This window comes from Massilia aquatica, assembly GCF_011682045.1.
Classification (GTDB): domain Bacteria; phylum Pseudomonadota; class Gammaproteobacteria; order Burkholderiales; family Burkholderiaceae_D; genus Telluria_A; species Telluria_A aquatica.
On record NZ_VVIW01000021.1, the window covers coordinates 1 to 111,728 of the forward strand.

Genomic DNA, 111,728 nt, shown 5'->3' on the forward strand with positions numbered 1-111,728 from the left:
CGCGGCGGCTGCGGCGGCGGCCAGTTGGTCCAGCAGGCTGGACTTGGTAGCGCCGGCCGTCTGCGGCGCGCCCGGATCGACCTGGTTGCGCAGCGCCAGCGACAGCGAGCCGACCCCGCGCGCCAGGTCGAGCGCTTCGGCCTGTTCCGGCGTGACTTCGAGCGTGACGGCGTTGACCACTTTCGGCTTGGTTTCGTCGCGCCCCACTTCCTGCGCCACCGCCAGCACCAGGATGCGTTCGAGAACGATCTTGGAAATGTGCAGCCCGTTGCGCCCCTGTTTGGCATGCTCGTCCGGATCGCGCTCGGTGTGCACGATAACGTCGACGTAATTGCCCGGCAGCGCAAAGCCGGCCACGCCGATCACATCGTTGACGCGCACCGTGATGGCGCGCTTGCCTTCGCTGATCAGGGCCGACAAGCCGCCCAGGGTGCCGGGCGGGGCCAGCTTGGCTTCGGTCAGCGGCTCGCCCTTGAGTACGTTGGCCTTGAGCACCCGCTCGCTCAGCTTGAGGCTGTCCTTGAAACTATCCGCGGGCGTGGTGGCGCCCGGCCAGTCGGCCATGCGCAGCATGTCGGGCGAGAGGCGCTGGCCGCGGCTGATGTCGGCGCTGGCGACGGCGATGCGGTTGGAGGCATTGCCCGGCTGGCGCAGCAGCCATAGCGACGCCAAGACGACCGCGCCGATCCCCAGCAGGACCGCCACGCCCATGGTCAGCAATGCGCGTTTGTTTTTCATATGATCCTCTCGTACAGGGTGGTGCCGCTATCGGCGGAAAAAGTGACCGGTGCGGCAGCGGCCGCCGCCGTGCCCTGGCCCAGCGCCATGCTGTGCCAGGCTTGTTCGATGGCAGCCGCGGAGAGGCGCGCCGTGGTGCCGGCGAAGGCGGCAAAATCGTGCAGGCGCCCGAGCAGCTCGGCCGGGTAGCTGGCCAGCAGCGGGCGCCCGCTGCCGTAATGCAGGCGCGTGATCAGGTAGTACAGCACGTCTTCGTCGCAGGCCAGCGCATGCTGGTGGCACTGGCGCCGGAACAAGGCCGCATACGCCGCTTCCGACAGCGGCCCGACCAGGATGTTGTAGCCGATGCGGCGCAGGAACGATTCATCGAGCAAGGCCTGCGGCGCCAGATTGGTGGCCAGCACCACGGTGACATCGAACGGCACCGCGATCTTGTAGCCGCCCTCGATGGTGAGCTGGTCGCAGCCGCTGTCGAGCGGGGCGCTGAAACGGTTGAGCAATTCTTCGGCGGGCAGGCGCTGGCGTCCCAGGTCGTCGATCAGCAGGATGCCGTTGTTGGCCATGAAGTGCGGCGGCGCGCGGTACACGCCGCTGGCATGGTCGAGGCGCAGGTCGAGCATTTCGTAGCCCAGCTCGGCGCCGACCTGGACCAGCGGGCGCCGGCACAGCGTCCAGCGCGCGTCCGGGTTGCGCCGCTCCTCGTTCTGGCGGGCGTGCTGGGGCGGGGCCGGCAGGTGCACGGCGGGATCGTGGAACTGCACGATATGGCCCTCGACCAGGATCGCATGCGGAATGGCCACCAGCCCGGTTTGCAGCTGGCCCAGCTTGCGCGCCAGGGTGGTCTTGCCGCTGCCGGACGGGCCGTGCAGCAACAGCGGGCGGCGCGACTGCAGGGCCGCGCCGAGCAAGTCGCGCACGCCAGGCTCGAGCACGTCGTCGGCAAAGGCGGCGGCCATCTCGGCCATGCCGATGTGCCCGGCCTCGGCCTGCCGGCCCGACTGGCGCTGCGCCAGGTCGCGGTAGGCTTGCAGGGTGACCGGCGCCGGTCCCACGTAGCGGCAGCGCGCCAGGAACTCGGCCGCGCGCTGGCGCCCGCCCTCGGTCAGCTGGTAGTGGACGTCGAGATCGGAGTCGCCGCGCCCCGCCACTTCGGCCAGGTGGTCGGCCTGCATGGCGTCGAGCGCTTCGCGCAGGACCGAGATCGACAGCTTGAGCTTGCCGGTCAGGACGGGCAGGTGGATCTTGCCGATCGAATACATCGCCTTGGCGACCAGTTCGACGATCAGGCTCAGTTCGAGGCCGGTGTCGCGCACGCAGCGCGGCTGCGGCGGCGGGCTGCCGCTGGCGTAGTCGGGAGCGGCGGCGCGCATCCGCAAGCTGCTGTGCGGCAGCGCTCCGGTGGGGGCGGTATAACTCATCTTGGGTTCCTCGCATAAACAGGTGGCGTTTCCTGAAGCCACAATTTATTTTAGTCACCAGCCCCCGCGCCGGTTTGATGCGGCACAAGCTATGGCCGTACGGAAACTAGAGCCAGGGCCGCGCCAGAGTGAAAAACGTGCCGCCGGCAATCGCGACCGCGTATGGCATATTTCCCACACTCGGGGTCGGGAGCGGCTCGGCCACCACCGGCATGCCGCACAGGCGCAGGAACAGGGGACGCAGCAGCGCCATGAGGTTGGCGCCGGTGTCGCGCAGACGCCCGCTGGCGAGGATCATGACCAGCGCCATCAGGCCGCCGGCGCAGAACGCGGCCAGGGCGACCTGCAGGGCCATGGCCGGGCCGGTAAAGGCGCCCACGGTGGCCATCAGCTTGACGTCGCCGGCGGCCATGCCGCGAAGGCAGTACAGGGGCAGGAACAGCAGCAGGCCGCTGGCGAAGCCGGCCAGGCCGGTGTCGAGCAGGGCCAGCGGCCGGCCCGAACACAGGTGCAGGATGGCGGCGCAGGCCAGGCCGGCCGCCAGCAGGCGGTTGGGGATGCGGCGCGACTTCAGGTCGGTGGCGGCGGCGGCCAGCAGCAGGGCGATCAGGAGGCATTCGAGAAAGGTCAGGGCGGGCATGGGCGGCTCACGTAAAAATGCCCCGGGAACAGGGCCCTGTTCCGGGGGCGGGTACGGCGATGAAGGCTGGGGGCGGCAGGTGAAAGAATGATCAGCCTTTCAAATCCGTGACCACGGTGGCGAACAAGGCTTCCAGTTCTGTTCGTACCTCCCTCAGCGACCCGACAATCGCCACAGCGATCAGCGCGGCAATCAGGCCGTACTCGATGGCGGTGGCGCCGGCTTCGTCGTTGATAAAGGCTTGCACTGCGGTGGTGATGGTGCTCATGGTGACCTCCGGTGGGTTAAAGATTGCTAATTTCTGGCGTCTGGTTCGGTGCGCTTGCTGTCTTACCGGGGAAGTACGGGGGTTTTACTCCAAATCTTTCCGCCATTGAGTTCACTATAAAGACCTCACAGATCAGCAAATTGACCGGGAGCAACTTTTTACAAGGAATTATTTTTGATGCGTAAGCGCTTGACGCCGCCCCAACGCAGTCCTGCACGAATACGACCCGGAGTACCTTCTCTGCGCGCCTACCGAGGGGAAATGGCAAGAGGGCCACGAGAATGTAAAAAAGCTCCCGGAACAAGAACTTGTCCCGGGAAGCCTGGGCGTGACGAACGAGGATGGCGGCAAGCGTGCGCGGATTAAGTTTTCAGACCCGCAACAACTGTGGCAAACATCGCTTTCAGTTCAGTCTGAACGTTAGTCAGCGATCCGACAATCGCGACAGCGATCAGCGCGGCGATCAGGCCGTACTCGATGGCGGTGGCGCCGTCTTCGTCGTTGATGAAGGCTTGCACTGCGGTGGTGATGGTGCTCATGGTGATCTCCGGTTAGTTAAAACTGCCAACTTCTGGCACAGGGTGCGGCTGCGCTACTGCCTTACCTTGAGGTACCTTGCTGCTGTACTTCAATTTTTCCGCCATTGAGTTCACTATAAAGATCCAGGGAAACAGCGACTTGACCCAACGCAACTTTCCCAAAGGTACTATTTTTGTTATTATGGAAACGGTCGATATACGACAGGATGGCGAAAAAGTTGCTGTGCGGTGAGCCGCAAGGCGTCACACAACGGTAGAATCGGGTGAACGCGAGCGTTTATGCATGACAATTGCCTAAAAAGCAAAATGGGGTTATCGTGCACGACGTATCCAGGCGCGGCGCCAGCCGAGGGGGTCCGGCGCTCAGGCAGACCAGCTCGCCGTGTCGATGGACATGCCCGCACTACGTGGTAGTTGTTTGATTCACATTTCCGAGAACGACATGGATTCCCTTCTTAAACACATGGTGGACATGACTGGCCACCGCGACCACACGATGCTCGACATCTCGGTGATCTCGGCGGTGCAGGAACTGGCGCGGGCGTCGCAGACGCGCGTGCTGACCATCATGCATGTGCGCGGCCAGCAATACGTGCGCGCGCGCGCCAGCATCTGCGCCGGCGGCGTGGCGCGCATGGAAGAACCTGCCGATGTGAATTCGCCGGGTGAGCCGATCGCCAGCTTTCCGGAACTGGCCGCCTGCATCGCCAACAACGACACCAGCGCCGAGAGCCTGTCGGCCGATGGCAAGCGCACCCTGTGGCTGCCGATCTGGATCGGCGAGAAGGCCGACACCTGCCTCGAAATCATGCACCCGACCCCGTACACGAGCGACACCATCCACGTCATCGGCGGGATTGTCAGCGTGTACCGCAATTTCCAGAACCTGCTCGACTACAGCGAGCGCGACTCGCTCACCGGGCTGCTCAACCGCAAGACCTTCGACGACCAGCTGGCCAAGATGCTGCACGTTACCGCCGAGCAGGAATCGCTGGAACCGGGCCAGGAAGAGCGGCGCCAGCATTCCGATGCCGAAAAGCAGTGGCTGGCGGTGGTCGACGTCGACCATTTCAAGCTGGTCAACGACAAGTTCGGCCACCTGTACGGCGACGAAGTGCTGATCCTGATCGCCAACCTGCTGCAATCGTCATTCCGCTCGCAGGACCGGGTGTTCCGTTTCGGCGGCGAGGAATTCGTGGTGCTGCTGCGCTCGACCACGCTCGACAATGCGGAAAAGATCATCAACCGTTTCCGCACCAATGTCGAATCGCACGACTTCCCGCAGGTGGGACAGGTGACGGTGAGCGTGGGTTTTGTCAGCATCAGCCCGTACGAGTCGCCGGTGATCATTCTCGGGCATGCCGACCAGGCGCTGTATTACGCCAAGAGCCACGGGCGCAACCAGGCCTGCCACTACGACCAGCTGGTCTCGGGCGGCCTGCTGCACGCGGTGGCGTCGAACGATACGGCCGAATTCTTTTAAGCGCGGCGCAGGCTCCTAGCCAACGCTGATGAACTGCATCGGATCCACATTCCACTTCTGCGGCGACTCGGGGCGCACGATCTTGTCGCCGCCGCCAAAACCCACTGGACGCGACAGATCGACGGTTTCCGGCCTGATGTAGACATTGCGCCTGGTATTGAAGAACACATTCACCTTGGGCGCCAGCAAGTTGGTCTCGTGCGGCTCGATCACCACCCCCAGCCGGCCCGATTCGAGCATCACCATGGTGCCGACCGGATAAATCCCGACGCAGCGCATGAATTCCTGCGCATACGTGGGATGAAAATGAAACTTGCTCCACTCGTAGATCTTGCGCAGCGCTTCGGCCGCCGACATGCCCTTGTGATAGCAGCGGTCGGCCGTGATGGCATCGTACACATCGACAATCGCCGCCATCTGCGCCAGCTCGCTGATCGCGCCCTCGCCCTGCTTCTCGGGATAGCCGCTGCCGTCGCGCCGCTCGTGGTGGTGCAGGGTGATGTCGAGCGGAATCGGGCCGATCTCGGGGGACTTGAGCAGGATATCGTAGCCGTCGCGCGGGTGCTTCTTGATGATCGCGAATTCCTCGTCCGTCAGCGGCCCCGGCTTGTTGAGGACATGGTCCGGCACCAGCGCCTTGCCGGTATCGTGCAGCAGGCCGCCCAGGCCGGCCTGGTAAGTGGTCTCGGCATCCATACCGCGCGAGCGGCAAAACGCCACCAGCAAGGTGCACACGCTGACCGAGTGCAAAAAGGTGTAGTCATCCTTGTTCTTGATGCGCAGCATGCCCATCAGCGCGCCAGGGTTGCGCAGGATCGATTCGGTGATGTTTTCCACCATCGGCGACACGCTGTCGAGTTCGATGGCCTTGCCGAGCCGCGCATCCTGCATCACGGTGCGCACCAGGCCGGTGGCCTGCTGGCGGATCACGGCCGCGCGCTTGAGCTCTTCGGCCAGGGTGGTGCGGGTGACGATCACCGGCCGCGCGGCGATTTCCACCAGCGCTTCCTCGGTGTGCTGGCGGGTTTCTTCCAGGGTCGGCGCATGGTCGACATCGAGCCCCTTGCTGCAATCGATGACCACGTCATGGATGCCGGCGTTGACGATCTTGCGGATTTCCTCCTCGCTGGTGAGCAGGAAGCGATTACGCACGAACGGATGCGTCATCCAGTCGCAACTGAGGTCATGAATATACATGCCAGTCTTGAGTTGCGAGGCGTCAATTTTCTTGAGCATGATTCGGTCCGTCTGTGGTGTAATCTCGCGCAATTGCGGCAACCAGTATAACGCCAATATTTCCCTATTGCATCACTGCTTTCCAAAAACAACTCACCGGCCGGGACCATCATGGAATTACGCCAGCTGCGCTATTACGTCGCCATTGTCGACCACGGCTCGCTGTCGCGCGCGGCGCTGGTGCTGCACGTGGCCCAGCCGGCGCTGACCCAGCAGCTGCGCCGGCTCGAAGACGAGCTGGGCGCGCAACTGCTGCACCGCTCGGCCCAGGGCGTGCTGACCACCGACGCCGGCAAGGTGTTTTACGAGCATGCGCAAGCGATTTTGAAGCAGGTCGGCGACGCCCGGTCGGCCGTGATCCAGTCTACCACCAGGCCCTCGGGAAGTGTCACCCTGGGGCTGCCGCACAGCATTTCCGGCGCCCTCGCCCTGCCCTTGTTGATGGCGGCGCGCAACACTTATCCCGAGATCACCCTGCAGCTAACCGAAGAGTTATCCGGCAATTTGAACGAACAGTTAAAGTCGGGCCGGATTAACCTGGCGGTGCTGTTCGACGACGGCCAGCTGGGCGCCTTTGCCAGCAGCGCGCTGGTGGAAGAGGAACTGAGTTTCATCTGCCGCACCGGTTCCGCCTTCAGCCCGCCGGGCGAGACGGTGGCGCTGGCCGACGCGCTGGCCACCACCCTGATTTTGCCGGCCCGGCAGCAAGGCGTGCGACCGCGCATCGACAACGTGGCGCGCGAAGCCGGCCTGCGCCTCTCGAGCGTGATTGAAATTAACTCGATCGCCATTCTCAAGTCGGCGATTCTGGCCGACATGGGCGCCACCATCCTGCCGGTCGCGCCCTTGCTGGCCGACATCGAACGCGGCGCCATGCTGGCGCGCCCGATCCACAGCCCGGCGCTGGCGCGCAAGGTCACCCTGTGCGCCTCGCGCAATATTCCGCTGACCAACGCGGCGGCCGCGGTCAAACGCCTGGTGCATCAGGTGACCGAAGAACTGTGCGCCGGCGGCGCCTGGCCGGGCGCGCAGCTGCCCAAATAACTTGCAGCGGCCGCGAGCCATCACTTTTTCTTATACCCCCATCCGAAAACCGTATTTCCCCTATGGCCGGGAAGCTCATACACTCCACGCCAACGGCGCTCCATACCGGAGAGTCTTGTAGAATCAAGCTGCCTGAATCACGCTGCCTATAAACAGCACCCTACCCCGTCATCTACGCGCCTACCCGGCGCCGTCCTGGCGGGGCAACACCCCGAATACCCTTTTGGAGACACACCATGCCAGATACCACGGCAACGACGCCTGCCAAGCAGGACGTCGCTTCACGCCTGACCACGGTCACCCTCGACGACAAATACACGGCGACCACGGGCAATATTTTCCTGTCCGGTATCCAGGCGCTGGTGCGCCTCCCGATGATGCAGCGCGAACGCGACCAGGCCGCCGGCCTGAACACGGCCGGCTTCATTTCCGGCTACCGCGGCTCGCCCCTGGGCGGCCTCGATGAAAACCTGTGGAAGGCCAAGGCCCACCTCGAAGCCCACCACGTCAAGTTCGTGCCGGGCGTAAACGAAGACCTGGCGGCGACCGCCGTCTGGGGCTCGCAGACGGTCGACCTGATCGGCCCGGCCAAGTACGATGGCGTGTTCGCCATGTGGTACGGCAAAGGCCCGGGCGTGGACCGCTGCGGCGACGTCTTCAAGCACATGAACCACGCCGGCACGTCCAAGCATGGCGGCGTGCTGCTGGTGGCCGGCGACGACCATGGGGCGTACTCCTCGACCCTGCCGCACCAGTCCGACCACATCTTCTCGGCCTGCATGGTGCCGGTGCTGTACCCGTGCAATGTGCAGGAATACCTGGACCTGGGCGTGCACGGCTGGGCCATGTCGCGCTTTTCGGGCTGCACGGTGGCCTTCAAGGCGCTGGCTGATACGGTCGAATCGAGCGCTTCGGTCGACGCCAATCCGTTCCGCGTGCAAGTGAAAATTCCGCAGGATTTCGTGATGCCCGAAGGCGGCCTCAATACGCGCCTGTCGTCCGACCCGCTCGGCCTGCAGGCGCGCAAGCAGGAAGCGCTGATGCAGGACTATAAGATCTACGCGGCGCTGGCGTATGCGCGCGAGAACAAGCTCAATCACACCACCATCGACAGCGCCAACGCCAAACTCGGCATCATCGCCTCCGGCAAGTCCTACCTGGACGTGCTGGAAGCCCTGGAAGAACTGGGCATCGACGAGAAAATGGCGGCCGACGTCGGCCTGCGCCTGTTCAAGGTCGCCATGCCCTGGCCGCTGGAGCCGGACAGCGTGCGCGAATTCGCGCAGGGCCTCGACGAAATCCTGGTGGTCGAAGAAAAGCGCCAGATCGTCGAATACCAGCTCAAGGAGCAGTTGTACAACTGGCGCGACGACGTGCGCCCGAAGGTGATCGGCAAGTTCGACGAAAAAGGCGAATGGGTGGCGCCGCGCGGCGAGTGGCTGCTCACCTCCAAGGCCGACTTCTCGGTCTCGCAAGTGGCGCGTGTGATCGCCTCGCGCATCTCGCGCCTGATTACGGACGCGCGCACCTGCGACTTGATCAAGGCGCGCCTGACCTTCCTGGACGCCAAGGATGCGGTGCTGCGCAAGGCCATCAACACCCCGTTCCGCCCCGCCTTCTACTGCTCCGGATGCCCGCACAACACCTCGACCAAGGTCCCCGACGGCAGCTTCGCGCTGGCCGGCATCGGCTGCCACGTGATGGCCACCGCGATCTATCCGGGCATGAACAAGCTGACCACCCACATGGGCGGCGAAGGCGCGCCGTGGATCGGCCAGCAGGCGTTTTCGGAAGTGCCGCACGTGTTCCAGAACCTGGGCGACGGCACCTATTTCCACTCCGGTTACCTGGCGATCCGCGCGGCGGTGGCGGCCAAGGTCAACATCACCTACAAGATTCTATATAACGACGCGGTGGCGATGACGGGCGGCCAGCCGGTCGACGGCCAGACCTCGGTGCCGATGATCGCCCAGCAGATGGCGGCCGAAGGCATCAAGCGCATCGCGCTGGTGACCGAAGACCTGTCGCGCTACAGCGACCGCTCCTCGCTGCCGGATATCGTGACCCTGCACGACCGCAAGGAGATGGATGCGGTCCAGCGCGAGCTGCGCGACGTCGAAGGCGCGTCGGTGCTGATCTACGACCAGACCTGCGCGGCCGAAAAACGCCGCCGCCGCAAAAAAGGCGAGTTCCCCGACCCGAACAAGCGCATGGTCATCAACGACGCCGTGTGCGAAGGCTGCGGCGACTGCGGCGTGCAGTCGAACTGCGTCTCGATCCTGCCGAAGGAAACCGAATTCGGGCGCAAGCGCACCATCGACCAGTCGTCCTGCAACAAGGACTACTCGTGCGTGAAGGGCTTCTGCCCGAGTTTCGTCACCGTCGAAGGCGGCACGCTGAAAAAAACCAAGACCGGCGTCACCAAAGGCAATGTGGACGATGGTTTCGGACCGCTGCCGGAACCGGTGCTGCCGAATATCGACCAGCCGTACAACATCCTGATCAACGGCATCGGCGGCACCGGCGTGATTACCGTCGGCGCGCTGATGGGCATGGCCGCCCACCTCGAAGGCAAGGGCGCGTCGGTACTGGACATGACCGGCATGTCGCAGAAAAACGGCTCGGTCACCTCGCACGTGAAGGTGGCGCGCTCGCCGGAACACCTGCGCGCGCAGCGCATCGCCACCGGCGAAGCGGACCTGATCCTCGGCTGCGACATGCTCACCGCCGGCGCGCAGGACGCGATTTCGAAGATGCGTCCGGGCCGCACCATGGCCGTGATCAACCTGCACGAGCAGCCGCCAGGCACGTTCGCGCAGCAGGCCGACTGGGAGTATCCGGCCGCAGAAGTGCGCGCGCTGATCATGGAATCGGTGGGTGCGCCTGCCAATGACGCCGCCGACTTCATCGACGCGACCAAGCTGGCGACGGCACTGATGGGCGACTCGATCGCCGCCAACCTGTTCATGATGGGTTACGCATGGCAGAAGGGCCGCATTCCCTTGACCGAAGCGTCGCTGCTGCGCGCCATTGAATTGAACGGCGTGGGCGTGGAACCGAACAAGAAGAGCTTCCTGTGGGGCCGCCGCGCCGCCGTGGATCTGAAGCGCGTGGAAAAGGTGGCAACGCCGACCCAGGCCATCGTGGTGCAGATGCCGCAAAGCCTGGAGAACGTGATCAAGAAGCGGGTCGAGTTCCTGACCGCATACCAGGATGGCGCGTATGCGGCCATCTACGAGCAGCTGGTGGCCACGGTGCGCGCGGCGGAAACGGCGCAGGGACTGGGCAACCGCTTGTCGACGGCCGTGGCCAAGTACTACTTCAAGCTGATGGCGTACAAGGACGAATACGAAGTGGCGCGCCTGTACACCGACGGGCGCTTCGTGGAGCAGCTCAAGTCGCAGTTCGAGGGCGATTTTTCGGTCAAGTTCAACCTGGCGCCGCCGATGTTCGCCAAGAAGGACGCCAAGGGACACCTGGTGAAAGCCGAATTCGGGTCGTGGATGTGGAAGGCGTTTGCGCTGCTGGCCAAGTTCAAGGGCCTGCGCGGCGGGGCGTTCGATGTGTTCGGCCGCACCGAAGAACGCAAGATGGAGCGCGCGCTGATTGTGGAGTATCGCCAGATGATCGAGGGGCTGATCGCTGGCCTCAATGCCGACAATCACGCGACCGCGGTGGAACTGGCCAACCTGCCGGAACAGATTCGCGGGTATGGACATGTGAAGGAAAAGGCCGTGGCGCAGTTCCGCGTGGAGAAGGCGCGGCTGCTGGGGGATGGGGCGCGCCAGCACGCGGCCTGACGTCTTCCCCGCGCAGGCGGGGATCCATAGCACGGCAGCGTAAAGGCGCCGGTGGCAATAAGCGGAAATGTCGCTTCTCACGCTTGCTATGGATCCCCGCCTTCGCGGGGAAGACGGCTCACATGTCGTGGTCTCACTCGTGCTGACGCACGACTGACTGCGCCGACACGTCGCTTGACGTTTACGTAAACGTCATATACCTTACAAGAACGCTATCGCAAGGATCATCATGAACGACCTGACTCCCGCCGCCAAACTGAATCTCCCCGAACAGCCGAAACTGGCCAACAAAGTCCGCTTCGTCACCGCCGCCTCGCTGTTCGACGGCCACGACGCATCGATCAACATCATGCGCCGCATTTTGCAATCGAACGGCGTCGAAGTGGTCCACCTCGGCCACAACCGCTCGGTCGACGAAGTCGTCACCGCGGCCCTGGCCGAAGACGTGCAGGGCATCGCCATCTCCAGCTACCAGGGTGGCCACGTCGAATACTTCAAGTACATGATCGACCTGCTGCGCGAACGCGGCGGCGCCCACATCAAGGTGTTCGGCGGCGGCGGCGGCGTGATCGTCCCCGACGAAATCGCGGACCTGCATGCCTATGGCGTCACCCGCATTTTCAGCCCCGAAGATGGCCAGCGCATGGGCTTGGTGGGCATGATCCAGTCGATGATCCAGACCTGCGACATCGACCTGTCCACCTATTCCCCGACCACCCTGGAACCGCTGCGGCAGGGCGACGTGGCCTCGCGCCACCGCCCGCTGGCGCAGCTGATCACCGCACTCGAAAACGAGAAGGCCACGCCCGAACTGCGCCGTGCCATCGTCGACGCGGCCGAAGGCCTGCACGTGCCGACCCTGGGCATTACCGGCACCGGCGGCGCCGGCAAGTCGTCGCTGACCGATGAACTGATCCGCCGCATCCGCCTCGACCAGAACGACGCCCTGAACATCGCGATCATCTCGATGGACCCGTCGCGCCGCAAGTCCGGCGGTGCGCTGCTGGGCGACCGGATTCGCATGAACGCGATCAATCCATGGAACGGCCAGGCGCGGGTATTCATGCGTTCGCTGGCCACGCGCGAAGCCGGCTCCGAAATCTCGCAGGCGCTGCCCGACGTGATCGCCGCCTGCAAAGTCGCCGGTTTCGACCTGGTGATCGTCGAAACCTCCGGCATCGGCCAGGGCGACGCCGCCATCGTGCCGCACGTGGATGTGTCGATGTACGTGATGACGCCCGAATTCGGCGCCGCCTCGCAGCTCGAAAAAATCGACATGCTGGACTTCGCCGACTTCATCGCGATTAACAAATTCGACCGCAAAGGCTCGCTCGACGCCCTGCGCGACGTCGCCAAGCAGTACCAGCGCAACCGCGAAATGTGGAGCAAGCGCCCGGAAGAAATGCCGGTGTACGGCACCCAGGCATCGCGCTTCAACGACGATGGCGTGACCGCCCTGTACCACGGCCTGCTGCCGAAACTCGGCGAATTCGGCCTGCATATCGCGCCGGGCAAGCTGCCGCAGGCGGACATCCGCCACTCCAGCGGCAAGCACGTGATCGTGCCGCCGGCACGGGCGCGCTACCTGGCCGAAATCGCCGATACGGTGCGCGGCTACCACAAGAATGCGTCGAAACAGGTCAAGCTGGCACGCGAACGCCAGCAACTGACGGAAGCGAAACGCATGCTGGCGCTGGCGTCCAAGACTGCGGACTTCGACGAGCTGATTACCGAGCGCGATAACGCGCTCGACGCCACCGCCAAGAAGCTCCTGGCCATGTGGCCCGAAATGCAGGCCGCGTACGCGGGTGACGATTACGTGGTCAAGATCCGCGACAAGGAAATCCGCACGCGCTTGATTGCCCATACCCTGTCGGGCACCAAGATCCGCAAGGTGGCGCTGCCGCGCTATGAAGACCACGGCGAAGTGCTGCGCTTCCTGATGCTGGAAAACGTGCCGGGTTCATTCCCGTTCACGGCCGGCGTGTTCGCCTTCAAGCGCGAAGGCGAAGACCCGACCCGCATGTTTGCCGGCGAAGGCGACTCGTTCCGCACCAACCGCCGCTTCAAGCTGGTATCGGAAGGCATGGACGCCAAGCGCCTGTCGACCGCGTTCGATTCGGTGACCCTGTACGGCGCCGACCCGGCGCTGCGCCCGGACATTTACGGCAAGGTCGGCAACTCGGGCGTCTCGATCGCCACCCTGGACGACATGAAGGTGCTGTACGACGGCTTTAACCTGTGCAGCCCGAGCACCTCGGTGTCGATGACAATCAACGGCCCGGCGCCGACGATCCTGGCGATGTTCATGAACACCGCCATCGACCAGCAGATCGACAAGTTCGTGGTCGAAAACAAGCGCCAGCCGACCGATGATGAAGCCGCGAAAATCCGCGCCTGGGTGCTGCAGAACGTGCGCGGCACGGTGCAGGCCGACATTTTGAAGGAAGACCAGGGCCAGAATACCTGCATCTTCTCGACCGAGTTTTCGCTGAAGGTCATGGGCGACATCCAGGAGTATTTCGTGCATCACCAGGTGCGCAATTTCTACTCGGTGTCGATCTCGGGCTACCACATCGCCGAAGCGGGCGCGAACCCGATTTCGCAGCTGGCGTTCACGCTCTCGAACGGCTTCACGTTCGTGGAAGCATACCTTGCGCGCGGCATGCACATCGACGATTTTGCGCCGAACCTGTCGTTCTTCTTCAGTAACGGCATGGACCCGGAATACACGGTGCTGGGCCGCGTGGCGCGCCGCCTGTGGGCGGTGGCCATGCGCGACAAGTACGGCGCCAACGACCGCAGCCAGAAGCTCAAGTACCACATCCAGACTTCGGGCCGTTCGCTGCATGCGCAGGAGATCGACTTCAACGATATCCGCACCACCTTGCAGGCACTCATTGCGATCTACGACAACTGCAACTCGCTGCACACGAATGCGTACGACGAGGCGATCACCACGCCGACCGACGAATCGGTGCGGCGCGCGCTGGCGATCCAGTTGATCATCAACCGCGAATGGGGCCTGGCCAAGAACGAGAACCCGAACCAGGGTTCGTTCATCATCGAGGAACTGACCGACCTGGTGGAAGAAGCGGTGCTGCAGGAATTCGAACGCATCGCCGAACGTGGCGGCGTGCTCGGGGCCATGGAAACCGGCTACCAGCGCGGCAAGATCCAGGAAGAGTCGATGCTGTACGAGCACCAGAAGCACGACGGCACCTTGCCGATCATCGGCGTGAACACCTTCCGCAATCCGAAGGCGAACGACACGCCGCAGAAGATCGAACTGGCGCGCTCCACCGACGACGAGAAGCAGTCGCAGTTGACGCGCCTGGACGACTTCCATCGCCGTAACGCCGAGCAGGCGCCGCAGGTGCTAGCGGCATTGCAGCAGGCCGCGATCGACAATGCGAATGTGTTCGAGAAGCTGATGGAAGCGGTGCGGGTTTGCTCGCTGGGGCAGATCACGACGGCGCTGTTCGAGGTCGGTGGGCAGTACCGCCGCAATATGTAAGGCGGACAGGCAGTTAGCGGCGCGGCAGCGAATCGAGGAAAGCGCTGCCGCCTCCTTTCAATCGTGCTTCCGCCTTGCTGACATAGGCCGCTGTCAGCGTATGCCCGGCGGCGGTGCCGATGATGGCGGCGACCAGCCAGATGGCGAAAGCCAGCGATCCTATCAGCAGGCTTTCCTCTACAAAGAACGCGGCGGCCAGCGTTGCGCAACCGAGCGCGATCAAGACATACGAGAGATAGTTAAACCAGCGGGGCCAGCGCCGATGTCGTTCGCACAGGCCAACGGCCAACCTGACCGATTCCTGTAACGCAGCCGCCCCGACGACATGCAACAGGAAGTGGATCGATATCAATGGGTTCCATTTAGGATCGTGCCAGGAAAACTTTTGTGGCTTGCCCATCTGCGCTGGCGCGTTGCATTTGACGCAGCGCGCAGGCAACGATGCCCCGGCGGGAATGACGATCAGTTTGCCATCGCGCCAGCAAGCGCTGGACGGACTGCTGCCGGCACGACCTTGCAGCGGTACAGCGGGGTTGGTCGGCGTCTTTTGCATAGCGGCTTTCAGCGAATGGCTCAAGTCGCAATATTACTGCGGTCATACGACATACGGGCAAAGCAGTAGCGAGTGACCAGAAACCATGTCAACCGGGACGTTGCTTTCGTGTCGATACTGGCAGCGTGACGCACGTGCAGGCCACGAACTCATGCCGGCAGCATGGCGCGCACAAAGTCGGCGTAGGCCTCGCCGGTCGGCAAATCGACGTCGGTCTTGATCGCGCGCTTGCTTGAGACCACTTCCACCTGTTCTTTCGGGTTGTAGCCGCGCTTTTCCTCGTCCACCCAGTACAACCCGGTGCCGCGCAACTGCCACGCCGGCAGCGCGTGGAAATCGATGCCTCGGCTGGCCAGCAGCGCCACCTTGTCCTCGATGCTGCGCCCTTCGATCTGCGCCGCCGCAGCGCCCCCCGCCACGCCCTCTTTGCGCAACATCCAGTAGCAGTGGGCGTTGAGGCCATTGCGGTGCGCGTCCTCGTTACGCCAGCGGAAATAATCGACCACGGTTTTAGGGTCCGGCAGCTCGCAAATGCGGCAATCGAAGGCCGCCAGCTCGCCCAGCATCAGGCTGAATTTGGCCGATGCCTCGCCCGCCAGGATCGACGTGTACTTGCGCAGCTTGCGCCCATACAGATCGATATCCGGATCGAACAGCAGCGAGATTTCGTCGCTTTCGGTGTAGGCGTAGACAACCTTGAAGCCGCAGTTCATCAGGTGGCGCGTGGTGTCTGCCATCAGGTCGCGAAAACGCACGTCGAAGGGCGCCTCGAAACTGACCTTTTCCTTGGTCAGTCTGGTAAAACTGCGGCCGTCGATGCGCGCCACCATGTACACGCCCGGTTCGATGCAGCGGTCGGTCGCGGTTTCGTGGGCGCGCATGATGGCGTCGAGTTCATCAAATTTCATTCCATGCCTTTACGATAAATTGGTTGTCGATGATATCGACATACTGCATCTGGTCGAAGCCTTCCGCCATGGTGGGCAGTTCGATGCGCTTGTGGGTGTCGAAAATGCCCACGTCCGGAATCAGCGCGGCGCCGCTGCGGCTGCGGTTCCAGGCCAGCGAGCGCTCCAGGTCGATGCGGAAATAGACGCACTGAATCCTGAATTTACTGCCCTTGAGGGCATCGATATATTTCGCCCGTACCTCGCGTGTGGGATTGGTGTTGTCGACCACGAAGGGCATGTCAGTGTCGAGGCAGATCTCCAGCAGCTTTTTCTCGCGGTATTTGGTTTTCAGCAGGTCGTTGCTGATGCGCAGGTGCGAATTGAAATAGTGATTTTTGTAAAAAGTCGACTTGCCGCTCGCTTGCAGGCCGACGAAGATAATGGCTTCCACTTATGTCCTTTGTTGTTTCAGTGCGGGGAGCGAATCGAGAAACTCGGGGCCACAGCCTTTCAGGCGGATTTCGTGCTGGTCGATGAACACCGGCCGCAGAATGCGCACGGCGGCGATGCGCAGCAGCAGGCTGACCAGGATCATCACGGTAGATGGCAGCAGCAAGGAGTTACGCGACTCGGCGGTCAGATACAGTCCGGCTAGGCCAAGGAAAAACACGCCGAGCGATGCCAGCGACAGATAAAGGCGATGGCGGCGGTGCTGGTCGCACAGGCCCAGTACCAGGGTCGCCTGCTTGCGCACGAAGAGGCCCACGATCAGATACACCACCATGGGAACCAGCACATACCAGCCGGGATGGTGCCACGTAAAGGTGCGCGGCTTGTCCATCATGGCGGGCGCGTTGCATTTCACGCAGCGCGGCGGCAGGTGTTCTTCGGTGGAGGCGACCAGGATGTCCCCCTCGCGCCGGCAGCGGCCAGTTTCCACGCCGTCGAAGGAGGCAGTGGGTGCGGAATAGGGATTGGGGGAAGTCGGTGTCACTGCGCACTCCGGGGAAAGGATCTCTATTTTTTACTGAAAAATGTCAACCAAACTGCACTAGCGACCAATAGTGCAGACCCAATAGATTGGGCTATGCCGATCCAGAATGAGCGCGGCCCGGGCATGGATTGCGGCTTTCGGATGTACTTGATCCAGAGTTCACAAATAATGTACCAGATCACGGCCAATGCAATAAGTTAGAGCATTCTATTTTCTTTTGCGTCGTGTTGTCGAATGTCGGTAGCGATACGTACAACCGCCTGCGAGTTATTCGTCTTGTACAGCAATCCGGTCAGCGAATGCTTGAAATGAGGCGGCAACTTTGCGCACGCTTGTTTTTCCGCCGTAGTAATTAATATAGTGCACGGCATTTTCTCGATCCAGCACGTACAGGTTACCCAATTCACAGTCGGCAATTGGCAGTACACCTTCGGCTCGAAGATCCGGATACGCGTGCAGCTTCGAGAGGATTCCCTTGTCCTTGTCTGCGCCAAAAAAGGCGAGGATGGGAAGATCGTCGGCGCCGTCAATGCAACCGCCAACGAACGCGCCGCCAAACTGTTTGATGAATTCGGAATAGTCCTTTGGCAGCTTCCAGCCAATGCTCGATTCGAGCGCATTGATTTCCGCCTCAGAGAACGGCGCCGCTGGTTCAAATCGGGCATCTGGGATGCCATTGGTGTCCAGGCAGCCTCCGGGCTGTGAAATACTCATCGGTGCGGCTCGCTTCCATTACACAGCGGCCCGGCGGGCCAGACGATAGCGTCCAACAGCCGCTGCAAGCGCCCACCGCGCTGGGGATTGACCATGGTGACATACGCCACCTTCCCTGCCAGCCAGGCGCGAAAATCCGGCCGCTTCTCGCGATCCTGCCCGTGCGGACCGTGGCGCACGCAGTTGGTCAGGGTGGCCTTGAGCACATCGAACTCCTCGCGCGCGATGTTGGGATGGTGGTTGACCACAATGCCGGTGACCTGCTGGCGCACGCCGGCGCGCATCATGCGCGTTTTGCGCGTGTTGATGGCAAAACCTTCTTCGAGGGCGATGGCGCCGACCTGTGCGTGGAAACGGTCGAGCGAGCGTTCCAGTTCGCGCCCGCCCGAGAACACCAGGTCGTCCGCATAACGGCTGTAGCGCGCGCCGAGCGATTGCGCCAGCGTCTCGAGGCGAACGTCAAGCCGCCACGCGCAGGCGTTGGCCAGCGCCGGCGAACAGGGCGAGCCTTGCGGCAGGTGCGGCGCGCGCAGTGCCTGGCGCTGGGTCCACGTGAGCGCATTGCCGCCAGCCGGTTCGCGCAGCACGCCGGCCGGCACGCGGTTCACGCACAGGCGCGCCAGCACGCCGGCCACGGTCTGCGAGTACCCGAGTTTGACAAACAGCGCGTGAATGCGCGAAGCCGGAATGCTGGGGAAGAAATCCTTGAGGTCCATGCGGATCACCACCCGCTGGCCGGTATGCAGGGCCGCATGGGTGACGCAGGAATGGCCGCGGCGGAAGCCATGCGCGGCCGGATGCGCGGGTACGCGGTCGAGCAGTTCGCGCAGAATGGTCGCCTGCATGCCGGGCAGGCGCTGCTTGGGAATTTCGATCAGGCGCACGCCGCCGCTGCGCTTGGGCACCCAGCGATAGTGGTAGTGCTCCAGTTGCGCGGCCGGCATCGGTTCCTTGCGCCACTGGCCGGCGAACCAGTCAAGTTCACCCGGGCGCACTTGCAGCCACTGCGCAAGGTCGCCCACGGACGGCAGTGCGGGCAGCGCGAGCGCGGCCAGCCAGTCGGGCGCTGGCGGCGCCACGGGCAGGTCGAGGCAGTAGTGTGTGAGCTGCGGTGCGGCTCCCTCGCCTTCCCAGGCGTCGTGAAACAGGTCCAGGTCGAAAATGATCTGCGCCAGTTCATGGCGGCTGAAATAGTAAAAGTGTTCGGCGGTGCGCGCGTGGATTTGCTCGCATAGCTCAGGTATCCACGGCCACGGATGGCCGAACGCCCAGGTCGCGCTGGCGATCAGGCCGGCGAGCGTTGCGTCGCGCGCCAGCATGGTGTCGGCGAGCGCCAGGGCGATGGCGTCTTTGGGAATCATGCTTGATGAATTTTGAGGGGGCGGAGAGCCTTCAACCAGTCTCGTGAAGCATGAGTCCAGGTGCGCGGCAGCGCACGGCCGCTCATGCGGTGAATTGCACAGCAATAAATATCCCACGGGGTAGCCCCGCAGAGGCTCGTCCCTGCACGAGGCAAGAACAGGCCGGCTTGAAGGATCCGCCCGTGTAGAGAGTAAGGCAATTTTGCATGAACGTCAATGCGAGTGCCGCCCTGCAAGTCAGGCGATGCAGCGCCCCACAGTGGCGCCGGGCAGCAGTACCGGCTGCCACAGGACCTGCAACTGCGCCGGCGGCGTGCCCGCCACCAGCGCGGCGAGCATCTCGGTCATCTTCGCGCCCGCTTCGTTGGGGTCCGGCTGGTCGATGGTGGTGACGTTCGACCCCACCAGGCTGTCTTCGATGCTGCCCCAGACGATGACCGACATGTCCTTGCCGATCTCGATGCCGGCGTCCAGCAGCGCGCGCACCGCGCCCACGCCGGAGAGGTGATTGTCGACGATGACGGCGGTCGGCCGGGGCGAACAGGCCAGCAGCTCCTGCATGGCCTGGTAGCCGGTGCGGCGGTCGAGCGTGTTGTCGACCAGGTGGCGCGGATCGATGGGCAGGCCGGCTTGCGCCATGCAGGCGATGAAGCTGTTCTTGCGCTGGCACGCAAAATTGAGCTCGAGCGGTGCGCTCACCAGCGCGATGCGGCGGTGGCCATGCTCGAACAGGTGCGCGCACGCGAGCCCGATGCCGGCTTCGTTGTCGTAATCGAACCAGGCGTAAGGCTGCTTGAGTTCCGTGCGGCCGTGCGCGACAAATGGAAAGCCCTTCTTCACCAGGTAGGCAATGCGCTCGTCGTGCACCAGGGTGCGGCTGACCACCAGCCCATCGACGCGGCGTCCGCGCACCATCTGCTCGTACGACGGCAGCTCGTTTTGCGGCGAGACCGGCGCGATGATCAGGTTCATCTTGCTCTTTTCGAGCGCGGCCGACATGCCGCCCACCACGCCCAAAAACATCGGGTCGCCCAGGTCGCTCGGCAGCAGCGGATAGATGATGCCGAAGACGTTGGTGCGCCCCACCGCGAGGCTGCGCGCCATCGGATTGGCTTCGTAGCCGGCTTCCTTGGCGGCGGCCAGCACGCGTTCGCGGGTGTGGGCATTGACTTCGGGGTAGCCGTTCAGGGCACGGCTGACGGTGGTCTTTGAAATCCCGAGCGTACGGGCCAGGCTCTTGAGATTCATGGTCGAACTTCGTTGGTCGATGGTGTAAAGACTGCAATTATAGCAACAGGGTCAGGCAGCATGATCGACCTGCCGTTTAAAGAAGTACAGGGTGACCAGCACCAGCGTGATTGGCACCAGTGTGAGGTAGAACGCGAAGTGGCCGCTGAAATTGCCGAACACATAACCGGTGATGAACGAGCCGGTGGTGCCGCCCAGCGCCGAAAAAATCACCAGCAGCCCGGTCATCGACGAGTGCTGGTGCGGCGGCAGGGAACTGAGCATGACCGAATTGATGCCCGGGTAGATCGGCGCCATGAACAGGCCAATCAGCGGGAACAAAAAGGTCGCCAGCGGCGCGCTGGACCAGGTGATGCCGGGGTCGGCCACCACGTCATGCGTAAGCGGAAGCGCCAGCAGCACCGTGGCGGCCATGCCGATCACGCAGATGTTCATGACCGGGTACCAGTTCATCCGGCGCATCACAAAACCGGCAGACAGGCGGCCGATCGCCAGGCAGGCGGCGAAGATGCTGGTCACCTGCACGCTCATGGCCGCCGGCAGCTTGAGGATTTCGTTGTTAAAGGTCGGCAGCCAGGTACCGACGCTTTGCTCGATCAGCACATACAGGAACGCCGTCATGACGAACACGCACACCAGCGGCTTGAAGAACAGCTTGAGCATGGCGCTGAAGTCGTCCCAGCGGCTGCGCCCTTGCGGCAGCTGCGCCGTGCCTTCGTCGAAGGTGGTCGACAGCACCAGCGCGAAGGTGACGGCGCACAGCGCGGCCAGCAACCAGTACACCTGCAGCCAGCTGCGCGAGGCGGGGTCGGACGAATCAATAAAGTAACCGAAGATCCAGTAGGCGCTCAACACGCCGACCATGAACACGCCTTCCAGGGTATTCATGATGCCGGCATGGTGGCGGCGGTCGCGCGCGATCAGGCCCAGGGTCGAATACACCGACACCTTGACCAGCGCGAACGCCACGCCAACGCACAGGAACAGCAGTTTGGCGGTCCAGAAGGCGGGCAGCAGCGGCATGGCGACGCAGGCGGCGGTGACCAGCGCCAGCGCGGCGAGCATGGCGTTCTTGTAGCCGATGCGCGGCAAAAAGGAGGCCACCAGGAAGGACACGACCGCGATCGGCAAGTCCTTGAATGCTTCCAGGTTGCTGGCGCTCGATTTGCTCACGCCGTAGTTGCCGATGATCTGGAGGATGACCGTGCCGACGCTGTTAAGCAGGATCGCAAAGACGAAGTAAATCAAAAAAAGGGCTAACATAATGCGTTGGTTTTTCACACGGTCTCCAATATTTTTTATTTTGGTGTGCTACTTCCTGCTGCTGTCCTACTCGCGCCTACTGGTAATCCTCCAGCTTGAAGCCGTCCAGCGCCGGGATCACCCGGTCGGCCCGCGTGAGCACATCCGGGTTGCCGATGCCAAGCGCCCACATGCCGGCGCTCTTGATCGACGCCACGCCGGCCACCGCGTCCTCCACGCCCAGGCAGTGCACCGGGTCCACGCCCAGCTCGCGCGCGGCGGTTAAAAAAATCTCCGGATGCGGCTTGCTGTGGGCGATCAGCGCGGCGTCGACCACGTAGTCGAAGCGATCGCGGATGCCCAGGCGTTCGAGTACCGTGAACGCATTCTTACTGACCGAGGCGAGGCCGATGCGCAGGCCGGCCGCGCGCACCGCCGCCAGCGCATCGACCGCGCCGGGCAGCAGGTCGGCCGCCGACATGGTGGCGATCAGCTCCTGATAATGCCGGTTCTTGGCGTCGGCCAGCGCCAGCTTCTGTTCATCGCTGTACGTGCGCTTCGCGCCGGCCAGGATCAGGTCCAGGGACCCCATGCGGTCGATGCCCTTCAATTGTTCGTTGAAGGCTTCGTCGAAATGCACGCCTTCCGCTTCGGCCAGCCGCTTCCACGCCAGGTAATGATAGTGCGCGGTGTCGGTGATGACGCCATCGAGATCGAAAATGACTGCCTTGAACCTGCTCATGCTGTTTTCTCCTGACGTGGACGGGCGACCGAAACCGATGGCGCGGCGCCGGTGAGCGAGACGCGCTCGCCGCAGTGGCCAAGGGTCAGCGACTCGCCGTGAACCAGCGTGTAGCGTGCTTCGGCGGCATCGATGCGCACCTGCAGCAAGGCGCCGTGGATGTGAATCTGGAACTGGTAGTGCTGCCAGCGCGCCGGCAGGGTGGGCGCAAAGCGCAGCGCGCCGTCGGCCACGCGCATGCCGGCAAAGCCGTAAGCGACGCCCATCCAGGTGCCGGCCATGGCTGCGGTGTGCACGCCGTAGTGGGTGTTGCCGTGCGTGTCGTCCAGGTCCAGGCGCGCGGTCTCGAGAAAATAGTCGTAGGCCTTGTCGTGGTAGCCCACTTCCGAGGCGATGATGCTGAAGATGCAGGACGAGAGCGACGAGTCGTGCGTGGTCACCGCTTCGTAGTAGTCGAAGTCGCGCTTTTTGTCGTCCTGGGTGAACTGGTCGGACAAGAGCAGCAGCGCCAGCACCACGTCGGCCTGCTTGCAGACCTGGTGGCGGTAGATCACCAGCGGGTGGTAGTTCAGCAGTAGGGGATAGTTTTCTTTCGGCGTGGCGGCGAAGTCCCAGGGCTTTTTGCCGAGGAAGCTGTCGTCCTGCTCGTGGATGCCGAGGGCGGCATCGTAGGGCAGCGCCATGCGGCCGGCGGCGCGGCGCCACGCTGCCGGCTCGGTATCGTCAAGGCCGATGGCCTGCGCGATGCGCGCAAAATCTTGCGGGCGCGCGCCGCGCAGCTTGTCGACAATCTCCGCCGCAAAGCGCAAATGCATCTGCGCCATGGCGTTGGTGTAGTAGTTGTTGTTGACCAGGGCCGTGTATTCGTCCGGGCCCGTCACTTCGTTGATGCAGAAGCGCCCGGCGCGGTCGTAGTTGCCGATGCCGATCCAGATGCGCGCGGTCTCCAGCACGATTTCGGCGCCCTGCTTTGCCATGTAATCGAGGTCGCCCGTGGCGTCCAGATACAGCTTGATGGAGTACGCGATGTCGGCGTTGATGTGGTACTGCGCGGTACCGGCCGGGAAGTAGGCGGAGCATTCTTCGCCGGCGATGGTGCGCCACGGGTACAGGGCGCCTTTGGCGTGCGACATCTGGCGCGCGCGCGCGCGGGCCTGTTCAAGTCCGGCGTAGCGGTAGGCCAGCAGCTGGCGGGCGACTTCGGGTTTGCTGTACAAGAAAAACGGGAAGATGTAGATCTCGGTATCCCAGAAGTAGTGGCCTTCGTAGCCTTCGCCGGTGACGCCCTTGGCGGCGATGTTGGTCTTGCCGTCGCGCCCGGCCGATTGCAGCAGGTGGAACTGGTTGAAGCGGATGCCTTGCTGGAGCGCGTCGTCGCCGGCGATTTCCACGTCGGCGCGCTCCCAGAAGTCGGCCAGATAAGCTGCCTGGCGCGCGCACAGGGCCTCGAAGCCATCAAGCCTGGCCTTGGCCAGCGCGCCTTTTGCCAGGCCCGCCAGTTCGGCCTCGGGGTAATCGCGCGACGAGAAATAGACGCCGTATTTGGTCAGGCTTTGCGGCAGCATCACGTCGAGGTCCAACGTAAAACTGTGGCTGGCCGCCAGCTCGTGGTGACTGGCGCTGCCCGCGACCGCCGCCACGGTGTCGATGGCGCTCACCAGGGTAAAGCCGCTGTTGTGGGTGCGCTGGGTGAGGCTGGACATGCTGGCGCCCTGCTCCACCGCCAGCAGGTGCAGCGCGGGGCCGGAGACGGCCGAGCCGATGCGCGGATCGTCCCCGGCTTCCTGGTTGCGCACGGCGCCGTCGATGGTCGAGACCACCCGCACGGCCCCGGAGAAATTAAGGGCGGTCAGCTCGACATCGAGCGCGAACAGGTGCTTGTCGGCCAGCGAGACCACGCGCCGCGTAATCAGCCCCAGACGCTTGCCGCTGGCCGAGGTCCATTCCAGGCTGCGGCGCAGCACGCCGGTGCGAAAATCGAGCACCCTTTCGTAGCGGTCGAGCGTGCCCTGCAAGGGGTCGAAGCGTTCGTCGCCGAGCCAGACTTCGATGCCTTTGGCGTTCGGTACGTTGAGCATGAACTGGTTGGTCTTGGCCAGGCCAAAGGCCGCTTCCGGATAGACGATCGGTTCGGACTCGTAGAAGCCGTTGAGGTAAGTGCCGTCGAGCGAGGTGCCGGCCGGGCCGCTGTAGCCTTCTTCGGGCGTGGCGCGCAGGCCGATGTAGCCGTTACCGAGCGCGAACAGGGTCTCGTTCAAAAAGTGCGCGGCGGGGTCGAAAGCGGTCTCGCGAAGGCACCAGGGTTCGAGCGGGAGAGCATGTCGGGAAGGGGCGTGGGGCACGGTTTTGTCCTTTGTCTGTCTTTTGAAATTTGCACTTCAAACCGGTTTGGATTGCGGCCGAGTCTATTTCAAATCGGTTTGGGATGTCAATTTATTTAGATTTTGCCGCGCAAATCAGGTCTGGCGGGCGATCAGGGTGGTCGGCAGCATTTCGGACTCGACCTGCTCGCCATTGATCAGCGCCAGCATTTTTTTGGCGAGCAGCACGCCGCCATCGCGCAGGTACTGATGCACGCTGGTCAGCGGCGGCACGAAACTGGCCGCGCCGGGCGTGTCGTCGTAGCCGATGACCGAGACATCGTCGGGCACGCGCAGTTGGTGCTCGGTGAGCGCGCGGATCGCGCCCATGGCCAGCAGGTCGCTTGCGGCAAACACGCCGTCAACAGCGTGCCCCTTTTTCTTGAGCAGCGCGCTCATGCTGTCGAAGCCCGATTCGAACGTGAAGGCCTTGGGACGGATGATGTGCACCGTACCCTGCCCGCCCAGCGCGTCGATGAAGCCGGCGCAGCGTTCCTGGACTTCGGCGTGGTCGACATCGCCCAAAAACACCAGCTTGCGCCGGCCCTGCGCCAGAAAGCGTTCGGCCACACTGGCGCCGCCGCGGCGGTTGTCGCTGCCGACCACGATGGTGGTGGCGCCGGCGTCAAGCGCGCCCCACACCACCAGCGGCAGGTTGGCCTTTTGCAAGAAGCGCACCGCTTCGCCGTGCGAGCCCTGGCCGAGCAGAATCAGGCCGTCGGCGCCCTGCACCGGGGCGGTGTCCATCAACTGCTTGGAGGTGAGCACCACGCTGTAGCCGGCCGTGGTCAGTTCCTGGGTGATGCCGCCCAATAGTTCAAGCGGATACGGGTCGGACATGGGGCGCCCCTTCACAGGCGTCATTTCGACCACCACCGCGACCGAGTAGCTGCGCCGCATGCGCAGGTTGCGCGCGCTGATGTTAAGGCGGTAGCCCTGCTCGTCGGCGAGGCGGCGGATTTTTTCGCGCGTCTTTTCCGTGACCAGCGGGCTGTCGCGCAAGGCGCGCGAGACGGTGATCGTGGAGACGCCCGCCAGGCTGGCGAGGTCTTCCATCGTCAGGGAGGCGTCGTTCTTGCGCGGCGCGATCGTGCTCGCCGGCGCGGCAGTCTTTTTTGCAGCCTTGTTTGCGGCCATGGAAACGCTCAATTTTGGTAGGAAAACAACGACACCGCCGCATTATGACAGGTTTACGCCTCTCTAAAGGCCAAATGACATCGATAACATTTCGATTGACATCGATAACATTTCTTGTTTCAATGATTCGTCTTTTCTTGCCATCATAATAAATTGCAGACCGGCCCGCTGCGCGGCGCGGCAGGATCAGACAGGGGACACGCATGCGGTGAGCGCCGTTCGAGCACGGCGACGCCAGTCCAGGAGACGGATTTCAACAAGACACATAAAAGCGAGCATAACAATGAACAGTCACAAGCACTTCCTGCTTTCCTCAGTCACGCTGGCCGTACTGACCCTGATGAACCAAGCCCAGGCGTCGGGCCAGGCCGCCGCCCCGGCGACGGCGGACGCGGCGGCCGCCCAAGCGGTGGCGTCCGAAATCCAGCAGGTGGTGGTGACCGGCACCGCCTCGGCACGCGGCACGCGCAAGATCGACACCAGTTTTTCGATCACCACGGCAACCGAGGAGCAGCTCAAATCGGCCTCGCCCAGCAGCACCGCCGACGTGCTGAAACTGGTCCCGGGCGTGTATGCGGAGTCGACCGGCGGCCAGTCGGGCGCGAACATCGAGGTGCGCGGATTTCCGTCGGGTAGCGATTCGCCCTTCGTGTCGGTGCAGATGAACGGCAATCCACTCTATCCGGTGCCGGTGCTGTCGTTCTTCGAGGGTTCGTCGGCCTTCCGCCTGGACGATACGGTGGCGCGGGTGGAAGTGCTGCGCGGCGGGCCGAGCACGATTTACTCGGTCGGCCAGCCGGGCGCGACCATGAACTTCATCCTGAAAAAGGGCGAAGACACGCCGGAAGCGACCCTGCGCTTTACCACCGGCACCGGCAAGCTGCGCCGGCTCGATGCTTTTGTGGGCGGCAAGATTGCCGACGGCTGGTACGGGACCATCGGCGGCTTCGCGCGCCAGACCCAGGGCGTGCGCGATCCGCAATTCAAGGCCGATGACGGCAAGCAGCTGACCGCGTCCGTCACGCGCAAGCTGAACGAGGGCGAAGTGACCGCCTACGTGCGCACCACCAAGGATAAAAACGCGTTTTACACCGGCGTGCCGCTCATTTCCAGCGACAACGGGCGCACCATCACGGAGTTTCCCGGCTTCGATCCGCTCACCGGCACCCTGATGAGCAATGAGATGCGCCACTTCACCATCGACGCGGCGCCCGGCAAGACCCTCACGCGCGACCTGGCCGACGGGCGCGGCATGGATGCGACCGTGTTCGGCGCCGAGTACGAGCAAAAGCTGGGCGGCTGGGATGTGTCGAACAAGGCGAATTACTTCAGTGGCGACCTGAACACCATCTCGATGTTCACCGGGAACAACCCGCTGACGGCGGCAGCCTACCTGGCCAATGCCAACGCGACCCATAATCCGCTGGCGGCAAGCGGTTCGGGCAGCATCAGTTATGTGAAGGGCGGCGTGGTCGATCCCAACGACCAAGTGGTGCAGGCCGGATTATGGTCGGTCGAAAAGAAACTGAGCTCGTTTACGAACGAATTCCGGATCAGCCGCGAGCTACTCAAGAACAACACGACGACCGCCGGTGTGTATCTGGCGCGCTACAAGTCGAATGACGAATGGTACCTGGGCAACAGCCACCTGATGACGGCCACCCCGAACGCCAGCCTGATCAATGTGCAACTGACGAATGGCACGATCGTCTCGCGCAACGGGGTGGACGGGAATGTGTTCTATGCGCCGGTGGCATCGTACAAGGGCAACAATACCGCCCTGTTCGTGGCCAATGAATGGAAGGTGAACGAGCAGATCAAGGTGGATGTGGGTGCGCGCCGCGAAAAGCAGAGCTTGAAAGCGACGATCTCGAACCTGACCACGATGGATACGGACGCCAATCCGCTGACCGTCTACAACAACGGCACCTCGGTTCCGACCGGCACCAACACCCAGCTCAGCCGCGACGACAGCGTCAATTCGTTCACGGTGGGCGGGATTGTCAAGTTGTCTAAGGATATGAGCGTGTTTGCGCGCGCCAACACCGGCCACACCTTTATCTACTTCGACGACATGCGCAACGCCGGCACCCAGGCGGCCGTCAACGACCGCAAGGGCGTGCCGACGCCGAAAGTGACGCAGTACGAAATCGGCTTCAAGACTGTGGGCACCATGTACAGCGCCTACATCAACGGGTTTTACACCGACTTTACCGGTATTTCGTTCCAGCAGATCACGACCGATGCGGTGCTCAATTCGGTCAGCGGTTCGCGCGGGCATGGCGTGGAGTTCGAACTGGCCGTGCGGCCGGTGAAAAACCTGCAGGTAAGCTTGATGGGCAATTATCAGGAATCGAAATACCGCGACAATCCGGCGATTACCGGCAAGCTGGTGCAGCGCCAGCCGAAGATGCAGTTCCGCCTGTCGCCTAGCTACCGGATTCCGCTGGGCGAGAATTCACTGAAACTGTATGGCACCTACGCGCACGTGGGCAGCCGCTGTGCCGACCAGGCCAATCTGTCGTACCTGCCGTCGTATAAAACGGTGGACGCGGGCATCCTGGCATCGGTGGGCACGCATTGGGAATTGAGGCTCGCGGGTACGAACCTGGGCAATGAACTGGGGCTGACGGAAGGCAATTCCCGCCTGACCGGGGCGCAGGGCAGCGGTCCGATCAATGCACGGCCGATCTTCGGGCGCGCGGTGGAAGCGTCGGTGCTGTACCGCTTCTAAAGCTGATAAAACAGACGGCAGGCGTGGACATCGTGCATGTCCACGCCGGGGCCATGATTCATTTACTCAACGACCCACGAATACTTGACCTTGGCCCACGCCAGCGCAGCCTGGCCGTCTTTCGCACCTGGTTCAAACTTGCAGCGGGCGCCGGCGCGCACCGAAGCACGATCGACGCGCACCGCGCCGCTCGACTCCACCACTTTCGACTGCACGACTTTGCCATCGGTATCGATCAGATAGGCGACGGTCACGGTGCCGCTTTCGCCATCATCCTGCCACCGCACTGGAAATTCCGGTTTTTCGCAGCCGGCTGCATCGAGACGGGCCGGACGGTCTGCTGCCATGGCCTGGGTTGCGCTCAGGCACAGCAAGGTTGCGGACAGGACGGTAGCGAAACGGGACGTGGCAAACATAAAACCTCCAGAGGGGATGATGGATAAATCCGGCGCTTCTGGCGCTCGAATCGTCTGCTGCGTAGCCAGCTGACAGTTCAAAATATACTGCGCCGCAGCATATTCTCTTAATTTATTATCCCAATGGCGCTTATGTCAGTTTCGCATAACTTATTGCTCCGCACCAACATATTGCATTCATAAAACGCATAACAGTTATGCAAGATCCATGTTGGTGCATATCGTCATGAAAACGCTTTCACACGACCCGATTTATAGCAAAAACCTCTTTTAGTGCGTGCTATTGGCTTGTGGAAATTATGAGACGTGGTTTGTAAATAATTTTAGCCCGGGGTCGGATCGACCCGTTTCCACCACGCCTGGCCGGGTGCCGGGTTGCTCAGGTCTAGCGCCTGCCCCATTTCGGGCGTGGCCAGAGGCACCCCGCGCGCGCTGGCGAGCGCGGCGATGCGGTCGAACGGTTCGTGCCAGGGGTGCAGGCTGAGGTCGAAGGTGCCGTTATGCACCGGCATCAGCCATTTTCCCTTGAGGTCGAGGAAAGCTTGCAGGGTCTGTTCCGGCTCCATATGAACGTCGGGCCATTGCTTGTCGTAGGCGCCGGTTTCGAGCATGGCCACGTCGAAGGGGCCGAATTTGTCGCCGATGGCCTTGAAGCCGGCGAAGTAACCGGTGTCGCCGCTGAAAAACACGCGCACGTCTTTATGCACGAACACCCAGGACGCCCATAGGGTCGAGTTGCCGTCGCTCAGGCTGCGTCCGGAGAAATGCTGGGCCGGGGTGGCGATCAGGCGCACGTTGCCGACCTTGCGCTCTTGCCACCAGTCGAGCTGGGTCACCTTGGCGGCGTCGATGCCCCAGGCAACGAGGCGATCGCCAACGCCGAGCGGGGCAAGAAAGTGCTCGGTCTTGGCGGCCAGCGCCAGCACCGCTGCGTGGTCGAGATGGTCGTAATGGTCGTGCGAGAGGATCACGGCCTTGAGCGGGGGCAGCTCCTCGATGCTGATCGGGGGCTGGTGAAAGCGCGCGGGACCGGCCCACTGCACTGGCGAGGCGCGCTTGGAAAACACCGGATCGGTCAGGTAAAAGGCATTATCGAGCTTGAGCAGCAGGGTCGAATGGCCGAGGCGGAACAGGGTGTTGTCGGGCGCCGCCAGCAATTGGGCGCGGGTGAGCGCTTGCACCGGAATCGCGCCGCTTGGCACCGTATCCTTGTTCTTGCCCATCATAAAAGTCCACGCCAGCCGGGCCAGTTGCGCAGGGCTCTGCTTGAACATGGGAACCGGGTTGCGGAATTTGCCGTCGCTGAACTGGGGCGAAGGATGCTGCGGCGCGGGGCTGCCGGCGAAGGTGCAAGAGGCCATGAGGAATGTCCCTATTAACAGGAGGCTGAGAAAAAGTCGGTGCACAGGTGATCCAATCAGAAATGTACACTACACAGTGTAGTTTCAATTTTTGGAAAAGTAAACTGGCGGGTGTAAAATATTGAAATGAACGCACCGCAAACACCCGCAGCGCAGGCGAACGCGCCCCGGCGCCTGACCGACCGCAAACGCCTGGCCATCCTGGCCGCCGCCGCCGAGCAATTCCGCAGCCTCGGCTTCGACGCGAGCAGCATGGACAAGATCGCCGCCAACGCCGGCGTGTCGAAACGCACGGTCTACAACCACTTCCCCAGCAAGGATGAGTTATTCGCCGAGACCCTGGTGCAGTTGTTCGAGCGCAGCGCCGCCGCCCTGGATCTGGCTTACCGCAGCGACGCCAGCCTGCGCGTGCAGTTGACGGAGTTGATGACCATTAAGGTCCGGGCGATGGCCGACCAGGATTTTCTCGACCTGGCGCGGGTGGCTATTGCCGAAGGCATGCACGCACCCGAGCGGGCGCGGGCAATCGTGGCGCGCCTGGGCGAGCGCGAGGAAGGCGTGACGCGCTGGATCCGCGCCGCCCTGGCCGACGGCAAACTGAAAGAATGCGATCCGGTCTTCGCCGCTACCCTGCTACAGGGCCAGGTGAAAGCGATGGCCTTCTGGCCGCAGGTGACCATGGGCATGCCGCCGCTGGCGCCGGAAGGACAGGCGGCCGTGGTCGATGCCGCCGTCAGCATGTTCCTCAGCTACTTCGCTCAGGCAAAACACGCCGCGTAGACCGGCGGCATGGTGGTCGAGAGCGTGTGCCAGCTGTCGCCCGCATTGTCCGACATCCACACCCCGCCGCTGGTGGACGCCATCAGCAAGGTGGCGCCATCGTCGGCCACCGCCAGCCCGTGGCGGTACACCAGGTCGTAGCAATGCTGCTGCGGCAAGCCCGCATTACCCACCTTGAAACTGTTGCCGCCATCATCGGTGCGGGTCACCGCCATGGCGGCGCCGACCGGAATGCGGCGCTGATCGGCCTCGGCTGGGGCGAACCAGGCGCGGCCGCCATTGGCCGGATGCGCGGCCACGGCAAAGCCGAAGTTCGACAGCGGCGCTTGCGTGATTTCTTTCCAGTGGTGGCCGTTGTCGCTTGAGCGCCAGATACCGTTATGGTGCTGGCACCACAGTACGTCGGGATCGCCGGCGCAGCGCACGATGCGGTGCGGATCTTGTACGGCTTCATTTTCGTTGAGTTCGGGCGGCATGTAGTCGGCGCGCATGCCGGTGGCGCTGATGGTCCAGCTGGCCCCGCCATCTTCGGTGCGCCAGACGCCGCCGCAGGAGACCCCGACCAGCACATGGTCGCTGTTGCGCGGGTCGACGCAAATGCTGTGAATGCCCGGCACGTCGTAGCCGCCGCCGAACCATTCGGCGCGCTGGGGCACGTCCCACAGCGAACGCAGCAGTTCCCACGAAGCGCCGCGGTCGCCTGAGCGGAACAAGCCGCCCGGCAGGGTGCCGGCCCACAGCACGCCTGGCTGGTCGGCGCCGCCCGCTTCCAGTGACCAGATCAGCTTGTTCTTCCACTCGACTTTGTCGGTGCTGTTGTCGGGCTTGAGCGGATAGGCGGGCGCGGCGATTTCAGTCCAGGCCTCGCTGCCGGCTTCCTTGCGGTGCAGCTTGACGCCGAAGTGGCCCAGGTTCAGCGCCGCGTAAAGGGCGCCGTCGCGCGGATCGGCCAGGGTGATCGAGACCGGCTCGCCCAGGAAATGGCTGGGGCCGATGTCCCAGCCGCTGCTGCCGCGCTGCAATTCGAACAGGCCCTTGCGGGTGGAAAGATAGGCGCGCGCTTGCATGTTCAGCCTCCGGAAAGTGCTTGAAGAATGTACACAGTACTGTGGGGTGCGAGAGGGTCGTCGAGCAAGATGCGTTCGTCGCTGCGGCGGCCGTCGATGAAGACGCCGACGTTTTCGCGCAGGTGGTCTTGATCGTCGAGAACGTAGCCGCGCAGCAGGGGATTGACGGCGAAGGCGGAGTCCAGCCCGGCGCGCAGGTTGGCGGCGCTGGTGTCGACCTGCGGCACGGCGGTAAACCGGGCAAGCTGCTGGGTGAAAATGAGACGCGCCATGGCATCCAATCACGTGGCTGACGACGATGGGGAATCAAAGCTGCTCAATTTTATCGCGGATCGGCGTGCTTGTCGCGTGCCGGCCTAGAATGGAAGCGAGTCAACTTTCTGGAGATGGACATGCCGATCAAACCTCACGAACTTGCCGCGCTGATGCAAGAAGTCGAGCAGGAAGACCCCATCGATTTCGCCGACCTGCCCTTCGGCGAGGCCGAGCTGCGCGAGCTGGTGGCGGCGCACCTGTGCGAGATGGCCGCCGCGATGGACAACTTCAGCACCGAAGACCGGCTGATGACCTTGCTGGCGGTGTCGGCCAAGCTGGTGCTGGAAAACCTGGTGCTGCATCTGCAATTGCTGCGCCAGCATGGCTTGCCGGTGAGCGACAGTGTCGAGGAATTGCTGAGCCGGCTGCGCAAGCAGGATGGAACATGACGCGCCTTGGTATTCTGCACAGCGCTGTGTTGTCCTTTGCCTCGTTGCGTATGCCTGTCGCCCCCGCGAAGGCGCTGAGTTCAGCGCCATTCGGGCCATGTCGCCGATGTTAAAATCGACCGTTTCCCTTCATGCCGTCGATCGAAGCACTGGCGTTTTTTGCCGCCATGTGCGATGCAGCGCATCAGCCAGGAAGCGGGATATAACATTGCCGACGATAACAAAGGGCTGCTGAACCAATGACCGACATCCACCCTGCCCCATCGTTGCAGCTGCTGTTTCCCTGCGACCCTTTCAACAAGCGCCTTGCCGACCAAGCCTATGGCGAAGAATATGACGCCGCGCGCGCAGCCGGATTCGCCTGTTCGCTGTTCTCCTTCGAAGATTTTGAAGCGGGGCAATTCAAGGCGCAACCGGCCCTGTCCGCCGGGGTCACCGTGCTGTATCGCGGCTGGATGCTGGCGCCGGATGGCTACGCGCGCTTGCATCAAGCCATCGCCGGGCGTGACTGCGCAATGCTGACCAGTCCGGCCCAGTACCGCCATTGCCACTACCTGCCCGAGTGGTACGCGCTGTGCGAAGAATTCACGCCGGAAACGGTGATCGTCGCGCGCGACGCCGACTTCGCCGCCGCGGTGGAAGGCCGCAACTGGCCCGCCTATTTCGTGAAAGACTACGTCAAATCACTGACCACCCAGCGTGGCTCGGTGGCGGCCACGCCGCAAGAGATTGCGGAGGTGGTCGGCTTGATCGAACGCTACCGGGGTGCGGTCGAGGGCGGCGTATGCATCCGCAAATTTGAACAGTTGCAAGCCGACAGCGAAGAACGCTATTTCGTGCTGCGCGGACAGGCGTTCGGCCGCGACGGCATGGTGCCTGCGCTGGTGCATGCCCTTGCGCACCGCATCGACAGCCCGTTTTTCTCGGTTGACGTGGTCGCTTCCAGCGAGGGGATACTGCGGCTGATCGAGCTGGGCGATGGACAGGTATCGGACCGCAAGCAGTGGCCGGTCGGGCGCTTCATGGCGATGCTGGACAGCAAGCCAGCCTGAACGGCGGTGGCGTCAAGCGCTGGCGTCAACGCCGATGATGGGCGCCGCGCGGTACAGCTTGAGGAACTTGAACATCTTCGGCCATTCTTCGCGCGGACGGAAAACCATGGCCACTTCGCGGTTCTCGAGCGCGGACTCGGTCAGCACGACATGGTCGGCCACCTGTTTGGCGTTCTCGAATTCCTTGGCGTTGACGATGCAGACGGCCTTGAAGAACGGCCCGGCCAGCCACGCCTCGACTTCGGGCGTGTCCTTGAACTTCAGATAGCCGGCCAGCGACGCGTGAGCCACGGCCACCATCGCAAAACCGAGCGGCACGTCGTCGCGCACCAGGATATACATCTTCATCGTTACGTCTACTCACAAAGCGGATTGGAAAGATACTGCCCGCGTCCAGTGTAATCCACAACACCGTGCGTGTTCAGTATCCGCCCCGCTGCGCTGCTGCTTACTGCGTGATGTGCATGTCGAAACGCGCACCGCTGGAAAAGACGCAAGTGCCGGAACCCATTTCGGCGCGCGTCATCGTGTAGTCGCAGCGCACATAGCCGCCCCGGTTGCCGGACGCGTTGGCCACGCCCTTGGCTGCGCCCGGATCGCGCGTCGCTTCGCCGGAAAACGCTTCGCCGCCGGCCGCGAACGAGAATTCGCCATGACCGCGTTCAGGATTGCTGATCGTGCCCGAAATGCGGCCCATGCGCGATGCCTCGTCGTTGGACGGATACAGGCGCGCCGTGTAAATCGGGCGAATGGCCGGCGCCGGCACGATGGCGACACCGCCGCCGTTGTTGTTGTAGTTGCCGTTGCCGCGCGGCGGATATTGATCGATCGGAACGACGTAGCATGCCGACAGCAGGCTCGATACAGCTACCAATGCCAGAATATGTTTTGCCTTGACCATGTTACCAATCTCCTGAGTAGAAACGCACTGCAACCCGCCTTTGCAGCGTCATCCATTTTGGCTAACGCACTGCAAGTTCGAATGAGTCGCAGTATAGGTACTCAAGTTTCAAAAAAGTAAACGCTGCCTCCAGTAGCGTTATCTAATACCAACCGTCAAGAAACATGCTACCGCCGTCCAGGCCGAGGTGATGGGTGATGCTGCAGGCCGGGTCGTTGTCGCCGTCAATGATGGCGGGGTCGGGCAACCTGTTCGACGCGCACATCGCGCTCCGTGCCGCAGGTCGCTTTCATTGGCCGGCTCCTTTGCGAAACACGGTCGACAGCAGGCTGCAGGCGCCGCATGTTCCCGGATTCCTTTCATGTTCACACGGGTGGCGACGCACTTTGCGCACGCACAAACTTTCGCGTCGATACCCTGCTCACATAGCGGAAAAACCGGTCAGGGCGAAAACGCAACAGTTACTAATAATACTTATTTGGCCCGCTTGCACGTCATTACAATAAGGATTCAGGCCCGTCTTATGCGGCCTTTTCCGGAACGCGGCATGGCTTGCGCCCTCGCATCCGGACGCATCCGGGTGCGCCGCCCCCGCGAACTGCCAGCCCTGTCATGGACAGCTAAAAATAACAACACGAATTTCTCTAATAGTTAGTTAAGTTGTAACGAACTTTGCTATTTCGCAAGGAAAGAGTGTATATTCCTAAGAATATAGTTCCGATCATTATTTATTGCTCGGCGACAGCTGTCGCGTGTCGTCCAGAAACGCCGTTGCGGCGTTAATGGGATGGCCGATATGGCCGCTGCAAGAGTGAAGCGCGCACGCGGGGCTTGACGTCGGCGCCCGCAAGCGCAGGGACACTGCAACCGCAGGGCGCACGTTTGTTTTCAAGTTGTAAATTATGCAGGCGTAATTCTGTTGTTATAATAACAAAATACGTTTTAAACAGGGAATCCGAGATGGAAGCAGCAGCAAAAGTAGTGGCCGTCGTTGGCCTCGGTTACGTCGGCCTGCCATTGGCTGTCGAATTCGGCAAGAAACGCACGACCATTGGTTTCGACCTGTCGACCAGCAAGATCGACAGCTATCAGCGCTTCATCGACCCAACGGGCGAACTGAGCAGTGAAGAGTTGCGCGCCGCGCAGCACCTGAGCGTCAGCGCCGACCCGGCCGCCATTGCCGGGGCCGACTACATCGTGGTGGCCGTGCCGACTCCGGTCGACAGCGCCCACAATCCCGACTTCACCCCGCTCGCGGGCGCCAGCAAGACCGTCGGCCTGCATATGAAGAAGGGCGCGATCGTCATTTTCGAGTCGACCGTGTACCCGGGCGCGACCGAGGAAGTCTGCATTCCGATCCTGGAACAGCATTCGGGTCTGAAGTGGATGCAAGATTTCCACGTCGGCTTCTCGCCGGAGCGCATCAATCCGGGCGACAAGGAGCACACGCTCACCACCATCCTCAAAGTGGTTTCGGGCGACGACGCCGCCACGCTCGACGACGTGGCCAAGCTGTACGAATCGATCATCACGGCCGGCGTGTACCGCGCCTCGTCGGTCAAGGTGGCGGAAGCGGCCAAGGTCATCGAGAACACCCAGCGCGACTTGAATATCGCGCTGATGAACGAACTTGCCATCATTTTCGACAAAATCGGCATCGATACGCTGGAAGTGCTGAAAGCGGCCGGTACCAAGTGGAACTTCCTGCCGTTCCGCCCGGGCCTGGTGGGCGGGCATTGCATCGGCGTCGATCCGTATTACCTGACGCACAAGGCGGAAATGATCGGCTACCACCCGCAGGTGATCCTGGCCGGGCGCCGCATCAACGATGGCATGGCCAAGTTCGTGGCCGAAAAAACCGTCAAGTCGATGATCGCCGCCGGTTTCAACGTCAAGGGCGCGAAAGTCAACGTGATCGGCCTGACCTTCAAGGAAAACTGCCCGGACCTGCGTAATTCGAAAGTGGCCGACATCATCACCGAACTGGCCACCTACGGCGTGCAGGTGCACGTGCACGATCCGGTGGCCGACGCCGCCGAAGCCATGCACGAGTACGGCGTCAAGCTCGACAGCTGGGAAGACTTGCCGCAGGCCGACGCCATCATCGCGGCCGTGTCGCACAAAGAATTGCTGGCGCGCCCGCTGTCCGACCTCCAGGCCAAGCTGAACAAGGGCGGCTGCTTCATGGATGTCAAATCGCTGTTCGACCAGGACGCCTTGCGCGCCGCCGGTTTTTCCGTCTGGCGCCTGTAGGGGCCGTTGGGAAGCGCCCGCTGGCGCTTCCTTGTATGCAGCATGAATAAGAAACTGGAGTCTGCCGTGGGTAAATTTATCGAGGTTCAACAGCACTTGCGCGCGCATCGCAGCCACTGGCTGGTGACGGGCGCGGCCGGTTTCATCGGGTCGAACCTGGTCGAAGCATTGCTGCGGCTCGGCCAGAAGGTCACCGGCCTCGACAACTTCGCCACCGGCCACCAGCACAACCTGGACCAGGTGCGCGAGCTGGTCGGCAGCGCGGCATGGGACAACTTCACCTTTATCCGCGGCGACATCCGTACCCCAGGCGACTGCGCCAGGGCCGTGGCCGGCGCCGACTATGTGCTGCACGAAGCGGCGCTCGGCTCGGTCTCGCGCTCGATGGAAGACCCGATCACCACCAACGACACCAACGTCACCGGTTTCCTGAACATGCTGGTGGCCGCGCGCGACGCCAAGGTGAAACGCTTCGTCTACGCGGCGTCGAGCTCGACCTACGGCGACCATCCGGCCCTGCCCAAGGTCGAAGACGAGATCGGCAGCCCGCTGTCGCCCTACGCCATCACCAAGTATGTCAACGAACTGTATGCCGAAGTGTTCGGGCGCTGCTACGGCACCCAGACCATCGGCCTGCGCTACTTTAATGTGTTCGGCCCGCGCCAGGATCCGGATGGCGCCTACGCCGCCGTGATCCCGCAATGGATTGCCGCGCTGATCAAGAACAAGCCGCTGTTCATCAATGGCGACGGCGAAACCAGCCGCGATTTCTGCTACATCGACAATGTGGTGCAGGCCAACTTGCTGGCCGCCCTGGCCGACGACCCGGAAGCGAGCAACCAGGTCTACAACGTCGCGCTCAACGAGCGCACCAGCCTGAACCAGCTGCACGCGATGATGTGCGAATTGCTGGCAGAACAGTTTCCGCACGTGCGCGACCATCAGCCGCAGTACGCGCCCTTCCGCGCCGGCGATGTGCGTCACTCGCAGGCCGATATTTCCAAAGCGATCAAGTTGCTCGGCTTTGCCCCCACCCACCGGATCGGCGAGGGCATGCAGCAAGCCATGGCGTGGTACATCCGGAATTTGACTTATAACAATTAAAAGCGCTGCGGCGGATGCACAACGGTGCCTGCCACGCAACGCCACTTATCCTGTCCAGGGGTGGAAAAATGCTTCGGATTTCTAATCACTATGTCTCACGGGTTGTGTTCGTGCTGCTGTTTGTCGAGGTGCTGATCCTGATCGGTTCGGCATACGCGGGCGCGGCGCTGCGCGTTTATGAAGACGGCAAGACCTCGCTGCCGCCGCACCTGGATAATTTCCTGATTTCGGCGATCGCCTACGCCATCGCCATCGTGTTCAGCATGAGCGCGCTCGGCATGTACCAGTTGAACCTGACCGAAGGCTTGCGCAATCCCTTCTTCCAGAAGCTGCTGCCCTCGTTCGCGATGGGCTTTTGCATCCTGACACTGCTGTTCTACGTGGTGCCGAACCTGTATTTCGGGCGCGGCATCATGCTGCTGGTATTCATGATCGGGGCCGCAGGCATCTTTGTGGCGCGCACGATTTTCCTCAAGACATCGGAAGCGCGCAAGTTCGAATCGCGCATCCTGTTCGTCGGCGGCGGCGCCCTGGCCAATGAATGCCGCGAACTGGCCAACCGCGACCAGGTCTACCACCGCTACGAAATCGCCGGCTTCATCGCCATGCAGTCCGAAGATTCGCGCGTGCCGGCCTCGGCCCTGCTGGAAGTGCGCGGCGGCGAATCGCTGCTGACCCTGGCGCGCCGCCATGATGTGGAAGAAATCGTGGTGTCGGTGGAAAACCGCCGCGGCGGCGCTTTCCCGATCAAGGATTTGCTCGAGTGCAAACTGCACGGCGTGAAAGTGATCGACGCCGCCACCTTTTTCGAGCGCGAAACCAGCCAGATCCGGGTCGATTCGCTGCAGCCGAGCTGGCTGGTGTTCGGCGGCGGCTTCGACCAGAGCTTCATCCGCATTTTCGTCAAGCGCACCTTCGACCTGGTGGTCAGCGGTACCTTGCTGCTGGTCTCGCTGCCGGTGATGTTCCTGACCGCGCTGGCGATCTACATCGAAGACCGCGCCCCGATTTTTTACCAGCAGGAACGGGTCGGCACGCATGGCCAGACCTTCAAGGTGCTCAAGTTCCGCAGCATGTTCAACGACGCCGAAAAGGGCGGCAAGCCGCAATGGGCGGCCCAGAACGATCCGCGCGTCACGCGCGTGGGCAACTTTATCCGCAAATGCCGCATCGACGAGTTGCCGCAGATCCTCAACGTGTTCAAGGGCGAGATGAGTTTCGTCGGTCCGCGCCCTGAGCGGCCGTACTTTGTGGAACAGTTGAACGAGCAGGTTCCCTACTACAACGTACGCCACAGCATCAAGCCCGGCATCACCGGCTGGGCCCAGGTACGCTACGGTTACGGCGCCTCGGTCGATGACGCGGTGCAAAAGCTCCAGTATGATCTGTATTATGTGAAAAACAACAGCCTGTTCCTCGACCTGCTGATCCTGATCGACACCCTCAAGGTGGTCATGGGCAGTCACGGACGTTGACCGCTGCCTGCACCCTGGGCCCCCCTTGGGGCGGGCGCCGGCCTCGCCCGGCGTTTTGCTCCACACCGTGATCCACACCGGAAAGACAAGCGCATAGGAATGCTGAGCAATATCGCCACCCTGAGCTATTCAATCGCCGCGCTCGCGTTTGCGCTGCTCGGCGTCGTCCTGCTGACGCGCTGGCGCAGCCGCCAGCATGCGACCGTGCTGGCCTGCGCCTGCGCGCTGACCATGCTGTGGGGGGGCGCACTGGCGGCCCAGGCCTGGGGCGTGCTGGCCCACATCTGGATCGGCGAACTGCTGGAAGTGGCGCGCAATGGCGCCTGGACCGTGGTGCTGCTGTCGCTGCTGGGCCACTTCGAAGGCACCAGCTGGCGCCAGCTGCGCCGCACCCCGGCCCTGCCCGCCATCGCCCTGCTCTACCTGCTGGTGCTGGGCGACAAGATCTTAAGCGAATTCATGCCGGCCGTGCTGGGCCAGCAAAGCGGCATCGTGGGCGTGATGGCGCGCATTGGCATGGCCGTGCTCGGCATGCTGCTGGTCGAACAGTTGTACCGCAACAAGCCGGTGCAGGAACGCTGGGCCATCAAGTTCGCCTGCCTCGGCATCGGCGGCATCTTCGTCTTCGATTTCTATTTGTACAGCAACGCCCTGCTGATGCGCCAGATCAATCCCGAAATCTGGTCCGCGCGCGGCGTGGTCAACGCCCTCACCGCGCCCCTGATCGCGGTGTCGGTGGCGCGCAGCGCATCGTGGTCCTCGCACATCGCGGTGTCGCGCCGCCTGCTGTTCCATTCGGCCGCCCTGTTCGGCTCGGCCGCCTACCTGCTGGCCATGGGCGCGGCCGGCTATTATCTGCGCTATTTCGGCGGCCAGTGGGGCTCGCTGATGCAGATGGCCTTCCTGTTCGGGGCCCTGGTGCTGCTCGCCGGCATTTTGTTCTCGGGCACCTTCCGTTCCTGGCTGAAGGTGTTCATCAGCAAGCATTTCTACAGCTACAACTACGACTACCGCGAAGAATGGCTGCGCTTTACCCGCACCCTGTCGGAAGCCGGCCCCAACCTGGGCGAGCGTACCCTGCAAGCGGTGGGGGAACTGGTCGAAAGTTCCGGCGGCATGCTGTGGATCCGGCGCGAAGCGGGCCTGTGCGAACCGGTGGCCAACTGGCACATGCCGGAACTGGCCCCGTCCGAGCCGGACGAGTCGGCCTTCTGCCGCTTTCTGGAATCGCGCCAGTGGGTGGTCGACCTGCAGGAATTCACCAAGGACCCGGACAAGTACGAAGGCCTGGTGCTGCCCGACTGGCTGGGTAAATTTCCGCGCGGGCGCCTGGTAGTGCCGCTGATGCTGCAGGGCCGTCTGTTCGGCTTCATGCTGCTGTTGCAGCCGCGCAGCGCCATTACCCTGAACTGGGAAGTAATCGACCTGCTCAAGATTGCCGGCAGCCAGGCAGCCAGCTACCTGGCCCAGCACGAAGCGGCCAGCGCCCTGATGCTGGCGCGCCAGTTCGAATCGTTCAACCGCATGTCCACCTTCGTGGTGCACGACCTGAAAAACCTGGTGTCGCAACTGGGTTTGCTGATTCCCAACGCCGAAAAGCACAAGGACAACCCCGAATTCCAGCGCGACATGCTCGAAACGGTGACCCTGTCGGTGCAAAAGATGCGCCTGATGCTGCAAAAGCTCAGCCGCAGCGCCTCGCAGGAACGCCCGGCTCCGCTCTCAATCGAAAAGCTGCTGGTCCAGGCGGTGGCCAACAAGGCCGCCTTCGAGCCGCGTCCGCTGCTGACGGTGACCGAAGCGCGCCTGCGCGTGGTGGCCGACTGGGAACGGCTGGAACGGGTAGTGGGCCACCTGATCCAGAACGCCATCGAAGCCACGCCCAAGGAAGGCCAGGTGGCAATCACGCTCAGCCGTGCGGATGATTCGGTTATCATCGAGATCCGCGACACCGGCGAAGGCATGAGCGAAGAATTCATCCGCGAGCGCCTGTACAAACCGTTCGAATCGACCAAATCGGCCGGCATGGGGATTGGCGCTTTCGAGAGCCGTGAATACATTCACGAGCTGGGCGGCAAGCTGGCGGTCAGCAGCACGCCGCCGCAAGGCACCACCTTCAGAATCACCCTGCCCCTGTGCCAGCAGGACACTCAAACTGTCGATAAAGCCGCATGACGGCCAGAGGATCGCTGTGACCCAAAATAAAATGAAGATGCTGATCATCGAAGACGACCCCGGCCTGCAAAAGCAGCTGCGCTGGTGCTTCGATGCCTACGAGGTGGTGGTGGCGGGCGACCGCGACGCCGCGCTGGCGCAAGTGCGGCGCCACGAGCCGGCGGTGGTGACCATGGACCTGGGCTTGCCGCCCGACCCGGACGGCGCCACCGAAGGGCTGGCCACCCTGCGCCAGATCCTGGCGCTGGCGCCCGACACCAAAGTCATCGTCCTGACCGGGAACCAGAACCACGCGCACGCGGTCGAAGCGATTGGGCTGGGGGCGTACGACTTCCACCAGAAACCGTTCGACCCCGAAATGCTGGGGCTGGTGGTGCAGCGCGCCTTCTATCTGCACGCCTTGCAGCAGGAAAACCGCCGCATGCGCCAATCGCAGGTCGACTCGCCCCTGAGTGGCGTGATCAGCCGCGACGCCGGCATGCAGCGCGTGTGCCGCAATATCGAAAAAGTGGCGCCGACCTCGGCCTCCGTCATGGTGCTGGGCGAAAGCGGCACCGGCAAGGAAGTGCTGGCGCGCGCGCTGCACCAGTTGAGTCCGCGCGCCAACCAGCGCTTCATGGCGATCAACTGCGCGGCGATTCCCGAGAACCTGCTCGAAAGCGAATTGTTCGGCTACGAAAAAGGCGCGTTCACGGGCGCGGCCAAGCAGACCAAGGGCAAAGTGGAACTGGCGCATGGCGGCACCTTCTTCCTCGATGAAGTGGGCGACTTGCCAATGTCGCTGCAAGCCAAACTGCTGCGCTTTTTGCAGGAGCGCGTGATCGAGCGCGTGGGCGGGCATGAAGAGATTGCGGTCGATGTGCGGATTGTCTGCGCGACGCACCAGAATCTGAAGGCGCTGTCGGCCAGCGGGCGCTTCCGCGAGGATTTGTATTACCGCTTGTCGGAAATCGTGGTCACCATTCCGCCGCTGCGCGACCGGGTCGGCGACGCGGCCTTGCTGGCGCACCATTTCAAGAACAAGTTCTGCGCGCAGGAATCGCGCCCGACCTTGCATTTCAGCCAGGAAGCGATTGGCGTGATCGAAAGCTATCCGTGGCCGGGCAATGTGCGCGAGATGGAAAACTGCATCAAGCGCGCCATCATCATGGCGGACGGGCCGCAGATCACGGCGGACGATCTGGGCTTGTCGGCCTCGGCGGAACCGGAACAGCCGATCAACCTGCGCCAGGTGCGCGACGAAGCCGAGTATGCGGCCATCGTCAAGGCGCTGGCGCGGGTCGATGGGAACATTGTGCGGGCGGCGGAGTTGCTGGGGATTAGCCGGCCGACCTTGTACGACCTGATGGGCCGGCATGCGATCAAGTCGGCGGCGGCTGGCGGCGCTTAAGGTCGGCTCATGGGGCTCAGGAGGCGCTGGCTGCTGACGCGGCGCCAGCCAGTTTGGCCTTGCGACCTTTTTGCCGCGACAGGGCGGTAGCGCCTTGCACCAGCCAGTACAGCGCAAGCCCCGTCAAAGGGCCAGGCGATGAACTGGCCAGATATGGCGACGGATTGGACAAGCCCCTTGGGCTCGTCCCACCCTTATTCCTTACCGTACGATGGACGAAGCGCCGCGACGGCTTTTTGAATGGCTGCCCGCACAGCTGGCCTGTCGATCATCTCGACACAGTGCAGTATAGGCAACACCTTGCCCTTTTGCGGCTCTGACTCGTCACGCATCACAGCCACCCCACTCGCTGCGTTTTCCCGTTTGACCTGCTCTGCGATCTCCGCCATGGCATCAAGATCGCCTTTCATGCGCTGCACAATCACGGCCCCCCAGGCATCGCCTTGATCCTTGGTAAAAGCATCCGCTTGATAAGTCATGCAGCTCGCTATTGCATAGCCTTCGACGTCGCGCTGTACTGCAGGCCGTGGCGCGTTCGCCGTATTCACGCTGGAGGCGCAGCCGGCAAGCGCCAGCCCCCATGCGATGCAGACCATGCGCATCATGCAAGTTCCCAAAATTCGCCCTTTGACGTTTTAACGTCAGAATTAGCCGGGTTGACATAGCTTGAATAATCATCGTGCCCCGGCTCACGATAGTTCGATCCATTCCACAGAGCGATATGTCCGGTAGCACCGGCCCAATTGACGCTGAAGGCGATAATACCTTGACGAGTCTTGAACTGGTCGTCATAGGGACTCATGTCATCCACGCTTGGTTTGCCCAAGACTTTGAACAGATAATTTCTGAAATCAGCCACGCCGTAGATAATGCGAGAACCATCCTTCGCACCCAAGGTCCGCGCGCCGACTGAATTCGCCAAGACTGAGCTGATCGGGGCGCCAGCTTTGTTGAAGGCGACACTCAAGCGACTGGCACACGCATTTCCATTTGGCCCGAAACCAGGAAGATTGATATTTTTCTCAGCTGCGCCGCCAAGCATGGTGTACAAGTCTTTCATCGTTTTGTATTGGACATGGTCTGGAAACTCCAGCCATAGCCTTTGAAAATTTGGCTTGATCACAAGATGTCCTTCTTTGTCATTCAATTAATAATTAAATTCCATAGAATCATTCCCATTTCGCGCCAAACTGCCTTCGCACCGACAGCGCTGCCGCTCGGACCAATATAGACATCATGCAGGGCATTGTCAACTTGCCATTGTAGAAATTCAGATAAAATTCTGCCCGTGCATTTCTCCGCTATAACAGATAAGAAAGCAACCCGCACAGGAGAGAAATTGCTCTATGCCGTTTTGAGTGGAACTGGACGGCCGCCACGGTAAATGGTAGATCGCAACGGAGCGGCGGCTGGTTGTAGTGGATTGGCCGGAAGGTTTTTTAACTCGGTGCGAAATCCGCGGGCGGCCCGTTTGACTTGTTGCATGGTAGCGGAAGTCAACTTCCACTCAAAACGACATTGGGCCGTCCTCACTCTCGAATGGCGGCATTGACCCCTTGCCCCTTCTTTTTGGTACTTTTTCGAGAATACAAGAGCTTTCAGTTTTTATACTCGGCTGGCTTAACCTCCGGATTACCTAATACAATGGACTCATTCTTTCCAGCACTAATTCACCCATTACTCGGCCAATTCCGTACCGAAATCATTGAACTCTTTCTCTGTACAGTTCTCCTGAGAAAAATTAATTGAGCTATCTGATAGCTTCATTATTTCAATCAGTCTTCGACTTATCTCTGCGGCGATGTGAGTTTTCATATTTATCTTCCCTTGGAAAATGACTGGCGGCGCAAAGGTGCATGGTTTTTCCCGTCCTCTACGTGAAGAATGCTGGCGGAAGTTGCCAGTGAGAAAATCAAGCTTAGCGGATGCAGGGAGGAGAATATTGCCTTTGTGCAAGTACACACTTGCGGCGACGACTTACTGCCAGATAAAAATCGTGGGAGAGATCCCTTTGTGGCGGATTGCAATCGCTCGTCCAGGCGACATAATGGCGATCATCGCCACAGCGTGTATAGCTGACAAAAAGCCGAAGTGACCGGCCCTTCGCCAGCGCCACTGATCAGGGATGCGCCCCGGCAGGCTTCGGGTAGCCCTTCAAATTGTCGCGTGCGACTTTCGACCCCAGCCGCAAAGCATCTTGAATGAGTTCCCAGCCTTTGACCTGATCCTTCTCGACGCCGGCACCTTCGTAAAGAGCGGCGCCGACATGGAACATGGCGTCCGGATGATGTTGCGCACCCGCTTTCCAGAACCACTGCAGCGCTGTCCCAAAATTGCGCTGCACCCCTTCGCCATTCAGATGCAGCAATCCCATTTCATACTGGGCTACCGGGTGGCCGACATCCGCCGCTTTCCGAATCCATTCCGCCGCCTTCTTCAAATCGATCTGGGTGCCGTCGCCTTTTATGTAGAACAAGCCCAAGTCAAGCTGCGCGCCCACGAACCCGGTATCGGCGGACTTCTGCATGATGTTGAAAGCCATCTCAGGGTTCCTGGCCACACTCCAGCCGTTCAGATAGTACAGCGACAGGATGTACAGGCCTTCGGGATGGTTTTGCGCGGCAGCGCGTTCCAGCCAGCGGAATCCCTCGTCGGGATCGTTGAATTGGCGGTGCAGTTTTCTTGCATACTCGACCTGCGCGTCGGCGTCGCCATCTTCCGCCGCCCGTTTCAGGCCCGCGAGCGCCGGCGTGCGCGGCGCAATCTGGCGTTCCTCGGCGATCGTCTTGCGATTTTTTCCGTCCGCCTGCGGCACCTCGGCCGACGCCGCGCCGCAGGCCAGCAGCACGGTGGCGCACAGCAGCAGGCGTGCTTTCAAGACGCCGCGCGCAGGACGCATGAACGTAGCGCCGCCAGAGCGCTGTCGTGTTTTTTCACTGTGTTGCATGTTATCGCTCCTTAACAACCGTCATCGGGACATCAAGGACGCGCGCCAGCCGGCTTGGGGTAGTTTTTGCTATTGTCGTTGGCAACCTTGGAACCCAGGCGCAGGGCTTCCTGGATCATTGCCCAGCCCTGTTCCGGGTTTTTATCCGTACCCGAACCTTCATACATGGCGGCGCCAATATAGAACATCGCATCGGGATGGTTTTGCTGTGCCGCTTTATTAAACCATCGCAGCGCTTCCAGGAAGTCGCGTTTCACCCCTTCGCCATTCAGGTTCAGCAAACCCATTTCATATTGCGCTACCGGCAGGCCGGCGGCAGCCGCCTTCGAAATCCATTCGGCCGCCTTGTTCAAATCCTGTTTGGTGCCAGTGGCTTTGATGTAGAACAGGCCCAGGTCCAGTTCGGCCCAGTGGTAGCCCTTCTCGGCGGAGGCCTGCATCATTTTGAAAGCCAGTCCGGGGCTTTTGATGCCGCTCCAGCCGTTGGCATAGTACAGCGCTAGCCCATACAAGCCTTCCGGGTGGCCTTGCGCGGCAGCCCGTTCCATCCAGCGGAAACCCTCGATCGGATCGTCGAATTGCTGATGCAGATATTTCGCATACGCGACCTGCGCTGCGGCGTCGCCATCTTCGGCCGCGCGTTTCACCGGGGCCAGCGCCGGCGAGCGTGGCGGGATCTTGCGTTCCTCGGCGATCGTCTTGCGATTTTGGGCGTCAGCCCTTTGCACCTCGGCCGAGGCGGCACCGCAGGCCAGCAGCGCGGCAGCGCACAGCAACAGGCGGGCTTTCAAGGCGACGCGCGCAGGGCGTTCGGACGCATTGCTGGCGATCCGCTGTCGGGTTTTTCCATTGTTTTGCATTGCGTAGCTCCTTCAAGACCGACATCGAATATGTCCGGACGGCCATATTGCAGACCGTAAAGCCATTATAGGAAGGAGAATGGACGGAGTGTAAATATTTACGCCTTTGCGTTGCGTCCGGAGCTACTTGTTTGGCCGGGTTCCGCTATCTATTTTTTGGCGGCCATGGGCGTTGTAAAATCCGGCCCCGCAAACGTCCACGGAATGATCCATCCGGCGCATGCCAGCAGCACCTGGGTAATATCGCCAAAACGCCCCGGCAAGCCTTGCTGCGACCATTCCAGCCAGAATACCGCCGCCGCAATCGCCACCGTGCCGATCACCACCACCGGCTGGCGGTGCCCGATCGGCGTGATCGAACGCGCAAAACAGGCGATCGCGAAAAACGGCCAGAAAATCTCCAGGATATTCTGCAATCCCGACAGCGAACGCATTTGCCCCACCAGCGGAATCCAGTTAAAGGCGTAGATCATGCCATCCGGCCCCGGCGCCAGTTCGCTGATGACGAAACCGGCGCCGATCAGCGCCATGCCCATCCACGCGGCCCGGCGCACGCGGCGTACAACAAGCAGCACCATCCACGCGGCCACCGCGCCGGCGACGGCTTCGAGCGAGAGTTGGCGTCCCTCGACGATGATCTTGAGCATCAGCACGCAAGCCACCAGCGAACCGAACAGCAATAAAGCCGGCTTGTCGTCGCGTGTGACCGTGTGCGCCAGCAAGCCCAGGCCGGCCAGGTAGCCGGCGTAGGTCAGCACTTGGGCGATCTGCATGGTTTCCGGCGCGCGCAGCGACTCGTAGAGCAGCGCCAGCCCGTGCCGCACTTGGCCGACATCGAAGGTCGGCACCAGCGGGCTGGTTTGCGACAGCGCCCACAGCGCCAGCGCCGCCAGACCCAGGTTGGGCAAGGTGCCCGTGCGTAACCAGTGCGCGCGCAGGGCCACCAGGCGCGGCCCGCCCACGGCGTGGCCGTGCAACAGGGACGCAAGCAGGCCGCCGGCCACGCTGCCGAAAATATTCAAGACCAGGTCGATGCGCGAGGCGTCCCGGCTGGGCAGGAATTGCTGGATCGCTTCCATCGACAGGCTCAGCACGCCGCCAGCCACGGCGGCGGTCACCAGCGCCACGCCAAAGCGCGTGCTGCGCATCAGCCAGGCCACCATGAACAGGCCGAACGGCATGTAGGCGAGCACGTTCTGGACCAGGTCGGCCTTTTCCACGCGCGCGGGGTTGGCGAACAGGAAGCTGAACAGGGGAGCGAGCGGCTCGCTCCAGCCGCTGAACGGATACAGGCTGCCGTAGACGATCAGGACCAGGAAGACGAGGACCAGGCGACGCATCGGCAGGCCTCAGTCGGTGCCGGGACGGCGGCGCCAGCCCGGTTGCAGCGTGCCCCTCATTGCGCCGGCTCGTCCCATTTGCCGGCCGCGACCAGCTTGTTCTTGAGTCCCGGCAAAGGAAAGCCCAGCGCGTAGGCCTTTTTCGCGTGCAAGAGCGACTTGGCGTACTCTTTTTTCTTGAGGTAGGCGAGCCCGGCGTTGTAATTAATGGTCGGGTCTTCCGGCGCCATCTCGACAGCGGTGGCGAACATGCCGACCGCGTCGTCGGTCTTGCCGAGCGCCAGCAGATAGGTGCCGTAGGTGGCGCGCACGGCAGCGTCATCCGGCGCGAAGCGGATCGCGCGGTTGAAATAGCATTCCACCGGCCACTTGGTCGCCGGCACTTTGACCTGTTTGTCGCGCAAGGCGACCATGGCCAGGGTGGCCAGCGCACGCGGGTGGTTGGGAATGGCGCGCAGGGTGTAGTCGAGGTCGCCGCCAAGATAGCTGGTGTTGCCCTTGATGCCGGCTTCGACCTCGGGCGTGAAGTGCGCGTTCTCGACGATTTCCAGGTTGACTTCGCCGCGCTTGCGGTAGTCGAGCGGACCGTAGTGATTCTTCAGTTCGCCGCAATAGTTGACGGCGTGGGCGCCGGTCGAGGTCAGCAGCACGGCGCCGGCTAACAGGTAAGGCAATAGTTTCATCAATATCCTCTTATATGGCATGAAGGCGGCGCGCTTACCACGAGCGCAGCCAGTCGCCGGTCCAGTGCAGCACCTGGTCTTTCCACACGCGGCGCGAAAATGTGTGGTCCGCTTCAACTAATGTCTGGCGCGACACCTGCGGCCCGGCCAGCAAGCCTTGCCACTGCGCCGATCCGGCGGCGGTGTCGAGAAACTCCTGGGCGGTCAGGTCGGCGCCGCTGATGATCAACAGCACCTTGCCGCGAAAGCGCGCCAGCCCGGCCTGCATGCGCTCGGGCAGCGACGCCGGCGCGGCGGCCGCTCCGGACGACACACCGCCCTTGCCCTTGCCGAACGCGGCGCCGGCGATGCGCAAAAACGAGCCGGCGGCCGCGCCCACATTCAATTGTCCGCGCAGGATCTTTTTCCACAGTTCGGGGTCAAACAATCGGGCGCGGTAATAGTGCTTGATGGTGGCCTTGGCGTGGCCGCCGCTGGTGCGCACCCACGGGTTGAGCAGCACCAGCCCGGTGACGCGGGCATCGTCGGCGGCGTAGAAAATCGCGGCCGAGGCGCCGTCGCACAAGCCCCAGATGACCACTTCTTCCACGCCGGGCACGGCCTTGAACAAGTTGTCGACGGCGGCGCGCAGGTCCTCGCCCACCACCTCGAAGTCGCGCATGGCGCCGTGGCTGTCGCCCATGCCGCGGTAGTCGAAGCGCAGCGCGGCGATGCCTTGCGCGGCCAGGCCGCGCGCAAGGGTGGTGAACTGGCGGTGGCTGCCGACCCGGTACTGCGGGCCGCCGACCACGATCAGCACGGCGCGCCTGGCCGCTTGCGCAGGCACGCTGAGAATGCCGAACAGGGCTTCGCCGCCGCAACTAAAACCCAGCACGTCTTCGCGGTAGCCGGGGAGCGCCGCCAGCGGGCCAGCGGGGCGCGCACGGTGTGCCTGCGGCATGCCGCCGTCGGCCGCCACCACCGGCGGCGCACCGTCGAACAGGGCCGACGTGGCCGCCAGCAGCGCGGGCGACTCGGCGATTTCCTGGGTCGACCAGAATGGCGTGCAGCTCACTTGTTGCAGATGCAGGTCGACCCCGGCCTCGCGCCAGGCGTCGGCCAGGCGCGTCACGGCCGGCGGGAGCGGACGCTCGGCCGAGGCCGAGGTTTCCAGCCAGTGCACCGGGCAGCCCAGCGGCGCCAGCTTGCCCGCGTCCTTGCTGTCGATGGCGGCGGCCAGGGCCGGGGCGATTTCGTAGCCGGCCACTTCCAGCATCTGGCCGCCGAGCAGGGTGGCGCGCAAGGCGCTGGTGCCGCCGCTTTTAGCGGCCGCCTTGCCGTCGCCGCCCTCGGCCAGCATGGCATTGGCGGTGAGCAAGCGCAAGAATTGGGTGAGGAAAGTGGTGCCGTTCTGTACCGGCTGCCACAGCACCAGCCGGGCAATAGGATGGCGCGCCTGGTGCGCGTAGTCCAGCGCCAGCAAGGCGCCCAGGCGCAGGCCCCACAGGGTCAGCGGCGCGTCCAGGCGCGCCGACAGCCAGGCGCAGCCGGCGGCCAGGTCGTCTTTCCAGATTTCCCAGCGGGCTTCGGCAAACTCGCCGCTGCTGTCGCCGCTGCCGTACAGGTCGAGCTGGAGCACGCCGTAGCCCTGCTGCGCCAGCGCGCGCGCCTGCAGGGCGGCCATGCGGCGCGCCTTGTTCATTTCGTCGCCGAAAGGATGGACGTACAGGATCGCGCCACGGCAGTGCGCGCCGGCGGGCGGGTGGAACAGGCAGAAACGTTGTCCCAAGTCCGTCTGGAGAAAGAAGGGCTCGGCCCCCGGCGGCTTGGGAGGGGCAGTCATCAGGCCAGTTTTTGCTTGACGAAGGCGTTCAGGCTGCCCAGCGTTTCGAAGGTGCTGGCGCTGATTTCGTCGTCGTCGATGGTGATGCCGAAGTGTTCTTCGAGCGCGGCCATCAGGTTCACCACCGCCATCGAGTCGAGCTCGGGGATGCTGCCCAGCAGGGCCGATTGTTCGTTCAGTTCCTTGCCGGCATCGCCCAGGCTGAGCACGTCGGTGAGGATGGTTTTGATGTCTTCGAGATACATGGAAATCCTAGATGGAAATGCGTGGGAATTTGTTGGTGGTATTTTTTCTCCGGCGGGAGATCGCGACATGGTACACGGCGCCCGGACAAACAGTCCAGAGCGCTACCGTGCATGCGCGCGCCTCACACCGTGTCGCCATTACGCCGCAAATTTTGCATCATGCGCAGCATGTAACGGAACTGGCCGCGGTCCCACGGCGTGAATCGGGGCAATTGAAACAGGTCGCCGCCCGGCCGCGCCGCGCCCCACGAGGTCGACACCGCCGCCTCGAACCCCAGTTCCCTGACGATCGCCACATGCTCGGCCAGGTAATCCTGCCCCGGCTTGCCGTTCGGGTAAGCGAACAGGCTCACCGGCGCGCCGATGATCGCTTCCAGCGCGGCTTTGCCATCGGCAATTTCCTGGCGCGCCGCGGCCGCTTCCATGCGCGCCACGATCGGATGATGAACCGTATGCGCGCCAATGCCCATCCCGGCCTGATGCAGCTGGCGCACCTGCGCCGAGGTCATCATCAGGTCGCTTGGCAACGCCACCGGCACCAGCGCGCACAGCGCCGCCACCTGGCGCAGGCGTTCGTCGAGCGGCAAATACTTGAGCGCGCCGAGCAGGGTCGAAATGGCCGCCTGCCGCTGCGCCACCGAGCTCAGTTCGAACTCGCCCTGCCCGGCCGGGCGCAGGTCGATCCGCTCCGGCGCCCGGCGGATCAGCTCGATCACCGTGTCGTTCCACATGCGCCCGCCGTCCAGGAAACCGCTGGCGATGAAAAACGTTGCATGCACCCCATGCCGCTGCAGGATCGGCAGCGCGATGGTGGCGTTATCGGCATAGCCATCGTCAAAGGTGATGCAGGCCGCGCGCGGCGGCAGCTTGCCGGCCTTTAAGCCGCGCACACCCTCGGCCAGCGAGATGATGTTGAAGCACTGTTTCAGCTGGGTCAGCTGGGCGTCGAAACGGCGCGCATCGACCTCGTCCGGAAAAATCGCATCCTGCTGCGCCAGCACGCGGTGGAAAATCAGGATTGACAGGCGCTGGCGCGCACTGCCCATGAAGCCCAGGTGGCGCATGGCGCGGCTGGCCATGCCGGCCCAGGCCGGTCCTGCCGGCGCGGAATCGAAGCTGTCGGTGCGCGTGAGCGGCATGGCATGTTCTTTCGTGGTGAAACGGGTCATGGGGCGCTCGCGCCGCGCGCCTGGGCTTGTGCCTGGGCATGGGCATGGGCGTCGATCTGGGCGGCGCGGGCAGCCTCGCGCGCGGCCGCCTTGGCCTCGGCGGCCTCGGCCGCCAGGGTTTTCTCGATCAGGAAGCCGGTGCTCACCACCGCCGCCATCAGATAATACGGCACGTCGTAATACAGCAGGCTGAGGAAGGCGCCGCCCACGCCGAAGCCGAGCAGGCTGACCTGGATCATGCGGGCAAGGTCCCCCGCCCACGCCAGGTCCTCCCTTTTCGCCGTCGTGCGCACGATCCACGCCGCCTTGCGCCAGGTGAGGAAAGCCAGCACCAAATAGATGCCGAGCCCGATAAAGCCATGCTCGCCCAGCGCCTGGAAATAAATACTGTGGGCGGCGTGCACATCGTCCGGCACCGGCGCGTACAGCTCGAAGGCGGTGCGGTTGTAAATCTCGAAGCCGCCGCCGAGCGGGCGGTCCTTGGCCATGTTGTAGGCCATGTACCAGGCATTGATGCGCCCCATGGCCGAACTGTCTTCCTTGTAGGTATTGATGGTCTCCATGCGCGAGGTCCACTTGTCGGGCATGAAGGTGATGGCAATCGGCACCATCAGCACCATCAAGGCGCCCAGCACCACCTTCTTGGGGCTTTTCAGCCACAGGAAGAACAGCATGGCGCCGATCCCCACCAGCGCGCCGCGCGAATAGGAACCGAGCGCGGCGAAGGCGCACAGGATGATCGAGGCCGCCATGGCCCGGCGCGCCCACTTGTTCTTGAGGATGGTATACAGGAAGCACATCACCGGAATGATGGTGATGAAGGCCAGCGCCACTTCGTTATTGCCCTCGATATAGCTGCCCTGCGGCCCCCACACAATGCTGCTGCCGCCGGTGGCCACGGTAAAGATGCCGCCCTTGACCCCGTAATAGGCGAGCGAGCCGACCAGGGTCCAGATCAGCAGTTCGATCTGCCTGCGGGTCTTGATCAGCATGATGGTGGCAAAGGTCATCAGGAAGATCTTCGAGACGCGGTTGAGCATCACCACCGATTCGTCCGGCCACATCGAAAAGATGGTGGTAATCCCCATCCACAGGCAGAACACCATGAGCGTGAGCACAATCGGCGTCATCGGCAGTTTCTTGGGGTCCCGCGTGACCAAGAGGCCGATCAGGGTCACGCCGGCGATGATCGCGGCGAACGGAAAGGAATAGGCGAAGCCCCAGCTGAGCCGGTGCGGGTTCATCACGCTGATCCATACCCACATCAGCACGCCGATATACGGGCGCTTGAGGATGAACGGCAGCGAGCCGAACACAACCAGCGTAATGATTAAATCTCTCATGAACGATCTGGCGCGGTCCGGTTAGGCTAAGCGCCCTTGGCAGCTTGCCGGATTCGCTTAAGTAATATGTAATTGATATTGTTCGTGTTCAAGTGGTAAGATTGTACTTGAACTTCTTCCAAATTTCGCTTGCACGGAGAAATTGATCTCCGCACAATTTGGCTAGCGTAACGCATGGCACAATCCATGGCGCAAGTCGCCCCTATCCGCCCCGAACAGCAACGCTTTGGCTTCCAGCCGTACGCAAGGTTTCAATGAGTGACTTGATCCACGACTTCATCTTCCGCTCTGCCGGCCGCTCCCCACAAGCGGAGGCGCTCGTTTATGGCGGCCGCCGTCTGGATTACGCAACACTTGCGGATTCCGTACGGCAAGTCTCGACAACCGTGCTCGGCCTTGGACTGGGCCGGGGCGAGCGGCTTGCGGTGTATCTCGAGAAAAACATCGAGAATGTGGCCGCCATGTTCGGCGCCGCCGCCGCCGGCGGCGTGTTCGTGCCCGTCAATCCCCTGCTGAAACCCGAACAGGTGGCGTATATCCTGGCCGACTGCAATGTGCGCATCCTGGTCACCTCGGCCGACCGCCTGAAACTGCTGGCCGGCGCCCTCGATGCCTGCCCGGACCTGCACACCGTCATCGTCACCGGCAACATCGACAACGCGCCCGCCCTGGCCCGCATCAAGGTGTTGGGATGGGACGCCGCTTTGGAAGCAGCCGAAGCGGCCACCCCGGCGCGCAATATCGACACCGACATGGCGGCGATTTTGTACACCTCGGGCAGCACCGGCAAGCCAAAAGGCGTGGTGCTATCCCACCGCAACATGGTGGCCGGCGCCAACAGCGTGGCCAGCTACCTCGGCAATACCCCGGCCGACCGCATCCTGGCCGTGCTGCCGCTGAGCTTCGACTATGGCCTGAGCCAGCTGACCACGGCGTTTTCGGTCGGCGCCACCGCCGTGCTGATCAACCACCTGCTGGCGCGCGATATTCTCAAGGCGGTGCAAGCCGAACGCATCACCGGCCTGGCGGCGGTGCCGCCGCTGTGGATCCAGATCGCGCCCCTGCCGTGGCCGGCCGACTGCACCCTGCGCTACCTCACCAATTCCGGCGGCGCCATGCAGCGCCCCACGCTCGACGCGCTGCGCCAAGCGCTGCCGAACGCGCAGCCATTCCTGATGTACGGCCTGACCGAAGCCTTCCGCAGCACCTACCTGCCGCCGGCCGAACTCGAGCGCCGTCCCGACTCGATGGGCAAGGCGATCCCGAACGCCGAAGTGATGGTATTGCGAGCCGACGGCAGCGAATGCGACCCCGGCGAAGCCGGAGAACTGGTGCACCGAGGCGCGCTGGTCTCGCTCGGCTACTGGAACGACCGCGCCAAGACCGCCGAGCGCTTCAAGCCGGTGGTCTCCGTGCATCACGGCCTGACCCTGACCGAAATGGCGGTATGGTCGGGCGACACCGTGCGCAAGGATGAAGAAGGCTTCCTGTACTTCATCAGCCGCAACGATGAAATGATCAAGACCTCCGGCTACCGGGTCAGCCCCTCGGAAGTGGAAGAAGTGGTCTATGCGCGCGAGGGCGTAGCCGAAGCGGCCGCCATCGGCCTGGCCCACCCGACCCTGGGCCAGGCCATCGTCGTCATCGCCCACCCGAAGGAAGGCAGCGGCCTCACCGCCGACAGCCTGCTGGCCGCCTGCAAGCCGCACCTGCCGGCCTACATGCTGCCGGCGCGCGTGATCATCGCGCCCGAGAGCCTGCCGCGCAATCCGAACGGCAAAATCGACCGCAAACTCTTGAGCGTACAAATGGAACAGCTGTTCATGCAAGCACCGACCGAAGCCAACCCGAAGGCCGCACAATGAGCGCCCCCCGTCCGCAACACGCGCCGCTGGCGCAATTCGAGGTCGAGGGCGATTGCCTGCAGATCGGCGGCATGCCGCTCACGCGCCTGGCCGAACGGGTCGGGCGCACGCCCTTCTACGCCTACGACCGCGCCAAGCTGACCGAAAGGGTCGAACTGCTGCGCCGCCACCTGCCGCCCGAGATCCATCTGCACTACGCCATGAAAGCCAATCCGATGCCGGCCGTGGTCCAGCACATGGCCACCCTGGTCGACGGCATCGACATCGCTTCCGGCGGCGAACAGCGCGTCGCCCTCGACACGCCCATGGCGCCGCACCTGGTCAGCTTTGCCGGCCCCGGAAAGAGCGACACCGACCTTTCTTGCGCGATCGCCGCCGGCGTCACCCTGAACATGGAGTCCGAAGCGGAGATGGAGCGCATCGCCGTCATCGGCGCTCGCCTGGGCCTCACGCCGCGCGTGGCGGTGCGGGTCAATCCCGACTTCGAACTGAAGTCGTCCGGCATGAAAATGGGGGGCGGGCCGAAACAGTTCGGCGTTGACGCCGAGCGCGTGCCCGCCATGCTGGGCCGCATTGGCGAACTGGGACTCGACTTCCAGGGTTTTCATATCTACAGCGGCTCGCAAAACCTGAAAGCGGCATCGATCCAGGACGCCCACGAAAAAACCTTCGCGCTGGCGATCCGCCTGGCCGCGCACTGGCCCGGTCCCCTGCGCACGCTCAACATCGGCGGCGGCTTCGGCATTCCCTACTTCCCCGGCGAAGAACGGCTCGACCTGGCCGCCGTGGGCGAGAACCTCAAGCGCATCCTGCCCGATGTGCGGCGCGCGCTGCCCGACACCGAGATCGTGATCGAACTGGGACGCTACCTGGTGGCCGAAGCCGGCATTTACGTCAGCCGCGTGATCGAGCGCAAGGAGTCGCGCGGCCAGGTCTACCTGGTTACCGACGGCGGCCTGCATCATCACCTGGCGGCGTCCGGCAACTTCGGCCAGGTGATCCGCAAGAACTACCCGGTCGCCATCGGCAACCGCATGAACGCCGACGAGCGCGAGACGGTGTCCGTGGTCGGCCCGCTGTGCACCCCGCTCGACCTGCTGGCCGACCAGATGGCGCTCGCCAAAGCCGAGGTGGGCGACCTGGTGGTGGTGTTCCAGTCGGGCGCCTACGGCCTGTCGGCCAGCCCGGTCGCGTTCCTCAGCCATCCCGTGGCGCTGGAAGTGCTGGTCTGATGCCATAATCCGCACTCGATCCGTAATCAACCATTAACGCCACCACCAACACCAACGCAAGCGCGAGGACAGTAATGAACCAATTTTCCGGGAAGCCGCAGTGAGCGGGCTGTGTGGCTGGATCGGCCACGGCGCCAGTGCCGCTGACAACCAGGTCCTGATCGCGTCCATGGCGGCGCCGCTGGCCGCCTTCGACCAGAACGCCATCAGCACCGTGCAGGCGGCGCGCAGCGCGCTGGCGGTGTCGGCGCGCGCGGCCAGCGCCCACGTGTTCCACGGCGACGGCCTGCTGGTGGCCGTGTGGGGCGAACCGGAACTGGCCGACGGGTTGGCCGACGGCCTGGCCGACGAATTGGCCCAACGCGTGGCGCGCCTGTGGCGGCGCGACCCGGACGCCGTCTGCGCCAAATTGAAAGGCGCCTTTGCGCTCGCCATCCTCGACGAGGCCAAAAGCGATGCCCTGCTGGCGATCGACCGCATGGGCACCCACCAATTGAGCTACCAGACGGCGGGCCAGGCGCTGGTGTTCGCCACCTCGTCGGACGCGCTGATCCGCCATCCCAAGACGCCGGCGGCGATCGATCCGCAAGGCTTGTACAACTACGTCTACTTCCACATGGTGCCTGCGCCGGGCACCGTGTACCGCGGCCAGCAACGCCTGCTGCCGGGCGAATGCCTGCGCTTCAGGAACGGCAGCGTGGAAAAGCGCGCCTACTGGCGCATGGTGTTCGACGAACAGCCGCAGCACGCGTTCGAGGACCTCAAGCAGCAGTTCCGCGACCTGCTGCGCAGCAGCGTGCTTGATGCGGCCGGCAAGCAGCCGTACGGCGCCTTCCTCTCCGGCGGCACCGACAGCTCCACCATCGCCGGCATCATGCGCGAAGTGAGCGACCAGCCGGTCAACACCTACTCGATCGGTTTCGAAGCCGAAGGCTACGACGAAATGTCGTACGCGCGCCTGGCCTCGAAACATTTCGGCACCAGCCACCACGAATACTACGTCACGCCCGACGACGTGGTGGCCGCCATTCCGCGCATCGGCGCGGTGTTCGACCAGCCCTTCGGCAATGCCTCGGCGGTGCCGGCCTTTTACTGCGCGCGCCTGGCGCGCGCCGACGGCGTCACCCGCATGCTGGGCGGCGACGGCGGCGACGAACTATTCGGCGGCAACGAGCGCTACTCCAAGCAGCACGTGTTCGCCCTGTACGACAAGGTCCCGGGCCTGCTGCGCAAGGCCCTGCTGGAACCGGCCGTCTTCAACTTCCCGGCCGGCGAGAAGCTCAAACTGATTCGCAAGGCGCGCAGCTACATCGAGCAAGCCTCGCTGCCGATGCCGGCGCGCCTGGAAACCTACAACCTGCTGGGCCGCTTCGGCCCGGCGCAAGTGTTTACCGCCGGCTTTTTGGCCAGCGCCGACACCGGCGCGCCGCTGGCCAGCCTGTCGCACACCTACGCCCAGAACGACGCATCGAGCCTGATCAACCGCATGCTGGCGCTCGACCTGAAAGTGACCCTGGCCGACAACGACCTGCCCAAGGTGATCAAGGCGTGCGAGCTGGCGGCCATGGAAGCGGCCTTTCCGTTCCTGTCGGACCAGATGGTGGCCTTCTCGGCGCGCCTGACGGCCAAACAGAAACTCAATGGCACCCAGCTGCGCTACTTCTTCAAGGAAGCGCTGCGCGGCTTCCTGCCCGACGAAATCATCACCAAGCAAAAGCACGGCTTCGGCCTGCCGTTCGGCGTGTGGCTGCAAAAGCACAAGCCGCTCCAGCAGCTCGCGCTCGACAGCCTGTCCGACCTGAAGAAGCGCCAGATCGTGCGTCCCGAGTTCATCGACGCGCTGCTCGGCCAGCACTTGGACGAGCACGCCGGCTACCACGGCACCATGGTGTGGGTGCTGATGATGATGGAACAATGGTTCAAACAACGCTCCGCACCGCAAAGCTGATTACCGATGCCCGAATACCAGCGTTTCGACGCCGTAGCATGTGAATTCCCCCGCCCGCGCGTACCCCTGTTGCCGGCCCTGCACTGGGCCGACATCGGTTTCGGCGGCGGCACCGTCGCTCCCGCCCTGATCGACGGCACCGCCGTGCGCCACTTCGCGCGCGGCCGCTACGCCATGCACGCGGCCTGCCAGGCCGGCGGCATCGGCCCCGGCACGGTCTTGCTGGCCCCGTCCTACCACTGCCGCACCATGATCGACCCGGCGCTGGCGCTGGGCGGCACGGTGCTGTTCTATGCCGTCGACAGCGACCTGACCCCGCGCGTGGACAGCATCCGCGCCCTGCTGGCGCCGCGCGACCACGGCATCAAGGCGCTGGTGCTGCCGCACTACTTCGGCTTCGAGCAGCCGCCGGCCTTGCTGGCGGCGGTGAGCGCGGTGTGCCGCCACCACGGCATCATGCTGATCGAAGACTGTTCGCACGCCTGGCAAGTGGCCGCCAAGCGCGCCCAGACCGGCCAGGCCAATGCCGACCATGTGCTCATGGCCAGCCCCTACAAGTTTTTCGGCTGCGAAGACGGCGGCGTGTTGTGGGCCAACCCGGCGCTGTTTCCGATCACGCCGCCGGCCAAACCGGGCCTGCTGCGCGAAATCAAGGCCTTCAAGTCGGCCTGGTCGCGCAACCGCGCCGCGCATGCCACGGCCACCGCCGCCGAGCCGCGCGACCCCGCCTTGCGCGGGCACGACATCCTCGAGCGCCACGACGGGCCCTCGGCCCAGTACGAGCCGGCCATGGAAAACAAGAACAGCCTGGCCCTGTCGCGCTGGGTGATGCGGCGCACCCGCATCGCACCGCTGGTCGAACGGCGCCGCCGGCATTACACCCAATGGCTCGAAGCGGTGGCCGGCGCGCGCGGCGGCCAGGCCCTCATGCCCGACCTGCCCGACGACTGCGCCCCCTATATGTTCCCGATCACAATCGCCGAGCCGGACCCGGTGTTCTACCAGTTAAAGCATGCCGGCATGCCGATTTTCCGCTGGGATGACATGGCGGTGTCGAGCTGCACGGTGGCGCGCAACTACCGCCTGCACCTGCTGCACCTGCCCTGCCACCAGGGCCTGTCGGCGCAGCAGATGGCGTGGATGACGGCGCTGGTCTCGAAAGCGCTGGCATGAGCGGCTGGCGCGGCGTGCCGCTGCAACGCTCCCTCGGCGAGCACGGCGCGGCCTGGGATGAACTCAATGCGCGCCTGTTCGGCGACCATCCGCTGCTCGGCGCGCTGTTCATCGACGGCCTGCTGGCCCGGTTCGGCGACGGCAGCGAGCAGCTGTGGACCTGCCGGCGCGACGGCCGGGTCGAGGCGATGTGCATCCTCAAGCCGCGCAACGCCCTGGTGTGGGCCAGCTTCCTGCCGGCCCAGGCGCAGCTCGGCGCCACCCTGATCGCCGACGCCGCCCTGCTCGACGCGCTCTCGCACAGCCTGCCGCCGCTGGTAATCCAGCTCGACCTGCTGTGCAACGACCCGCACGTGGGCGCGGTGCTCGACGGCCCGGTGCCGGGCCAGCACCTGCTGAACCACGCGCGCACCATGCGCATCGCCCTCGATGGCAGCTTCGCGGACTACTTGTCGGGGCGCGCGCACCTGCAAAACAATATCAAGCGCTACCAGAAACGCGTGCTCGAGAACGGCGTGGTCAAGCACCATGTGTACATCCTCGACCCCGCCGCCATGGAGGCGGCGGTGGACCGCTACGCCGCGCTCGAAGGAGCCGGCTGGAAGGGCCGCAGCGGCACCGCGGTCGGCGCCACCCCGGAGCAGCACCAGTTCTACCGCGACCTGCTGCGCCGCGCCGCCGAGGGCGGCAACGCCATGGTGTGCGAGCTGTGGCTGGACAACAAGCTGGCCGCCTCGCGCCTGCTGCTGCGCCGCAACGGCATGTACGTGATGCTCAAGACCAGCTACGACGAGAGTTTTTCGGACTACTCGCCGGGCCGCCTGCTGCTGCGCGGCGTGATCGAACACGCGTTCGCGGCCGATCCGGGCGGCTCCATCGAGTTCTACACCGACGCCGACTCCAATCTGCTCGAATGGGCCACCGGCCAGCGCTGGATCCGCCACCGCACGCTGTACCGCTGGATCGCGGCCGAAGCGCTCAGGGTCTCGCTGCGCGCCTGGCGCAGCAAGCCGCGCGTGCAGGAAGGCCTGGCGGTCGAGGTGTTCCACCATCCGGATGCGCTGGCGCCCGACGTGCAAAGCTTCATGACCAAGGCCGAGAAGCAGAACGTGGCCGGCGGCCTGGCGTGGTACCGCAACCTGGTCGACACGGTCTACCCGGCCAATCCCGGACTGCGCTTCTACGTGCTGCGGCGTGGCCAGCAAGTCATGGCGGTGCTGCCGCTGCGCGCCGAAAAAACCGGCGGCGCCTGGCAACTGAGTTCATTGTCGAATTTTTATACCAGTCTGTACGAGCCGGTGCTCGACCCCGGCCTGAAATCGCGCGAGATGGTGATGGTGCTGGTGGCCATCCAGGACGAATTCCCCGGCCTGGGCTCGCTCACGCTCACGCCGATGGACCCGCAGTCGCACGCCTACCAGACCATGCTGGGCGCGATGCGCATCAAGGGCTGGCTGGCGTTCGAGTATTTCGCCTTCGGCAACTGGTACCAGCCGATCGAGGGCGACTGGACCAGCTACCTGGCCGCGCGCGGCGGGCAGCTGCAAAACACCATCCGGCGCATGGGCAAGAAGTTCGCCAACGAAGGCGGCACCCTGGAAATCGTCACCAGCGCGAGGGACTTGCCGGTCGCGATCGCAGCCTACGAAAAAGTGTACGCGGCCAGCTGGAAGAAGCCCGAGCCCTTCCCCGCGTTCATGCCGGCGCTGATGCAGGCCTACGCCGCCAAGGGCTTCCTGCGCCTGGGACTGGCGTGGATCAAGGGCGAACCGGTGGCGGCGCAGTTGTGGATCGTCTCGTACGGACGGGCCGAAATCTACAAGCTGGCCTACGACGAAGGCTTCAAGGCCTTTTCGCCGGGGACCTTGATCACCGCCATGCTGATGGAGCACGCGATCGACAAGGACAAAGTCACCGAAATCGATTATCTGATCGGCGACGATGCCTATAAAAAGACCTGGATGAACCACCGGCGCGAACGCTGGGGCATGGTGGCGTACAACCCGCGCTCGCTGCGCGGCCTGCGCGGCCTGGCGCGCGAAGCGGCCGGCCGCGCCGCGCGCGGCGTGGCCGGCCGGCGCACCTGACGACTTATGCCGAAGTACGGATGAAGAAAATGTTGTCCTTCCCGTTCGGCATGAGCATGAAACCGCGCAGCGCCGGCACGTAGCGGAAGCGGTTATGCACCCCGGCCCCGCTGCTCTCGGGCGGACGGGTGCGCCCGGCCAGTTCGAACATGCTCATGTCCCAGGTGTTGCCCGCGTTCGGCTTGATCACGTAGATGCGCCCGGCCCCCGCGCCCTGGCCGCAGTAGAACAGGAAGCGGTCGTTGGCCGGATCGTAATCCATGCCGGCGTAGGTTGGCTTGTCGGCCTTGAAGCTCTCCAGCGCCGCACTCGGATTGAACGACACCGAGATCTGCGCCGCGCCATCGAGCGGCACGCGCGTGGCGAACACCCCGAGCGTCCCGTATCCCATGCCGTCCGCCCAGTTCAGCGAAAACAGCTGGTTGCGCTGGGGGTCGTGCGCGATCGGCCAGCGGATCGTATCGTTGGTGCGCTGCTTGATCGGCTCGCTCCAGGTGCGGGTGGCCGCCGAAAAACGCGCCAGCCCGGTGCTCCAGACGTCACCCGTGGAGCGGATCACGACCGCGCCCAGGTGGCCGGTCGGAATGTCGGCCCAGGTGCCGGCGGCATCCCAGGTGTTCGTTTCCAGGTCGAAGCCATCGACGTTGTGGAAGGAGTGCGCGTTGCCGTAGGCGGCGCGCACGCCGAACGTCATGATCCGGTTCAGCTGCGGCACGTAATGCGCGGTGCTGTACAGGTGGCGCGAGGTCGGCTTGCCGTCGGCGTAATAGGCCACGTCGATCGCGGTGCGCGCGCTCTGGCCCTGGCGCAGCTGCCACGACGGCGCATTGTCGGTCAGGCGCAGCGACACCACGCGGTTGTCGGGCGAATCGAGGTGGCCGCCGGCCGCCGCGATCAGGATTTCGTTGCTGCGCTCATTGAAGGCGATGCCGCTGTAGGCATGCACTGCCGAGCCGCCCGCGCCCGCGGTGCCGGCGATTTCGATCCACTCGCCCAGGCCGGTGCCGGCGAACCAGGACGGATCGCCTTCCTGCGGCGTGCTTGGCACCGGCAGCGGCGTGGCCGGCACGTACTGCGCCGGTTTCACGCCCCACACCGGCTTGACGTCGAAGGCGGCGCGCAAGGCGCCCCAGTTGGTCGCGCGCGTCATGCGCTCGTACGCTTCGCGCGCACCCGGCACGCCATGGCGCACCGCATAGGCGATGGCCGGTACCAGGTTGCCCCACATGGCGCGCTCGCCCGGCATGTATTCCCCGGCCAGCACGCCTTCGGTCTTGCCCAGCCAGGCCGGCGGCGTGGCATACGTGGCCTGGTACACCTCGGCCTCGGAGCTGTACCACGGGCCGGTGCCGTTATCGTAATCGGGCCTGGCGCTGGGCGAGATGACCATCGTGTACGGTACCGCGTTGACGTACCAGAAAGCGTCCCTGGCGCCGAGCCGGCCGACCGCGCTGCGCGCCTTCCAGGCGAAGAAGGCACTGAGCTTGGCGCTGGCGGCGGCCGACAACGGCAAGCCAAGCGAGACCGAATAGCCGAAGGCCGCGGTGACGAAATCCTGCTGCCACGGCGAACCCATACGGATGGTGCCGTCGTAGCCTTCGCCCGGCTTGATCCAGCCGAACGGGTTGTTCGGACGGGCCACGTAACGGCCGTGGAAGTGTTCGATGTTCGCTTCCACCGAGGCGATGAATTCGGCGCGCAGCTCGCGGTCGTCGTCGGGCGTCACGCACAGGGCCTGCACGCGGGTGCGCCAGTCCCACGCGCAGCTGCGGGTCTGCCAGGCCGCGACGGCGGTCTGCACCAGGCCCTGGCTGCCGGTGCGCAGTGCGGTATTGTCGCCATTGCCAAGGTAGTTGGCGGTGGCGGCGAACTGCACCTGCTCCATGAAGTAAAAGCGGCCGGTGGCCAGGTAGGCGGTAAACCCGACCGAGGGGCTGTGCGCCACATCCCAGCTGGGCGGATTGCCGCCGGTGGCGACCGGGGTGTACTGGCCGTTGGTGGAGCCGCCGGTATCCTTGAAACCATGGCTGGCGCGGATGTTCAGGGTCGGATGGCTGGAAAAGCGCAGCGGACGGTTGGTGCTCTCGTCGCGGTAGTGCAGGCCGTAGCGGCCGGCCGAAAAGCCGTTGCGCACCACGCCGGCGAAGGTGGCCGGGGAGTCGGACACCAGGAACAGCACGTCGTGCTGTGGCAGCAGGCCGATCGGATCCTGGTAGCCGGACGACGCCATGCTGTCGCTGTCGTAGGTGAAGTTACCCGCCTGTAGCGGCGTGTAGCTGGCCGCCAGCGCTTTCACCGCGGCGGCATCGGCAGCCACGCGCGCCTGGTACGACGGCACCAGTTCGGTCGCCTGCAGGTACACCGGATTCTGGCGCGGCACCACGCCGGGATCGGCGCCGCCCCAGTACGACAGGGCGGTCCCGCTGATCAACGGCGTGCGCTGGTGGTGTTTGAGGTCGATCGCGGCCGACATGCGCAGGCTGCCATTGAGCGAAAACGTGTAGGTGGCCGCCTTGTTCGACGGCGCGGCCACGCGCAGGTAGCCGTTTTCGATCCACGGCAGCACTTCCAGCGCGCCGCTGGACCACAGGCGCACTTCGAGCCAGGCCACCAGGTGCGGGTCGCTGCCGACCGGCTTGCGGTAGATCCAGGACGACATCAGCGGACCGCTGACCCAGGCCTTGAACGGGCTGTCCCAGTCGGCGCCCTGCCAGCGCACGGTGCCGAACGCGCCGCAGCCGATTTCGGCGACGGCGCCGCTGGTGCGCAGGCGCGCGGTGTCGATCGGGCTCTCGCCCGCCGGGACCGCGATCACGCCCAGGTTGACGGTGGTGCCGTCGGCCGTGGGCAAGCTGGCCTGGCCGGAGAGCAGCGCGAATTTGAGCGAGCCGTCCGGCCACACATTCTTGACGTTGACCTGCAGCGCGCCCTTGTCCGAGCCGAGCGTGCGCCCGGCCGGCACGTCGCCGCGGCGGAAGGCGAAGCCGAGGCTGAACGGCACCGAAGCCTGGCCGCTGGTACTCACGACGGTAAACGAGGCATTCGGGACCGGCGCGCCCGGCTGCGGCGCGACCGGCGGCGGCCCCTGGTCGAAGGGACCCGAGGCGGTGCTCTGCACGCCGCCGGCGGCGGTCGAGGTGGGCGCGGCTGCGGCGCCATCGCCGCCGCCACCGCCGCCACCGCAAGCGGTGAGCGCGCCGGAGGCGACCAGCATGGTGGAGCGTCGGAGGAAAATACGGCGTTGCAAATCAGTCATGATGGTTTCTTCGTAATAACAGTGAAAAGAGTGCTATTAACGCGGCGTCGCTCGTTCTTTAAACAACCCCAATAGCGCGGCGATGAGTTCGATTGTTGCGGTATGGAAACAGCATTCTAACCGTATATTTACCCCGCATGAAATGGCGGTTCGCAAACAAAACGGAAAAAACGGCTATTTATTTTCGCGGAATGATTGAATGGCAATGATTATAAAATTGCCGAATAGGAATAACAATGAAGGCTTGGCCAATATTACCGCCGGTATAATTGGATAGCCGGTTTGGCATTATCAGGCGCTGTGCCGCTATATTAACCGGGCTCGGCCTTAATTAACAGGGTTGTCATGCAGGGAGGGTGGTTCCAGCGGCTTGCCCGGGCGTGCGCACGGGCGGGAGGCCCGGCTGGCAGCGGGCGCATTATCGCGCCGCGTGATTATCCGCCGGTCCATTCCGTCAATACCCGGGATGGCCGGATTTGACTACGCTGTTCAATAACTAAGTAGTAGAAAAACGCAACGGTAATAACGCTTTGACAATCCGCGCGGCGCGTGCCGGATTATCAACGCCGGGCGCGTGCCGATAAAGTCCGGTCAGGCCGTGGCCGTCTTGCCGCGCGCCTGCACGATGGCCATGAACTCGCGGTACAAGGGATGCCGGAACGCCCATAGCAGTAATGGCCAGGCCACGCAAGTGGCGCCGGCGGCGCTAAAGAAGGCGGCGTGGCCGAGCGCCTGGCCGGCCGGACGCAGCCAGATCACCAGCGCGATCGCCGGCGCCAGGCTCAGTAGGGCGAGCATCAGGTTCATGCACACGTTGCGCAGCAGGGCCCCGAAATCGGTCGGCAGGCGGCGCTCTTTGAGCGCATACCAGTACGGCACGCTGACCAGCGCCATGACCATGAAACCGATCGCGAAGTACTCCAGGTTGCGGTAATAGAAGACCACCAGGCACAGGGCGATCGCCTTGACCGGCTGGATCACCAGTTCGGCCGTGGCCACCAGTTGCGAGTGGCCGGCGGCCAGCAGCACGGTCGGGGTCAGGTTGATCATGGCGCTGGCGGCGCCGGCCAGGCAAAAGAACGGCACCAGCGGCGCCGACTGGTCCCACTGCGGCCCGAACATCAGGCGCAGCACTTCGAGCGGGAACAGCGCCGCGAAACCGTAAAAGGTCCAGGCGATGGCGGTGACGTTGGTGACGCTGACGACGTACTTTTCTTCCAGGTTGTCGTCGTTGCGCACCGCTTTCGAAAACGCCGGATAAGCCACATTGCGCACCGCGCCCATGAAGTCGCGGTGGAACAGGTTCATCAAGCCCTGGGCGCGGCTGGCGATGGCCACCGCCGAAAAGCCCATGATCTTGCCGACCGCCAGATCGTTGATGTCCATCGTGATCGAAGTGATCACATTGGCCACGGTGAGCGGACCGCCGAACTTCATGATCTCGCGCCACTTGGTCAGGGCGGGACGCAGCAGGCGAGCGGCCGCGCCCACATGCCAGATGCCGGCCGCGATGATGGCGTTATTGAGCACCGCGCCGAACGCCAGCGCATACGCGCCCGCGCCCTGCCACGCCATGAGCAGGGTGGCGATGGTCGAGAGCACGGCGGCGGACAGGTTAATCCGCATCACCGACTGGAAATTGAGCTCCCTGCGCAGCAGCGCCAGGCACACCGAATTGAAGGGCAGGATCAGGAAGTTGAGCGCGACGATGCGGGCGATGGTGGTCAGGCTCTCTTCATGATAAAACGCGCCGATCAGCGGGGCGCACAGCTGGATCAGCAAGAACAGGCCGGCGCCGAGGATCAGGGCCAGGCCCCAGGCGCTGGCGATGTATTCGCCGGTGAGTTCTTTTTTCTGGATCAAAAAATTGACCAGCCCGAAATCGCGAATGACCTGGGTGACGCTGATGATCGCCAGCGCCACCGAAAACAGGCCGACCTGCTTGGGCGTAAGCAGGCGCGCCAGCAGCACGAACGAGACCAGGTTCAGGGCGATGCCGAGGTAACTCTCCAGGAACGAGAACACCATCGCGCGGCGCACGGTACTCATGCGGCGCTCCGCGGGTGCTGGACGATGGCGTCGAGGGCCAGCGCCAGTTTGCCGGTCAGGCTGGCGCGCGTGTACCTCGCCAGTTCGCTCGGAATGCGCTCTGAAAAGATCGCGCCCGGGCCGCTCTGGCACAGGGTGGCCAGGATATCGGCCAGTCCCTCCACGTCGCCCGGATCGGCGCGCCGCGCACCGCCCACTTGCGTGAGCGTCTTGGCCACTTCGCTGACCGCCTGCGCCGACGCCAGGATCGGACGAGCGCTGCCCAGGTATTCGAACAGCTTGCCCGGCATGCTGGCGTGCTCGTAGACGCCTTTCGAGACCGGCAGGTACAGGACGCTGGCGCCCGACATCAGCGCGGTTGCATCGGCATGCTGCACGCGTCCGCGTTCTTCGACGATGTCGTCGATGCCGTATTCACACGCGGGGCCGGGGGCGTAGCCGGCCACCACGATCTGCAGGCGCGCCAGATTCGGCGTGCCGCGCTGCTTGAGCAGGCGCACCGCCGCGTACAGGTCGTCCGGGCCGTAGCCGGGGCGCCATACGCCGGTGTAGACGATGCGCACGTGCCCGCTGGCCGGCGCCGGCGCGGCGGCTGGAAAGTCGGCTTCGTTAAAACCGTTGGTGATGAAAAAACGGTTCTTCGGCAGCAGTTCCTGCGGCAGCAGGCCGAGAAACGATTCGGTGGTGGCGATCACGCCGGAAGCTGCGCGCAGCACGCGCCGCTCCAGGCCGGGGTTCAGGCGCCGCTGCAGCCAGCTGGTCTTGTCCCACTCCACCTCGGCCGGCTTCCACAGGTCGCGGTAATCGACCACGAACGGCACGCCGGTGCGGCGGCTGACCTTTTCGGCGATCAGGAACGAGGACCACGGCCAGCCGGTGGCGTAGATGGCGTCGAACGGTTCCTGCGCATGCAGGCGCACCGCGTGTTCGACCGCCAGCGGAATCCAGCTGGCGCATTCGTCGGGCACGTTCCACAAGCGGCGCACGCGCCACTCCATGGCGCCGGCCAGGCGCTGCGGGTCGACCAGGCTGGCGAATTTTGCCGCGATTTTCGGCGCCATATGGCGCGTCCACAGGGGCGCGCGCTCGATGCGGGTGCCGGGCCGCACTTCGTCCAGCAGCGAGGCGTCGCAGTGCTGGGGGTCGGGACTGTCGACCGTGAGCACGGTCGGGGTCCAGCCATGGTCGGGCAAATGGTTGACGAATTCGAGACTGCGGCGCGTCCCCGAATTGAAAATCGGCGGATACAGATAAGCGATGACCAGCACTTTCTTCATCGGTCGGCACGCACTTTGCGGTACACCGCCAGGTGGCTGGCGAAACTCTCGGACCAGGCGAACTTGCGCACCCATTTTGCAGCGGCGGCCACCATCGGCGCGCGCTGCTCGCCCAGGCTGCCGGCGCGGTCCAGCGCCGCGACCCAGGCCTCCAGGTCGTGCGGCGGCACCACCATCGCCAGCGGGCCAATCAGCTCTTTCAAGCTGCCCAGGGCGCTGAAAATGACCGGCACCCCGGCCGCCTGCGCTTCCAGCGCGGGAAAGCCGAAGCCTTCGTACAGGGTCGGATACAGCACCGCCTGGGCGCCGCGATACAGGGCGCGCAGTTCGGCGTCGGACAAGAATTCGGCAAACAGCACGCGGCCCTGCAAATGCGGCGGCAGTTCGGCCAGGGCCGTGCGGCGGGCGGCGGCGCCGAAGCCGCAGATGACCAGCTTCAGGTCCTTCTGGGCGCTGGCGGCGACCACTTCCATCGCCCACTCGGCTCGCTTGCGCTTCATCGGCCCGCCCAGGTAGACGGCATACGGCGACGCGCCGATGCTCTGCGCCAGTTCCGCGTGCATCGCACTCTGCTCATTGGTGAAGTAGGCTTCATCGATCCCGTGCGGAATCACCGTCAGCTTCGGTTCCAGCCACGGCCAGCGCGCCAGGATGTCGGTGCGCGAGCATTCGCTGATGGTGATCACGTGCGCGCATTTTTTCAAGGCCGCCGGAATCGTGTGGTCCCAGTACAGGCGCGCGCCGAGCGTGTCGGCCCGTTCTTCCCACGCCAGCGTGTCGTGCACCGTTACCACCGTGGGCTTGGGTTGCCACAGCGACAGGGCGCCTTCGGTGGCGTGCAGCAGGTCGATATCGAGTTTGCGCAGGCGCAGCGGCAGGCCAAGCTGTTCCCAGGCGCGAAAGCGGTCGCCGCGAAAGGTGAACACGTCGGTTTCCAGGTTGGCGCCGGGCGGCGTGACCATGCCGTGGCGGTCGTCGTCGCCGAACAGGCGCCAGTGCATCTCGGGATGCTCCTTCGAGTGGCTGAGCAGCTCGTACACGTACTTGCCCATGCCGCGAATATGTTCGGTGTTCAGGCAGCGCGCCACCAGTCCGATATTGAGTGTCATGCTTTTTCCTTTGATGGCGACAGCGCTTTCAGGCCCGTCTTGACCAGAACTTTCCAGCCCGGTACGTGGGCGGGGTCGGTGCGCAGCGCGGCAAAGGCGGCGCGGCGCGCCTGGCCCAGGTTGCGCGCTTCCAGGTGCGCGCCGGCGAAGTCGCTCCAGCTCTTGGCCAGCATGCGCCGTACCGCGCCGGCATTGCCGGTGCGCCCGTCCGGCGACTCCAGGCCCCAGCGCCCGAGCGCCTGGCCGATCACGCGCGCACGGTAGTTTTCGGCCGGCGTGGCGCGGGTGATGCTGGCCGGGTGCATGCGGTACAGCGCGTACGGGCGCGCCACGCGCACAATCGGCGTGATGCGCGAGGCGCGCAGCCACAGGTCGTAGTCTTCGCCCAGGCGCAGGGAGGTGTCGAAGCCATTCAATTCGGCCAGCAAGGTGCGCTTCATCAGCACCGTCGAGGTCCACACCACGCAATCGAGCAGCAGCTGCGGATAGATCCAGCCGGAGGCGCCACGCCAAAGCGCACTGTCGCCCGCCTCGTCCTGCAGGCGCGCCAGGTAGTCCTGCGCCGGCTGCGGCACGTCGCTCGGCCACACCTTCCACGCGGTGTAGCACATGCGGCACTCGGGCAGCGCCGCCATCTGCGCCAGCTGGGCCGCCAGCTTACCGGGCAGCCAGATGTCGTCGGCGTCGATGAACGCGATCCACTCGCCGCGCGCGGCGGCAATGCCGGTATTGCGCGCCGCCGCCACGCCGGCGTTGGCCTGCTCGACGATGCGCACCGCCGGAAAACCCTTGCGCACCAGCGCCACCGACTCGTCGCGCGAGCCGTCGTCGACGACGATGATCTCCAGCGTGATGTCTTTTTGCGCCAGCACCGAGGCGATGGTCGCGCCGATGTAGCGCTGCGCGTTGTAGCAGGGGATGATCACCGATACCAGCGGTGTCGCAGTTAACGGTGAACTTCTCAGCGGCATGGCTGTTTCCCCACGATCGCGTTAAAGAGTTTGAGCTGGCCGGCGGTGGTGCTGTCCCAGCTGAACTGCTCGGCGTAGCGGCGCGTATCGTCGTGCGCCGGATAATCGGCGCGCAGCGCGTTGACGGCATCAAGCACGCCCTGGCGGCTGCGTTCAATCATCAGCACCCCGGCGGCCGGCGCCGCCACCACTTCCGGCGTGCCCCATACGCGGGAAGCCACCACAGGCGTACCGCAGGCCATCGATTCGAGCAGCACGTTGGCCCACCCTTCGCGGCTCGACGCCAGCACCAGCGCGTCGGCGGCGCCGTAGTAGCGCGGCAGCTCGGGCTGCGGCACGGCGCCCAGGAAGCGCACGCGCTCTTCGACCTTCAGTTCGCGCGCCAGCGCCTGCAAGCGTGCCAGTTCCACGCCGCTGCCGGCGATCAAGAGGGTCACGCCAGGCAGGTGCGCCAGTGCGCCGATGGCCAGGTCATGGCCCTTCAATTCCACCAGATGGCCGACCGACAGCAGGGTAAAGCCACCCAGTCCGAGTTCGCGGCGCAGGCCAGCGCGGTCGCCCTGGTGGAAGCGCTGCAGGTCGACGCCGTTGCGCAGCGGTGTGATGGTGGCCGGGTCGGCGCCCAGTTGCACCAGCTCAGTCTTGAGCGCGTCGCACACGGTGATGACGGCGGCGGCGTTGGCGGCGGCCCACTGGATCATCTTGCGCGGCTTGGCAAAGTTGGGAATCAGGCTGATGTCGGACCCGCGCGCGGTGATCACCACCGGTTTGTTGAAATGCTTGCCCAGCTTGACCGCCGCCACGCCGTCGGGATAAAAATAGTGGGCGTCGATCAGGTCGAAGTCGAATCCCTCGTCGAGCATGCGCCCCACCGTGGCCCTGGCGGCGTTGGCCAGCAGCGCCGGCGCCAGATTCATGCCGATCTTCGGAATGACCGGATAGCGCGGGTGCAGCACCGGCAGGCCGAAGCGCTCCTCAACGGCGGGGACGCGCGCAAAGTCGCCGTACTGGCCGAAACGCTTGCCCGTGAAGGGAAACCACGGCACGGGTGCGACCACGCGCGCCTCCACCTGGCCGCTGGCGACCAGGTGGCGCAGGCGCGTTTCGACAAAGATGGCGTGGTTCGGCTTGACCTGGTTCGGGAACAGCGTCGTGAAGGTCAGGATTTTCATTGGTCGCCGGGGCGCTTGAGCGAGCCGTACACCTTTTGATAGCGCGCCACGCTCGCGGCCCAGGTGCGCTCGCGTTCCACGAAGGCGCGGCCGTTGGCGCGCAGCGCCGGCCAGCGTTCCGGCGCGCCGAGCAGGTCGAGCACCTTGTGCGCCAGCGCGGCCGGGTCGCCGGCGGCGAACAGCACGCCGGTGCGGCCGTCGTCGATCAGTTCGCGGTGGCCGCCCACGTCGGAGGCGGCCAGCAGGCGGCCCTGGGCCATCGCTTCGAGCGGTTTAAGTGGCGTGACCAGATCGGTCAGGCGCATTTTCAGGCGCGGGTAGACCAGCACGTCGACCAGGTTGTAGTAGCGCTGCACCTGATCGTGCGGCACGCGGCCGGTAAAGATCACCTGCTCCGCCACGTTCAACTCCTGCGCCAGCGCCTTGAGCGCCGCATCCTGCGGGCCGCCGCCGACCAGCAGCACGCGGATGTCGGGGTTCGCCGCCAGCATCGACGGCAGCGCGCGCAGCAGCACGTCCAGCCCTTCGTAGGCGTAGAACGAGCCGATGAAGCCGAGCACCGATTTCCCGATCAGGTGCAGGCGCGAGGCCAGCGACTCGTCGCGGGCGCCGTCGACCTGAAAATCGGCCACATCGACCGCGTTCGGGATCACGGTGATTTTCCCGGCCGGGATGCCGCGTCCGACGATCTCGGCGCGCAAGCCTTCGCAGATGGTGGTGGCGGCGTCCACCCGTTTGAGCGCATAGGTTTCCAGCGCGCGCGTCATGCGGTAGCGCAGGCCCCATTCGCGGCTGGTGCCATGGTCGACGGCGGCGTCTTCCCAGAAGGCGCGGATTTCGTACACCACCGGAATGCCCAGGCGGCGCCCCACGCGCAGCGCGGCCACGGCATTGAGCGCCGGCGAATGCGCGTGCAGCACGTCGGGCTTGATATCGCGGGCGACATTGAGCAGGCGGTCTTCCAGCACGTCGATGACGGCAATCTGGTTGAACACCGGCAGGCGCGAGAGCGGACCTCCAGCGGCGGCGGTGCGGTAGAAATCGAGGCCGTCGACATGCTCGAAGGCGGCCTGGGTCATGCCCTGCTTCGGGCTGGTGACGTGGAAGGTCTGCCAGCCCAGGATGCGCTGTTCGTTGATGATGGCGCGCGTGCGGAAGGTGTAGCCGCTGTGCAGCGGAATCGAATGATCGAGCACGTGCAGGATGCGCAATGGTGCGCCCTCCCCCGTCATGCCCCCGCTCCCAGCAGCTCTTTACGCAGGAAGGCTTCGAACATCAGGAGCGTCCAGATCGGGGCGCTGTAGTCGCGCCGGCCCGACTCGTGCTGTTCGACCATCTCGGTCAGGTAATCGATGTTGAAGATGCCAGTTTCCTTGAGCGTGTCGCCCAAGAGCGAATCGCGCACGCGCTGGCGCAGCGGGCCGCGGAACCAGCCGGCCAGCGGCACCGCGAAGCCCATCTTCTTGCGGTACAGAATATCGTGGGGCAGATACTGCTCCAGGCTTTTCTTGAAGATGTACTTGCCTTCGCTGCCGCGCAGTTTCATCTCGGGCGGCAGGCCCGAAATCCATTCCACCAGCTTGTGGTCCAGCAGCGGCACCCGCACTTCGAGCGCGTGCGCCATGCTGGCGCGGTCGACCTTGGTGAGGATGTCGCCCGGCAGGTAGGTTTTCATGTCGAGGTACTGGATCATCGAGAGCGGATCGTCGGTCGGCGACTTGGCCGCATGGCCTTTCATCACGTCGATCGCGCGGTAGCCCTGCAACCGGGTACGGAAGGCGGGCGTGAACAATTGCGCGCGCATGGCGTCGGACATGATCGAGACGCCATGGAAGTAACCCTCGACCAGGTCGCGCGAGAGCGCTTCGAAGGTGGTCTTGGCGCGGAACATGCGCGGCGCCCAGTCGGCCTTGGGATAGTATTTTCCGAGCGGCCCGAAGACCAGCTTGCGCAGGCCGGTCGGCAGGCGCGAACGCACGCTGTCTTCGGCCATGGCGTAGCGGTAGCGGCGGTAGCCGGCCAGGTTCTCGTCGCCGCCGTCGCCCGACAGCGCCACCGTCACGCGTTTTCTCGCCAGCTGGCATACGCGATAGGTCGGAATGGCCGAACTGTCGGCATACGGCTCGTCGTACAGGTCGGCCAGGGTATCCAACAGCGCGTAGTCGTCGGTGTCCACGGTTTCGGTGTGGTGGTCGGTCTTGTACTGGCGCGCCACCTGTTCGGCGTATTCGGATTCGTCAAAGGCCTTGTCGTTGAAGGCGATCGAGCAGGTGTTGACCGGGTCCTTCATCAGGCCGGCCATCATGGCGACGATGGCGCTCGAATCGACGCCGCCCGAGAGGAAGGCGCCGAGCGGCACTTCGGCCTTGAGGCGGATCTTGACCGCTTCGCGCAGGCGCACCACCAGTTCACCCTCGGCGTCGGCCTGGCTCATGGCGCCGTGCAGCTTGAACGGTACGTCCCAGAACTGGCGCGGCTGCGGGATCGGCTGGCCGATCTTCACGGTCAGGCAAAAGCCCGGCGAGAGCTTCAGCGCCCCACTGTAGATGGTTTTCGGCTCCGGCACGTAGCCGTAGGCGAAGTAGTCTTCGACCGCGCGCGGGTCGATCGCGCGCGGCAGGCCCGGATGGGCGCGCAGGGACTTCAGTTCCGAACCGAAGATGAACATCCCGTCCGGCAGCACGGCGTAGTAGAACGGTTTGACGCCGAGACGGTCGCGCGCCATGAACATGGTCTGCTTGACCCGGTCCCACACGGCGATGGCGAACATGCCGCGAAAGCGCTGCACGCACTCCTCGCCCCAGGCCGACCAGGCGTGCACGATGGTTTCGGTGTCGCTCCTGGTGCGGAACACGTAGCCGAGCTTTTGCAGTTCCTCGGTCAGCTCCGGGTAATTGTAGATTTCCCCGTTGAAGACCACGCCGACATTGCCTTCGGCGTTGAACATCGGCTGCTGGCCGCTCAGGATGTCGATCACCGACAGGCGCCGGTGGCCGAAGCCGACCCCGGGCTCGGTGTACACGTCGCCCTCGTCCGGACCGCGATGGTGCTGGGTTTCGTTCATGCGCTTGACCAGCGCCGGGTCGATCTCGCGCGCACCGCGCGTATCAAAAATACCGACTATTCCACACATGATTTCGCACTCTTCCTGAATTGTTTTTTATGTTCGCACAAGGCGTCGTACAAGGATTCGTAAGCGGCCACCATGGCCGCCATGTTGTAGTGGCGCTCGATGCGCGCGCGCCCGGCCGTGCCGTGTTCCAGCCTTAATGCGGCATCGAGCGCGTAAGCTTCCAGCGCGGCGGCCATGGCCGGCGCGTCGGACGGCGGCGCCAAGAGGCCGGTCACACCCTCGGCCACCACTTCGGGCACGCCGCCCACGCGCGTGCCGACCACCGGCAGGCCGCTCGCCATCGCTTCCAGCGCGGAACCGGGCGTGCCCTCGGCAATCGAGGACAGCGCAAAGATATCGAAGCCGCGCAGGATGTCGGCCACATCAAGACGCGCGCCCGGCAGCCAGACCAGATCGGCCACGCCGGCCTGTTCGGCCTGCGCCTGCAAGGCCGCCAGCAGCGGCCCGCCGCCGACGACCGCCAGGCGCACCTGCGGCAGGCGCGCGTGCAGCAGCACGAAGGCGCGCAGCAGGGTCGCGTGGTCCTTCACGTCCTGGATGCGCCCGACAGTGCCGATGACGATGGTATCGAGCCCGAAATGACGGACCGCGCTGCCCTGCGGCGTGAATTTGTCGGCGTCGATGCCGTTCGAGAGCAGCCGGCTCTTGTTTCCGGCCACGCCGATGACCTGGCGGGTCCAGGCCAGCATGTCGGCCGAATTGGCGTAGCAGCAGTCGTAGAACGGCACCATCAGGCGGCGCAGCATGTTGTGCTTGCGGTTGCGCCCTTGCGGGTCGCCCGCGTCGCGCCCATGCAGGCCGTTGATGCGCACCGGGACCCCGGCCAGCATCGCCGCCGGGGCGTATTCGACCGCCGACAGGTTATAGGTATGCAGGATGGTCGGGCGCAGGCGGCGCAGCAGTTTGAACAGCGCCGCGTGGGTGCCGAGCGACAAACCGGGCTGCTTGTGCAGCGCGAACAGCTCCACCCCGGGCTTGGTGATCTTGTCGGCGAAGGCGGTGTAGCCGGTCAGGCACACCACCGCGTGGCGGTAGTGGGTGGCCGGCATGCGGTTGATGCGCTCGACCAGCAAAGACTCCAGCCCGCCGAAGTCGAGGCGGTAGATCAGGTGGACGACCAGGGGAATATCAGTCATCTATGCCTCGTGTTGGCGGCCAGCGCGGCCTCGATCGCGGCCAGGTCGCCCTTGAGGAAGGCGCGCATCGCCACCCGCGCCGGCTCCGGATTCTCGTCATACATGGCGAACACCATCACGGCGGCGCCGTCGTCGCTGGCGTGCAGCAGCTTCTGGCGGATCTGCAGCAGCTTGCCGACGTAGTCGTTGCTGGTGGTGCTGCCGTCGATCCAGTACCAGTGCCACACCAGCATCTTGCCGTCCGGGCCGGACATGGTGCTCTCGCGCACCCGCAGGCTGCGCGTGCCGATCGCTTCGTCGCGCACCACTGTGGTCACGGTGCGCCACACCGGGGCCGCCACCGGCGACAGGCGGTTGGTGGTGGTAATGAGCTTGGTGCCTTCGGGCGGCTTGCGGTAGTACAGCAGCTTGACGCCGACGCCGACGCCATCCTGCGCATGGAACTGCTGCAGTTCGGCGTTCGCTTTCGGGAAGGCCGGGGTCCAGTCGACGAACGCCGGGCCGCGCGGCGCCACGGTGGCCACATCGGTCAAGACCACCGGCGCGGGCGCCGCTTCGGTCTTCTCCAGGTAATACTGGTAAGCGGGCCAGACGCCAACGCAGGCGATGATCGCCAGCGCGGCCGGCAGCAGTTTGCCGATCGGCGCCGGCGGCGCGTCCGGCAGGACCGGCGACGCCTCCACTTCGACGGCAGGGGCAGTATCTTCGCGCCAGATGGCGCCGATCCAGAACAGCAGGAACATCACGATGCCGAAAAAGATCCAGCCGTAGATCAGATGGTCGACGCCGACCGCCAGGGTCATGCCGCTCAGGTGGCCGATCATCACGATCAGGTAGGCGCGCGCGCCGTTGGCGAAAATCGGCACGATGATCGAGGCCAAGATGAACAGGGCACGGCGCCAGGTGCTGCGATAGGTCAGGTAGGCGTACAGGCAGCCCAGGGTCACCGACGAAATCAGGTAGCGCACGCCGCTGCACGCTTCCACCACCGACCAGTTGCCGCTCGGGATACTGAAGTTGTTCCCCTCGCGGAAAACCGGAATGCCGGTGGCGATCAGCGCGTCGACCGTGAAGTTGGCGGTCATGCCGATCAGCGGTTCGATGAACACGTCGCCGAACGGCACCGCGAACAACAGGAACGCCAGCGGAAAGGCCAGGCTGCGCGCGATCGGCAGGCCGAGGATGGCCAGCGCCGACAGGGGCAGCATGGCCACGAACGCGTAGTGGCGCACGATCTGCACTTCGCCCATTTCGCCCAGCAGCCAGGCGGCCCCGCACGCGGCCAGCAGCGGCAGCGCGGGCCACCACGGCGCTACCTGCATGCTGCGCAGCAGGTCGCGCCGGCCCCAGATCAGCCACAGGCTGATCGGCAGGATCACGTAACCGTGCGCGAAGGTGCCGGAGCTGTCCCAGATATTGACGATCGACGCCGCCGTCTTGAAGTAGGCGAGCAAGGGAAACAGCAGCACGGCGCCGATCAGGAGCGACTGCAGCACATACGAACGGGCCGGACGCACCGGGTTGAGGGCAAGACCTTGATCCACTATGCGCTTTCGACAGACAGTTGTTCCAGCAGCGAGACCACCGGCGCCAGGTTGCTCGCCCAGCCGTAGCGGGTTTCGACGACGCGGCGCGCGGACGCGCCCATTCCGGGGCGCGGCGTGCTCAAAGCCTGGCCGATGGCGGCGGCGAACTGCGGCGCATCGTGCGCCAGCAGCAGGTCGCGTCCCGGTTCGGCGGCGATGCCCTCCAGCGCCTGCGGCGAGACCACCACCGTCTTGGCCATCGACATGGCCTCCAGTACCTTGTTCTGGATGCCGCGCGCAATCCGCAGCGGCGCCACGCACAACGCGGCGTGCGCCACGAACGGGCGCACGTCGGGCACGGTGCCGGTGACGGTCACGCCGGGCAGCGCAGCCAGTTGCAGCACCTCGGCCGACGGCCGCGCGCCGACGATGACGAATTGCGCCGCCGGATGGCGCGCCAGCACCGAGGGGAAAATCTCGCGCGCGAACCAGCTCACCGCATCCACATTCGGCCAGTAATCCATGGCGCCGCAGAACACCAGCGCCTGCTGGCCGGCCACGAACGGATTCGGGTAGTCGAGCGGCGCAGGCTGCGGGTTGAAGTAGTCGGTGTCGACGCCATTATTGAAAAAACCGATGCGTTCGGCGCTTTCGGGCGCCAGCTCGCGAAACAGCGCCGCTTCCGGCGCCGAGACGAACAGCGCGGCGGCACTCTCTTGCGCCACCTTGCGCTCGTAGCGCAGCAACTGGCGCGCTTCGTGCGCGTACAGCATGCTCATGGGCCAGGACTTCTGCACGGCGTACTGGCGCCATTTGTCCGAATCGACATCGCAAAAGTCGACCACGCGGCGCGCCTGCGGGTACGGCTCGGCATACTGCGCCATGGCCGACGAAAACACCAGCACGCGGTCGATCTGGTGGGCCGCCATGGTCTTGCCGACCCACTCGCGCAAGCCCTTGTCGCGGTAGTAGTCGAGCGAAAGCGAGCGGTTGGCCAGCAGCGCGCCCAGGCTGCGCACGCGCGCCATGGCCGGATCGAGACGGGCGAAGTGGCTCGACGCGCACAGGGCCTGCACGCGCGGCAGGTGCTGCCAGTCGTCGGCATCGTCCACGAACGTGGCCAGGTGCACCTTGTAATGGCGCGCCAGGTGCTTGAGCAGGTGATACGAACGGATCTTGTCGCCCTTGTTGGGCGGGTAGGGAATCCGGTGGATCAGCAGCAGCAGGTCGTCCACGCTCAGCCCAGGCTCTTGACGATGTGCGGACCGAGGACATTGGCCAGCGCCAGCGGCATTTTTTTCCACAGCTTGATGAACAGCTGGTACTTGGGATTGAGCGGGTTGTTGTCGGGCAGTTCGGTCGACGCGTACAGGCGGTATTCGTAGGCCAGCGGCGTCGGCGAAAAACCCCAGTTCTTCTTGAAGTCGAAGGCGCCGGTACCGAGTTTACTGCGGCCGAAATCGAAGATGCGGGCGCCGCGCGCGGCGGCGGCCTGCATCAGGTTCCAGTACATGAAGTCATTGCCGGCGAATTCGCGCGCGGCCGGCATGCCGCCGCCGTAGTACGGCAGCACTTCGTCGCGGAAGTAAAAGCTCAGCACCCCGGCCACGATCGCGCCATCCTTGACGATGATGCGGATTTCGCATTCCTCCCCAAAAACCTCCTTGATCACCGCGAAGTACTTTTTCGGGAACACCGGGGTGCCCAGGCGGTGCACGCTGGTGGCGTAGGCGATGAAGAAGCGGTCCACGCCCTGGTCGATTTCGGCGGTGAGGCCGCACTTGATCCCCTTGCGCACCATGGCGCGCTGCTTGCGCGGGATGGCGTTCATGTTCTCGTCGTCGTCGGCCGTAATCGCCTTGCGGAAGGTGACGTACAGCTCCTTCTGGTGCCAGGCCGGATCGCCCGCGTGCGCCGGCAGCAGGTTACGGTATTCCAGGTGGCCGACCTTGAGCGACGCGGCCAGCTTGTCGGCGGCGGCATCGAGCAGCGGACGGGCCACATCACTGGTGGCGGCCACGCCGCCCAGCACGCAGAACGGGAGCGATCCGAGCGAATGGCCGAACAGGCGGCTCTTGATTTCGGCCAGCGGCAGCACGCCGATGATCCGGCCATCCTGTTCGACGTAATAGAACCAGGTCTTGTGGCCGTACACGCGGTCGATGATGGTTTGCCAGCCGGCGCGGTGGAAGAAGGTCGCTTCCGGGCAGGCGGCGACAAACGCGTCCCACTTCGCCATGTCGGCCGCGTCGCCGGCGCGCAGCAGATGCACGGTGGCGGCGCCGCCAGCGCCGCCACCAGCCGTGGCCGGGCGGTCCTGCACAAGGTCGGTAGTCAAACTCATTTGGTCCCTAAAAAGATGCGGTCCATGCGGTCCCAGGCAAAATCGCGGGTGAGCAGCTTGATGCGCCCTTCCATGCGTTGCAGGTTGACGTAATGGCGGAAACGGGTTTTCAGGCTGGCGCCTTCGGGACGCGGCTGGCCGGGATCGAGTTCCCACGGGTGGAAGTAAAAGATGGCCGGCTGGCCGTCGTCGCTGTTCACGCGCCGCATCATCCAGCGCGACAGGCTGTAAGGCAACAGGCGAAAGTAACCGCCGCCGCCGGCCGGCAGCTTGCGCTGGCCCAGCATGGCGGTGGTGATCGGCACTTCCAGCAAGCCATCGGGCCCGTTCGGATAAAACGCGAAGCGCGGCGCGTCGGGCATGCCGTAGTGGTCGTGGGCGATCGGGTAGATGCTCGAGCTGTAGCGGTAGCCGGCTTCGTGCAGCACGTCGAGCGCCCACAGGTTGCTGGTACCGATCGAAAAACTCGGGGCGCGGTAGCCCAGCACGGCCTGGCCGCCGATGTCTTCCAGCAGGGCCTTGCTGCGCTTGATGTCGTCGGCGAATTCGGCGCGGGTCTGGTCCGATGCGCGCAGGTGGCCGTAGCCGTGGCTGGCCAGTTCGTGGCCGCCGGCGACGATGCGGCGCACCATGTCCGGATAGCGTTCGGCGATCCAGCCCAGGGTAAAGAAGGTGGCGTGCACGCCGCCGCTCTCCAGGATGGCGAGGATGCGTTCGATGTTCGCCTCGACCCGGCACTCGCGCGAGGGCCAGGACTCGCGCGCGATGATGGGCGCGAAGGCCGACACCTGGAAGTAGTCTTCGACGTCGATCGTCATCGCATTGCGGATCGGTTGGCCGAGCGCGCGCGGCATGGCGGCGGGATGCAGGCGGTCGTTCATTCGTGATCCGATGAGTGATGGTCAGGCGCCGGGTGCGACAGCGCCGGCAGGGTACTGACGACTTTCTTGAGGATCGACAGCACCGAGGCCATCGACTTTTCCATCTTCAGGATGCGTTCGTCCAGGTAGCCGGGATTGTCCAGCGTGCCGATCGAGTCCACTCCCCGCAGGGCGGCGGCGGCCTGTTCGCGCACCACTTCCGGCGGCAGTTCGTATTCCTGGCGGATGTCGCGCACCACTTCGTTGACATCGGCTTCGGTAAAGGCGTGCATCTCTTCCAGGTAGCCCATCAGCAGCAGGCGGTCGCACAGGGCGTTGGTCTTCCTTGGAATGCCGCCGCTGTAGTCGTAGATGGCGGCGTGCGCGCCGGCCGAAAACGAGGGGTCGTCGTTCCAGCCGACCGTATGCAGGCGGTGCTCTACATAGGCCTGGGTTTCCGGGCCGTCCATCGGGCCGAGATGATAGCTGGCCGTGATGCGCTGGCGCAGCTGCTGCATGCCGGCGCTGTGCAGGGTGGTGCGGAACTCCGGCTGGCCCAGCAAGAAGGTTTGCAGCAGCGATTTGTCGTCGGTCTGGAAGTTCGACAGCATGCGCAGTTCCTCGACCGCGCGCGGGGTCAGGTTCTGCGCTTCGTCGACCACCAGCAAGGCACGCTTGCCTTCGTCGTCGCAGGCGCGCAGGAACTGTTCGAGGCGTTCAAGCAGCGCGGTCTTGCTGGCGTTTTCGTACGGCAGGCCGAAGGCGGCCACCACGGTGCGCAGGGTGTCGTCGGCATCGAGATGGGTGTTGACGATGTGGGCCGCTACGATCTGCTCGGACGGCATCTGCTTGAACAGGTTGCGCACCAGCGTGGTCTTGCCGGCGCCGACTTCACCGGTGATGACGATAAAGCCTTCGCCGTGCGACAGGCCGTACTCGAGGTACGCCATGGCGCGCTTGTGGCCTTTGCTGGCAAAGAAAAAATGCGGGTCCGGCCGCAGCCGGAAGGGCTTGTCGCTCAGCCCATAATAGGTTTCATACATCGCTGACTCGATTCGGCTAGAACTGCAAGGACAGAGAGGCCGTTAAGGCGTTCTCGCGGTACGACGCGGCCTGGTCGGCCGTGGTACCGGACACGCGGCGCGCCTCCAGGGCGCCCCGCACTTTGGGCGAAAACTGGCGCGTCACGGCCAGTCGCAAGGCTGTATTCTTACTGGCGATGCCGGTGCCGTTCGACTCCTGGCGTGAGCTGATCCACGAGGCGTTGATCGCGCTGCGCGAGGTCAGGCGCATGTTCCACATGGCGCTGCCGCCACGCTGGGTGGTGTCGTCGTTCAGGCGCGCGCTGGCGGGACCGGTGAGCAGGCTGTCGGTCTGGATCAGCGACAGGCCTTCGCGCCGGCTGTCGAAGGCGCTCACGATCAGGGTGGTGCGCGCCGTGTTGAAGGCGACCGACGCTTGCAGCTGCTTCTGCAAAATAAAGCGGTTGCTGAAGTAGTTGATGCTGTCGGCCAGCGAGGCTGGCAGGCCGGTGGCGCGGATGTAGGCGTCGACCGCCTGGGCGCGCGCCGCCGCATCGGGAATCTGCGCAATGAACAGGCGGTCGAGCATGGAGGCCGTGTCGATGGTGGCCGGCAACAGCAGTTGCGAGCGGGTGGTGGTGACCGAATCGCTGTAGTTGATGCTCCACACCGAACGGCGGCTGCGGTGCAGCGCCTGCAGGTTGTAGGTATTGCCGTAATAGCGCTTGCCGGCGCCGGCCACGAGACTGGTGCGCGGGCTCGGGGTCCATTCGATGCCGCCCTGCCAGAAGCGCCCTTTGGTGGGCGCGCCATCGGACTGGTAATCGTATTCGTCGTAGCCGGCGCTGGCGGTCAGGTTGACGTCGGCGCCGAGGCGGTAGCGCGTGTTCGCGCTGACCATCTTCACGCTCGATTCGGGCGCGATGCTGTCGTCCACGCGCTGGTGGCTGTATTGCAGGCCCCAGCCCAGGCGGCGGAAGGTGCGCCCGCTGTTCAGGTTCATGACCAGCAGGTCGCCGCTGCTGTCGCCAAAACCGGTGCGGCCGGCGTCAACCGCGTCGTGGGTATAGCGCACGGCGGCGGTGGCGCTGTTGCCGAAGCGGTGCAGCAGGTAGGGGCTGACCCTCCAGGTCTTGACGTTGGCGCGGTTGGCGCTCGCATAGCCGTTGCCGTTCACTTGCGGGCCGAAGGCCGATACCGGCTGCTGGCCGATGGCGCCGTCGGCGTCCAGGAACAGCAGGTCGTCGATCACGGTGGCGCGCACGTCGGTGCGCAGTTGCGACTGCGCGTGGCGCACCCCTTCCACGCCGTCGTCGTCAAAAGCGTAGTAGTGCAGCTGGTAGTTGGCCGAAGCTTTTAAGCGCGGGCCGCGGTTGAGCAGCGTGAAGCCCGGCGTCAGTTCGGTCACGAAGCGGCTCTTGGCCTCTTCCGCGCGGCTCAGGGCGACGTTATCGGTGTAAGTTTCGCGCAGGTCGACGGTGGGCGTGAAGCGCCACTCGGCGCGCGCGCCAGGCGCGGCCAGCAAGGCCGCCAGGGCCGCCGGCACGACCACGGCGCGGCGCCGCGACGCACGCTTAGCCATAGTGGTAGTCATACGTTTCGGTGCCGGGGAATTCGCGCGTCTTGTTGTAGATCAGGTTCACATTGCTGCACCCTTCCAGCTGGCGCAGCGATTCCTTGACCGCGTGCTGGGTGGTGCCTTCGGCTTCGACCACCAGCGCGATCTGGCCCATGTGGCTGGCCAGGACATGCGCTTCGCTGGTAAGCAGCAGCGGCGGCGAATCGAAAATGACGATCCGGTCGGGATAGCGGTTGGCGATTTCGTTGACAAAAGTGCTCATCGCCTGGCTGGCCAGCAGTTCGGTCGCGCGCGGGTTGTTGCTGCCGGCCGGCAGGATGCTGAGCGTGTTCACATTGGTGCGCAGCATGACGTCGGCCATGTCGAGTTTGTCGTCGAGCAGGATGTCCATCAGGCCGCGGTGGGCCGGCAGGCCGAGCGTGCGCAGCACCGACGGACGCGCCACGTCGGCGTCGATCAGCAGCACCGTGTGATCGAGTTCCATGGCGATGCTCATGGCCAGGTTGATCGAGCAAAAGGTCTTGCCTTCTCCCGGCAGCGAGCTGGTGACCATGATCAGGTTGCCCGGTTTTTCGCCCGGCGCGCGCGGCCCGAAGGCGCGCTTGAGCAAGGGCCGCTTGATGATGCGGAAATCCTCGACCAGGGTGGTGCGCCCGCCGGCCGCCGTCACCAGGCCGAGCGCCTGCATGCGTTCCAGGTCCAGTTCGACCTGGTTGGCGGTGCGGCGCGGGGCGTGCACGGGGGCTGCGGCCGGTGCTTCCATCGACGGCGCCGCTGGCGGTGCCGGTGGTGCCGGCGCTGCTGGCGGATGCTCGGCCGCGCGCGCGGCGGCCGCTGGCGCGGCCTGCTCGTCTTTTTTGTGTTCGATGCGGCTGGCCGCTTTTTCGATAATGCTCACGCTGTTCTCTCCAGTGAAGGCCGCATCAGAGCAGCGGTCGGACAAATAGGGCCGCCATTACGCCGCCATAGGCGCCGAACAGCACGATCACGGCCGCGCTGAAGGCGTACAGGCGCTTGGTGCGCATGACCTTTTGCTCGTTGGTCCAGTTCATGCTGATGCTGCCGAGGATAGGAATGCCGGTCACGTCGCGCAGGCTGCCCTGGCTCATGAAGGTCGGACGCAATTGGCTCATCAACAGGGCCACGCCCAGGCCGGCCGCCAGCGCGGCGGCGAACACGAACGAGAACAGGCGGTGGCGGTTCGGTCCCGACGGGGTCGAGGGCACGGTCGGCGGGTCGATCACGCGGAAGGTCAGCATGTCGGTGGCCGAACTCAAGTCGCCCGAGAGCTTGGCCGCTTCGCGCCGGCCGACCAGTTTTTCGTAGTTTTCTTTGTTGATCAGATAATCGCGGTTGAGCTGGGCCAGCTGGGCCTCGACTTCGGGTGCGTTGGTGCTCTGCGAGCGCAGGCGCGCCACGCGGGTGGTGTATTCGCCCACGCGCGCCTTGAGCGAGGCCACGCGCGCTTCTTCCACCGACAGCGCCACGTTCATCTGCTGCAGCATCGGGCTGTAGTTGGCGCCCGGGTCGTTGTTGCGCTTGTTACGCTTGGCTTCTTCGAGCTTGCGCGCCTCTAACTGGCCGATCAGGCGGCGCGCCGCCACGATGTCGGGGTGGGCATCGGTGTACTGCATGCGCAGGCTGTCCAGATTCTTGTTGAGCGCCGCGATGCGCGCGTCGATTTCGGGATTGGCCACGGTGGCCGCTTCCGGCGGCGTGAGCGGAGCCGGTTCTTCGCCGGCGATCTGGCGCTTGATGGCGTTGCGCGCTTCCTCGGCTTCGGTCAGTTCCAGGCGCGCCTGGTTGAGCGAATCTTCGAGCGTGGTCATGTTGGCGGTAAAGTCGCCGCCGGCGCGCGGCAGCATGCCGAGGTGCTTGATCTTGAATTCCTTGAGCGCGTTTTCGGCCTGCACCAGTTTTTCTTCGTAGTTCTTGATCTGGTCATCGATGAACTGCACCGCTTTTTCGGAATCCTGCTTCTTGCCGCCGAAGCTGCCTTCGACAAAAATGGTCAGCAGCGACTGCACGATGTCCTTGCCCAGCTTGGGGTTGGAGTTCTTGTACGAGATGGTATAGATGTCGTCGCGCTCGGTGCCGCCGATGCTGATCTGCGCCATCAGGTCGTCCACCAGCTTTTCGTTTTCCTTGGGCGTGGAAGCCTTGATGTCGAGGTCGACCATGCGCATGACGCGCTCGACGTTGGGACGGCTGATCAGGGTGCGCCGCATGAAGGCCACCTGCTGGTCCACGTTGGGCACCGAGGTCATGCCCGCCAGCAGCGGCTGCAGGATGCTCTGGGTGTCGACGTACACCCGCGCCGAGGCCTGGTATTCATTCGGCAGGCGGTACACCACCGCCCAGCCCACGATGGCCACGATCCAGGAAATGACGACCGCATACCAGCGATATTTCCAGATCGCCTTGAGGAAGTTCGTCAGTAGGGCCTGCAGTTCTGCCATCTCGTCAATCTCGCCATAAAGGGCATCCGGGGAGCGACTCCCGCAGCGTGGCCCAGGCCGGCAACTGTGCGCACCCACGCGGTCGGACCGCCCGGTGCCGCACAGCGCCAGCCAAAGTGTTGTCGGATGCACAAAAAGCAATTTGTTACGCCAGCTTGGGAAGCTTGACAAGAAATTGCTTTAAGGCATTGATTAATAATCATATGATACAGGAAATTCGTTGCCTATTGATACTGAATTCCTCCCGTACAGTACACGTTCAACAATTGTTTACGGCATCACTCATGTATTCAATGACAATTCGGCTAATCCTGTTGCCCCTCGCAAAGAGTTTCGCACATCGATTCGCAAATTTGGAGGAAAAGCGTGGGCCGAAAGCCGAAATTACAACAGTGGCGAAGCGACCATCGCCGGCTAGTTTGCGTGAATGAAACTAGTTGTTGCCGGCGCGCCAATCGGGTACTGTCGGCGCATGACTTCTTCCCTTCTTTTTCGCGCTGGTGTTGCCATAGGGCTAGCGCTGTCGCTTGCTCCCGGGTCCGCCGCGGCCGCCCCCTTCGGCCAGGTGATCGCCTCGGTCAAGCCCTCGGTGGTCGGGATCGGCACTTACCAGCCCACGCGCAGCCCGGCGATCGTGTTCGTGGCCACCGGCTTTGTCACCGGCGACGGCCTGAGCGTGATCACCAACGCGCACGGCATCCCCGACACGCTCGATACCGAACGCAATGAAACGCTGGGCATCGTCATCGCCCGTGGCGACAAGGTCGATTTCCGCCCTGCCAAGCTGGCCGGACTCGACCGCCTGCACGACCTGGCCCACCTGCGCCTGGCGGGCGCGCCCATGCCGGCCCTGCGCCTGGGCGACGGCGGCGCGGTCGAGGAAGGCCAGGCGCTGGCGTTTACCGGCTTTCCGCTGGGCATGGTGCTGGGCCTGCATCCGGTGACCCACCGCGCCATGCTGTCGGCCATTACGCCGCTGGTGATGCCCTCGGTCAGCGCGCGCAAGCTCGATGCGCGCGCGATTGCGCAACTGGCGCGCGCGCCCTCGCCCATCTACCAGCTTGACGGCACCGCGTATCCGGGCAACAGCGGCAGCCCGGTTTACGATCCCGACAGCGGCCAGGTGCTGGCGGTGCTCAATATGGTGTTCGTCAAGGGTTTGAAGGAAAATGCGATCACCAATCCGAGCGGCATCAGCTACGCGATTCCGGTGACGCATGTACGTGCGCTACTGCAACAGACAGCGGCGCAAACAACACCGTGAGGCAGGAAAACCACGTCCAGCCTTTCGCTTGAAAAACTTCATGCTAAAATAGAAACTCTTGTAATTAAAATTGCATTATAGTAATTTCGCATTATAGTAACCCTCGTCCGCATAAAGGAAAATCCTGGTGAACACGTTCAACTACACGATGAAATGGCTGGGCGGCAGCGCACTGGCCCTGTCCGCCCTGCTGCTGGGCGGCTGCGCTTCCCCGGTGTCGACCGTGGTGCCGGACCCGGCGCCGGCCAGCGCCCATGAATACCTGATCGGCCCGGGCGACACCGTCAATATCGTGGTGTGGCGCAATCCGGAAGTGTCGACCACGGTGCCGGTGCGTCCGGACGGCAAGATCACCACGCCGCTGGTGGAAGACTTGCAGGCGAGCGGCAAGACCTCGACCACCCTGGCGCGCGACATCGAAAAAGCGCTGGAAAAATACATCCAGCAACCGGTGGTGACCGTCATCGTGACCAGCTTCGTCGGCAATTACAGCGAACAGATCCGCGTGATCGGCCAGGCCGCCCGTCCGCAAGCGCTCGCTTACCGGCGCGACATGTCGCTGATGGATGTGCTGATCGCGGTCGGTGGCGTCACCGAGTTTGCCTCTGGCAATAAAGCCATCATTATCCGCAAGGTCGACGGCAAGTCGGAAAAGCTGGCCGTGCGCTTGAACGACCTGATCAAGCAGGGCGATATTTCGGCGAATATCTACATGCGCCCGGGCGATGTGCTGGTGATTCCGGAAAGCTTCTTCTAAAGGCGGTCGACAGCCGGCCCAAATGGTGGAATACTTGCGCAAAAGATAGGCTGTCGGGTTTTTTTACAGAACCGGGCGCCTGGTGCCGGCGCCGCCGACACAGCGGTGCTACAAGCCTTTGATCTGCCTCATGTTTTAGCGCCGGGGCGCGCTATTGGAATAAAAATTGCTTTAACTCTGTATCAAGGCACGGCTGGTCGGGCATCCCCGACGCTGCCGTTCAATTCGAGGAAACTGACGTGACTATCAATCATCAACCGGACCGCGCCAGCGGCGAACCAGCAGCGCCGCCAGCGTCTTTGTCGGCGTCCGGCAACGCGCGGCGCCGCTTTACGCGCGCCGGCCTGGGCGCGTCCGGCGTCCTGATGACCCTGGCCAGCCAGCCCGGCATGGCCGCCACCGTCTGCGCTTCGCCGTCCGGCTCGCTGTCGAACGGCTTGCAATCGAGCCACCGGCCCGACAATCCGCTCACCTGCGGCGGCAGTTCGCCCGGCTTTTACGCCAACAACCTGTCCGGCTGGCCGTCGAACCCGGCGCCGACGCGCAAATTCAAGGATGTTTTCACGGTCAACGCCAGCCAGGCCATGCTGGGCGAACTGACCCTGGCCGAGGTCTTCAAGACCAGCGGCAACAAGAACGGCGGCAAGGGCGGCAAGGGCCCGTTCAAGAGCGAAGACCTCGATCCCCACAATGTGGCCAGCCATGTGCTCGCCGCCTACCTGAACATCCAGAGCAAGCGCTCGACCGTACTGACCGAAACGCAACTGCGCGCCATCTGGCACGAATACCAGTTCAATGGCGGCGGCAAGGTGGGCTATTACTCGCCGACGGCCGGCGTCAAGTGGTATGGCGACGACATCGTCGCTTACCTGAAAACCACCTTCCATCAGTAGCCTGCACGGCGGCGCCGCGCGCGCCCGCCCTTCCGAGATCATGCCGCACGCCCCTTCCTGGCACGTCCTTCCCGGCCAGCGCCTGCACTACCGCCAATGGGAACAGGAAGCGGTCCTCTTCAACGACCTCAGTGGCGACACCCACCTGCTCGACGCCGACGCGCTGGCGCTGCTGCTGGCCGTGCGCGATGGCGCCGCCGATCTGGCGGCGCTGCGCGCGGCGCTGGCGGCCGACGACGCCGACGACGACGAGTTGCAAGCGCTGCTCGAGCAGCTTGCCGTCATTTCCCTGATCGCACAGCGCGCATGAGCACTGTCAGCGCGCTCGGCCGCGCCGAACTGGGCCGTCGCCTGCGCGAGGCCAGCATCGACCTGCAGACCGGCGCCTTCGTCACCCGCATCCACAGCCCGTTCGCCAGCGTGGCCGATGGCCTGCATTTGCTGTACGCCGACTATCCCGTGCTGGACAACAATGACTTTGCCGACTTCCACGTCGATATCGCCCCGCCGCCCTCGCTGCGGCGCTGGTACAAGCCGCTGGCGCGCTTCGTCTACGACGGCATGGTGCCGTTCCTGCCGCTGCCGGCCGCGCAAGCGTTCCCGATGTTCGAGTGGGGCATGAACTGGTGCGTGTCGAGCCGCGCGCACGACCACCTGATCCTGCACGCGGCCGTGGTCGAAAAGAACGGACGCGCCGCCATCCTGCCGGCCCCGCCCGGTTCGGGCAAAAGCACCTTGTGCGCGGCCCTGGTCAGCCGCGGCTGGCGCCTGCTGTCGGACGAACTGGCGCTGGTGCGGCCGGCGGACGGCTTGCTGGCGCCGCTACCGCGCCCGATCAGCCTGAAAAATGCCTCGATCGAGGTGATGCGGCGCTACCAGCCGGACGCCGTCATCAGCAATCCGGTGCCGGACACCACCAAGGGCACGGTGGCGCACCTGAAAGCGCCGGCCGCCAGCATCGCCCGCGCCAACGAACTGGCGCGTCCGGGCTGGATCGTGTTTCCCAAATACACGGCTGGCGCAGCCACCACCGTGCTCGACGTGGCGCCGGCGCGCGCCTTCATGCGCGTGGCCGAGAACGGCTTTAACTACAGCGTGCTGGGCGCGCGCGGCTTTGCCACCCTGGCCACCCTGGTGGAAAACACGCGCAGCATCGATTTGACGTACAGCGCGCTGGACGAGGCGATTGCCGTGTTCGAGCAACTGGCGAGTCAAGCGTGACCCGGGCCGTGCCGCTGCTCGTGCAACTGCTGCGCGACCCGACCCGCGCCGCCAGCCTGACCCTGGCCGACTGGGACCTGCTGCTGCGCCAGGGGGCGGCGGCGCGGGTGGAAGCGAGCCTGCATGGCTTGCTGGACGAACACGGCATGGCCGGCACGATTCCGGCCGCCGCGCGCCGCCACCTGGACTGGGCCGGCGTGCACGCCGAACGCCACGCGCGCGCGGTGCGTTTCGAAGTGGCGCAGATCGGCGCGGCGCTGGCCGCCACCGGGGTGCCCTTGCTGCTGCTCAAGGGCGGCGCCTACGCCATGGCGCAGTTGCCGGCCGGGCGCGGGCGCCTGTTTTCCGACATCGACATCCTGGTGCCCAAGGAACGGCTGGCCGAGGTGGAAGCGGCGCTGATGCTGCACGGCTGGGCCACGGTGGCGCAGGATGCCTACGACCAGCGCTATTACCGCACCTGGATGCACGAATTGCCGCCGATGAAGCATGCGCGCCGCGCCAGCGTGATCGATGTGCACCACGCGATCCTGCCGGAAACAGCGCGCCTGCGGCCCGACCCGGCCAAGCTGCGCGCCGCCGCCGTCAGTGTGCCCGCGCAAGCGGGCTGCGCGCCGCTGCAGGTGCTGGCCCCGGCCGACATGGTGCTGCACAGCGCCGTGCACCTGTTTTACGACGGCGAATTCGACCATGGCCTGCGCGACCTGCTCGACCTGCACCGCCTGCTGACCCGCTTTGGCGCCACACCCGGCTTCTGGGACTTGCTGGCCGCGCGCGCCGCCGAACTGGAACTGGGCCGGCCGCTGTTCTACGCGCTGCGCTACTGTGCGCGCCTGCTGCACACAGCGGTGCCCGCCGCGACCGACGCCGCCGTGCGCGCGGCCGGCCCCGGCGCGCCGCTGCTGGCGCTGATGGACGCCTTGTTCCTGCGCGCCCTGCTGCCCAGGCACCGCAGCTGCGCCGACCGCTTCAGCGCTGGCGCGCGCTTTTTGCTGTATATCCGCGGCAACTGGCTGCGCATGCCGCCGATATTATTAACAAGACATCTGTTTCACAAGGCGTTTATTTCTCCTAGTAAATATTAATCGGCGGCCTTTCTGTCGGTTTTCCTTACACCACCTTATGCACATACCATGAAAATGGTGTTAAGTACTTGATTTAAAACAAAGTGCTTCTTCTGGCACGACTCCTGCTTATAGAGAGCAACGCAGGATCAACAAACAAAAACCGGGAGAACTACTTATGAAACTTACAAAATACCTCGCAGCCGCCGCCGTCTCGGCCGCGTTCATCGCAGTGCCGGCATCGGCCGCTACCATGGGCATGGCTGACCTGGCCATCACCGGTCTGATCATCCTTGATGCGAACAACAAGGCCGCCGAAGGCATCACCATCAAAACCGAAAACCGCACCGGTACCGCCAACTCGAACTTCAACGGCAACGACGGCACCGGCGCCGGCAGCGGCAACATCTTCAGCACCACCATCGGCGGCACCGTCGACGTGAAAAACCGTTGCGCCGGTCCTTCCTGCGCGGCTATGCCAGCTGGTAACTATCCAGGCGGCGTGGAAAACAACTTCACCGCACACATTGCTGCACCGAGCGGCAACTACGCCCTGGGCGACATGTACATCGCCGGTAGCGCGATCGGCATTGGCGCCAACGGCCTGACCCGCGCCGATTCGTCCGTCATGACACCAGGTAACGCCGGTAGCGCCAACGCCACCATCGCCAACTCGGCCACCTCGGAAACCGTGTTTGTCGCCAGCAGCACCCTGCAAGCGCGCTTCGCACTCGGCTTCGAAGCTTATGTGGCTGCGTTCGTCAATGCCACCGCCGGCGTCAACGGCTCCTCGCTGGGCACGATCAGCTGGGCGCTGTCGCTGCAGGAAGTGATCGGCAACGTCTCGACCACGATCATGAACTGGTCGCCAAGCGAAATCAACGATGGCGTCGCTTCGAGCGATGCATCGCAAAATTCGATCAAGGAAACGTCGGGTACCGTCCTGTCGAACCTGGTGACCCTGACCACCGGCCGCACCTACAAGCTGACCATCAACCAGGCATCGAACTCGATCGCATCGGAAGTGCGTGCCGTACCTGAACCAGGCAGCATGGTCCTGGTTGGCCTGGGCCTGCTGGCCCTGGGCGCAGCATCGCGTCGCCGCAAGGCCGCCAAGTAAGAATCCATGCGCGCAGCGGGTGATCCCGGCCGTTGCGCGCACTGGTGTTTCTCAGCGAACGACCCGACCGCCCCGGCGCTCGGGTCGTTTGCTTTTCTGCAGGCATTTTTAAGCGATAATGCATAAATGGCCTACACCCAGAGCGAGCATCCCAGCAATAACATTACCGGCCGCGCCACCGATGTGCGTGGCCAGGTGCGTCCTCCCAGCGTGCGCGCCGTCATCAAGCTGGTGCGCGCGGCGCGCAAGAACGGCACGCCGCTGTACCCGTTCTCCACCGGCCTGAACTTCGGCTACGGCGGCAAGTCGCCCACCGCCGCCGGCAGCCTGCTGGTCGACCTCGGCTCCCTGAACACGATCCGCATGACGGTCGACAAGACCAACGGCCGGGTGCTGCCGGTGGCCGTGATCGGCCCCGGCGTGACGCAAGGCATGCTGTACGACTTTTTGGAAGAACACCATCCGAACCTGACCTTCAATGTGACCGGCTCGGCGCGGGCCACCAGCATCATCGGCAATGCGCTCGACCGCGGAGTCGGCTACTTTGGCCCGCGCAAGGAAGACCTGTTCGGGCTGGCCGTGGTGTGCGGCAACGGCAAGCTGCTGCGCACCGGTTTCCGCCGCCTGAAGCGCTCGCCGCTGGGCACCAGCAATCCCTACGGCCTGGGGCCGATGATCGACGGACTTTTTTTCCAGAGTAATTTCGGGATCGTCGTCAGCGCCTGTTTCCGGCTCGTGCCCAAGCGCCCCAAGCAGGTGGCGCTGTCGCTGTCGCTGCGGCGCGAAGAGGACTTGCCAGCCTTTATCGACGAGCTGGCCAACTGCAAGCGCGAAGGCTTGATCGAGTCGGTCACCCACATCGCCAACCGCGCGCGCACCCATGCCACCCTGGCCTATGGCGTGACCAAGTATCTGGAACAACAGTGCGATTACACGCCCGAGCGCGCCTTTGCCGAAGCCGAGAGCGTGATGGACCTGATCGCGCCGGGCGAGTGGGCCAGCCTGGGCGCCATTACCGGCACAAAAGCCCAGGTCAAGGCCAACCTGGTCGAAATCCGGCGCCGCATGAAGGGGCTGGCGCGGGTGCGCCCGATCACGCACCAGCTGCTCGACACCGCCTACGCGGTGGCGCACCGGCTGCGCTTCATTCCGGCGGCGCGCGCGAATGCCGCCGCGATCTCGGCCATCCGCCCGCTGCACACCCTGGCGCTGGGGGTGCCGACCGATGCCGCGATCGATAATTTATTGTGGAAATTCGGCCGCGCCGACCTGGGCGCGGCCCAGCTCGACCAGTCGAATTGCGGCTTGCTGTTCATTAATCCGGCGCTGCCGCTGGACGGGGCGTTTGTCGACCGCTTCATCACTGAAATGAAGAAGACGGCGGCGCGCTATTATCACGACACCCTGTACATCACCATCAATATCGAAACCCCGACTTCGCTGGTGGCGGTGATCAACCTGCTGTTCGACCGCAGCAACCTGGACGGCGTCAAGCGCGCCCACTACTGCGCCGACCGCCTGCTCGACAAAATCCATGAAATGGGGCTGGAAGTGTACCGCGCGCGCGCCGACATGATGGCCGCCATCGTGCGGCGCGATCCGCATTACTGGGCCGTGATCCACTCGCTCAAGACCCGGCTCGACCCGGACGGCATCATCGCGCCGGGGCGCTACGATACCCAGCCGGCGGCGCCGAAAAATTAACCCAGGTTGATCAGGCGCCTGGCGATACCTTCTTCCTCGCGCTGCGAGAAAAAATACGGATACAGGGAGCGTTCGGTGCCGGGATGGTCGCTGGTGCCGCCCAGGCGCGCGATCTGCTGCGCCATGTGCTCGACGCTGAGCCACATCAGGTAGGCCGGGGCGTCGACCCGGGTATTGTGGCGCAGCTCGGCCTGGTCCTGGAAGTCGAGCATGGTCTGGTAAAAGCGCCGGTGGCGCGGATTGACTTCGATCAGCACGTCGGTGCGGCCGTGGATGTAGCGCGCGTAAATGAACAGCACGTGGAACAGGGCCGCCAGCGCCATCTTCGATTTGACTTGCGGGTCGAACGCCAGCTTGGTGATTTCGCACAATCTGGCGCCGCGCGCGCGGTAGGCGTCGACATGGTCGCGGAAAATCTCGTCGGCCAGGATGCCGCGCTCGGAATCGAGCCCCAGGGTCACGGTGCCGATCACGCTGCCCTTGTCGGAGGCCGAGAGGGTGATGCGGTTCGGATCCTTTTCCATCCGGGCCACGTTGTAGCCGCGCATGGCGTACATTTTACTGATCAACAGGCTGGCCGAATTACGGCCTTCGTCGGTATCGGCCAGGCGGATCCCGAAGGTGCGGTCGTTATCGGTGAACTTGCCGATCAGGAGGCTGTCATCTTCCGCCGCGCCATCGTCTTCGCCGCCGACCACGTAGGATGACTCAAGATGGGCTTGCTCCCTGCCCATCGCTTCCACTGCGTCGTGCTCTGCATTCATGTGAAAACTCCTGTCGCGCCGGCCCGCCCGGCGTTGCCGCGGGCCACCGTTTTATAGTTGTTTGAGCAAACCCCGTGCTTCTTCCAGTTGCGGAAACTGCTTGTGCTTCTCCAGCAAAAATTCAAGTTCCTTGCGCGCCGCCGCGTTGTCCTTTGCCTTGATCAATCCCTTGGCCAGATGCAGGCGGATCTCGGGCGCGCCCGGCAGCCTGGCGCTGGCCTCGCGCAACATGGGCAGGCCGCGCCCCAGTTCGCCCTGCTGCACCAGCAGCCAGCCCAGCGTGTCCATCACCACCGGGTTGGCGGGCAAGGCCTTGTGGGCCGCTTCGGCGGTCGGCAGCGCGCGCGCATCGCCAACCAGGTCGTAGGCCACCGCCAGATTGTTGAGCGCGCTCGGATGAGCAGGCGACTTCTTCAGTATGGCTTCAAATTCAGAAATTGCTAATTGATATTTTTTATTGGAAATATACTGCTCTCCAAGGTAACCCGGCACCTTGACATCGTCCGGATGGGCGGCGCGCCATTGTTGCACTTTAGCATCGGCCTCCTTGATCTTGCCGCCGATGCGCAAGGCCTGGTACAGCTTGATCAGCAGCTCCGCATTGTTGCCTAGCAAAAACGCTTTATCGTACAAGGGAATCGCCGCCGCGGCATTCCCCTGAACCAATAAAACATCGGCTTCGGAGACGAAGCCGACCGCCAGCCTGGGGTGCTGCTTTTGCATGGCGCGCGCCACGCCAAGGGCGTCGCCGTACTGTTTCTGGCTCAGCTGGGCCGCCGCCAGCGCCAGCTGGGCATCGAGATAATCGGGTTGCAAGGCCAGCGCGCGCTTGAGCGAGCTGCTGGCCGACGGCAGGTTGCCGATCGCCATATGGGCCGCGCCCAGCCGGAAATGCGCCTCGGCCGACTGCGGCGCCACCACGCTCAGCTTGGTGAAGGTTTCCATGGCGCTGCCCTGGTCGCCGGTGACGGCTTGTAACTGGCCGAGCAGATCGAGCACGGCGGGATTGTCCGGATTGGCCACCAGCAGCTTGCGCACCAGGGTCAGGGCGCGGGTCGGCTCGCCCATGCGCAGGTAGTGATTGGCCAGCACCATGGCCGGGCCGAGCGCGGCCGGGTCGACCGCGCTGGCGCGCTCGAGCAGGGCGCCGGCTTGCGCCAGGCGGCGCTGGGCCACGTCCATGGCCGCCAGCGCGGTCAGCGCCTCGACGCTGTTGGGGTACTTGGCCAGGAAGCCGTCGTAGCGCTGGCGCGTGGCGTCCAGGTTTTTGGCCTGCATGTCGAGGCGCGCCAGGTTGTCGAGCGCGGGAAAAAAATCCGGATGCAGGCTGAGCGCTTTTTCGAAGGCGATGCGGGCGCCGGCCTGGTCCTTCTTGCCCAGCAGCGCCAGACCCTTCAGGTTCAGTAGCATCGGGTCGCCCGGCGCGCGCGCTTCCAGCGGCACCAGGGCCGCCAGGGCCTTGTCGAACTGGTTCAGGCGCAGCGCCGTCATGGCCAGGGTGGTGCCGGCGGTGCTGGTGGTCTGGTCGAGCGTGCTGGCCAGTTCCAGTTCGGACAGGGCGCGCGCTTCTTCGCCTTGCTCGAGCTTGCTCAAACCCAAGGCGGTGCGCAGCTGCGCCTTTTTCGGATCGAGCGTGCTGGCGCGCTCGAGCAGCTCGGTGGCCTTGGCGAACTCGCGGTTGTCGGTGTAGGCCTTGCCGGCAATGGCCAGCAGCTGGGCATCCTGCGAGGCCGCCAGTCGCGGCGCCAGCACCGCGATGGCGCCCTTGGGGTCGCCCGCGGCGATGCGGGTCGAGGCCAGCAGCTTGCGCGCGTAATCGCTCTCGGGATGGGCTTCGTGGTATTTCTTCAGGTTTTGCTCGGCCTGCGGCAAGGACTTGAGGGTGAAGTGCACGGCGCCGGCCAGCAGCACCGAGGGCATGTGCTCGGGCGCCACCCGCAGCACTTGCTGCAAGGAATCGAGCGCGGCCTTGTGCTTGCCCTGGGTGAAGTCGAGCAGCGCCTGGGCGTAGGTCACCATCAGGTTCCTGGGGGCGCTTTTTTTGGCGGCCGCCAGCGACACGGCCGCGTCGTCATAGCGCCGTTCGGCGATGAACAGATAGGCCTTTTGCAGGTGGCCGCCGGCGCTGGCCGGATCGAGCGCGAGCACCTTGTCGTAGGCGGCCAGCGCCTCGGCCGGCTTGCCCTGCGAGCGCTCGAAATCGCCCTTGAACAGCCAGCTTTCGACATCCCTGGGGTTTTTCTCGACCGCCTGCGCCACGTGGCGCGCCGCGCCGGCCTGGTCGCCATTGGCCAGCGCGATGTTCGCCAGGCCCATCAGGGCGACCGGATAGCCTGGATCGATCTTCAGGGCGCGCTCGAACGCGTCGGCCGCTTCGGCGCGCTTGCCGAGCTGGTAAAAAGCGGTACCGCGCTGGCTGACGACCTTGACGTTGGCCGTGTAGGCGCTGTCGGCGGTGGCGTCGATGACTTTCTGGAACTGTCCCTGGAACAATTGCGCCAATAACAGTTCGGGCAAGCTGCGTTCGGGCGCCATGCCCAGTTCCATGGCCTTGCGCACTTCTTTCTCGGCCGAGACGGCGTCGCCCAGCTTGTTATAGGCTTCGCCCAGCGCCAGGCGCGCTTCGGCGTCGAGCGGATTCCTGGCGACCGCGTTCTTGAGCTGGATCAGGGCCGCCACATGGTCGCCCTTCTGCTGGAACTGGCGGGCGTCGGCCAGCAGGGTCGCCGCCGTTTCGGTCTTGCCGCAGCCGCCTAATGCACCCAGCATAAGAAGGGTGGTGAGGGCGGCGGCGCCGGCCAGGGAGTGCGCTTGCGTTGACATGACGATCCTGTTGTTACACAGCGGTGGCGCGCTCGCGCCTGCCGCCAATTGCATGAATGAAGCGGCGCAGAAGGGCCGCGCCGGCGCCGCTGCGGACCGCTATACCGCCAACAGCGCGGTCAACCGATCGACAGCAGGCGCTCGGCGATGCCGGCTTCCTCGCGCTGCGAGAAAAAATAGGGATACAGCGAACGCTCGGTGACCGCGTCTTCGTGCACGCCGCCGAGGCGTTCGATCTCGGAGCCCATGAAATCGAGGCTGAGCCAGAGCAAATGGGCGGGCGCATCGACACGCGGGTTGACGCGCACCCCGCTTTGGGTGCGAAAACCGAGCATCTGCTCATAATACCGCCGGTGACGCGGATTTATCTCGATAAACGCATCCGTGCACTGGTAAATATGGTGCGCGTAGATGTAAAGGATGTGAAACAGCGAGCCGAGCGCGAATTTGGAGCGCACCGTGGGGTCGAAGGCGAGCTTGCTGATTTCGCACACCTTGGCGCCGCGCGCGCGGAATTCGTCGATGTGATCCTTGAACACTTCGTCGGCCAGGATGCCGACCGGGGAGTCGACGCCGAGCGTGACGGTGCCGATGACGTCGCCCTGGTCGAAGGCCGACAGGGTGATCTGGTTGGGATTGTCTTCAAGCCGGTGGGTGCCGGCATAGCCGCGCCAGGCATACATCTTATTGATGAGCATGCTGGCGCGGTTACGCCCTTCCTCGGTGTCGGCAACGCGGATCCCGAAGCTTCGTGTGTTGATCGTCATCTCGGAGATGTTATCAGAATTGTCTTCCACAAAAACGCAATGGCTGCCGAGATTACCGGTATCGGGCGGGGGAAAATTGAAACGAGTTGTTTCAACATTATTGAGAAACTGATCCATCGACTATGATCCCGAAGATATTGTCCAAACTGCGAATTCAGTAACATATTGCTAACAGGGACTATCGTAACATTGTCAGCAAGATGCAGGGCGACAATTAAAATTTTTCTTCGCAAATATGCAACAGCTGAGTAAGGTTCGCCTCGGTTGGTCGGCGTCCTGGCGACACTTGATTCACCGTAAACGTCAAAAACCGTCATTCCCGCGCCGGGAATGACGGTTTTTAAGCGATAGGCTTAGGGGTTGAAGTCCTACCCCGGCGATCTGGGCTACAGCTCCTTGGCCAGCGCCTTTGCCTCATCCATCTGAGCAAAGTTTTTACTGGCCATGACTTTCTCCAGTTCCCGCTTGGCCCCAGCCTTGTCACCCGTTTTTGCCAGTCCGGCCGCCAGGTGGAAGCGGATATCGGCCGCCTCCGGCGCCAGCGCCACCGCCTTTTGCAGCAGGGTCAGGCCGCGCTTGGGGTCGCCCTGCTCGACCAGCATCCAGCCCAGCGTATCGGTCACCGCCGCACTGTTGCCGGCCAGCGCGAAGGCCTTCTCGGCAGTCTTCAGCGCGCGCGGGTCTTTTTCCTGCTGGTAGGCCCAGGCCAGGTTGTTCAGCGCCGCGGCATTCTCCGGCGCTTGCTTGAGCACCGCTTCGAGCCCGGCGATGGCGGCCTTGTAGCGCTTGCCCGCCAGGTCGTTCTCGGCCACGTACAAGGCCAGCGCCACGTCGTTCGGATGCTCGGCCGCCGCCTTGGCCAGGCGCGCGTCGGCTTCCTTGGCCTTGCCGGACTGGCGCAGGGCCGCGTGCAGCTTGATCAGGTTGACGCTCGAGGGCGTGAGCGCGAAGGCTTTCTCGAAGGCCACCGCCGCTGGCGCGGCCTTGCCCTGCGCCATGCTGAGGTTGCCTTCCAGCTGGAAGCCGAGCGCTTCCTTCGGACGCTGTTTCTGGATCTGGCGCGCAATCGCCAGCGCGTCGTCGAGCTTGCCCGCGTTGGCGGCCAGCTCGGCCTGGGCCACCTGGGCATCGACAAAGTCGGGCTGCAAGGCCAGCGCCTTTTTCAAGTCCTCGCCAGTGGCGTTCAGGTTCTTCATCTGTGCGTGCACCGTCGCCAGGCGGAAATGCGCCATCGCCGATTTGGGCGCCACGGCGACCAGCTTGCCGTAGGTGTCCAGCGCGCCCGGCAAGTCGCCGTTGGCCAGCTGCGCCTGGCCCAGCAGGTCGAGCAGGTCCAGGTTTTTCGGATTGGCCACCTGGAACTTGCGCGCCAGGGTCAGGGCCTTGTCCTTCTGGCCGATCGACAGGTAATGCGCACCGAGGGTGCGCGCCGGGCCGATGGCGTCGGGATTTTCGCTGCTGGCCTTTTCCAGCCACTGGTTCGCTTCGTCCTGGCGGCCTTGCGCCAGGGCCAGCTTGGTCAGGGCGTAATAGGCTTCGACATTCTTCTTGTCCTTTTCCAGGAAAGCGACCAGTTGCTGTTTGGCCAGATCGGGCTTTTTCTCGCGCATGGCCAGCTGGGCCAGGTTGGCGGCGGCCGGGAAATAGTCGGGCTTGAGCGAAAGCGCCTTGTCGAAGCTGGCGCGGGCGTTGACCACGTCGTTCATGCCCAGGTACACGCCGCCCTTGAGGTTGTGCACCATCGGGTCCGTGGGCTGGGTCGCTTCGAGCGCCTTGGCCGCAGCCAGCGCCTTGTCGTAGCGCTTCAGGCGCAGTTCGGTCATCACCAGCAGCACCGCGGCCTTGGGCGACTTGGCGTCGAGCCTGGTCGACTGTTCGAGTTCGCTGACCGCGCGCGCATCGTCGCCGGTGGCGAGCTTGCCCAGCGCCAGCGAAGTGCGCAGTCCGGCCGCGTCCGGCGCGAGCGCGCTGGCCTGCTCGAAGTAGGCGGTGGCCTTGGCGTAGTCGCGCGCCTGCATGTAAGCCTCGCCGGCCAGCGCCAGCAATTGCACGTCATCCTTGGCGCCATCGAGCATCGGCGTCAACTGGGCCAGCGCTTCGGTGGTCTGGCCCATTTTCAGCTGGGTGCTGACCATCAGCTTGCGCGCGTAGCGGTGTTCGGGCATGGCGGCCAGGTATTTGCGCAGGTGCTGTTCGGCCTGCGGCATCGAACCGAGCGCATGCTCGACCGCGCCGGCCATCAGCACGCTCGGCATGTGCTCGGGCGCGACGCGCAGGATTTTTTGCAGCGTGTCCTTGGCGGCGGCGTGCTTGCCCTGGGTGAAGTCGAGCAGGGCCTGGGCGTACGACACCATCAGCGCGTTGGGGGTGATCTTGCGGGCGGCGTCGATGTCGGTCTTGGCGGCGTCGAACTTGCCTTCCGCGATCTCGACGAACGCGCGCTCCAGGTGCGCCGAGCGGTGCTCAGGCTTGAGCTTGATGACCTGGTCGTAGGCGGCCAGCGCTTCCTTGCCCTTGGCCTGGGCGCGCAGCAGGTCGCCCTTGAACATCCAGGCGGTCGCATCCGACGGGTTGCTGGCGACCACCTGGTCGGCCAGGCGGTTGGCTTGTTCCAGGTCCTTGCGCGCCAGGGCCTGGCGGGCCGAACCGATCAGCGCGCCGACATGGCCGGGCTTGGCGGCCAGGGCCTTGGCATACAAGGCGGTGGCTTCGTCGGCGTGGCCGAGGCCGGCGCTGGCTTCGGCGCGCAGGGCCAGCATGTCGGCGTCGGCGGTCGCGCTGGCAGTTTCGTCAAGCACCTTCTGGAATTGCTGCTGCATCATCAGGACCTTGGCCAGGGCCGGCACGGCCTTGTCCTTGGGCGCGCCCAGTTCGATGGCCTTGCGCAACTCCTTCTCGGCCGAGACGGCGTCGCCGGTGTCGAGATACAACAGGCCCAGGGTCAGGCGCGCCTCGGCATCCGACGGGTTTTTTACCAGCGCATTTTTCAGCTGGATCACAGCCGACTTGCTGTCGCCCTTGTCGATGAACTGGCGGGCATCTGCCACCAGCGAGGCCGACGTTTCGGTCTTGCCGCAAGCGCCGACGGCGCCCAGCAGTAATAACGCGGACAGTGCGGCGGCGCCGCTGCGCGCCCTGGATCTGGTAACGGAGCTGGTAACTGACATGACTTCCCTATCGTGTGCAACGTGAAATGATTGGCTGGACAAAGCTGCGCCGGCCCGGGCGGCCGGTCTTGTGCGGATATTCTATATCGATTTCTCAGGGGAACGAGAAGAATAGGCGCCTGCGCCAGCGCCGTTTACCCGGGGTCGGCGGGCGCCAGGGTGTAGGGCACCAGCACCGTCTCGCCCGGCTCGAAATCGCGGGTGTCGCGCGTGACCAGCACGCGCCCGGACAGATTGGCGGTGGCCAGGATCACGGCGTCCGGCAGGCGCATGGCGTGCGCTTCGCGTACGCGCGACGCTTCCATGGCCAGGTGGTGGTCGATCGGCAGCAGGTCGAACTGGGCCAGGAAGGCTTCGACCAGCAGCCGCTCGGCCTCGTCGTCGGACACGCCTTCCATGATTTCCATCCACGTCACCACGCTGATGGCCTTGTCGACATAGCGATCGCAGGCCAGCTCCGCTTCCGCGACGCCATTCAGATAGTCGATCAGGATGTTGGTATCGAACAGCGCCTTTACCATTCGTCGCGCAACCTGTGCTGGTAACTGACCCCATCCTCAGGAATGCGCTTTTTCCACAGGCCGAAGGCGCTCGGCTGCGGCGCTGCGCGCCGCTCGGGGGCGAGGGGGGCGGATCGGCCTGTTTCATCGGCAATGACACCTGGAACATGGGTTACCGCGAGGTCGTTCGGATTGCGGCCCATGTGGCGCCTCGAAAGTTGTTCAATGTTAAGTAGTGTATAGCATCGTTTGCGCCCCGTCAGCATGGCACGCTGGCAAGGTGGCTTATCCTGATTGCATAGGGAAAACGGAAATGGGCACCCTGTGCCGAATAAGCGTGGATCTCGGCCCCTTTATAGCTAGCAATCTTGGGAAATTCAGGTATTTACATTAGGAAAATTTGGCTGTCGTGAATGACAGGCGCCGCGTCCGCTATTGGTATGCTTGTGCCGTTTGGATACATACAGCATCTTTCTCCCATGGTAACGTTCTGCCGTCGCAATTGATAGCCTGACGACAACTTTCCGCCAATCCGCGCGGAGAGTGGCAGATCGATAAAAATGACCACCCCGGAGACCGAATGACATCCTCGCACACCCTGTTCCTGCTCATGGCCGCCGCCCTTGCCGGCAGCGCCACCGCCCAGACCGATTACGCCAGCGCGCAAGGGGCCCGCCCCGCCGCCGGCATGCAGATCGGCAGCGCCGAGGCGGTCCTCGCCGGCTTTGCCGAACAACACGCTAACGGCCGCACCCTGCAAGTGCAATCGGTCGGCGGCAACACCGTGGCCGCCCATATCCGCGACTACGCCGACAAGAACGGCGTGGTCTCGATCACCGGTACCGCGGTCGACACACAAGATTCCGTGTTCGTGCTCAAGGGAAACAAAAAAGCCGTGTACGGCTACCTGCTCAAGTACGACACCCGCAAGGCCTGGGAATACACCACCGACCGCGCCGGCAAGGTCTGGCTGACGGAAGTGCCGATCACCAAGATCGTGCCCGACTTCGACCCCGATTTCCGCGACCAGCGCACCCCGGCCATGCTGGCGCTGGCGGTCTCGCACCCGGTCTACAGCCCGATGGCGCTGCGCCAGGCGCGCCATATCGGCCCCTACCAGAATGAAGACGTGACCCAGCTGCAAAGCAAACCGGGCAGCCCGTACGTGTTCTACCTGAACATCACGGCGGTCATGAACGGCAGCACGCCCTTGAACGGCGTTACGAAAGAAAACATGTACCGCGCCTGGCAGTCGATGGCCGACCAGTACTCGATGCTCAACATGAACGTGACCACCAGCCGCGCCGTGTATGACGCCGCGCGCACGGCCAACGTGCTGCGCACCGGCATCATCAACTTCATCAACCAGGACGGGCGCTCGTTCGCGCCGCTGCGCTCGTTCGGCACCACCGCCGCCGGCACCCTGTACCGCAATCCCTCGTCCGGCTTCGACTACGGCTACGGCATCGGCATGACCGGCGCCCACGAAGTCGGGCACCAGATGGGCATGAACCACGACCGTGGCGGCAGCGGCGGCGAGTATTTCGAAGGCATCGCCGCGTTCCAGTGGGCCCCGATCATGGGTAACTACTGGATGGGCGGCGGCTGGGCCAACCAGCTGTTTACCTGGAGCCGGGGCGAGTACACCACCGCCAGCAATTTCGAGGACGACCTGCGCATCATGAACGTGGACGAGGCGGTGCCGTACATGGCCGACGATATTCCGGACACGCGCGCGCTGACCCTGGGCACGGGCGGCGCCATCGATCCGACCCGCAATTTCGGCCAGATCGAACGCAACACCGACAGCGATACCTTTACCTTCACAACCACCGGTGTAACCACCCTGAACCTGCGCATCGACCCGCTCGAATACCTGCGCATGCTCGACGTCGACGCCAGCATCGTCAACGCGGCGGGGGCGGTGGTGGCGCGCAGCAACCTGGCGGTCAACCGCTCGGCCCAGTTCACCAATCTGTCGCTGCCGGCCGGCAGCTACCGGCTGGTGGTGCGCGGCGGCGCCGAAGGCACGCCGGCCAACGGCTTCTCGAACTACTCGTCGCTCGGTCACTACGCGATGAAGGGGACCCTGGCGGGCGCGGGCGGTACAGGTTATCCGGTGCTGGGTAACGGCGTGGCGCTGACCGGCCAGGGCGCGGCGACGGGCGGCTGGCAATATTTCACGATTGACGTGCCGGCGGGCAAATCCCAGATGGCGTTCGCGCTCAACGGCGCCAATGGCGACGCCGACATGTTCGTGAAACTGGGCGGCACCCCGACCACGGCCAGCTACAACTGCAAGTCGGACGGGCCGAGCAGCGTGGAAAACTGCACGGTCAATGCGCCGACGGCGGGCCGCTACTATGTGGGCGTGTATGCGTATGCGGCGTACAACAGCCTGAGCGTCAAGGCGACTTACTAAGCATGGTAAGGGACGGCAGCGGAGACGCTAGCCGTCCTTGAACAGCGCCGACACCGGGCAGTCGAACAGGCTGGCCAGTCCCTCGAGCAGGTCGATGCTCAGGGACTTGGTGCTGTTGTTGACCACGCGCGTGAGCTGGGAGTGCGAAATCTCCACGCCCATGGCGCTCAGGCGTTTCCACAACTCTGTGACGAAACGGATGTCGTGTTCAGCCATCAAAACCTGGACCCGCAGGACGGCTTTGCGCTGTGGCCCCTGGAGGGGCCTGGATATGGGGGGTGTTTTTAGTGTGTGCATGGGTTCGTCGTACCTCACTACGACAGGCGCCATCATACCCGTTTGCCGCCGACCCCGTTTTCATCTGTTGCAAAAAAACCCAAGCGGTGCGACTTGTTTGCATCTGATGCAAATTATTTTCGATATTTGCTTGCTTTCCGATTTTGTGCATGTCAGAATGCATTCACTCGCTCAGCAAGAGCACCAACCGCAGCAACGACCACAGGGATTTACCGTGAAAACAACGACGCAACAACAGATGACGAAGCAGCGCCCAGTGCGCGGCCTGTCGCTGCTTGCCTGCAGTCTGTTGGGGTCGTTACAAGTTGCACTGCTGGCCGCGCTGCAAAGCGTTAGTGATGCAGCCTCGAAGGGCCTTGGCGCCCTCGCCGCCGCCGCCGCCGCCGCCGCCGCGAATCATGACGCGCGCCGTCCCTTGCCAGCACCGTATTACCACCAACACCACCAGTGGCCCGCATTCTGTGGCGCAAATTGGGAACCGACAAACAACATCCGAGGGGGCAACCCCTAGCTGCGGAGGCTTACCCCTCCCCGGCTGACCGCCAGGTCAAGCTCAAGGGCTCGGATGTTCCGCAAGGACTCCGGGCCCTTTTTGTTTTGGCCGGCAGTTTTACCGCAGCACCGCAGTCATCGCAGTAATAGCAACAATCGCAGCAATCGCAGCAATCGCAGTCAAGCCCTTTCAGTTTGAGGCCGTCCCCGGACAACCCGGACCAGACGCAGGTTCTTTCACAATTCGGACAGGTAATTAAACGGTTCCGCCTGTATCGGTATCGCACCCTCACGTGCGATACCAGTGCGGGTGGAGCCGGTGCGGGAATAGCTCAATCGCAGAGCGCAACCTTGAAAGGTTGAGACAGGGAGTGCGAATCTCCTTCCCGCGCCATTCCACAAAGCGCTTTCAAAACAGCGCATGGCCCTGCCAGGGGCAAGTCACGCCGAGAGGCTTTGTGGAATGGCCGATCAAGCCTTGGGCGACGAGCAGCATTGGCGACTGCAGCGGACTGTAAATCCGCCGTCTCTGACATACGGGGTTCGACTCCCTGGTCGCCCACCATCTTTGCATTCCCGGTTATGCCGGGCGTGCCCCCTTTTCCCCGATACGCTAACTGGTAAGCGGACGCACTGTTAATGCGTTGTAGGCCCGACAGGGTTATGCAGGTTCGAGTCCTGCTTGGGGAGCCAGTTTCAATTGTGGATTAGCTCAGCTGGTAGAGCACTTGACTTTGACTCAAGTTGTCGCAGGTTCGAACCCTGCATCCACTGCCAGTTTGCCGCGTATGACCGCGCGGTTCTTTTTTCAATGGTGACGTTAGCTCAGTTGGCAGAGCTTTGGATTGTGATTCCAAGGGCCACCGCCGTAGCGACGGCCGATTCGAGTCCGGTACGCCACCCCATTTTTATCTCACCTTAGCTCAGCTGGAAGAGCGCGACGCTACGAACGTCGAGGTCGCAGGTTCGATCCCTGCAGGTGGGTCCATTCAAGGCACGTGTCGCCCGCACGCGGCATTCCCATAGTTCCCGGATAGGGTTCGTGGCGAAGGCCTTACGCTGGTTCCGGATTTCAGCCCGGCACGCGCAAGCCGTGGTGCTCCGACAGTTTGATGCGCACTACCCCGGCAGGCAACCGGGACCCGCACCGCGCTCGGGGTGGAAACGGTAGACACGCCAGATTCAAAATCTGGTGCCGCAAGGCATTGGGGGTTCGACACCCCCCGAGCGCACCACATACCCGGTTTGCTACGGCCTGCGCCGGCAGCAAACCGTAAGTTGTTCAAGTTTTCAATGGTGACGTTAGCTCAGTTGGCAGAGCTTTGGATTGTGAGTCCAAGGGCCGCCGGTTCGAATCCGGTACGTCACCCCATTTTTTCGATTGCGCGCCCGGCGCCGCAATCAACCATGCACTATCTCAGTGGCGCAATTGGCAGCGCAGCGGTTTCCAAAACCGAAGGCTGAAGGTTCGACTCCTTCCTGGGATGCCATTTTTATGTGGGGTTGCCCGAGCGGTCCAAGGGCGCGGTCTGCAACACCGTTGTTCGCCGGTTCGAATCCGGCACCCCACTCCAATGCAGCGCAAGCGATATCGCCCGGGCGTCCCTCACGACGCGCGGGAATGCGCGGTGCGCTGCGCCTTATTTTCGTGCTTGCTGCTTTGCCTGCAAGGCGTATTATCACGTTTAGCACCTGTCCGGATTTTCATCTTCCGCCAGCGCCCCCGGCGCCGGCCTTTTCTACTATTCCATTCAAACAGGCATCAGTAAAAGTGAAAATATGACTCCGCAAATCTTAGCACTCGACATCGCAGGAAATCCATTCGGATGGATCTCCGCCCAGGAAGCGATCCATTATTACGCCGTCGGCAAGGTGGCGTGGGAACTGGGCGACCGTGAATTTCTGTTTCGCGGCGGGGTGTCGAATGCGGGCGTGCTCTCGACCATGACGGTCAAGCCGATCATTTCGATCATGGGCAGCGAGCGCATGACCAAGAAACTGCGCGTGGCGCTGCCGCTGGGCGACGACAACCACTTGCTGTTCGCGCGCGACCGCCACACCTGCGCTTATTGCGGCAACGTGTTTGCGCGCCAGCACCTCTCGCGCGACCACGTCCTGGCGCGCACCCACGGCGGCAAGGATAGCTGGACCAATTGCGTGACCGCCTGCAAGCCGTGCAACCAGGCCAAGGGCGCCACCATGGTGCACGATTTTCATCCGCTGCTGTACGTGCCGTACGTGCCTTGCCGTTTTGAACACTTCATCCTGAGCGGCAGGAATGTGCTGGCCGACCAGCACGATTATCTGTCTGCCAAATTGCCGAAACACTCGCGCATGCTGGCATGACCGCCCCCGGCGTAGCGCCCCGTGCGCTATGCCGGCGCGCCCGCGTCACCTTCAAGTAGCGTAAAAGCGTCGTCGCGCGGCCGGTAATCGAGCGCACTGCGCGTTTGTTCGATGGCCAGGCGCTTGTAGCGGTTGTCCGATACCCCATGCACGACCGTAAAACCTTTCAGGTCGGCATCAATGCAGCGCGCCAGCAAATGCACCACATCGCGCTCGCTGATGAACGCGGCCACGTCGCGCGCACTGTGCCGTTCGCCCGCATGGAAGGCTGCCACGTTGGCGATCCGCACGGCCACCGTGACCAGCGTGCCATCGTCGGCAAACAAGGAGGCAAGCGCTTCGCCGAACGCCTTGCTCACACCGTACATATTCTTGGGCCGCGGCGCCATGTCTTCGTGCACCTGCACGTCGAGCGGATACCCTTCAACGGCCTGCGCACTGCTGGCAAACACCACGCGCCGGCATCCCTGCGCCTTTGCCGCCAGGAACATGTTGTAGGTGCCGATAATGTTCGTCGGCAGCAGCGAGGCGTGGAAATCGGCGTCGGGCAAGGGGTCCGCCGCGAGGTGAAGCACGGTGTGCACACCTGCGCAGGCGCGCATGCAGGCGTCCAGGTCGGTGACGTCGAGATGCACGGCCTCGCCGCCCATCTGTGCCAGCGCGGCGGAGTCGAGGTCACCCAGGCGCAGGTCGAGCTGGCCGTGCAACTCGCGCACAAAGGCCGTCCCGATGCGCCCCGCCGCGCCGGTCACGAGCACTTTGTGCGCCGTCATGCGCCACCCGCATCGCTGACGGGTCGCTCACTGCGGAAATGCCTGTTCATCATGGAGGTTCTACCGATCAGAAAAACTGATTATCCGAGCGGGCATGCTGCGGGGTCAAACGAGGAATCCTGTGTAGATGAACAAGTATTTCTTACCCATCGCTCCCGGCCCGGCCGGTGCTAATACCATATTGCAACACCAGAGGCCGGATTGAGTGATACAGTCCTCTTTGAATCCCGCGTTGTCTGCCGCACGCGCAAACGCACCATGTGTTCCTGAAACGCCGACCACCCTCCCGTCAGGCAAGGCCACCATGAAGTTCGAAACCAAACTGAAAGCCGCGGCCGCCGTTGTCATCCTGGTCATGTCGACCGTGGCCCTGATTCCCTTGCTGGTCAACCGGCACGTGGCCGAGACCATGGGCGACCTGAAAGCGGCCGCGCGGCGCGAGCACCTGTATCAGAGCCTGATCAGCATGCTGCGCGATGCCGAGACCGGCCAGCGCGGCTTCATCATCACCGGCAAGGAAGAGTTTCTCCAGCCCTACTACGCCGGCACCAGCATGATTCCTGCAGTATTGCTGGAACTGAAGACGGAAAACGCCAATCCGCGCGAACAGGGTAGCCTCAAGAATATCGAAGACATCACCAACGCCAAGCTGGTCAGCCTGAGCGACACCATCAGCCTGCGGCGCGACAGCGGCTTCGAGAAACCGGCGCAGGTGATCGCCGGCGGCAAGGGCCGGTCGCAAATGGACTTGCTGCGCAGCCTGATCGGCGAGGAATTGTCCGATTACACGCAGCGGCGCAACGAGCTGCGCGAAGAGCTGCTCATCACCTCCAACATCGCCGCCTATGCCGGGGTAGCGGCCACGCTCATCAATGTGGTGTTCCTGCTCGGCGTGCTGCTGGCCGCCCAGCGCGCCCTGATGCAGCGCCGCCGTGCCGAAGCGCACGCCAACGAGATCACCGGCGAACTGCGCCGCGCCGCCACCCTGGCTACCCTGCGCAATGCCCACCTGCAAAAAAGCGCGGACTTGCTGCATTCGCTGGAACTGGCCGAGACCATGGAGGAAACCTCCGAGATCATTGCTGCCTATCTGCCGGCGCTGCTGCCGGCATTATCCGGCAGCCTCTACCTGTACAGCAATTCGCGCAACGTGCTCGAACGCAGCGCGCGCTGGGGCAGCGTCGACACCGAGGCGGAGGTGCTGGCGCCGCTCGATTGCTGGGCCTTGCGGCGCGGCAGCGAACACCTGGCATCCGGACCGGACGCCCTGGTGTGCCGCCATGCGCACGAGAGCGGCAAGGACACGGCGCGCCTGTGCGTGCCGCTGATCACCCAGGGCGATGTGATCGGCTGCCTGACGGTGGTGGGCGACGCCCTCGCCGGCGAGCATGGCGCCGAGCAAGGCCAGTGGATCGTGCAGCTGGCCGAGCAGTTGGGCCTGGCCCTGAGCAATGTGCGCCTGCGCATTTCCTTGCGGCGCCAGTCGATCGTCGATCCGCTCACCCAGCTCTACAACCGGCGCTACATGGATGAGGTGCTCAAGCGCGAACTGCTGCTGGCCGAACGCAAGCAAGGCGCGGTGACCGTCGTGATGATCGACCTCGACCATTTCAAGCGGGTCAACGATACGTACGGCCACGACGGTGGCGATGCCCTGCTGGTGGCGGTGGCGGCGGCCCTGCGCGAGAATGTGCGCGCGTGCGACATCGCCTGCCGCCTCGGTGGCGAGGAAATGCTGATCGTGCTGCCCGAGTGCAGCCTGGCCAACGGCCTGGCGCGCGCCGAAGCGGTGCGCCTGGCGGTCGCGGCGCTGCAAGTGCGCAGCAACGGGCAGATCCTTACGGCCACCGCCTCGTTCGGCGTGGCCAGCTTTCCCGAGCACGGACGCACGGTCGAGTCGCTGGTGCATGCCTCGGACCTGGCGTTGTATGAAGCCAAGCACGGCGGCAGGAATTGCGTCGTGGCGGCACGCGGTACGCACGCCACAGCGCTCGTGGCGTGATAATCAAAAGCAATTAGTTGTCAAACTCGCGGCGCTTTACGACCTGATCATGTCAACGCCACTCTCCCACGTTGTTGGCGCACCGGTCGGCGGCGAATACTTGAATGAGATTGCGTTCAAATTTGCGCCTTTTAATTTCATAACGGTGGCGGCAAGCTTGAGTTGTGCAAGCCCGGGCTTGTAGTGTCCGCTGTGATTATTTACTTCGACGATAATCATTCCCGGTGCGATTATCATCGAACCCGCCGCGAGAACCTGAGCACCCGCCAGAAATGACGAATGGTGGAACGTTCCGATGGTTTTGAACCCGACATAGAAATTACGAAGTGGATCGACGACGTAGATGATTTCTCCCCTCGAGGTCATGTTGATGCCAATCTCGAAAATGCTAGCGCGACTCAGGACCAGATGATCGTCTTTGAACGTAGTAAGGTGAAGACGACGTTGTCTCGGGGTCAGATATTTAACGTTGCCAGTTCTGCCGTGGCCAGGAGGGTGTGATGGGTTAGTTACTTCACTCCAATAAGCCCTGTCAACAGCCTTTTCGCCACCGTGTGCGATAAGATTATGCCCCTTCAGTGCTTGAAAAGCACGCCTCGCGACGCTGGCGGTAACAGGTGCATTTTCCGGGGTCAGCAGCATTGGAATTTCCCTCTTTAAGTTAACTGTTTATTTACTTGGCGACAATTGCAAAAAAAACATGTGACCTGAATATCCGCAGCGGAATAAAATTATGCTGTTTTCATATTATCGTTCTTGTGCGCGCAATAAGCGCTGCAAGTATAGTCTCAACATAACTATTGTTCAAGTTTTCGCTGCCACGTGTTGGTCAAGTCCCGTATTTTTTAATGGTTTCCGAATACATAAGCCGCTGATTATGCAAGCCGGATAATTACACGCCCATAATAGGCAGTGAATGAAGAATCTCGCATTGATCCGCCAGCCAATCGGCCGAACCATGCAGGTGTAACGCTAAGTAAGTGTGCAGAAATTATTGTCATTTATAGCGAACAGAAGCGGATGCCTGGCAAGGCGCACACCGCGACGCAGTGCGAGCACTGCTAGGAGCCTGCGCGGCAGACAGTTTTTTCGCTGAGCATGCCAAGCGCGTCTTCGCCGCCGTCGATAGCGATTCACTTTCGCGTGCGAAAGTCGAATGAAATAGAAGCTTCCGGCCTCAAATTGGGCGGATTTTCGCCCTTTTCAGGTCTACGCGTACATCATTTTTGCCATTCGTCGCAAGTTCAGCGCGGTGCAGACGAGTTTCCACTCGGCCTGCGCCTTGGCCAGTCCTCGCATGCTAAATTGGCGGAAACCCAGTACGCTTTTCACCCAGGCGTTGGGCGGTTCCGAGATCCACTTGCGTTTTCGGTAAGCCGCCTGCGTTGTCACGGATTTGAACTTCTCTG

At 63.8% G+C, this 111,728-nt stretch carries 90 protein-coding genes and 9 tRNA genes; 39 read left to right on the forward strand and 60 right to left on the reverse strand.

Going from position 1 to position 111,728, the window contains the following annotated elements:
- The 5 genes from cpaB to F1609_RS25835 form a co-directional block, all read right to left on the reverse strand.
- On the reverse strand, positions 1–738 hold a 738-nt coding region (cpaB, locus tag F1609_RS25815), incomplete at its 3' end, for a Flp pilus assembly protein CpaB (protein WP_167079519.1).
- A complete protein-coding gene (locus F1609_RS25820) occupies positions 735–2,156 on the reverse strand; it encodes a DUF8689 domain-containing protein (protein ID WP_167079520.1) in 1,422 nt (473 codons plus the stop codon). The genes cpaB and F1609_RS25820, both read right to left, overlap by 4 nt.
- Positions 2,157–2,262: 106 nt before the next feature.
- Positions 2,263–2,796 (reverse strand): A24 family peptidase, encoded by a 534-nt coding sequence (locus tag F1609_RS25825; RefSeq protein ID WP_167079521.1) that lies wholly within the window; start codon positions 2,794–2,796, stop codon positions 2,263–2,265.
- A 91-nt stretch (positions 2,797–2,887) separates the two neighbouring features.
- Positions 2,888–3,064, reverse strand: coding sequence for a Flp family type IVb pilin (locus F1609_RS25830; RefSeq protein ID WP_167079522.1), 177 nt, complete (start codon positions 3,062–3,064; stop codon positions 2,888–2,890).
- Positions 3,065–3,426: 362 nt separating this feature from the next.
- Positions 3,427–3,603 carry a Flp family type IVb pilin gene (locus tag F1609_RS25835; protein WP_167079523.1) on the reverse strand — a complete coding sequence of 59 codons (177 nt, stop codon included), beginning with the start codon at positions 3,601–3,603 and terminating at the stop codon, positions 3,427–3,429.
- Between the two features lie 442 nt (positions 3,604–4,045).
- Between F1609_RS25835 and F1609_RS25840 the strand changes: the two genes are divergently transcribed.
- A complete protein-coding gene (locus F1609_RS25840) occupies positions 4,046–5,086 on the forward strand; it encodes a GGDEF domain-containing protein (RefSeq protein WP_167079524.1) in 1,041 nt (346 codons plus the stop codon).
- Positions 5,087–5,101: 15 nt separating this feature from the next.
- Here F1609_RS25840 and F1609_RS25845 read toward each other — a convergent pair whose 3' ends face one another.
- Complete coding sequence (locus F1609_RS25845) at positions 5,102–6,322, reverse strand: HD-GYP domain-containing protein (RefSeq protein WP_167079525.1); 1,221 nt, start codon at positions 6,320–6,322, stop codon at positions 5,102–5,104.
- 111 nt (positions 6,323–6,433) lie between these two features.
- Between F1609_RS25845 and F1609_RS25850 the strand changes: the two genes are divergently transcribed.
- From F1609_RS25850 to icmF, 3 genes are all read left to right on the forward strand, one after another.
- Entirely contained in the window at positions 6,434–7,366 is a 933-nt protein-coding gene (locus tag F1609_RS25850) for a LysR substrate-binding domain-containing protein (RefSeq protein ID WP_167079526.1), read from the forward strand.
- A 236-nt stretch (positions 7,367–7,602) separates the two neighbouring features.
- The gene (locus F1609_RS25855) at positions 7,603–11,166 is read left to right on the forward strand and encodes an indolepyruvate ferredoxin oxidoreductase family protein (protein WP_167079527.1); all 3,564 of its coding nucleotides are present in this window, start codon (positions 7,603–7,605) and stop codon (positions 11,164–11,166) included.
- Between the two features lie 229 nt (positions 11,167–11,395).
- A complete protein-coding gene (icmF, locus tag F1609_RS25860) occupies positions 11,396–14,683 on the forward strand; it encodes a fused isobutyryl-CoA mutase/GTPase IcmF (protein ID WP_167079528.1) in 3,288 nt (1,095 codons plus the stop codon).
- A gap of 13 nt (positions 14,684–14,696) precedes the next feature.
- Here icmF and F1609_RS25865 read toward each other — a convergent pair whose 3' ends face one another.
- From F1609_RS25865 to F1609_RS25915, 11 genes are all read right to left on the reverse strand, one after another.
- Positions 14,697–15,236, reverse strand: coding sequence for a hypothetical protein (locus tag F1609_RS25865; protein WP_167079529.1), 540 nt, complete (start codon positions 15,234–15,236; stop codon positions 14,697–14,699).
- 149 nt (positions 15,237–15,385) lie between these two features.
- Positions 15,386–16,144: a tRNA(His) guanylyltransferase Thg1 family protein gene (locus F1609_RS25870; protein WP_167079530.1), complete on the reverse strand. Its 759-nt coding sequence runs from the start codon at positions 16,142–16,144 to the stop codon at positions 15,386–15,388.
- Positions 16,134–16,577, reverse strand: a complete 444-nt coding sequence (locus F1609_RS25875) for an AAA family ATPase (RefSeq protein ID WP_167079531.1) — start codon at positions 16,575–16,577, stop codon at positions 16,134–16,136. The genes F1609_RS25870 and F1609_RS25875 overlap by 11 nt, the downstream gene beginning before the upstream one ends.
- Positions 16,578–17,120, reverse strand: coding sequence for a hypothetical protein (locus F1609_RS25880; protein ID WP_167079532.1), 543 nt, complete (start codon positions 17,118–17,120; stop codon positions 16,578–16,580).
- Positions 17,121–17,387: 267 nt separating this feature from the next.
- Positions 17,388–17,834 (reverse strand): SMI1/KNR4 family protein, encoded by a 447-nt coding sequence (locus tag F1609_RS25885; protein WP_167079533.1) that lies wholly within the window; start codon positions 17,832–17,834, stop codon positions 17,388–17,390.
- Complete coding sequence (locus F1609_RS25890; RefSeq protein ID WP_167079534.1) at positions 17,831–19,195, reverse strand: reverse transcriptase family protein; 1,365 nt, start codon at positions 19,193–19,195, stop codon at positions 17,831–17,833. The genes F1609_RS25885 and F1609_RS25890 overlap by 4 nt, the downstream gene beginning before the upstream one ends.
- A 237-nt stretch (positions 19,196–19,432) precedes the next feature.
- The gene (locus F1609_RS25895; protein ID WP_167079535.1) at positions 19,433–20,443 is read right to left on the reverse strand and encodes a substrate-binding domain-containing protein; all 1,011 of its coding nucleotides are present in this window, start codon (positions 20,441–20,443) and stop codon (positions 19,433–19,435) included.
- Between the two features lie 51 nt (positions 20,444–20,494).
- On the reverse strand, positions 20,495–21,706 hold the full coding sequence (locus tag F1609_RS25900) for an MFS transporter (protein WP_187363134.1): 1,212 nt from the start codon (positions 21,704–21,706) through the stop codon (positions 20,495–20,497).
- 76 nt (positions 21,707–21,782) lie between these two features.
- On the reverse strand, positions 21,783–22,427 hold the full coding sequence (pgmB, locus tag F1609_RS25905) for a beta-phosphoglucomutase (protein ID WP_167079537.1): 645 nt from the start codon (positions 22,425–22,427) through the stop codon (positions 21,783–21,785).
- Complete coding sequence (locus F1609_RS25910) at positions 22,424–24,769, reverse strand: glycoside hydrolase family 65 protein (protein WP_167079538.1); 2,346 nt, start codon at positions 24,767–24,769, stop codon at positions 22,424–22,426. The genes pgmB and F1609_RS25910 overlap by 4 nt, the downstream gene beginning before the upstream one ends.
- Positions 24,770–24,883: 114 nt before the next feature.
- Positions 24,884–25,924, reverse strand: a complete 1,041-nt coding sequence (locus tag F1609_RS25915; protein ID WP_167079539.1) for a LacI family DNA-binding transcriptional regulator — start codon at positions 25,922–25,924, stop codon at positions 24,884–24,886.
- A gap of 283 nt (positions 25,925–26,207) precedes the next feature.
- On the opposite strand from F1609_RS25915, the gene F1609_RS25920 reads away from it, so the two are divergent.
- Complete coding sequence (locus tag F1609_RS25920) at positions 26,208–28,658, forward strand: TonB-dependent receptor (protein WP_167079540.1); 2,451 nt, start codon at positions 26,208–26,210, stop codon at positions 28,656–28,658.
- Between the two features lie 62 nt (positions 28,659–28,720).
- On the opposite strand, the gene F1609_RS25925 is transcribed toward F1609_RS25920, so the two are convergent.
- Both F1609_RS25925 and F1609_RS25930 read right to left on the reverse strand, forming a co-directional pair.
- Positions 28,721–29,074, reverse strand: coding sequence for an energy transducer TonB (locus tag F1609_RS25925; protein ID WP_167079541.1), 354 nt, complete (start codon positions 29,072–29,074; stop codon positions 28,721–28,723).
- Positions 29,075–29,397: 323 nt separating this feature from the next.
- On the reverse strand, positions 29,398–30,435 hold the full coding sequence (locus tag F1609_RS25930) for an MBL fold metallo-hydrolase (protein WP_187363135.1): 1,038 nt from the start codon (positions 30,433–30,435) through the stop codon (positions 29,398–29,400).
- Positions 30,436–30,561: 126 nt separating this feature from the next.
- Here F1609_RS25930 and F1609_RS25935 point away from each other — a divergent pair, with 126 nt between their 5' ends.
- On the forward strand, positions 30,562–31,215 hold the full coding sequence (locus F1609_RS25935; protein WP_167079543.1) for a TetR/AcrR family transcriptional regulator: 654 nt from the start codon (positions 30,562–30,564) through the stop codon (positions 31,213–31,215).
- Here the strand turns inward: F1609_RS25935 and F1609_RS25940 are convergent.
- Together F1609_RS25940 and F1609_RS25945 are read right to left on the reverse strand one after the other, a co-directional pair.
- A complete protein-coding gene (locus tag F1609_RS25940; RefSeq protein WP_167079544.1) occupies positions 31,194–32,282 on the reverse strand; it encodes a WD40/YVTN/BNR-like repeat-containing protein in 1,089 nt (362 codons plus the stop codon). The two genes, F1609_RS25935 and F1609_RS25940, sit on opposite strands and share 22 nt — an antisense overlap.
- A gap of 2 nt (positions 32,283–32,284) precedes the next feature.
- Positions 32,285–32,554 carry a ubiquitin family protein gene (locus F1609_RS25945; protein ID WP_167079545.1) on the reverse strand — a complete coding sequence of 90 codons (270 nt, stop codon included), beginning with the start codon at positions 32,552–32,554 and terminating at the stop codon, positions 32,285–32,287.
- A 120-nt stretch (positions 32,555–32,674) separates the two neighbouring features.
- On the opposite strand from F1609_RS25945, the gene F1609_RS25950 reads away from it, so the two are divergent.
- A complete protein-coding gene (locus tag F1609_RS25950; protein ID WP_166880983.1) occupies positions 32,675–32,986 on the forward strand; it encodes a hypothetical protein in 312 nt (103 codons plus the stop codon).
- 239 nt (positions 32,987–33,225) lie between these two features.
- The gene (locus tag F1609_RS25955) at positions 33,226–34,038 is read left to right on the forward strand and encodes an ATP-grasp domain-containing protein (protein ID WP_187363136.1); all 813 of its coding nucleotides are present in this window, start codon (positions 33,226–33,228) and stop codon (positions 34,036–34,038) included.
- Between the two features lie 12 nt (positions 34,039–34,050).
- Here F1609_RS25955 and F1609_RS25960 read toward each other — a convergent pair whose 3' ends face one another.
- Entirely contained in the window at positions 34,051–34,386 is a 336-nt protein-coding gene (locus F1609_RS25960) for an aminoacyl-tRNA hydrolase (RefSeq protein ID WP_167079546.1), read from the reverse strand.
- 100 nt (positions 34,387–34,486) lie between these two features.
- Entirely contained in the window at positions 34,487–34,939 is a 453-nt protein-coding gene (locus F1609_RS25965) for a hypothetical protein (protein WP_167079547.1), read from the reverse strand.
- 960 nt (positions 34,940–35,899) lie between these two features.
- Here F1609_RS25965 and F1609_RS25970 point away from each other — a divergent pair.
- The 5 genes from F1609_RS25970 to prsR all read left to right on the forward strand — a co-directional run bounded on the left by F1609_RS25970 (position 35,900) and on the right by prsR (position 43,336).
- Complete coding sequence (locus F1609_RS25970) at positions 35,900–37,192, forward strand: nucleotide sugar dehydrogenase (RefSeq protein WP_167079548.1); 1,293 nt, start codon at positions 35,900–35,902, stop codon at positions 37,190–37,192.
- A gap of 42 nt (positions 37,193–37,234) precedes the next feature.
- Positions 37,235–38,296 carry an SDR family oxidoreductase gene (locus F1609_RS25975; protein WP_167079549.1) on the forward strand — a complete coding sequence of 354 codons (1,062 nt, stop codon included), beginning with the start codon at positions 37,235–37,237 and terminating at the stop codon, positions 38,294–38,296.
- 68 nt (positions 38,297–38,364) lie between these two features.
- Positions 38,365–39,771 carry a TIGR03013 family XrtA/PEP-CTERM system glycosyltransferase gene (locus F1609_RS25980; protein ID WP_167079550.1) on the forward strand — a complete coding sequence of 469 codons (1,407 nt, stop codon included), beginning with the start codon at positions 38,365–38,367 and terminating at the stop codon, positions 39,769–39,771.
- 99 nt (positions 39,772–39,870) lie between these two features.
- Positions 39,871–41,946 (forward strand): XrtA/PEP-CTERM system histidine kinase PrsK, encoded by a 2,076-nt coding sequence (gene prsK / locus F1609_RS25985; protein ID WP_167079551.1) that lies wholly within the window; start codon positions 39,871–39,873, stop codon positions 41,944–41,946.
- Between the two features lie 16 nt (positions 41,947–41,962).
- A complete protein-coding gene (gene prsR, locus F1609_RS25990) occupies positions 41,963–43,336 on the forward strand; it encodes a PEP-CTERM-box response regulator transcription factor (protein ID WP_167079552.1) in 1,374 nt (457 codons plus the stop codon).
- A gap of 194 nt (positions 43,337–43,530) precedes the next feature.
- On the opposite strand, the gene F1609_RS25995 is transcribed toward prsR, so the two are convergent.
- From F1609_RS25995 to F1609_RS26045, 10 genes are all read right to left on the reverse strand, one after another.
- Positions 43,531–43,941, reverse strand: coding sequence for a hypothetical protein (locus tag F1609_RS25995; protein WP_229422071.1), 411 nt, complete (start codon positions 43,939–43,941; stop codon positions 43,531–43,533).
- On the reverse strand, positions 43,938–44,459 hold the full coding sequence (locus tag F1609_RS26000; RefSeq protein WP_206752973.1) for a T6SS effector amidase Tae4 family protein: 522 nt from the start codon (positions 44,457–44,459) through the stop codon (positions 43,938–43,940). The genes F1609_RS25995 and F1609_RS26000 overlap by 4 nt, the downstream gene beginning before the upstream one ends.
- A 996-nt stretch (positions 44,460–45,455) precedes the next feature.
- Entirely contained in the window at positions 45,456–46,283 is an 828-nt protein-coding gene (locus F1609_RS26005) for a tetratricopeptide repeat protein (protein WP_167079554.1), read from the reverse strand.
- A gap of 32 nt (positions 46,284–46,315) precedes the next feature.
- Positions 46,316–47,143 carry a tetratricopeptide repeat protein gene (locus F1609_RS26010; RefSeq protein ID WP_167079555.1) on the reverse strand — a complete coding sequence of 276 codons (828 nt, stop codon included), beginning with the start codon at positions 47,141–47,143 and terminating at the stop codon, positions 46,316–46,318.
- 149 nt (positions 47,144–47,292) lie between these two features.
- On the reverse strand, positions 47,293–48,483 hold the full coding sequence (locus F1609_RS26015; RefSeq protein WP_167079556.1) for a VanZ family protein: 1,191 nt from the start codon (positions 48,481–48,483) through the stop codon (positions 47,293–47,295).
- 56 nt (positions 48,484–48,539) lie between these two features.
- A complete protein-coding gene (locus tag F1609_RS26020) occupies positions 48,540–49,166 on the reverse strand; it encodes a tetratricopeptide repeat protein (RefSeq protein ID WP_167079557.1) in 627 nt (208 codons plus the stop codon).
- A 34-nt stretch (positions 49,167–49,200) separates the two neighbouring features.
- Positions 49,201–50,988: a hydrolase 2, exosortase A system-associated gene (locus F1609_RS34845; RefSeq protein WP_229422072.1), complete on the reverse strand. Its 1,788-nt coding sequence runs from the start codon at positions 50,986–50,988 to the stop codon at positions 49,201–49,203.
- Complete coding sequence (locus tag F1609_RS26035; protein ID WP_099873596.1) at positions 50,988–51,233, reverse strand: acyl carrier protein; 246 nt, start codon at positions 51,231–51,233, stop codon at positions 50,988–50,990. Before F1609_RS26035 ends, F1609_RS34845 begins: the two co-directional genes overlap by 1 nt.
- A 122-nt stretch (positions 51,234–51,355) precedes the next feature.
- Complete coding sequence (locus F1609_RS26040; protein ID WP_229422073.1) at positions 51,356–52,402, reverse strand: polysaccharide deacetylase family protein; 1,047 nt, start codon at positions 52,400–52,402, stop codon at positions 51,356–51,358.
- A complete protein-coding gene (locus tag F1609_RS26045; protein WP_167079558.1) occupies positions 52,399–53,745 on the reverse strand; it encodes a putative O-glycosylation ligase, exosortase A system-associated in 1,347 nt (448 codons plus the stop codon). Before F1609_RS26045 ends, F1609_RS26040 begins: the two co-directional genes overlap by 4 nt.
- Positions 53,746–53,999: 254 nt before the next feature.
- Here F1609_RS26045 and F1609_RS26050 point away from each other — a divergent pair, with 254 nt between their 5' ends.
- From F1609_RS26050 to F1609_RS26070, 5 genes are all read left to right on the forward strand, one after another.
- A complete protein-coding gene (locus F1609_RS26050) occupies positions 54,000–55,610 on the forward strand; it encodes an acyl-CoA ligase (AMP-forming), exosortase A system-associated (RefSeq protein WP_167079559.1) in 1,611 nt (536 codons plus the stop codon).
- Complete coding sequence (locus F1609_RS26055) at positions 55,607–56,842, forward strand: pyridoxal-dependent decarboxylase, exosortase A system-associated (protein ID WP_167079560.1); 1,236 nt, start codon at positions 55,607–55,609, stop codon at positions 56,840–56,842. The genes F1609_RS26050 and F1609_RS26055 overlap by 4 nt, the downstream gene beginning before the upstream one ends.
- A gap of 100 nt (positions 56,843–56,942) precedes the next feature.
- Positions 56,943–58,790 (forward strand): asparagine synthetase B family protein, encoded by a 1,848-nt coding sequence (locus tag F1609_RS26060; protein ID WP_167079561.1) that lies wholly within the window; start codon positions 56,943–56,945, stop codon positions 58,788–58,790.
- 6 nt (positions 58,791–58,796) lie between these two features.
- Positions 58,797–59,963 (forward strand): DegT/DnrJ/EryC1/StrS family aminotransferase, encoded by a 1,167-nt coding sequence (locus tag F1609_RS26065; protein WP_167079562.1) that lies wholly within the window; start codon positions 58,797–58,799, stop codon positions 59,961–59,963.
- Positions 59,960–62,050 (forward strand): GNAT family N-acetyltransferase, encoded by a 2,091-nt coding sequence (locus tag F1609_RS26070; RefSeq protein ID WP_167079563.1) that lies wholly within the window; start codon positions 59,960–59,962, stop codon positions 62,048–62,050. The genes F1609_RS26065 and F1609_RS26070 overlap by 4 nt, the downstream gene beginning before the upstream one ends.
- A gap of 4 nt (positions 62,051–62,054) precedes the next feature.
- Here F1609_RS26070 and F1609_RS26075 read toward each other — a convergent pair whose 3' ends face one another.
- The 17 genes from F1609_RS26075 to F1609_RS26155 form a co-directional block, all read right to left on the reverse strand.
- Positions 62,055–65,306 (reverse strand): hypothetical protein, encoded by a 3,252-nt coding sequence (locus tag F1609_RS26075; protein ID WP_167079564.1) that lies wholly within the window; start codon positions 65,304–65,306, stop codon positions 62,055–62,057.
- Between the two features lie 591 nt (positions 65,307–65,897).
- Positions 65,898–67,355 (reverse strand): lipopolysaccharide biosynthesis protein, encoded by a 1,458-nt coding sequence (locus F1609_RS26080; RefSeq protein ID WP_167079565.1) that lies wholly within the window; start codon positions 67,353–67,355, stop codon positions 65,898–65,900.
- The gene (locus F1609_RS26085; protein WP_167079566.1) at positions 67,352–68,632 is read right to left on the reverse strand and encodes a glycosyltransferase; all 1,281 of its coding nucleotides are present in this window, start codon (positions 68,630–68,632) and stop codon (positions 67,352–67,354) included. Before F1609_RS26085 ends, F1609_RS26080 begins: the two co-directional genes overlap by 4 nt.
- Positions 68,629–69,741, reverse strand: a complete 1,113-nt coding sequence (locus F1609_RS26090) for a glycosyltransferase family 4 protein (RefSeq protein WP_167079567.1) — start codon at positions 69,739–69,741, stop codon at positions 68,629–68,631. The genes F1609_RS26085 and F1609_RS26090 overlap by 4 nt, the downstream gene beginning before the upstream one ends.
- A complete protein-coding gene (locus F1609_RS26095; protein WP_167079568.1) occupies positions 69,738–70,667 on the reverse strand; it encodes a glycosyltransferase in 930 nt (309 codons plus the stop codon). Before F1609_RS26095 ends, F1609_RS26090 begins: the two co-directional genes overlap by 4 nt.
- 35 nt (positions 70,668–70,702) lie before the next feature.
- The gene (locus F1609_RS26100) at positions 70,703–71,884 is read right to left on the reverse strand and encodes a glycosyltransferase family 4 protein (RefSeq protein ID WP_167079569.1); all 1,182 of its coding nucleotides are present in this window, start codon (positions 71,882–71,884) and stop codon (positions 70,703–70,705) included.
- Positions 71,881–73,095: a TIGR04063 family PEP-CTERM/XrtA system glycosyltransferase gene (locus tag F1609_RS26105; protein WP_167079599.1), complete on the reverse strand. Its 1,215-nt coding sequence runs from the start codon at positions 73,093–73,095 to the stop codon at positions 71,881–71,883. Before F1609_RS26105 ends, F1609_RS26100 begins: the two co-directional genes overlap by 4 nt.
- Before the next feature lie 17 nt (positions 73,096–73,112).
- On the reverse strand, positions 73,113–75,017 hold the full coding sequence (locus tag F1609_RS26110) for an XrtA/PEP-CTERM system amidotransferase (RefSeq protein WP_167079570.1): 1,905 nt from the start codon (positions 75,015–75,017) through the stop codon (positions 73,113–73,115).
- A complete protein-coding gene (locus F1609_RS26115; RefSeq protein ID WP_167079571.1) occupies positions 75,005–76,153 on the reverse strand; it encodes a TIGR03088 family PEP-CTERM/XrtA system glycosyltransferase in 1,149 nt (382 codons plus the stop codon). Before F1609_RS26115 ends, F1609_RS26110 begins: the two co-directional genes overlap by 13 nt.
- A complete protein-coding gene (gene xrtA / locus F1609_RS26120) occupies positions 76,150–77,697 on the reverse strand; it encodes an exosortase A (protein WP_167079572.1) in 1,548 nt (515 codons plus the stop codon). Before xrtA ends, F1609_RS26115 begins: the two co-directional genes overlap by 4 nt.
- Complete coding sequence (locus F1609_RS26125; protein WP_167079573.1) at positions 77,697–78,914, reverse strand: TIGR03087 family PEP-CTERM/XrtA system glycosyltransferase; 1,218 nt, start codon at positions 78,912–78,914, stop codon at positions 77,697–77,699. Before F1609_RS26125 ends, xrtA begins: the two co-directional genes overlap by 1 nt.
- Before the next feature lie 2 nt (positions 78,915–78,916).
- The gene (locus tag F1609_RS26130; protein WP_167079574.1) at positions 78,917–80,023 is read right to left on the reverse strand and encodes a FemAB family XrtA/PEP-CTERM system-associated protein; all 1,107 of its coding nucleotides are present in this window, start codon (positions 80,021–80,023) and stop codon (positions 78,917–78,919) included.
- A complete protein-coding gene (locus F1609_RS26135) occupies positions 80,020–80,904 on the reverse strand; it encodes an XrtA system polysaccharide deacetylase (protein ID WP_229422074.1) in 885 nt (294 codons plus the stop codon). Before F1609_RS26135 ends, F1609_RS26130 begins: the two co-directional genes overlap by 4 nt.
- Complete coding sequence (locus F1609_RS26140; protein WP_167079575.1) at positions 80,901–81,926, reverse strand: XrtA/PEP-CTERM system-associated ATPase; 1,026 nt, start codon at positions 81,924–81,926, stop codon at positions 80,901–80,903. The genes F1609_RS26135 and F1609_RS26140 overlap by 4 nt, the downstream gene beginning before the upstream one ends.
- Before the next feature lie 16 nt (positions 81,927–81,942).
- The gene (locus F1609_RS26145; protein ID WP_167079576.1) at positions 81,943–83,487 is read right to left on the reverse strand and encodes a TIGR03016 family PEP-CTERM system-associated outer membrane protein; all 1,545 of its coding nucleotides are present in this window, start codon (positions 83,485–83,487) and stop codon (positions 81,943–81,945) included.
- On the reverse strand, positions 83,480–84,382 hold the full coding sequence (locus F1609_RS26150) for an XrtA-associated tyrosine autokinase (RefSeq protein WP_167079577.1): 903 nt from the start codon (positions 84,380–84,382) through the stop codon (positions 83,480–83,482). The genes F1609_RS26145 and F1609_RS26150 overlap by 8 nt, the downstream gene beginning before the upstream one ends.
- A gap of 25 nt (positions 84,383–84,407) precedes the next feature.
- Positions 84,408–85,943 carry an XrtA system polysaccharide chain length determinant gene (locus F1609_RS26155; RefSeq protein WP_167079578.1) on the reverse strand — a complete coding sequence of 512 codons (1,536 nt, stop codon included), beginning with the start codon at positions 85,941–85,943 and terminating at the stop codon, positions 84,408–84,410.
- A 472-nt stretch (positions 85,944–86,415) separates the two neighbouring features.
- On the opposite strand from F1609_RS26155, the gene F1609_RS26160 reads away from it, so the two are divergent.
- The 8 genes from F1609_RS26160 (at position 86,416) to F1609_RS26195 (ending at position 93,966) form a co-directional block, all read left to right on the forward strand.
- Positions 86,416–87,207, forward strand: coding sequence for a S1 family peptidase (locus F1609_RS26160; RefSeq protein ID WP_167079579.1), 792 nt, complete (start codon positions 86,416–86,418; stop codon positions 87,205–87,207).
- A 148-nt stretch (positions 87,208–87,355) separates the two neighbouring features.
- Positions 87,356–87,964, forward strand: coding sequence for an XrtA/PEP-CTERM system exopolysaccharide export protein (locus tag F1609_RS26165; RefSeq protein ID WP_167079601.1), 609 nt, complete (start codon positions 87,356–87,358; stop codon positions 87,962–87,964).
- A gap of 239 nt (positions 87,965–88,203) precedes the next feature.
- Positions 88,204–88,857: a hypothetical protein gene (locus F1609_RS26170; RefSeq protein WP_167079580.1), complete on the forward strand. Its 654-nt coding sequence runs from the start codon at positions 88,204–88,206 to the stop codon at positions 88,855–88,857.
- Positions 88,858–88,897: 40 nt separating this feature from the next.
- Positions 88,898–89,167: an HPr-rel-A system PqqD family peptide chaperone gene (locus tag F1609_RS26175; RefSeq protein WP_167079581.1), complete on the forward strand. Its 270-nt coding sequence runs from the start codon at positions 88,898–88,900 to the stop codon at positions 89,165–89,167.
- A complete protein-coding gene (locus tag F1609_RS26180) occupies positions 89,164–90,078 on the forward strand; it encodes an HprK-related kinase A (RefSeq protein WP_167079582.1) in 915 nt (304 codons plus the stop codon). Before F1609_RS26175 ends, F1609_RS26180 begins: the two co-directional genes overlap by 4 nt.
- A complete protein-coding gene (locus F1609_RS26185) occupies positions 90,075–91,163 on the forward strand; it encodes a nucleotidyltransferase domain-containing protein (RefSeq protein ID WP_196785496.1) in 1,089 nt (362 codons plus the stop codon). The genes F1609_RS26180 and F1609_RS26185 overlap by 4 nt, the downstream gene beginning before the upstream one ends.
- Before the next feature lie 157 nt (positions 91,164–91,320).
- Positions 91,321–92,262, forward strand: a complete 942-nt coding sequence (locus F1609_RS26190; protein WP_167079583.1) for an EDSAP-1 family PEP-CTERM protein — start codon at positions 91,321–91,323, stop codon at positions 92,260–92,262.
- A 126-nt stretch (positions 92,263–92,388) separates the two neighbouring features.
- Positions 92,389–93,966: an FAD-binding oxidoreductase gene (locus tag F1609_RS26195; RefSeq protein WP_167079584.1), complete on the forward strand. Its 1,578-nt coding sequence runs from the start codon at positions 92,389–92,391 to the stop codon at positions 93,964–93,966.
- Here the strand turns inward: F1609_RS26195 and F1609_RS26200 are convergent.
- From F1609_RS26200 to F1609_RS26225, 6 genes are all read right to left on the reverse strand, one after another.
- Positions 93,963–94,730, reverse strand: coding sequence for an N-acyl amino acid synthase FeeM domain-containing protein (locus F1609_RS26200; RefSeq protein ID WP_229422075.1), 768 nt, complete (start codon positions 94,728–94,730; stop codon positions 93,963–93,965). The genes F1609_RS26195 and F1609_RS26200 overlap by 4 nt on opposite strands.
- Positions 94,731–94,781: 51 nt before the next feature.
- On the reverse strand, positions 94,782–97,553 hold the full coding sequence (gene prsT, locus F1609_RS26205) for an XrtA/PEP-CTERM system TPR-repeat protein PrsT (protein WP_167079585.1): 2,772 nt from the start codon (positions 97,551–97,553) through the stop codon (positions 94,782–94,784).
- Between the two features lie 119 nt (positions 97,554–97,672).
- A complete protein-coding gene (locus F1609_RS26210) occupies positions 97,673–98,350 on the reverse strand; it encodes an N-acyl amino acid synthase FeeM domain-containing protein (protein WP_243493384.1) in 678 nt (225 codons plus the stop codon).
- Positions 98,351–98,706: 356 nt separating this feature from the next.
- Positions 98,707–101,487 (reverse strand): XrtA/PEP-CTERM system TPR-repeat protein PrsT, encoded by a 2,781-nt coding sequence (gene prsT / locus F1609_RS26215; protein WP_167079586.1) that lies wholly within the window; start codon positions 101,485–101,487, stop codon positions 98,707–98,709.
- Between the two features lie 134 nt (positions 101,488–101,621).
- Positions 101,622–102,008, reverse strand: coding sequence for a PIN domain-containing protein (locus F1609_RS26220; protein WP_167079587.1), 387 nt, complete (start codon positions 102,006–102,008; stop codon positions 101,622–101,624).
- Positions 102,002–102,190 carry a hypothetical protein gene (locus tag F1609_RS26225; protein ID WP_167079588.1) on the reverse strand — a complete coding sequence of 63 codons (189 nt, stop codon included), beginning with the start codon at positions 102,188–102,190 and terminating at the stop codon, positions 102,002–102,004. Before F1609_RS26225 ends, F1609_RS26220 begins: the two co-directional genes overlap by 7 nt.
- Before the next feature lie 377 nt (positions 102,191–102,567).
- Here F1609_RS26225 and F1609_RS26230 point away from each other — a divergent pair, with 377 nt between their 5' ends.
- The gene (locus F1609_RS26230) at positions 102,568–104,409 is read left to right on the forward strand and encodes a pre-peptidase C-terminal domain-containing protein (RefSeq protein WP_167079589.1); all 1,842 of its coding nucleotides are present in this window, start codon (positions 102,568–102,570) and stop codon (positions 104,407–104,409) included.
- Between the two features lie 27 nt (positions 104,410–104,436).
- Here the strand turns inward: F1609_RS26230 and F1609_RS26235 are convergent, their stop codons facing one another.
- Entirely contained in the window at positions 104,437–104,625 is a 189-nt protein-coding gene (locus F1609_RS26235; protein ID WP_166891385.1) for a helix-turn-helix domain-containing protein, read from the reverse strand.
- Between the two features lie 178 nt (positions 104,626–104,803).
- On the opposite strand from F1609_RS26235, the gene F1609_RS26240 reads away from it, so the two are divergent.
- From F1609_RS26240 to F1609_RS26290, 11 genes are all read left to right on the forward strand, one after another.
- Positions 104,804–105,217: a hypothetical protein gene (locus F1609_RS26240; RefSeq protein WP_167079590.1), complete on the forward strand. Its 414-nt coding sequence runs from the start codon at positions 104,804–104,806 to the stop codon at positions 105,215–105,217.
- 302 nt (positions 105,218–105,519) lie between these two features.
- Positions 105,520–105,592: transfer RNA gene (locus tag F1609_RS26245), tRNA-OTHER, on the forward strand.
- 86 nt (positions 105,593–105,678) lie between these two features.
- A tRNA-Tyr gene (locus F1609_RS26250) sits at positions 105,679–105,763 on the forward strand.
- A 37-nt stretch (positions 105,764–105,800) separates the two neighbouring features.
- Positions 105,801–105,891: transfer RNA gene (locus F1609_RS26255), tRNA-Asn, on the forward strand.
- A 121-nt stretch (positions 105,892–106,012) separates the two neighbouring features.
- Positions 106,013–106,103: transfer RNA gene (locus F1609_RS26260), tRNA-His, on the forward strand.
- Positions 106,104–106,110: 7 nt separating this feature from the next.
- Positions 106,111–106,186: transfer RNA gene (locus F1609_RS26265), tRNA-Arg, on the forward strand.
- Between the two features lie 161 nt (positions 106,187–106,347).
- Positions 106,348–106,433: transfer RNA gene (locus F1609_RS26270), tRNA-Leu, on the forward strand.
- A gap of 61 nt (positions 106,434–106,494) precedes the next feature.
- Positions 106,495–106,570: transfer RNA gene (locus F1609_RS26275), tRNA-His, on the forward strand.
- A 42-nt stretch (positions 106,571–106,612) separates the two neighbouring features.
- A tRNA-Trp gene (locus tag F1609_RS26280) sits at positions 106,613–106,688 on the forward strand.
- 7 nt (positions 106,689–106,695) lie between these two features.
- Positions 106,696–106,772 (forward strand) — tRNA-Cys (locus tag F1609_RS26285).
- 205 nt (positions 106,773–106,977) lie between these two features.
- A complete protein-coding gene (locus F1609_RS26290) occupies positions 106,978–107,544 on the forward strand; it encodes an HNH endonuclease (protein WP_166879345.1) in 567 nt (188 codons plus the stop codon).
- A gap of 26 nt (positions 107,545–107,570) precedes the next feature.
- Here F1609_RS26290 and F1609_RS26295 read toward each other — a convergent pair whose 3' ends face one another.
- Positions 107,571–108,317 (reverse strand): NAD-dependent epimerase/dehydratase family protein, encoded by a 747-nt coding sequence (locus tag F1609_RS26295; protein WP_167079591.1) that lies wholly within the window; start codon positions 108,315–108,317, stop codon positions 107,571–107,573.
- A 304-nt stretch (positions 108,318–108,621) separates the two neighbouring features.
- Between F1609_RS26295 and F1609_RS26300 the strand changes: the two genes are divergently transcribed.
- Positions 108,622–110,319 carry a diguanylate cyclase gene (locus tag F1609_RS26300; RefSeq protein ID WP_167079592.1) on the forward strand — a complete coding sequence of 566 codons (1,698 nt, stop codon included), beginning with the start codon at positions 108,622–108,624 and terminating at the stop codon, positions 110,317–110,319.
- Positions 110,320–110,355: 36 nt separating this feature from the next.
- On the opposite strand, the gene F1609_RS26305 is transcribed toward F1609_RS26300, so the two are convergent.
- Together F1609_RS26305 and F1609_RS26310 are read right to left on the reverse strand one after the other, a co-directional pair.
- Positions 110,356–110,961, reverse strand: a complete 606-nt coding sequence (locus F1609_RS26305) for an IQM protein middle domain-containing protein (RefSeq protein WP_167079593.1) — start codon at positions 110,959–110,961, stop codon at positions 110,356–110,358.
- A 567-nt stretch (positions 110,962–111,528) separates the two neighbouring features.
- Positions 111,529–111,728: transposase (locus F1609_RS26310; RefSeq protein WP_167079594.1), on the reverse strand; the 200-nt coding region annotated here is incomplete at its 5' end.

Bases quoted from the DNA above. Each gene is read 5' to 3' on its own strand.
- F1609_RS25835 (WP_167079523.1), bottom strand. From the start codon at position 3,603: ATGAGCACCATCACCACCGCAGTGCAAGCCTTCATCAACGACGAAGAC.
- F1609_RS25870 (WP_167079530.1), bottom strand. From the start codon at position 16,144: ATGAAATTTGATGAACTCGACGCCATCATGCGCGCCCACGAAACCGCG.
- F1609_RS26035 (WP_099873596.1), bottom strand. From the start codon at position 51,233: ATGTATCTCGAAGACATCAAAACCATCCTCACCGACGTGCTCAGCCTG.
- F1609_RS26015 (WP_167079556.1), bottom strand. From the start codon at position 48,483: ATGCGTCGCCTGGTCCTCGTCTTCCTGGTCCTGATCGTCTACGGCAGC.
- F1609_RS26070 (WP_167079563.1), top strand. From the start codon at position 59,960: ATGAGCGGCTGGCGCGGCGTGCCGCTGCAACGCTCCCTCGGCGAGCAC.
- icmF (WP_167079528.1), top strand. From the start codon at position 11,396: ATGAACGACCTGACTCCCGCCGCCAAACTGAATCTCCCCGAACAGCCG.
- F1609_RS25920 (WP_167079540.1), top strand. From the start codon at position 26,208: ATGAACAGTCACAAGCACTTCCTGCTTTCCTCAGTCACGCTGGCCGTA.
- prsT (WP_167079586.1), bottom strand. From the start codon at position 101,487: ATGTCAGTTACCAGCTCCGTTACCAGATCCAGGGCGCGCAGCGGCGCC.
- F1609_RS25940 (WP_167079544.1), bottom strand. From the start codon at position 32,282: ATGCAAGCGCGCGCCTATCTTTCCACCCGCAAGGGCCTGTTCGAATTG.
- F1609_RS25840 (WP_167079524.1), top strand. From the start codon at position 4,046: ATGGATTCCCTTCTTAAACACATGGTGGACATGACTGGCCACCGCGAC.
- F1609_RS26090 (WP_167079567.1), bottom strand. From the start codon at position 69,741: ATGACACTCAATATCGGACTGGTGGCGCGCTGCCTGAACACCGAACAT.
- F1609_RS34845 (WP_229422072.1), bottom strand. From the start codon at position 50,988: ATGACTGCCCCTCCCAAGCCGCCGGGGGCCGAGCCCTTCTTTCTCCAG.
- F1609_RS26010 (WP_167079555.1), bottom strand. From the start codon at position 47,143: ATGCAAAACAATGGAAAAACCCGACAGCGGATCGCCAGCAATGCGTCC.
- F1609_RS25900 (WP_187363134.1), bottom strand. From the start codon at position 21,706: ATGTTAGCCCTTTTTTTGATTTACTTCGTCTTTGCGATCCTGCTTAAC.
- F1609_RS26200 (WP_229422075.1), bottom strand. From the start codon at position 94,730: ATGAATGCAGAGCACGACGCAGTGGAAGCGATGGGCAGGGAGCAAGCC.
- F1609_RS26145 (WP_167079576.1), bottom strand. From the start codon at position 83,487: ATGGCTAAGCGTGCGTCGCGGCGCCGCGCCGTGGTCGTGCCGGCGGCC.
- F1609_RS25995 (WP_229422071.1), bottom strand. From the start codon at position 43,941: ATGATGCGCATGGTCTGCATCGCATGGGGGCTGGCGCTTGCCGGCTGC.
- F1609_RS26130 (WP_167079574.1), bottom strand. From the start codon at position 80,023: ATGAGTTTGACTACCGACCTTGTGCAGGACCGCCCGGCCACGGCTGGT.
- F1609_RS26195 (WP_167079584.1), top strand. From the start codon at position 92,389: ATGGCCTACACCCAGAGCGAGCATCCCAGCAATAACATTACCGGCCGC.
- prsT (WP_167079585.1), bottom strand. From the start codon at position 97,553: ATGTCAACGCAAGCGCACTCCCTGGCCGGCGCCGCCGCCCTCACCACC.
- F1609_RS26020 (WP_167079557.1), bottom strand. From the start codon at position 49,166: ATGAAACTATTGCCTTACCTGTTAGCCGGCGCCGTGCTGCTGACCTCG.
- F1609_RS26005 (WP_167079554.1), bottom strand. From the start codon at position 46,283: ATGCAACACAGTGAAAAAACACGACAGCGCTCTGGCGGCGCTACGTTC.
- prsK (WP_167079551.1), top strand. From the start codon at position 39,871: ATGCTGAGCAATATCGCCACCCTGAGCTATTCAATCGCCGCGCTCGCG.
- F1609_RS25845 (WP_167079525.1), bottom strand. From the start codon at position 6,322: ATGCTCAAGAAAATTGACGCCTCGCAACTCAAGACTGGCATGTATATT.
- F1609_RS26180 (WP_167079582.1), top strand. From the start codon at position 89,164: ATGAGCACTGTCAGCGCGCTCGGCCGCGCCGAACTGGGCCGTCGCCTG.
- F1609_RS26160 (WP_167079579.1), top strand. From the start codon at position 86,416: ATGACTTCTTCCCTTCTTTTTCGCGCTGGTGTTGCCATAGGGCTAGCG.
- F1609_RS26055 (WP_167079560.1), top strand. From the start codon at position 55,607: ATGAGCGCCCCCCGTCCGCAACACGCGCCGCTGGCGCAATTCGAGGTC.
- F1609_RS26300 (WP_167079592.1), top strand. From the start codon at position 108,622: ATGAAGTTCGAAACCAAACTGAAAGCCGCGGCCGCCGTTGTCATCCTG.
- F1609_RS26080 (WP_167079565.1), bottom strand. From the start codon at position 67,355: ATGAGTACCGTGCGCCGCGCGATGGTGTTCTCGTTCCTGGAGAGTTAC.
- F1609_RS25915 (WP_167079539.1), bottom strand. From the start codon at position 25,924: ATGGCCGCAAACAAGGCTGCAAAAAAGACTGCCGCGCCGGCGAGCACG.
- F1609_RS25960 (WP_167079546.1), bottom strand. From the start codon at position 34,386: ATGAAGATGTATATCCTGGTGCGCGACGACGTGCCGCTCGGTTTTGCG.
- F1609_RS26040 (WP_229422073.1), bottom strand. From the start codon at position 52,402: ATGACCCGTTTCACCACGAAAGAACATGCCATGCCGCTCACGCGCACC.
- F1609_RS26225 (WP_167079588.1), bottom strand. From the start codon at position 102,190: ATGGGCCGCAATCCGAACGACCTCGCGGTAACCCATGTTCCAGGTGTC.
- F1609_RS25935 (WP_167079543.1), top strand. From the start codon at position 30,562: ATGAACGCACCGCAAACACCCGCAGCGCAGGCGAACGCGCCCCGGCGC.
- F1609_RS26045 (WP_167079558.1), bottom strand. From the start codon at position 53,745: ATGAGAGATTTAATCATTACGCTGGTTGTGTTCGGCTCGCTGCCGTTC.
- F1609_RS25970 (WP_167079548.1), top strand. From the start codon at position 35,900: ATGGAAGCAGCAGCAAAAGTAGTGGCCGTCGTTGGCCTCGGTTACGTC.
- F1609_RS25825 (WP_167079521.1), bottom strand. From the start codon at position 2,796: ATGCCCGCCCTGACCTTTCTCGAATGCCTCCTGATCGCCCTGCTGCTG.
- F1609_RS26110 (WP_167079570.1), bottom strand. From the start codon at position 75,017: ATGTGTGGAATAGTCGGTATTTTTGATACGCGCGGTGCGCGCGAGATC.
- F1609_RS25930 (WP_187363135.1), bottom strand. From the start codon at position 30,435: ATGGCCTCTTGCACCTTCGCCGGCAGCCCCGCGCCGCAGCATCCTTCG.
- F1609_RS26230 (WP_167079589.1), top strand. From the start codon at position 102,568: ATGACATCCTCGCACACCCTGTTCCTGCTCATGGCCGCCGCCCTTGCC.
- F1609_RS26065 (WP_167079562.1), top strand. From the start codon at position 58,797: ATGCCCGAATACCAGCGTTTCGACGCCGTAGCATGTGAATTCCCCCGC.
- F1609_RS26235 (WP_166891385.1), bottom strand. From the start codon at position 104,625: ATGGCTGAACACGACATCCGTTTCGTCACAGAGTTGTGGAAACGCCTG.
- F1609_RS26220 (WP_167079587.1), bottom strand. From the start codon at position 102,008: ATGGTAAAGGCGCTGTTCGATACCAACATCCTGATCGACTATCTGAAT.
- F1609_RS25980 (WP_167079550.1), top strand. From the start codon at position 38,365: ATGCTTCGGATTTCTAATCACTATGTCTCACGGGTTGTGTTCGTGCTG.
- F1609_RS25950 (WP_166880983.1), top strand. From the start codon at position 32,675: ATGCCGATCAAACCTCACGAACTTGCCGCGCTGATGCAAGAAGTCGAG.
- F1609_RS26075 (WP_167079564.1), bottom strand. From the start codon at position 65,306: ATGACTGATTTGCAACGCCGTATTTTCCTCCGACGCTCCACCATGCTG.
- F1609_RS25965 (WP_167079547.1), bottom strand. From the start codon at position 34,939: ATGGTCAAGGCAAAACATATTCTGGCATTGGTAGCTGTATCGAGCCTG.
- F1609_RS26050 (WP_167079559.1), top strand. From the start codon at position 54,000: ATGAGTGACTTGATCCACGACTTCATCTTCCGCTCTGCCGGCCGCTCC.
- F1609_RS25855 (WP_167079527.1), top strand. From the start codon at position 7,603: ATGCCAGATACCACGGCAACGACGCCTGCCAAGCAGGACGTCGCTTCA.
- F1609_RS26165 (WP_167079601.1), top strand. From the start codon at position 87,356: ATGAAATGGCTGGGCGGCAGCGCACTGGCCCTGTCCGCCCTGCTGCTG.
- F1609_RS26295 (WP_167079591.1), bottom strand. From the start codon at position 108,317: ATGACGGCGCACAAAGTGCTCGTGACCGGCGCGGCGGGGCGCATCGGG.
- F1609_RS25895 (WP_167079535.1), bottom strand. From the start codon at position 20,443: ATGAATCTCAAGAGCCTGGCCCGTACGCTCGGGATTTCAAAGACCACC.
- F1609_RS26085 (WP_167079566.1), bottom strand. From the start codon at position 68,632: ATGAAGAAAGTGCTGGTCATCGCTTATCTGTATCCGCCGATTTTCAAT.
- F1609_RS25890 (WP_167079534.1), bottom strand. From the start codon at position 19,195: ATGATTCCCAAAGACGCCATCGCCCTGGCGCTCGCCGACACCATGCTG.
- F1609_RS25945 (WP_167079545.1), bottom strand. From the start codon at position 32,554: ATGGCGCGTCTCATTTTCACCCAGCAGCTTGCCCGGTTTACCGCCGTG.
- F1609_RS25885 (WP_167079533.1), bottom strand. From the start codon at position 17,834: ATGAGTATTTCACAGCCCGGAGGCTGCCTGGACACCAATGGCATCCCA.
- F1609_RS26135 (WP_229422074.1), bottom strand. From the start codon at position 80,904: ATGAACGACCGCCTGCATCCCGCCGCCATGCCGCGCGCGCTCGGCCAA.
- F1609_RS26100 (WP_167079569.1), bottom strand. From the start codon at position 71,884: ATGAAAATCCTGACCTTCACGACGCTGTTCCCGAACCAGGTCAAGCCG.
- F1609_RS25975 (WP_167079549.1), top strand. From the start codon at position 37,235: ATGAATAAGAAACTGGAGTCTGCCGTGGGTAAATTTATCGAGGTTCAA.
- F1609_RS25820 (WP_167079520.1), bottom strand. From the start codon at position 2,156: ATGAGTTATACCGCCCCCACCGGAGCGCTGCCGCACAGCAGCTTGCGG.
- F1609_RS25830 (WP_167079522.1), bottom strand. From the start codon at position 3,064: ATGAGCACCATCACCACCGCAGTGCAAGCCTTTATCAACGACGAAGCC.
- F1609_RS26305 (WP_167079593.1), bottom strand. From the start codon at position 110,961: ATGCTGCTGACCCCGGAAAATGCACCTGTTACCGCCAGCGTCGCGAGG.
- F1609_RS25865 (WP_167079529.1), bottom strand. From the start codon at position 15,236: ATGCAAAAGACGCCGACCAACCCCGCTGTACCGCTGCAAGGTCGTGCC.
- pgmB (WP_167079537.1), bottom strand. From the start codon at position 22,427: ATGAGCAGGTTCAAGGCAGTCATTTTCGATCTCGATGGCGTCATCACC.
- F1609_RS26175 (WP_167079581.1), top strand. From the start codon at position 88,898: ATGCCGCACGCCCCTTCCTGGCACGTCCTTCCCGGCCAGCGCCTGCAC.
- F1609_RS26155 (WP_167079578.1), bottom strand. From the start codon at position 85,943: ATGGCAGAACTGCAGGCCCTACTGACGAACTTCCTCAAGGCGATCTGG.
- F1609_RS26190 (WP_167079583.1), top strand. From the start codon at position 91,321: ATGAAACTTACAAAATACCTCGCAGCCGCCGCCGTCTCGGCCGCGTTC.
- F1609_RS26115 (WP_167079571.1), bottom strand. From the start codon at position 76,153: ATGACTGATATTCCCCTGGTCGTCCACCTGATCTACCGCCTCGACTTC.
- F1609_RS25955 (WP_187363136.1), top strand. From the start codon at position 33,226: ATGACCGACATCCACCCTGCCCCATCGTTGCAGCTGCTGTTTCCCTGC.
- F1609_RS25850 (WP_167079526.1), top strand. From the start codon at position 6,434: ATGGAATTACGCCAGCTGCGCTATTACGTCGCCATTGTCGACCACGGC.
- F1609_RS26140 (WP_167079575.1), bottom strand. From the start codon at position 81,926: ATGTATGAAACCTATTATGGGCTGAGCGACAAGCCCTTCCGGCTGCGG.
- F1609_RS25925 (WP_167079541.1), bottom strand. From the start codon at position 29,074: ATGTTTGCCACGTCCCGTTTCGCTACCGTCCTGTCCGCAACCTTGCTG.
- F1609_RS26290 (WP_166879345.1), top strand. From the start codon at position 106,978: ATGACTCCGCAAATCTTAGCACTCGACATCGCAGGAAATCCATTCGGA.